Below are 115,343 nucleotides of genomic sequence, written 5' to 3' on the forward strand. Positions count from 1 at the left end.
CTTCTTCATCTGCTTCAACGCCCACTACGAGGACCTGGACTTCACCCTCCCGCCGACGTGGTACGGCAACGAGTGGGTCGGCGAACTGGACACGACGCATCCCGTGGGGGACAGCGAACTGACGGCCTCCGCCGGCGAGTCGGTGTCCGTCGGTGCCCGCTCCGTCCTGGTCCTGCGAAAGACCTCGTGACTCGTATGAGCAACCGCCCGACCCCGCACGCGACGTACCGGCTTCAACTACACGGCGACTTCGGATTCGCCGATGCAGCGGGGATTCTCGACCACCTCGTCGAGTTGGGGATCAGCCACGTCTACCTCTCCCCGATCGGTACGGCGTCGGCCGGGTCTACGCACGGCTACGACTGGTTGCCGCCGCCGGCGGTCTCCGCCGTGCTGGGCGGGATCGACGGGTTGCGCGAACTGCGTTCCGCCGCAGCCCGACGCGGACTGGGTCTGATCATCGACATCGTCCCGAACCACACCGGGGTCGCCGATGCACTCGCCAACCCGTGGTTCGCCGACCTGCTCCGCCACGGCCCGGCATCGGAGTACGCGCACTATTTCGACGCCGACTTCAGCGACGACAACGGTGCCGACGGGAAGCTGGCCCTGCCGATCGTCGCCGCCGATGGGGACCTGAGCCCGCTCGAGATCGACGAGCACGGGAATCTGCGGTACTACGATCACGCGTTCCCGATCGCTCCCGGCACCGCGGGAGACATTCGGCCCGCTCGCTCCGCTCCCGGCGCCGGCGGAACACCGGGTGAGGTCCACTCCCGCCAGCACTATCGGCTCGTGCCGTGGAACAGCGGCCTGATCGGCTACCGGCGGTTCTTCACGGTCAACGAACTCGCCGGTCTGCGCCAGGAGGACCCGGAGGTCTACGACGCGACGCACCAGTGGCTGCGTGAGTTGCTCGACGCCGACCTCATCGACGGTGTGCGCGTGGATCATCCGGACGGTCTGTGGGACCCCCAGGATTATCTGCGCCGATTGCGAGCGGACGTGGGCGACGACCGTCTCCTCTACATCGAGAAGATCCTGGCGCCGGATGAGCCCCTCGAACCGACACTGCCGGTCGAGGGCACCACCGGGTACGACCACATGCGCGTGATCGATGCCGTGTTCGTGGCGCCGGCCGGCGTCGCCCAGCTCACCGAGCTACACGAACGGATCACCGGCGAGAGCGGTGACGCGCGGTGGGTGGAGGCCGCCGAGCACGATCGCAAACTCCGCACCGTGCGGGAGTCGTTCCCGGCGGAGCTCAGACGTCTCGTGCGCGCCGTCACCACGCGCGTCGAGGGATCACCGGCCTCGGATCCGGACGTGATCGCCACCGCCTGCGCCGAACTGATCGCCGCGCTCGGGGTCTACCGGGCGGACTACCCGTCGTTGCGTCCACGTCTACTCGCCGTCGCCACCGGGATCGCCGAGGCGAAACCCGAACTGCGTGCCGCGATCGACCTCATCGTGCGGGAGACGGCGGTGCCCGGCGAGGCGACATCGAGGCTGGCGCAGACCTGCGGAGCGGTGACCGCGAAGAGCGTCGAGGACAGCTTGTTCTACCGGACGGCCCGGCTCGTCTCCGCCCAGGAGGTCGGTGGCGATCCCGCGAATCCCGTCATGTCGCTGGCCGATTTCCACGAGCACAACGCCGAGCGCGCCGCGCGGTGGCCGCTGGCCATGACGGCCACGTCGACGCACGACACCAAACGCGGTGAGGACGTGCGCGCGCGGATCGCGGTGCTCGCCCAGATCCCCGACCGCTGGTCCCAGCTCGTCGAGGAGGTCTGGCGCGAGACCGACGTGCCGGATGACCTGACCGGCTATTTTCTGCTGCAGAACATCGTCGGGGTCTGGCCCACCGAGGACCCGGTCACCGATGAGTTGCGGGGCCGGTTGATCGAGTACGCCCGTAAGGCGACTCGCGAGGCCGGTCTGCGCACCACGTGGACCGAGGTGAACGAGGAGTTCGAGGCCGCGGTCGAGACCTGGATCGGCCAGGTCACCAGCGGGGACGTCGCATCCTCGGTCGCCGAACTCGTCGACCGCATCGGACCGGCGTGGGAGCAGGAAGCGCTGGCGCGCAAGGCGATCGCGATCCTCGGGCCCGGGGTCCCCGACATCTATCAGGGCACCGAGTGGTGGGAGGACTCCCTCGTCGATCCCGACAATCGACGACCGGTCGACTTCGGCCGGTCGACCGAGCACCCGAAGACCCGACTCGTCCAGGCAGCTCTCCGTGCCCGGGCCGCGCATCCCGATGCGTTCGCCGTTGCGGGCACCTATCAGCGACTGACCGCCGACGGGCCCGCCGCCGACCACACCATCGCGTTCGTGCGCGGCACCGGCGACACCCCCTCGGTCGTCGTGGTGACCGCCCGGTTCACCCACAGCCTCGACCACGATGCCGCGGCCGCGACGTCGATCGCCCTGCCCCCGGGGTTCCGGTGGCGCGACGACCGAACAGGGTCGGTGTACGAGGGATCGGTCGACCTCGCCTCGGCCCGTGCCGAACACCCCGTGGCGATACTCGTCCGAACGTGACGCCCACCCACCACTGATAGACGAGCGCGCCCCCGAATCGGTGGCGCGCTCGTCCATTGCCGGTGAGTGTGTCGGCCCGGATCAGCCGCCCGGCGCGGGCTGCGGTGCCGGCGACGGCTGCGGTGCCGGCGACGGCTGGGGTGCCGGCGCACCTGCGGCGCCGGGCAGCGACTGCGACGGATCGATCTGACCGCTGGGGCTCCCCGGCGGACCGTCGACCTCGGACACCAGCCACTTGCCGTCTTCCTTGCTGAGGTCCAAGCGGAAGACCATCAGGCTGGTACCGCCGCTGGGCAACTTGACGCTGCGGCCGGTCACCTCCGCCATCACCACGGTCTTGGCGGTGTCGGCATCGACGGTCTCGACGGCAACCACGCTGATCGTCGAGGACACCTCGATGTTCAGGGACTCCACATTGGCCTCGGTGTCGGCCCGTTCCTGCTCGAGGCGGTTGCGCAACTCCCCCGTCGACAGCGGACCCAGCAGTTCCTTCGAGTTGCCCGCGTTGTCGGCGTTGAGCGTCGTCACGAGCTTCGTGACGAAGTCGGCCGAGGCCGTCTTGGAATCGGCGAACGCGTCGGCCTCCCGCTGGAGGTCGTAGGCGCGCCAGCCGAAGAACGCCACCAGCGCGATGAGGGCAACCGCGACGATGGCGGCGAGAACCTTCTTGATCCCGCCGCCGGTGACCGTGAACGAGATCTCGCGACGATCCGAACCCGCCTTCGATGATGCTGCCGGCGACGGGTCACCCGCGGCACCGGAGGCGTCGGCACCGTCGGTCTCGGACGTGCTCGCCGCCGTGCCGGTTCCGCTCCGTCGAGCCGACTTCCCCCGCGGCGTCGCCGCGGTCCCGGCGTCGTTCGTGTCCTCCGCGCTCGTCGCCCCATCGGTGTGATCGGCTGCGACATCCCCGCTCTCGGGCGACGTGCTGTCGGCCTTCTCGTCCGTCGGATTCACGTCGGTATCAGTACGATCTGGGTCATTCCGGTCAGTCATCTACAGGTCACACAACTTGTCTGTCGTCGTCGAGTGGCCGTCAGTCGTCGAGCGGCCCATCACTTGTCGAGCGGAACGGTACGGGCGTTCGGGTCGTAACCCGGCGGCGGTCCCGCGGTGTCGTCGCCCGGTGGCCGCGGCGCATTGGCCGAGCCACGGATCTGCTGACGCGGATCCTCGGTCACACAGTACAGATTGGTCGGGATGGCCAGCTCGAGGATCTGCGTCGGGCGCCGCGGCGTCACCGGGTAGTTGCAGCTCGGACGGGGGTATACCGACCCGAAGGCCCACCACGCACCGTCGTGGAACATGGTGAGGCTCTTGACACTGGCATCGCGGATCGCGGGGAACAGCGTCGCGAGCGCCGGCGCACGCAACGCACCCTGCTCGGCGATGTCGACGAACTGCTTCGTCACATCGGTGATCGGATCCGTCAACTGGTTGATCGACCCCGCCAGGCTCGTGAACTGCGAGGGACCTCGGTCGAGGAGCTCGCGGAGTTCCTTGTCGGAGGCAGCCGCCGAGTTGACCAGCGAACTCAATCCCGCAACCGTCGTGCCGAGGTCGGGCTGGATCTGTGCCGTGGTCTTGAAGATGGTCCCCGCGTTCTGGATTAACTTGGTGGTCTCCGGCAGCGCGGTGTACAGCTTCGCGAAGATCGTGCCACCGGAATCGAAGATGACGGACAGGTCGTTCGTGCCGTCCTCGTCGTAGAGAGCGATCTTCAGATTGTCCACGGCGGAACGGAGTTTCGCCGGATCGATCTGGTTGATCAGTTCCAGCGAGGACTCGAGCAGTTGCGAGAACGGCACGGTGACCTCGGTCTGGTCGGCCCGGATGACGTCCCCGTCCTCCAGGTAGGGACCGTCGGACGTGTCCGGCTGGAAATCGACGTACTGCTCGCCCGCAGCCGACAGACCCAGTGCCGCAACGGTGGTGTCGCGGTTGATCTTGTACCGGTCCTCGACCGTGACGACGACCTCCACCGAATCCGGTTGCACCCGAACGGTGTCGACGTCGCCGATGCGCGCGCCGCGCAGTGTGACCCCGGACGTCTCCTGCAGACCGCCGGAGATCGGGAACTGGATGGTGAGCTTGTACTTGTCGGCGAACGGCTGCCACCGCAGGATGCCCAGGGCGAGATAGCTGAGTCCGACGACCATGACCAGTACCAGGGCGATGTTGCCCACGAGTACCGAATTCCGGCGTAGGACACCGAATATGCCGCTCATCCGCAACACCCCCTCGTCCCCGTGATCCGCGCCAGCAGACGGGTCAGTGTCTGCTGCAACGCCGCCGAACCCTCGTCCACGTCCTGGATCTCGGGCAGTCTGCTCGCCGAGTCGAAGCCGACACCCGGGCTGAGCCAGTAGACCTTCGATGACACCGCCGCCGCGCTACCCGGTGTGGACTTGACCCACTTCGGCGTGAGCTCGTGCAGGTTGTCGGCCAGTGATCCGAGCGGACCCGCGGCCTGCCGGAGCCCGGCCAGCACCGTCGACAGATGGCCCAGCATCTCGACCAGGTTGTCCTGATCGCTGTCGAGGAAGTCGTTGGTGGCCGCGGTGACCTGCTGGGTCTTGTCCAGGGTGGTCAGGATCGTGGCGATCTGCCCGTTCAGCGACTCGAGCGCCGGACCCAGTTTGTTGATCGACGCCATGATCTGCGCACGCCCGTCGGCGAGCTGACCGCTGAGCACCCGCGTGGCGGCCAGCGACCGATCGACCGCCGCCGAACTCTGGTTCAGCTTCCGGATGCCGGTGGTCAGGCCCCGGATGGCGCCGTTGAGATCCGACGGGTTCGTCGCGACCGCGCTGCTCAGCTCGGTGAGGATGATCGTCAGCGAGTTCAGCGAACCGCTGTCCACGACCCCGCTCATGCTGATCAGCAGATCCTCGACCGTCGCCGCGGCCGACGTCGGACCGGTGAGCGTGTCCCCGTCCACCATCAGACCGTCGCGCGCCTCGATCGGCGGCAGCAGGGCGACGAAGACGTCGCCCAGCGGTGTGGCCTGGCGGAGCTCGGCGCCGGTCCCGACCGGGAGCTTGGTCTTCTTGCTGACCTGCATGGTCACCACGGCGGTGTAGTCCTTGGCGACGAGGTCGGTGACCTGTCCGACATCGGTTCCGTTGAGCTTCACCTTCGCCTGCGCCGGCAGGTTGAGCGCGTTGGCGAAGTTCGCGGTGATCGTGATCGAGTCACCGATGCCGCCGGGTGCGGGCAGCGGGATCTGCTCGACCGTGAGACTCGGGAGGAGTCCGCAACCGGTGAGTCCCATGAGCGCCGCGAGCAGCACCGCCATGACCCCGCCTCGGCGGACCCGGCCGTGGGATCGCGCCGGGCGCCCGGGGCCGTCCGAACGGCTCAGCGAATCCATTGTCGCCGTTCTCATTTCGTCAGCTCCAGCATCGCCGAGTAGATACCGAGGTCGGGACCGAAGTCCTTGAGCTTGCCCGTTCGGCAACCGTCCTTCTGCAGGTTGATCGCCTCACAGAACTCGGCGAGGAGTTCGTTGTCGAGGAGCGTCTTGTCGAGCAGCACCTGCGTGCGCCACGCGCCCTGTTCGGCCGAGATCGAGTTGCTCAGGTTCTGGAAGAGCAGCGGGCCGACGTCGACCGTCTCGACGACCTGCCGCGAGTAGTCCCCGAGATTGGCGGTCAGCGCGGCGAGCCGGTCGAACGACACCGACATGGTGTTGGTGTTGTTCTGCAGGAACACGGTGGTGTTCTGCAGCGTCTGATTCAGGTTGGCCAGGGTGGCGAGCAGACCGGGCGCCTGGTCTCCCAGCAGCTGCGACACCTGGTTGACCGACTCGGAGAACGCCGTCATCTTCGGATAGTTCTGCACCAGGGTGGTGGTCAGACCCTCGATGGTCTCGAGGATGTCGACGAGGGCATCGCTGTTGCCCGCCACCACATCGGACGCCCCGCCGAGTTCGTCGAGCGCCGCGCGGATCTCCTCGCCGTTGCCGGTGGCGATGCCGGAGGTGATGTCGATCATCTCCGCGAGAGGGCCGGGTCCTTCTCCCTCACCCTTGAGGGCCACCACCAGACCGTCGATGGCGTCGAACAGCTCGCCGACCGACACCGGGGCCTTCGTCTCTTTCAGGACCGAGCCGTCCTCGAGCTTCGGTCCGCCGTCGTAGGCGGGCGACAACTCGATATGGCGGGTGGTGACGATCGAAGTGTTGACGATCGCCGCCGTGGCGTCGGCCGGGACGGGGACGTCGCTGTCGATCGTCATGGTCACCTTGACGCGCTCGCCCTGCGGCTCCACCGCGGTGACCTGACCGACCGGCATGCCGAGGACCGCGACGTCGTTGCTGACGTAGAGCCCGGCGACGTTGTCAAAGTAGGCCGTGACCTCGATGGCCTGTCCGAGCGCCGCCTTCCAACTCCCCGGGATCATCGAGCAACCGGAGAGCCCCAGGATGCCGAGCAGCGCGACCCCGACCAGCAGGATCGGGCGGCGGAGTCCATGGGCGTGCATCGTCGTACCTGCCGTCCTGTCCGGGCTCATCGTTTCCGGGCTCAGCATCCGTCCACCACCCGGGCCAGGCACAGCCAGTTGTCGGGGAAGATGCCCCACGGCAGATAGCCGTTCGCGTAGGGCCCGTCGCCGATGACGTTGTTGGTCAGGCGCGCGGTGACCGGGAGGATCTCCAGCAATTTGCGGAGGTTGTTGCGGTTCTTCTCCAGACCCTGGGTGATCGTGTTCAGGTTGGCCATGATGGGCGCGAACTGGTTGGCGTTCTCGCCGGCCACCGCGGTCGCCTGCTCGGTGAGTTCGGCGATGCCGTCGAGCATCCGGGTGACCAGTTCTTCACGCGCAACGATTTTCTGGGTCAGGTCGCGTCCCTGACCCACGATCACGGCGAGCTGGGCCTGATTGTCGTTGACGATGTTGGTGATCGTCTTGGTGTCGGCGATCAATTGGTTGATCTGGTCCTTGCGATTCGTGATGACCTTCGACATCTGGGTGAGCGCCTCGAAGGTCGGCTCGGTGATCGCCGGTACGCCGGCGAGCTGCCGGTTGAGGGTGCGGATGCTCTCGGAGAGCGTCCGGTCGTCGATCCCGGTCAGGATCGGCGCGCCCGCCTCGATGGTGCGCTGGAGATCGTAGGGCACGGCGGTCTTCGCGATGTGCCCGTCGGGTGCATCCTCCGGCGAATCTCCCAGCGACACATCGATGTAGCGCTGACCCAGCAACGTCGACATCTTGATCTCGGCGGAACCGTTGGACGTCACCCGGACGTCGCTGTCGACCTTCATGGTGATGGCGACGTGCTGTCCGGCGAGTTCGGTGTCGGTGACCTCACCGACGTCGATACCGGCGACGCGGACCTTGTCCCCCGGCCGGATACCGCCGGCCTGGGCGAAGTCGCCGGTGAGGGTCTTCTTGCCCAGATGCGCAGTCGCGAGAGCGGTCACGCCGAGCAACAGGGCGACGATGACCACGGCGCCGATCACGCCGAACCACACGCGCCGGTTGTCACGGAAACTCCTGCGGAACCAGCTCATCGGCACACCACCGAGTGATTCGTGCCGCCGATCTTGTTGAAGATCCCGGGCGGTAGCAGGACGTCGCCGATCGCGACGTCGAGATCACATGCATAGATGTTCAAGTAAGCGCCCTCACCGAGCACGAGCGGGAAATGACCGAGGAAGATCGGCGCGTCGACCGCCATCCGATCGAGTTTGGCGCCATTGCTGATCAGGGTGTTGGTCGCGATCCGGCCGTCCGTCGCGGCGTCGGCGAGACTCTGTCGGCTCTCACTCAGCACGTCGGCGAATCCGCTTGCGGTGCGGCCGATGTCGGTCACCGCACTGCCGAACGCCGCGGAGTTCGAGTTGAGGTTTGCGATCAGCGCCGACATCGACTCGATGACGGTGCCCAGCTGACCGCCCTGGCGCGACAGGTCGCGCATGACCGCACTCAGGTTGTTGATGATCGCGCCGAGCACGACGTCCCGGTTGGCCGTGTCCTCCGCGAGGCGGCCGACCTCGGCGACCGTGTAGCTCAAGGACACCGAATTGCCCTGGAACGCCTGGATCAAGCCCTCGGACAGGGCGTTGACCTGTTCCGGGGTGAGGGTCTCGAAGACCGGCTGGAACCCGGCGAGCAATGTGGTGACGTCGAAGGAGTCCTCGGAGGGGAGCTCGAGCGTCGACCCCGGGTCGAGCGGCGTGCTCTCCCGATCCGGGACCAGCGTCAGGTTCAGATATCGCTGCCCGATGAGGTTCTGGTAGCGGATCGCCGCCCGGGTGTTGGTGTACACCTGCTGGTTGTCCTGCACCTCGAAGGTGACCCGGGCGCGGCCGTCGGCGAGTTCGATCCCGTCCACACGACCGACGCGGACTCCGGCCATGCGGACGTCGTCGCCCTCGGCCAGACCCGAGGCGTCACCGAAATAGGTGGTGTAGCTGTTGGTCGTCCCCGGCACCGAGCGCTCCAGCGTCGAGAAGATCACGTAGGTGACCAGCAACGCGGCGATCCCGAAGATGGTGAAACCGATCAGCGGTTTGCGGATCGATTCCGAAGCCGCGCTCATCGTCCTCCTCCTTGGCCGTCGCCACCCCGGCCCGGCTCGGCGGCGTTGCGCACCTCGAGCGTCTGGACCAGGGGGCCCAGCATGATCGTGTCCGCTGCCGACGGGGTACGGCGCAAGACGGTGCCGAGGGTCTTGTTGTCGGCATCGGTGGTGACATTGCCGACCGGCTTGTTCCGGCGCATCCCGTCGGACGGATAGATCGACAGCGGACCCGACATCGTCGGCCCCGTGCCCGTGCCCGGTCCCACGCAGCCGGGGCCGCGCAGTGTGCCGTAGGGGCCGCCGTCGTACACCGGGCAGTTCTGCCGGGTGTAGCGCTGGAAGGCGCCGAAGCTGACACCGATGTTGAGCTGCACGTGACCGTTGGTGCCGGTGAACACCGTCAGCACCCTCGCGGCCAGGTTGTTCAGTGCGATCACGCCCTGCGGCAGCGAGTTCGGCTCGAGGACGAGCGCACCCAGCATGCGGTTCAGATCGGTCACCAGACGCTGACCGCTGTCGCCATTGCGCGCGAACAGCAACTGGGTCTGATCGAGCAGGCCCTGACTCGCCGTCAACACCGCGGTCAGGTCACGCTGCTTCTCCGCGATGGTGATCGCCGGGATCACGCTGCGGCCCAGGGTGTCCAGCAGTTGCGGCGCCGACTGCGACAGTCCGGTGAGCGCGGCATCGAAGTTGTCGAAACCCGGGGGCGCGCCCGGCGGGAACTGGGCGTTGATCGAGTCGAAGTAGTTCTTCAGGACGGGGACGAACGACCCGAACACCGAGCCGCCGCCCTTCAGCGCGTCGGCGATCGTGCCGAGCACCTGCGCCAGTTCCTCCGGCGGCACCGCGTCGAGGATCCGCTTCAGCTCGTTCTGGGCGTCCTGCAGCTTGATCGTCTCGAGCGAGTCGTCGGCCGGGATCACATCGCCGGCGGACAACCGGTCGGCACCCACCTCGGCGGGCTGCACCAGCTCGACCGAGTTGACACCGAACAGATTCGACGGAACCGTACGCGCGGTCACCGAGGCAGGAATGCCTTCCGCCTGGGCGGGCTGGATGTCGATGGCGACGTTCTTGATCAACCGGGACGCGTCGGCCTGTGCGGAGTCCTCGACGCTGATCGACTTGACCGTGCCGACGATCAGCCCGTTGTAGCGGACGTCGGCACCGGTGGACAGCCCGTCGCCGACATCGACGAGGTCGGCGGTCACGGCCACCGTCTTGCTGAACGTGCCCTGATATCGCATGAACAGCAGCACGAAGATCACCAGCAGGACGAGCAGGAAGGCGACTCCGCGCAGCACGTATTGCAGCAGCGAGGGATTGCGCCCGTCGGTCGCGATGTTCACGGTCTCCCCCTCATCCCGAGATCTTGATCCCGGGCGACGTGCCCCAGAACACGAGTGTCATGACCAGGTTCGCGAACACGATGACGATGATCGCGAGTCGGATGGCATGTCCGGCAGCAACTCCCACTCCTTCGGGACCACCTGAGGCGAAGTAGCCGTAATAGCACTGGATGAACGTCGTCAGGAGGACGAAGACGATCACCTTGAAGAACGAGAACAACATGTCCCACGAGACGAGGAACTGGTTGAAGTAGTACAGATACGTGCCCTCACCCTGACCGCTCTGCAGCATGAACATGAACTGGCAGGCGAGGTAGTTGGCGGCCAGCGACACCGAGTAGAGCGGGATGATCGCCAGGACGGCCGCACACATCCGGGTGGTGACGAGATACGGCAGCGGCCGGATCGCGATCGCCTCGAGGGCGTCGATCTCCTCGGCGATGCGCATCGAGCCCAACTGTGCGGTGAACCGGCAACCCGACTGGGCGGTGAACGCGGTCGCGGCGAGCAGCGGTGCGATCTCGCGGGTCGTCGCGAAGGCGGACAGCCCGCCGGTCACCGGGGACATGCCGAGCAGATTGAGGGCGGTGTAGCCCTCGATGCCCACGGTCGCGCCGCCCATGATGCCGAGGATCACCATGACGCCCACCGTGCCGCCACCGACGACGATGGCGCCGTTGCCCCAGGCCACGTCGGCGAGGAGGCGCCACACCTCTTTGCTGTAGTGACGGAACGCCAGTGGCACCGCGGCGATCGAGCGGACCAGGAAGGTGATCAGATGGCCCATCGCGGCGAGCGCATCGCGCGGACCGCGGTACACCGCCTTGGCGGCCTCGAGCGGCCGCAGGGCCGGAGGTACATACCGTGACGCGGTCATCTCACACCACCCTCGACGGGAACAGGATCGCGAACAGCTGCGTGAGGATCACGTTCACCGTGAACAGCAGCAGGACCGAGTTGACGACAGCGGCGTTCACCGAGTTGGCCACACCCGCGGGCCCGCCCTTCGTCGAGAGGCCGCGATCGCAGGCGACGATGGCCACGATCGCGCCGAATATGACGGCTTTGGACAACGCGAACATGAGGTCGGCGGTGGTGGCGAAGGACGCGAAGGTGCCGGTGTAGCTACCCGGTGTGCCGCCCTGGAAGTAGACGTTGAAGACGTAGCCGGTGATGAACCCGACGAAGCAGACGAACCCGCAGAGCAGGAAGCTGACGACCATCGTCGCGAGGAGTCGCGGCGAGATCAGACGCTCGATGGGGTTGACGCCCATGACGCGCATCGCGTCGATCTCGTCGCGGATGGTGCGGGATCCGAGGTCCGCGGCGATCGCCGAGCCGACGGCGCCCGCGAGGAGCAGCGACGTCACCAGCGGTGCACCCTGCCGGATCACACCGAGACCCGTCGCCGCGCCGGAGAACGACGTGGCACCGACCTGACCGGCGATGTTGGACACCTGGATCGACACGATGACGCCGATCGGGATGGCGACCAGGAGGGTCGGGAAAACCGAGGTGCTGGCCATGAAGGCGCACTGACGGATGAACTCCCCGAAGGGGAACCGTCGCTTGAAGAGATCGACGAAGAGGGTCCGGAACACCTCGACGAACATGCCGAGCTGGCGACCGAATGTGTCGAACGAGGCGACGACATGGCCGTCCACCCACGACCGCACCGCCCCCGGCCTCTTGCGACCCACCTCCTCGTCGTCCGAGGTGACTGCGTTAGTGCTCAATCCCTGCCCTTGGGTCTCGGCTTACCCGTTCACCGGCCGTCAGGTCGCGATCGCGCGCGTCGTGGCCGACGCGCGTCCTCGTTTCCGCAGAACCCCTCCGCGTGCCCCCCGTGGGCATGAGCGCCGCGGGTAACATACCCCATTCTCCTCTTCCGAATGTGTCCGGCCTCACACTAGCGCCCGACTGCACCTGTCCGAGGTCCGACATACCTTGCATGATGTGACGAATCCCCCGACCGCTGCCGCTGTTGCCCAGAGCACAATAACTTGGTCGGACGACCAGCGGGAACAAAACCTACCACTTCGTTCCAATGTGGAGCCCTTCCGACCACCGCGATCACTGGGCGAACTCCGGGTCTGGGCACCGAACGCGCAGGTCGTAGAGCTGGTGATCGGGTCGTCCGCGCAGGACCCGGCCGCGGACCGGATCACCATGACGGCAGGCGCGGGCGGGTGGTGGCAGGTGGACACCACACCGGGAACCGAACCCGTCGGAGAACTGCGCTACGGATTCTCGATCGACGGCGGACCGGTGCGTCCTGATCCGCGGGCCGTGCGCCTGCCGGACGGGGTGCACGAACTGTCGGCATTGTTCACCGTCGACGACGCCGGATGGACCGACGCCGACTGGACCGGTCGCGACATCCGGGGAGCGGTGGTCTATGAGCTCCATCTCGGCACCTTCACCCCGGAGGGCACGCTCGACTCCGCCATCGGCCGGCTCGACCATCTCGTCGACCTGGGGGTCGACTTCGTCGAGCTGATGCCGGTCAACGCGTTCAACGGGGTTCACAACTGGGGCTACGACGGCGTCGGCTGGTACGCGGTGCAGGAGACCTACGGCGGACCGGCAGCGCTGGCCCGGTTCGTCGACGCCTGTCACGCCCGGGGACTCGGTGTCGTCCTCGACGTCGTCTACAACCATCTGGGTCCGTCCGGCAACTACCTACCCGACTTCGGGCCCTACCTCTCCGCGGGCGTCACATCCTGGGGATCGTCGGTCAACCTGTCCGATCCGGACTCCGACGAGGTCCGTGCGTTCATCGCCGGTACGGCCCTGCGGTGGTTCACCGAGTTCCATGTCGACGCCCTGCGCCTCGACGCGGTGCACGCGCTGGCCGACCACCGCGCCGTGCACATCCTGGAAGAACTCGCCGCCGCGACCGACGATCTCGCCGTCGAACTCGGACGGCCGCTGTCGCTGATCGCCGAGAGCGACCTCAACGATCCCCGCATGATCTCCCCGCGCAGCGTCAACGGACTCGGACTCGCCGCGCAGTGGGACGACGACATCCACCACGCGATCCACACGCTGGTGTCGGGCGAACGGCAGGGTTACTACCGCGACTTCGGAAGCTACGGCTGCCTGAAGAAGGTTCTCACCGGCGGGTTCTTCCACGACGGCACCTATTCGTCGTTCCGGAAACGCCGTCACGGACGGCCGATCCCGACCGACCGGCTGCCCGCGTCGGCCCTCCTCGCCTATACCTGCAACCACGATCAGATCGGCAATCGGGCGATCGGCGACCGCCCGAGCGCCTACCTCGACGGCGGACAGCTGGCGATCAAGGCGGCGCTGGTCCTGCTGTCTCCGTTCACCCCGATGCTGTTCATGGGTGAGGAGTGGGCGGCCGCGACACCGTTCCAGTTCTTCACCTCCCACCCGGAGCCCGAACTGGGCCGGGCCACCGCGGAGGGGCGCAAATCGGAATTCGCCGAACACGGCTGGGACAGTGACGACGTGCCCGATCCGCAGGACCCGGCGACGTTCGAACGGTCGAAGCTGGACTGGACCGAACTCGACGATCCCGCGCACGCGCGTGTGCTCGACTTCTATCGAACCCTCATCGCCTTGCGGAAAGCCGAAGCCGCGCTGTCCGATCCGGCCTTCTCGTCGGTGTCCGTCGACTTCGACGAGGCGGCCGGATGGTTCGCGATGCATCGCGGTGACTGGTCGGTGGTGTGTGTTCCCGGCGCCGCACCGGTGACCGTCCCGATCTCGCTCGACGTCGAATTGGCCTGGCAGTCACCGAGTTCCGAGGACTCCGGACTCGCTTCACCGGGACACAACGTGATCGTCGGCCGCCGCCGGAACGTCTCATAGCCCGAAGCCGGGTGTACCGCGGCTCCGGGCTATGGAATCGAGGTGCTCAGACGGCGTCGCCGCCGTCGATGCTGCCGAAGTCGCCGACCTCGACGTTGCCCTCGTCGTCGACCGCGGTGTCGAAGGTGCCGTCGCAATCGGTGTCGGCGACCGCGATGTCGGTGTAGCCGTCGGCGTCGGTGTCGGCCTCGATGACGTCGATCTCGCCGTCGGCATTGGTGTCGTAGGCGATCGAGTCGGCCTGGCCGTCGCCGTCGGTGTCGAGGATGGCGTCGGTGGTGCCGTCACCGTCGACGTCGGTGAGTGCGGCGTCGGTGGCTCCGTCGCCATCGGTGTCGATGAGAACGGCGTCGGCGGGGATCTCGGTGCTCATGGGGTTGTCCTTCCAAGTGACGAGGCGCTGTGGTGGTGCAGTGCCTCTGGGCGGTTCATGTACTTGGAGGCGGCACCGGACGCGAATGTTCCCGTGGTCTGGTGAGTCATCCGAATGGTCGACGCCGGAGTTTCGCGGCCCCGATTCTCAGGTCAGGTAGGCGTACGCCGGACTACCCGGCTCGAGCCGCTCGCAGTGGAGTCGGGAGTGGGCCATCCGGTCCATCAGGTCGCCGAGCCCGTCGCGGTGTCCCAGCTCGACGCCGACGAGGGCGGCGCCGGTCTCCCGGTTGTTGCGTTTCACGTACTCGAACAGCGTGATGTCGTCGTCGGGTCCGAGAACCTCGTCGAGGAATCGCCGCAGCGCACCCGGCTCCTGTGGGAAGTCGACCAGGAAATAGTGCTTGAGTCCCCGGTGCACCAGCGAGCGCTCGATGATCTCGCCGTACCGGGACACGTCGTTGTTGCCGCCGGAGACCAGGCACACCACCGTGGAGTCCGCGGGCAGCTGCAGTTTGTCGAGGATCGCGACGGCGAGCGCCCCCGCGGGTTCGGCGATGATGCCCTCGTTCTGGTAGAGCTCGAGCATCGCCGAGCAGATGGCGCCTTCATCGACGTGGGTGATATGCGCAGTTCCCGGCACGGGCGCTTGACGCTCGTCGGGTACCACGCGTGCGGCGGGGGCGTCGGTGATGCTCGCCAGCACCGGGTGATCGGTCACGGTCGCGCCCATCTCCGACAACACCCGGTGCCCGATGGTCCCGATGCGCTTCACCGCTGCCCCGTCGACGAACGGGTCGATCTCGGCGAGGGTCACCGGTCCCCCGTTGACGAGGGCGGCGCTCAGCGACACCGCGCCGGTCGGTTCGACACCGACGATCGTGACGTCCTCGGACAGGCCGCGGAAATAGGTGGCCATCCCGGCCAGGCATCCCCCGCCGCCGACCGGTGCGACCACGACGTCGGGAACACGACCGAGCTGTTCGACGATCTCGTGCGCGATGGTCCCCTGACCGGCCGCGGTCCGCGGGTCGTCGAATGCATGAATCCACGCGGACCCGGTACGCATCACGTCGTCCTGAGCAGCGGCCGCGGCGGCGTCGTAGGTGTCGCCGACGGCCCTGAGCTCGACGAAGTCACCACCGTGCCAACGGATTCGATCTCGTTTCTGCTTGGGCGTGGTGGTCGGGACATAGATGCGTCCGGGCACCTGCATGCTCCGGCATGCGAACGCGACCCCCTGGGCGTGATTGCCGGCGCTGGCCGCGACGACGCCACGCGACAGCTCCTCGGCCGACAGCTGCGCCATCACGTTGTAGGCACCGCGCAGTTTGTAGGAACGGACGGCCTGGAGGTCCTCGCGCTTCAGGAAGATCTCGGCCCCGGTGTCGGCGGACAGCCGCGGGCAGATCTCGAGCGGGGTACGCGCCACCGCGTCGGCGATACGGATCGATGCGGCTTCGATCGCGTCTACCGACAACGCCTGTTGATGGACCGGGACGTGGTGCGTACTCACGACAGCCATGTTCTCACTGTCTGCCGGTGATCCGATGTCGCGGGTTCCGACGCCCGTCCGCGACCGCGTCGTGGGTGGTGGCCTCGCGGCGCCGGATGAATCGCATCGCGGCACATTCGCGCACCCGATGGCGCAACACTGGACGGGTGCGTTTGACAGCGAGCCGGACGGGAATCTTCCCGACAACCGTCTCGCCCAGCCATCGCCGACGGCGACCAGCCTCACCGACCAGGGAGCAGCCATGACAGCTCGTCGAACCTTCCCACCCCGCACCCGACGCCTGTCGCGACTGGCCGCGCTCGGCGCGGCCGCCGCTCTGGCGGTCGGACTCGGAGCCGCCGTGGACCCCGCCCCGGCCGCGGCCGCCCCCGTGTGTGCGGGTGCCGGGCAGCCGGCGCGACTCGTCGGGTCGGTGTCCGGCGCAGCGCTCGAGGGCCTGACCGTCGACGCCGCCGGACGCCTCTACACCACCGACCTGATCACCGGTCGTGTGTATCGCCTCGCCGGACCGGGCGCACCAGCCGTTCCGATCGCACGCGTGCCGGGCGGGAGCGGAGCGGGCGCGCTGGCGTGGACCCCCGGCGGCACCCTGCTGGTCGGATACGGCGCCGACCCGCGTGTCTTCGTGGGCGACGCGCTGCGACACGCATCCATCGCCCGTCTCGACGTCAACACCCGCGCACTGCGGCCCTGGGTGACGGGACTCTCGGCGGCCAACGGGATGGATGTGTCGGCGCGCGGAAATGTGTACGCCACCAACGACTTCGGCAATCTCATCGGTCGGGTGAGCCCCACCGGCGCCGTGCAGGCGGCTTGGGGAGCGCTGCCGAGCGCGAACGGAGCAGTTCTCGGACGCGGCGACGGGTGGCTGTACGTGTCGAGGACCTTCGTGAACCCGGGCGTCAGCCGGATCTCCACCGCGAATCCGCGCGTCGTGCAGAACCTGCTCAACGTGGGTGCGCCGTCGACGCCGGACGGACTGACCCTCGATTCACGAGACCGACCTGTGGTGCCGTTCAACGCGACGGGTGAGATCGTGCGTGTGACGGCGCCCGGAAGCTACTGCGTGCTCGCGACGGGCCTACCGACCTCGAGCGTCGTGTCCTACGGACGAGGCGACCGCGGGTTCTCGGCCGGACGTCTCTTCCGCGCCGGATTCGACGGACGGATCTACGAGATCCCCGGCGGGTTCGATGCCGGCGCGACGGCCGCCGTCCCCGGCAGGTAGCGCTCGCCCCACCACACCGCGAGCAGCGTCAGTCCGCTCGCCCAGGCGGTGACCGCGAGTGAGCCGAGAAGAACGAGGCTGACCAGTGCCACCACGACCGCGGCGGCGACGGCGTGCGCCTTGTGGACCGGCCACTGCGCACCCAGGACATCGACGGTGCGGGGCTGCCGCGATGCCGGACGACCGGGGTCGACGTCGATCAGAGTCGCCATGTCGGATCACTCCCTCACTGGCCGGGTGCGCTGGACGTGACGTCGAGTGTAGCGGAAGGCGAAGGAAAATGTTCGGGTACCCGAATCCTGCGTCACGGCCGGGTGAAGTCGGTCGAGCAGGCGTCCCTCACTTCAGCCGCGTCAGCTCAGACAGCTGGGCCCCAGGAGGGCTTTGAGGTCGCCCATCAGCGCCGAACTCGGGGCCACACGCAACGACTCGGTCAGTTTCAGCTGGGTCTGCCGCTTGTCGCTGACGAGCGTCACGTGCACGTCGGCCATGCCGGGATGCCGGGTCAGCACCTGCTTGAGCGCCGCCACGCGGTCGGGGGTGCAGAGTCGCGCCGACAGTGTCAGGGCCACCGGTTTGGTCGCCCCCGCGGTTTCCAGATCCGGCACCGCGAGATCGTTCGCGCTGATCATCATGCTGTCGTCGCGCAGGTTGACGCGCGCCTTGATCAGGACGATGTTGTCGGCGACGATGTCCATCCCGTACGCGACATAGGCCCGCGGGAAGAAATACACCTCGACTCCACCGACCATGTCCTCGAGGGTCACCGCGGCCCACGGCTCGCCCTTCTTGTTCACCCGCCGGGTCACCGAGGAGATGATGCCGCCGATGGTGATCTGGGCGCCGTCGGCGACGTTGCCCTCGAGGAGCGTCGAGATCGAGGTGTCGGTGTGCGCGGCGATCGCGTGCTCGACGCCGCTGAGCGGATGGCCGGACACGTAGAGCCCCAGCATCTCCCGCTCGATGGCGAGCTTGTGCTTGGTGTCCCATTCCTCTTCGGGCACCTTGACCGCGAACACCTCGGCCATCGAGTCGTCGGCACCGCCGGCGTCGCCGAAGAGGTCGAACTGTCCGATCGCCTCGGCCTTCTTGGTTCCGATGACCGATTCGACGGCCTCCCCGTGTACGAGGAACAGACCCTTGCGCGGGTGTCCGAGTGAGTCGAAGGCGCCGGCCTTGATCAGCGACTCGGTCACCTTCTTGCTGCAGGCGGTGACGTCGATCTTGCCGAGGTAGTCGGAGAAGTTGGTGAATTTCCCCTTCTCCTCGCGCGCCGAGATGATCGAACCGACGACGCCGGAGCCGACGTTGCGGATCGCGGCCAGGCCGAATCGGATGTCCTTGCCGACCGCGGCGAAGTTCCGCTGGGACTCGTTGACATCGGGCGGCAGCACGGTGATCCCGAGCTTGCGACAGTCGGCCAGGTAGATCGCGGCCTTGTCCTTGTCGTCGCCGACCGAGGTCAGGAGGCCGGCCATGTACTCGGCGGGATAGTTCGCCTTGAGGTACGCGGTCCAGAAGGACACCAGCCCGTAGCCGGCGGCGTGCGACTTGTTGAACGCGTAGCCGGCGAACGGCAGGACGGTGTCCCACAGCGCGGTGATCGCGGCCTGGGAGAAACCGTTGTTGCGCATGCCCTCCGCGAAGCCGTCGTAGGCCTCGTCGAGGATCTCCTTCTTCTTCTTGCCCATCGCGCGACGCAGCAGGTCGGCCTGTCCGAGCGAGTACCCGGCGACCTTCTGCGCGATCTGCATGATCTGCTCTTGGTAGACGATGAGGCCGTAGGTCTCCGACAGGATCTCCTTGAGCGGCTCCTCCAGCTCGGGATGGATCGGCCTGATCTCCTGCAGACCGTTCTTGCGCTTGGCGTAGTCGGTGTGGGCGTTCACACCCATCGGCCCGGGACGGTACAGCGCGAGCACGGCGACGATGTCCTCGAACCCGGTGGGCTGCATCATCTTCAGGAGTTCGCGCATGGCGGCGCCGTCGAGCTGGAACACCCCGAGGGTGTCGCCACGGGCGAGCAGTTCGTAGGTCTTCTCGTCTTCGAGCGGCAGCGAGTCGAGGTCGAGATCGATTCCCCGGTTGAGTTTGATGTTCTCCAGGGCGTCACCGATGACGGTGAGGTTGCGCAGACCCAGGAAGTCCATCTTCAGCAGGCCGATCGCCTCACACGACGGGTAGTCCCAGCCGGTGATGATGGCGCCGTCCTGCGCGCGCTTCCACACCGGGATCGCGTCGGTCAGCGGCTCCGAGGACATGATCACCGCACACGCGTGCACACCGGCGTTGCGGATCAGACCCTCCAGTCCGATCGCGGTGTCGTAGATCTTCTTGACGTCCGGATCGGTCTCGATGAGCGTGCGGACCTCGGCGGCCTCGTTGTAGCGCTCGTGTTCGGGGTTGGTGATACCCCAGACCGGGATGTCCTTGGCCATGATCGGCGGCGGCAGCGCCTTGGTGATGCGGTCGGCGATCGCGAATCCCGGCTGACCGAACTGGACGCGCGCCGAATCCTTGATCGCGGCCTTCGTCTTGATGGTGCCGAACGTGATGACCTGGGCCACCTTGTCGCTGCCCCACCGGTCGGTCGCGTACCGCACCATCTCGCCTCGACGACGGTCGTCGAAGTCGATGTCGATGTCGGGCATCGACACCCGCTCGGGGTTGAGGAACCGCTCGAAGAGCAGGCCGTGCGGGATCGGGTCGATGTTCGTGATGCCCAGCGCCCAGGCCACGAGCGAACCGGCCGCCGAGCCACGGCCCGGGCCGACCCGGATGCCGACCTCGAGAGCGTGGCGGATGAGGTCGCCGACGACGAGGAAGTAGGCCGGGAACCCCATCTGGATGATGACGTCGAGTTCGTAGTTGGCGCGCTGCAGGTATTCCTCGGGCACCTCGGTGCCGGCGAAACGGCGCTCCGCGAGTCCCTTCGCGACCTCCTTGCGCAGGAACGTCTGCTGCGTCTCGCCGTCGGGGACCGGGAAGACCGGCATCCGGTCGCGGTGGGTGAAGACCTCTTTGTAGGACTCGACGCGCTCGCCGATCTCCAGGGTGTTGTCACACGCCCCGGGGACGATCGAGTCCCACTGCTCGCGCATCTCGGCCGCGGACTTCAGGTAGTAACCGTCGCCGTCGAACTTGAACCGGGTCGGATCGGAGAGGGTCTTGCCGGTCTGCACGCACAGCAGCGCCTCGTGCGCCGCGGCGTGCTCCTTGGTCACGTAGTGGCAGTCGTTCGTGACGATCGGCTTGATGCCCAGCTTGCGACCGATCTCGAGCAGACCGTCGCGCACACGCCGCTCGATCTCGAGCCCGTGCTCCATGAGTTCGAGGTAGAAGTTGTCCTTGCCGAAGATCTCCTGCCACTTCGCCGCGGCCTCGAGCGCCTCGCGGTCGTGGCCGAGCCGGAGCCGGGTCTGCACCTCACCGGACGGGCATCCCGTCGTCGCGATGATCCCCTCGGCGTGCTCGGCGATCAGGTCCACGTCCATCCGCGACCACTTGCCGAGCTGCCCCTCGATCGACGCGAGGGACGACAGCTTGAACAGGTTGCGCAGCCCGGTCGCGTTCTCGGCGACCATCGTCATATGGGTGTAGGCACCCGAGCCGGAGACGTCGTCGCTCTTCTGATCGCGGGTGCCCCACTGGATTCGTTTGGTGTCGAATCGTGAGCCGGGGGCGATGTAGGCCTCGATGCCGATGATCGGCTTGATGTCGTTCTTGACCGCAGTGTTGTAGAACTCGCTGGCGCCGAACATGTTTCCGTGGTCGGTCATGCCGATCGCGGTCATTCCCAGACGTTTGGCCTCGGCGAACAACGGGGACACCTTCGCCGCACCGTCGAGCATGGAGTACTCGGTGTGGTTGTGCAGGTGTACAAACGAGTCCGTCACGGCGCCTCTTCTGTCGAGATCAGTCGGTAGATGTCGGGTCAGTCGTCAGATGTCGGTTCGGTCGGCGGTCATCGGCACCCGGGAGAGTGCGCCCGAAGGCGGTCGGGCGGGTCCGAGTCCGGGTCCACTCTAGGCGCGTGCACCGACACCGCCGGGCTCCCACTCCGCGTCGTGACGGATGGGACAGCTGTGGTAGCGGAGCCGGTTCGCTCACCGCGCTCACAGGGCCATGAACACGAGGACGATCGCGACCAGCAACACCGCGGCGACGATCGCCAGCACGATGGGCAACCGGTTCGACGACGACGGCGTCGATGAAGTCGGACCCGCCGGCCCGGCCCAGCCCCGGGGACCTTGACCGGGCAGCCCGCCGGGTCCCGCGGCATCCAGGCCGCGCGGCGGGGTGCCGGCCGGTGTCGGGCCGACGCCGCCCAGGCGGCTCCGGTCGGGCCGCAGGTGGTCGTTGCTCTGCCGGAACGGATTCGACGGCGGATGCTGCCACACCGCCGGATCGGCACCGGTCGTCGGCCTCGATCTCGGGCCGCGCCCGGGCACCCGCGAGCCCGGCGCGGGGCCGGAGGGCGGCGTGGCGGCACCCGGTGGGGCGTTCGGCGGACCGCCGCGCGCCGGGGCCGCGCGCTGCGTCGCTTCATGTGCCGGGTCAACGTTCGCCGCGGGACGGCCGGGCCCGGGTCGGCGGGGCTCGGCCGGCCCCGGCCGTGATCGACGTTCCGCGGGTGGTCGGTCGGGGGTCGCGGCGCGACCGGCGGGCGGCGGTGTCGGCCGGTCGGACCGTCCGGGCATGTCCGGCGCGCGCGGACCCGGGACGGCGCCGCCGGCCATCCGACCGGGGAGGCCGCGAACCGTCTCCGCGTCGAGGTCGGCGGCCGACCTCGGCCGCACGTTCCGCAGACCCGTCGCCAGCGCGTCGGCGAACTCCCGGCAGCTGGCGAAGCGCTCGTCCGGGGACTTCGCCATCGCACGCGCGATGACCGCGTCGGCGTCGGGCGAGAGTCCGGGCACGAGCTCGGAAACCCGCGGTACGGGTTCTTTCAGATGTGCTCCGATGACGGCGCCGTTGTCGCGGTCGTCGAAGGGCACGCGCCCGGTGAGCAGGTGGAAAGTGGTGGCCGCCAGCGAATACTGGTCGGTCCGGCCATCGAGTCGACGACCCGTCAGCTGCTCCGGGGACGCGTACGACAGCGTGGCGAGGACCGTGCCGACCGAGGTGAGCGCCTCGGTCTCGTCGGACAGTTTGGCGACCCCGAAGTCGGTCAGCAGGACCCGCTGCTCGTCGAACGACGAATCCTCGTCGACCTCGGCGAGCAGGATGTTGGCGGGTTTCACATCGCGGTGCAGCAGTCCGCGCCGGTTGGCGTGGTCGATCCCCCGCGCCACCTCCGACACGATGTGCACCACGCGACGCGGGGCGAGGCGGCCGCATCCGGCGAGTTCGCGCGCACAGTCGGTTCCCGGGACGTACTGCATGGCGATCCAGAGCAGATCGGCCTCCGCCGACTTGTCCGGCCTCGACGCCACCGGCACACTCGCACGTCCGCGGTTGAACACGGTGACGATGTTCGGGTGGTCGAGCGTGGCCGCGACCTCGGCCTCCCGCAGGAACCGCCGGCGAAAGTTGCTGTCCGTGAGCCCGGCCGAGGCCTTCAGCACCTTCAGGGCGTCGTACCGGGGCAGCTCCGGATGCCGGGCGAGGAAGACCGCACCCATGCCGCCGCTGCCGAGTACCCGTTCGACGCGGTACCCGGCGACGAGGGTTCCCGGCTCGAGCACTCCCCCAATCTAGCGGTGTGTCTTGGAAATAGTCGATCGAACGGCCTGGTCGCGCGTGAGATCAGGTCGCGCGCAAGACCTCGAGCGCGTGCTGCAGGTCCTCGGGGTATGACGAGGTGAACTCCACCTGTCGGCCGTCGGCCGGATGGGCGAACCCGAGCGACCGCGCGTGCAGCCACTGGCGTTCCAGACCCAACTTCTTGGCCAGCACCGGATCGGCGCCGTACGTGGGATCACCGCAGCACGGATGGTGGAGGGCCGAGAAGTGAACCCGGATCTGGTGCGTGCGACCGGTTTCGAGGTGAACGTCCAGCAGCGACGCCGACGCGAACATCTCCAGGGTGTCGTAGTGGGTGACACTCGGTTTGCCGTTCGCGGTCACCGCGAACTTCCAGTCGTTGCCGCGGTGCCGGCCGATCGGCGCGTCGATGGTCCCCGACGGCGGATCGAGGTGCCCCTGGACGAGCGCGTGGTAACCCTTGTGCACGGTCCGCTGTTTGAACGCCCGCTTGAGCAACGTGTACGCCCGTTCGGACACCGCGACCACCATGACCCCCGACGTGCCGACGTCGAGACGGTGGACGATCCCTTGACGTTCGTGCGCTCCCGAGGTCGAGATCCGGAAACCCGCAGCCGCGAGGGCCCCGATGACCGTCGGGCCGCTCCAGCCCAGCGAGGGATGCGCGGCGACACCCACCGGCTTGTCGACGACGACGATGTCGGAGTCGTGGTAGATGACCTCGAGGTCCTCGACCGGGGTCGGCTCGACGCGCAGCGGCTCCTCCGGTTCGGGCAGCGTGACGTGCAGCATCGTGCCCGCGGCGAGTTTGTGCGACTTCCCCACCGCCACGCCGTCGACGACGACGTCGCCCTCCTCGGCCAGAGTGGCGACGACGGTGCGCGACAGCCCGAGCATCCGGGAGACACCGGCATCCACGCGCATCCCGTCGAGGCCGTCGGGCACCGGCAGGAACCGCGATTCACGCATGCGCGCCGCCCTCGGTGCCGGCGGGATCGCGCTGCTCGCGACGGGCCGCCCAGCCCGTGCGGGTGCCGTCGTAGTCGAAACCGAGCGCGGAGAGGACGACCAGGAGGATCGCACCGCACACCACCGCGGAGTCGGCGACGTTGAACACCGGCCACCACCCCACCGACACGAAGTCGACGACATGGCCCTGAAGTGGTTGCGGGGCACGGAAGATGCGGTCCGTCAAGTTGCCGATGGCGCCACCGAGCACAAGGGCCAGACCCGCCACCCACCACCAGGAGCGCAGCCGGCTGCTGTAGCGGATGATCACGAGCACGACCACCAGGGCGATGATCGACAGCACCCAGGTGTATCCGGTGGCCATGGAGAAGGCCGCGCCGCTGTTGCGGACCAGACGCAGCGTGACGAAGTCGCCGATGATCTCCACCGGGCGCATCGGGTCGATCGCGGCGACGGCGATCGACTTCGTCAGCTGGTCGAGTCCCAGGACCACGAGCGCGACGCCGAGCACCACGATCGTCGCCTTCGGCACCCGACGGCCGGGACGTGCGGCGGCGTCGGTGTCGCCGGGTCGCCGGTCGGCCCCGGGTTCGACACGGTCGTGCGGGTCCACGTGCTCTCGATCCGTCAGGGGTTGGTCATCCACAGCATCATTGTCCACGACACGTCGAATACGCTGGCTACCCGTGTCCCCGCATCCCCGTCGCCTCCGGTCCGTCGTCTCGTCCATCGGGGCGGTGACCGCGCTGTCCGTACTGGTCGCGGGATGCGCATCGGGTCCCGACGAGACGCCCGGCGCTCCGGCGGCGAGCACATCGGCGGGCTGCAGCACCGACTCGCCGTCCCGCGCCGCCGGTGCGGCGCCGGTCCCGATCGCACCGGCGACGGTGACGATCGTCGACGCGGGAACCGGGGAGCGCCGCGTGCCGACGACTGCGCCGGACGTCGCCACCGCCCAGTCGGTGACCCTGGTGACGACCTCGGAGGTGGCGTCGCCGGGCACCTCGGACGCCCAGACCGTCGAGATGCCACTGACCGCGCGGTTCGGGTGCGCCGACCCCGCCGACCTCGAACTCGACCTCGGCACGGTCACATCCCCCGACACGACCCTGAACGACGAACTGTCGGCGATGACCGGCGCGAAAGCCGGTCTCACGCTCGGTCCGGGCCTGGCGCCGGTGTCCCTGCGGATCGCGCCGCCGGAGCCGGCCGGCGGCGAGGCGCGACTGGCGGTCGAGCAGGCGCTGGTGTCGGCGTTCAACGCCGCGGTCGTGCTCCCGACCGAACCGATCGCGGTGGGTGCGACGTGGCGGAGCGAGCGGGTGATCGCGGCCGCGGCGACCGTCACCCAGACCATCGAGGCACGGCTCACCGGATGGGACGGCAACCGGCTGACCATCGAGTACACCGCCGACGAGACCCCGGTGAACTCGGTGTTCGCGATCCCCGGCGGCAGTGACAGCCTCACCATCAGCCGCTACAGCTACACCGGTCAGGGCTCGGTGACCGTCGACCTGACCCGCGGGCTGCCCATCGCCGGCGAAGCCACCTATCGGGGCGCTCGCGAGTTGGTCGGTGCGGACCCGAACCGGCCGCTGGTGCAGCGGACCGGACTGTCCGTCACCTGGCGCTGAACGCCGACGGCCCCGGGTCACCGACTTCGGTCGGCGACGCGGGGCCGCGGATCATGCTGTGCGGCGAGTGGTCAGCTCGCAGGAGCGCACATGGCGCTCTCGACCTGGTAGAGGCCGAGGAGGTTGCACACGGTCTCGTTCGAGAGCTTCCAGCGTCCGTCGTCGAAGACGATGGTCGACTCGGCGTTGGTCGGCGGGTTGCCCGCGGTCTCGATCCGGACCTTGACGCGGGCCTTGTTCGGGCCGGCGCTGATCACGGGGTTGACGAGGACCCAGTCGACGTCGGAGTTCTCGGCACGTGCCTTGACCAGCTCGTCGAAGATCGCCGGGTCCTTCTCCGAACCCTCGACCAGTTCGACCTTCTCGGCCCGCGGGATGTCGGGGTCGACGGCCTGATCGACCATCTCGTTGAGCGCGGCGATCGACGGCGGGTTGCTGCCGTCGGTGATCTCGGAGCCGTCGCCGCTCGCGGCTGCGGTGTCGGTGCTGGTGAGCGTCGGTGCGGGCGGCGCGTCTGCGTCGTCACTCCCGCAAGCCGCGACGGTGGTCATCAACGCGGCCGCGATCATGGTCGCGCCCAGGAATTTCCGATACTTCAACGATCTCCCTCACTGTGTTCTCGGGCATGGGGTGCGCCGGCGGGCGCTCTCGTACCGCGATGCCGGACGTGTCTGCCGGGTTCGACCCGACAAGACGTGTCTGCCGGGGTGTACCCCCAGCCGGACGTGTGTGCCGGGTTCCCCCCGGCGACGGCCCACACCACTATGCCAAACGGCGGGCACCAGGGGTCCCCGGCGTCCGGCGACACGCGACGACGATCCGCCCGGCCGGCGGCGCCGAGCAGGCAACGCTTGACGGGCCGACAGGGTTCCGGTGACCCTTGGGCACCATGACAGGCACCCCGCCCGCGGCCACCGGAGTCACCGTGCTGATCAGCACCGGAGGCACGATCGCCGCCCAGACCACCGACGACGGCGCGATCCCGGCGCTCGGCTCGGCCGCTCTCCTCTCCGCCGCCGGGACGATCACCACCGGGACCGGGGACATCGGGACCGGGGACGACGGGACGTCGCGCACTCCGTCGGCGATCCGCACCGTCGACCTCATGTCGGTGGACAGTTCGGCGATTACCGTCGCCGACCAGTTCGCGGTGGTCCGCGCGATCGCCGACGCGCTTGCCGACCCCGCCGTCCGCGGTGTGGTGATCACACACGGAACCGACACGATGGAGGAGACGGCCTACCTCGCCGACCTGTACGCCGCCGACGAGCGGCCGGTCGTGTTCACCGGGGCCATGCTGCCGTCTGATTCTCCTCGCGCCGACGGGCCGTCGAATCTCGCCGCCGCGTTGGCCGCGATCGACGACCCGACCGCTCGTGGTCGAGGAGTCCTCGTGGCCATGGGTGGCCGGCTCCTGCCGGCACGCGGGTTGTTCAAGGTCTCCACCACCGACCCGGCAGCCTTCGACACCGTGCAGGGCACCGGCCGGGCCGACGACCCGCCGGTGCCGAGACGAGTGCTCGCCGGACCGGTACCGGTGGGCCGGCCGGCACGCGTCGACGCCTTCACCCTCTATCCGGGCGTGTCACCGGGACTGATCGCCGCGTCCGTCGCGCAGAATGCCGCCGGCGTGGTCCTCGCGGCCACCGGCTCCGGGAACACCCACCCGGACATCACCGCCGAGGTGGCACTCGCCGTCCAGCGCGGGGTGACCGTCGTCGTCACCAGCCGCGTCCCGTACGGCGAGGTGACCGCGACCTACGGCGGGGGCGGCGGCGCAGTCGATCTGCGGCGGGCCGGGGCGATCGTGTCACCCTGGCTGCGCGCACCGCAGGCGCGCATGGCGCTCATCGCACTGCTGACCTCGGGTCACGATCTCGGATTGATCACCAATTTCTTTGTCGCACAACAGGACTGAGTGCTGACACCGGCACCCGCCGGGTGGCGGTCACGGCCGGTCGATACCGTGCCCGATCGGTCAACCGTCGCCGGGAAGATCCCACTCGAGGCTGTCGAGCGGATCCGCCGGACGGAGGTTCGGATCGTCGACCGGAAACGTGCGCGTGCGCCCCGGCCCGCTCGTGCGGGTCTCGAATCGCACGGTCACGACCCCGTGTCCACTCCCCTGAACCCAGCCGTGCCCGTGGTCGGGGTGGGTCACGTCGGCGCCGGGGCCGAAGCGGCCGACCGGCATCGAACTCCCTCCCGGCGCGAACCGCGGGGGTTCGGGCGCCGAGTCAGCTATCTGGACGATCGGCGCCTCGGCCCCGGCCGGGTCCGGTGACGCCGCCACCTCGGCGCCGCCCCCCGCTGCCGCGCCGCGGCCTGCGGCGGTGTCGTGATGGGTGGTCTCGACATCGGCCGGTCCCTCGCTGCCCAGCTCGTCGAAGAGGGCGTACTGCTGAACCGCGGTCAACCCCGAGAAGCTGACGCCGACAAGGCGAATCGCCCCGATGGAACGCGGATCGAGCGCGAGCCGCTGCGCCGTCCGCTCGAGGTCGTCGAAGTCGGTGGTGGCCGCCGCGGTCGTCGCCGAGCGCGTCAGGATCGACATGTCGGATCTCTTGAGTTTCAGCACGACGGTGCGTGCGCCCCGACCGTCGGCGAGCAGTCGGCGGTGAGCGTCGGCGGCGGCCTTGCGGATGGCGGGACGCAGCGCGTCGAGTTCGACGATGTCCTCGGCGAAGGTCGACTCGGCGCTGATCTGCTTCGAGGAGGCACGTTCGGCGACCGGCCGGTCGTCGATGCCGTGGGCCAGGCGATGCAGCGCGGGACCGACGGTGGCGCCCAGCACGGAGGCCACCTCGACCGGCGACATCGCCGCGAGGTCACCGATGGTCGCGATCCCCAGCCGCGCCAGCCGATCACCGGACACGGGTCCGATGCCCCACAGCTTGCGGACCGGGAGCGAATGCAGGAACTCGAGCTGACCGGACGGCGGGATCACCATCACCCCATCGGGTTTGGCCATCCCCGAGGCGATCTTCGCGAGTTGTTTGCCGCTCCCGAGCCCGACCGACGCGGCGAGTCCGACGTCACTCCGGATCCGGGATCGGAGCTCCTCGGCGAACTCGCGGGCCGCGTCGACGGTCGCCCCCGCGAGTTCTTCCGGCTCACCGAACGCCTCGTCGAACGAGAGCGTCTCGATGACCGGAACAGCCTCGCGCACAATGCCGAAGACACGTTTGCTAACCGTGCTGTACACCGATCCGCGCGGCGGGATGACCACGCCGGTCGGCCCGATGAGCCGACGCGCCTGGTGCATCGGCATCGCCGAGCCGGCACCGAACACGCGCGCCTCGTAGCTGGCGCCGGCGACCACCCCTCGCCCACCGGACCCGCCGACCAGTACCGGGCGGCCGCGCAGCGTCGGGCGGGTGAGCTGTTCGACGGAGGCGAAGAACGCGTCCATGTCGAGGTGCATCACCCAGCGCGGGCTGCGTTCGGACCCCCGCCCCGACACCGCACCGACCGGGCGCGACGGTTCGGGTTCGAGGCGTGACACCTCACCGAGTCTAGTGAGCAGCGGTGACGGCGAAGACGGGGATCAGCCCGGCGTGGGCGGCGAGATCCTCGTCGGACGACGCGAGCTCGAGGCCCGCGGGCAGGAACCGCCCGACCTCCCACCCCCAGCGGCGCAGGTACTCCCGGATGACCGGCGGGCGAAGCGCGGGGTCGATTTCGGTGAGGGTGACGACGGCCCGACGTCGGCCACGGCGGAGTTCCACCGTCCCGGCCACGCGTGCGTTGCGGACCCATTGCGTGTCGCCTCGGACGGCGACCAGGTACTCCGCCCCGTCGAGCCGCAGCACGTTGACCGGAACCCGCTGCGGCATGCCGGTCTTCCGGCCGACGACGGTGAGCGTCTGCGCCCCGGCCAGGTTGACCCCGCGGTCGGCGAGCCAGCGCACCGCGCGGTTGAAGGCGGCGTCGAATCCGCTGGGGGCCTTGTAGTGGGTGGTCGCGGTCATGATCGGCCTTTCGTCGAGGTGGCACTTTCGAGAGCAGTGCTCTCGAAGTTGAGTATGCAGCCACGCCGCCGGGAAATCAAGAGCACCGCTCTCGGTTTGTGGCAGGATCGTCGCCATGGCCACCGGACGAACCCGCGCGGAGAACCGCGCGATGATGACCGACGAGATCCGTCGACTGGGACGCGAACACCTGACCACCTACGGCGCCGCCGGGCTCTCGTTGCGCGCCATCGCGCGCGACTTGGGCGTCGTCTCCTCGGCGGTGTACCGGTACGTCCCGAGCCGTGACGAGTTGCTGACCATGTTGCTGGTGGAGGCCTACACCGATGTCGCGGACGCCGTCGATGCCGCGGCCGATTCCATTGCCACCTCCCGACGGCGCGATCGACTCGCGGCCGCGGCCGGGGCAGCGCGGACCTGGGCTCTCGCCGAGCCATCCCGCTGGGCGCTGATCTACGGAAGCCCGGTGCCCGGCTACTCCGCCCCCGGCGAGCGGACCATCGGGCCCGGCACACGCATTCCCGTGCGGCTCCTCCGCGAGTGCTCGGCCGCCCACGCCGAAGGCCTGCTACGCGCCGACCTCCCCTCTCCCACAACGGATGTCGCCGCGGACATGGACGCGATCCGCGACGAGTTCGACCTCGACACACCCGCCGCGGTCCTGGCCGCGGCCACCACGTTGTGGGCCGTACTCGTCGGCGCGATCAGCCTGGAGACCTTCGGCCAGTACGGGACCGACACCTTCGCGCATCCCGAGCAGCTGTTCCGGCTCCAGATCGAGCAGACACTGTCGGGCCTGTTCGCCTGAGATCGGACAGAGTGCGGTATTCGTACCGGTTTCCGGTACAGGTCCCGCACTCTGCGCGGTGGGTGGATCAGCGGGTGACCGGCCGACGGAGCTCGACCCCGACGAGCTTGTCGGGGTTGCGCATCACGTAGATGTCGACGATCAGGTCGTCGACGACGCGGAGGGTGATCGCGGTCTGCAGCCGGCCGTCGAAGTAGAGGATCATCCCGGGCTGACCGTTGAAGACCACGAACTCGGCGCGGTAGTCCTCGAGCACAGCGCCGATCCGGGCGAACCCCGACAGCACCTGCATCACCGCGGGCGCCCCGCGCATGGGCTGCCGTACCGCGGTGGCCTTGCCGTTGCTGTCCGAGGTCAGCACGACGTCGGGTGTCATGAGGGCGACAAGCGCGTCGGCGTCACCCGACTCGGCCGCGTCGAGGAACGTCTCGACGATGTCCGCGGCGCGGGCGCGGTCCATCGGATCGAACCGGGGGCGGCGACGCTCGACGAACGACCGGCCTCGCTCCGCGAGCATCCCCACCTCGTCGGGCGTCCAGGACAGCATCGTGGCGATCGTGTCGTCGGCGAATCCGAAGACCTCACGCAGGACGTACACCGTCCGTTCAGCGGGCTCGAGTTCCTCCAGAACGAGCAGCATCGCGGTCGACGCGAATTCCGCGAGACCCGCGTCGGCGAGGACGTCGCCGTCGAACCGGATGGGATCGGGCAACCACGGTCCGACGTAGTCCCCGGCAACACGTCGACGCGCAGTGAGCGTCTCGAGCGCGCGCCGGGCGACCTGCGCGATGAGGTGCGCTCGGGCCGACCCGGGGCCGAACGCGTCCACCGGCGCGCTCGCCGGATGATCCCAGAGACAGTGTCGGACAACATGATCGGCGTCCACAGCCGAGCCCAGGATCTCGTAGGCCACCGTGAACAGCAGCGGTTCGAACGCGGCGGATCGCGCCGGGATCGGGTCCACGTCCATGCGGGTCATCGGGGTCTGCCCCCTCGTATATGGTTCGGGCGGCGAACGACGCGCTCGGGTGTGTGCTCACCCTGCGGGGCCGGGTCGCGGCAGTCTCCACACCGTACGTGGCGCAGCACCACCAGGGTGCGACTGTTGCGATCGGTGTCCCAGATCGTCTCGTCCGATCACACCTCCCGCGCGACCGACGACGACACCGCGCGGACACCCGGCCGGGATGTCCGCGCGGTGCCCGGGTCAGCGGATCAGTTCGCCTTCGCCACGTCGGCGGTCACACCATCGCCCAGTTCGATGCTGCCCGCGTCACCGTCGCCGGTCACGTCGAACCGCACCGCGAGCACCTCGCCGGCGATCAGGTCGGCGTGCGTCCTCGCCCAGTCCAGACGTTCGGCCGGTACGACGAGTCGCACCGTGATCCGGTCGGAGACGTCCAGTCCCAGGGTGCGGCGCGCATCCTGCAGCTCGCGAACCCGGTCCTTCGCCCACCCCTCGGCCTCGAGTTCGGGCGTGACCGCCGTGTCGAGGACGACCAGGCCGTTCCCGCCCGGCAGCTCCGCGGTCGAGTCCGGTTCGACGGCCACCAGCCGGCGGGTGAACTCCCCGTCGTGGAGTTCGATGCCGTCGGCGACGACGACCTCGGACCCGTCGGCGCCCTCGCCCGCAGTCCAGTTGCCTGACTTCACCGCCTTGATCGCACGCTGCACGTCCTTGCCCAGGCGGGGTCCGGCGGCACGGGCGTTGACCGCGATCTCGTAACGTCCGTACTCGCTGGCATCGGTCGCCAGAGTCACGTCCTTGACGTTCATCTCGTCCTTGATCAGGTCGACGAACGGCTCGAGCGCGGCCGCGGTCGGCGAGGCCACCGTCAGCCCCGACAGGGGCAGCCGGACCCGCAGCTTGTTGGCCTTGCGGACGCTCGACGCCGTCGAGCACACCGCCTGGACCTGGTCCATCGCCATGACCAGGTCGGCATCGGCCGGCAGCTCATCGCTCGTCGGCCAGTCCGTCAGGTGCACCGAACGCTCCCCGGTGAGACCCCGCCAGATGGCCTCGGTCGCCAGCGGGAGCAGCGGCGAGGCCAGCCGGCAGGCTACCTCGAGCACGGTGTACAGGGTGTCGAAGGCGTCGGTGTCCTCGTCCTGGCCGGCCCAGAAGCGTGCCCGGGAACGACGCACGTACCAGTTGGTGAGCGACTCGACGAACTCACGGAAGGCGTCGCACGCCCCCGCGATGTCGTAGGTGTCGAGCGCCGCGGTCATCGTGTCGCGGGTCGTCGCCAGCTTGGCCAGGATGTAGCGGTCGAGCACGTGCTGCGAGTCGGTCCGCCAGGTCGCCGGGCGCTCGGCGTAGAGCTGCAGGAAGCTGTAGGCGTTCCACAGCGGCAGGAGCGCCTGACGCACCCCTTCCCGGATGCCTCGCTCCGTCACGACGAGGTTGCCGCCGCGCAGGATCGGCGAGGCCATCAGGAACCATCGCATCGCGTCCGATCCGTCGCGATCGAAGACCTCGTTGACGTCGGGGTAGTTGCGCTTGGACTTCGACATCTTCTGGCCGTCGTCGCCCAGCACGATCCCGTGCGCAGCAACGGTTTTGAAGGCCGGCCGGTCGAACAGCGCGGTGGCCAGCACGTGCAGCGTGTAGAACCAGCCACGGGTCTGCCCGTTGTACTCGACGATGAAGTCGCCCGGGTTGTGGGCCGGGGCGTGCGCGGAGTCACCACCGTCGAACCAGTCGCGGTTCTCGAACGGATAGTGCACCTGGGCGAACGGCATCGAACCCGACTCGAACCAGCAGTCGAGGACCTCGGGCACCCGACGCATGGTCGACTTCCCGCTCGGGTCATCGGGATTGGGCCGGGTGAGTTCGTCGATGAACGGCCGGTGCAGGTTGTCCGGACGCACCCCGAAGTCGCGCTCGAGGTCGTCGAGCGAACCGTAGACGTCGACGCGCGGGAACTCCGGGTCGTCGGACACCCAGACCGGCAGGGGCGCACCCCAGTACCGGTTGCGGCTGATGTTCCAATCCCGGGCGCCTTCGAGCCACTTGCCGAACTGTCCGTCCCGGATGTGTTCGGGCACCCACGTGATCTGCTTGTTCAGTTCGACCATGCGGTCGCGGAACTGCGTCACCGCGACGAACCACGACGGCACCGCCATGTAGATCAGTGGCTGGCCCGACCGCCACGAGTGCGGGTAGGAGTGCTCGATGGTCTCATGGCGAAGGATCCGGCCGGATTCCTTCAGGTCCTTGATGATCACCGGGTTGGCATCGAACACCATCAGGCCCTCGTACGGCGGGACATGCGCGGTGAAGCGTCCGCCCGGGTCGAGCGGTTGCACCACCTCGATGCCGTTGGCGGTCGCGAGGTCCATGTCCTCCTCGCCGAAAGCCGGTGCGAGGTGCACGATCCCGGTGCCGCTGTCGGTGGTCACGTAGTCACCCAGCAATACGCGATGGGAGTTCGGATGGCCGGCGAAGAAGTCGAAGGGAGGCGCGTACGACAGGTCCTTCAAATCCGCACCGCGGTGCGTACCGAGCACCTCCGGATCGGCGATCTCCTTGGCGTACGCACCGAGCAGCGCCTCGGCCAGCAGGTATTCCCGGCCGTCGGCGGCCTTCACGTGGACATAGGTGACCTCGGGGTTCACCGCGATCGCGAGGTTGGACGGCAGGGTCCAGGGCGTCGTCGTCCAGATCAGCGCGTTGACTCCGTCGAGCGAGGCCAGCGGACCGTCGGGCACCCGCAGCGGCATCGTGACGGTGACCGCCGGGTCCTGCCGCATCCGATAGGCGTCGTCGAGTTTGGACTCCTGGTTGGACAACGGCGTCTGCTCGTACCAGCTGTACGGCAGCACGCGATAGCCCTGGTAGATGAGCCCCTTGTCGTAGAGCGCCTTGAACGCCCACATCACCGACTCCATGAAGTCGAGATCGAGTGTCTTGTAGTCGTTGTCGAAGTCGACCCAGCGGGCCTGGCGGGTCACGTAGTCACGCCACTCCCCCGTGTACCGCAGCACCGAGTCGCGGCAGTACTCGTTGAACTTCGCCATGCCCATCTTCTCGATCTCCGACTTGTCGGTGATCCCGAGCTGGCGTTCGGCCTCCAGCTCGGCAGGCAGACCGTGTGTGTCCCAGCCGAATCGGCGGTCCACCTTCTTGCCACGCATGGTCTGGTACCGGGGTACCAGATCCTTGACGTAACCGGTCAGCAGGTGACCGTAGTGCGGCAGGCCGTTCGCGAACGGCGGACCGTCGTAGAAGACGAACTCCTCGGCGTCGGCCCGGTTCTCGATCGACGCGGCGAAGGTCGAATCAGTGTCCCAGTACTGCAGGACCCGCTGTTCCACGGATGGGAAGTCGGGGGCGCTGCGCCCGGTGCCCCCGGTCATGTCGACTTTGGGATACACCCGCCCGGACTGAGTGGGGGCGGACTGGGTGGGGTCGGTCGCGTCGCTCACGGCTCGTCTCCTCGTGCCTGGTGATGTCTCATCGGCACGGGGACGCACACCGGAGGTCTGCGCGGTACCACCCCGCTTGCGTCGGAGATCCGACGCCACTCGACGAATCGCGACGGTCGATGACCGTACGATCCTGTGGCTGTAACGGGCCACGCCCGCCCGGTTCTACTGGGAGTCACGCATTCGCACCGTCCACTGGACGCCACACTCGATGACACTGTTCTTCCGGGTGCTCCCCGGTGATGGCCGGATCAACGCGTGAACCAGTGTAGCGACGACCGACCCGGCCGGGCCAATGGGTTCTCGACCGGTGCGCGGCCACCCGGGTGCGCTCAGTCCGGCGGCGGATGCCAGTTCGGATCAAGCGGATCGAAATCCGCACGCCGACGACGCGGCGCGGACTCATCGGGACTTGTTGTCCAGTCGTCCGGGCCGGCGGCGTCGCCGCCCGGCACGTCGTCGGGGGCCCACCCCGAGGACTGCGGGTCGAACGGACGCGGAGCCGGCGGCGGGCCGACCGGAGGCCGTTGGCCCGTCGGAGGCGGGCTGGCTTGCGGAGGACCGAATTGCCCCTGCTGCGGCCGGGCCTGCTGCTGCGTCCACGACTGTTGACCGACACCAGGTTGTCGACTCTGCGGTCCCACGCCGGGCGGTCGGGAACCCGGCGGCGGACCGGGGCGACCACCGGCGACATCGACACCGGTGGGCGGGGCCCCGCGGGGCGGCCCGTCACCACTCGGACTGTCGCCGCCGACCGAACGCAGATAGTCCTCGAGGTTGCCCTCACGACGTTCGGGAGCAGGACGATTCGGCGGGACCGAACCAGCGGGCGCGGCCATTCCGGGGTCGAAGTCCCCGGGCCGATAGCCGGCGGGCTCGGAAACGCCGACACCGGGCGCGTCGACGGCGGAATACCGACGCGTCGGTGCATCGGCGCCACGATCGCCGTCCGAGTCGCGCCCGGTGACAGCGTCGTCGTCTGCGTCGTGCGACGGATCGGTGTCGCGACCGGCGCCCGGGACCATGTCTTCCAGTGACCGGGCCGCTTCACCCTTGCGACCGGCGAACACGTCCACCAGGAGGAAGCCGAGGCCCACCAGACAGACCACGATGCAGGCCACGGCCAGCCACACGGTCCCGGTGATGAGACCGAGGATGAGCAGCACGAACCCCAGAAGGGTCGCGGCCAGCGCCAAGGTCAGCACATCACCAGCCTAGTGCGCACCGATCCGCCCAGGTCAGCTGGGTGAGTAGCTGCTGAATCCACCGTTACCCGGATCGTTCGAGAACGACTGATCGGGTCGGCCGCCCTCGACAGGCGCCGCGCTGCCACGCTGCTGGAGTTCCTCGAGCTGGGATTCGAGGTAGGTCTTGAGACGCGTACGGTATTCACGCTCGAAGGTCTTGAGCTGCTCGATCCGACCTTCCAGCACACCGCGCTGCTGGTTGATCGTGCCCATGATCTCGCTGTGCTTGCGCTCGGCGTCGCTCTGCAGGGCATCGGCACGTTCCTGTGCCTGCCGCAGCTGCGCCTCCGATCGCGTCTGGGCGTCGGCGAGGATCGCCTCCGAGCGCTGCCGGGCATCGGCGAGCATGGCGTCGGACTTGGTCTGCGCCTCGGAGACCAGCGTGTCGGCGCGCGTCTGGGCGTCGGACAGCATCGCGTCGGCGTCGGCGCGGGCGCTGCCCGTGAGCCGGTCGGCGGTGTCCTGGGCGAGCGCGAGAACGCGTGCGGCACGCACGTTGGCGTCGTCGTTGGTCGCCTGCGGTGCCGGCGTCGGCGCCGGGGCGGGCGGCTCGGGTGCCGCGGCGGGCTTGGCGAACATCTGGGTCCGGTCGTCCGCCTGGGCGCCACCACCGGAACGGGCATCGGCGAGCTCGCTCTCGAGCTCCTCGACGCGCTGCTTGAGGTCGGTGTTCTCTTCGATCAGTCGTGCGAGTTCGGCTTCGACGAAGTCGAGGAACTGATCGACCTCGTCCTCGTTGTAACCGCGCTTACCGATGGGCGGTTTGCTGAACGCGACGTTGTGCACATCAGCTGGAGTCAGCCGCATGTCGGTTCCCCTCATGTCTGGTGGTGAACTTGTGTTCAGTTGGCGGGCCGTCCAACCCGGATCGCGCGACGGTGAGTCGTTCGACCGATACAGGTTGTCACTAACTATTCATACCAGTCAAAAATTGTAACTGGCGTCCAATCCTGTCACACGCGAACCGTTGGTCGCATCTCTGCGATGCGCTGTTGAAATGAAACAGTCATCCGAAGATGACTTATAACGGTAGACCATCTGCCTAACGCGGGGTACCCGCCGCCCGATCGGGTGCGCCCGCAGGGGACGGGCCCTTCGTGACGCGCCCTCCGCAAGCTCGGACGCTCCTCAGGGAGCTGGGGGATCAGGGGCGGACGAGGTGTCCGGCGATCGCGAGCGACTCGGCCAGGGCGTCGGCGCGTAGGCCGTTGACGATATTCATGCCGATGATCACGACGAGCATCACGATCATGAGCGACAGGTCGAGCCGGATCGGACCGAGTGGGATCGGGGGGAGAACACGACGCAGCGCCTTGATCGGGGGGTCGGTCACGGTGAAGACCATCTCGATGACGACCACCGCGATCCCGGTTGGACGCCACTCACGCGCGAAGGTCCGGACCAGTTCGACCACCAGCCGGCCCAGGAGGAGCAACCAGAAGATCAGCAGGATGTAGTACAAGACGCTCAACAAAATCGCAGCCACGGGTCAAGAGTGCCTGAACATCTCGGACGACGGCGAACCGAGGTACCCGACGCCGGTCAGGAGTGGTTGTAGAAGCCCGTCTCGGCGATCTTGCGGCGGTCTTCGGGCGACACGTCGACGTCGGCGGGCGACAGCAGGAACACCTTGGTGGCCACCTTGTCGAACGATCCGCGCAGCGCGAACGCAAGCCCCGCGGCGAAGTCGACGAGGCGCTTGGCGTCGTCGTTGCTCATGTCGACGAGGTCCATGATGACCGGGTTGCCGTCGCGGAAACGCTCCCCGATGGTACGGGCCTCGCTGTAGTCCGACGGGCGCAGCGTGGTGATCTTCTGCAGCGGGCTGTCGGCGAAGACGCGCTCGAGTTCGCGGGGGTCGGCACCCATCGACCGCGGCGCGGTGGCGGCGCGCAGGGCCGCACTCGACGAACGCTGCAGCGGTTCGAGGCGGGCGGGTGCCCGCATCGGCCCCTCGCCCACCGCGCGACTGCCGGCGTAGGCGAACTCCGCCGCGTACTCCGGGGCCAGGTCGAAGCCGGTGTCGTAGTGACGGTCGGACAGCTCGTCGCGGTACGCGATCTCGTCGCGGTAGCCGGCGTCCCGGAACGACGGCTCGTATCCGGGATCGTAGGAGGAGTCGCCGTAGTAGTCGTCACGGTAGGCGCGCTCACGAGACCGCTCCCGCAGCGGCGGGGCCGACTCCTCGAGGTAGTCGTCCTCGTACTCGCTGGGCGGCACCATGCCGAAGTAAGCCTTGAACTTCTGCATCGTGGTCATTGACGGCCTCTCTGGTAGTGCGACGCCGGTTGCTGCCGTGCCGGATGGTGCATCTGTGGTCAGTGAGCTAACTGCGCTTCGTGTGTCACTTGGTTCTGGTGTTACCAATGTGATTACTGAGAGATTAGCGGCCGATCGCCCATGATCGCGGTTCCGACACGCACGCATGTCGAGCCCGCGGCGACCGCCTCCTCCATGTCCCCGGACATGCCCGCGGACAGTTCGACGGCGGCGTCGAATCGCCCGCGGAACGCCTCGTGGATGCGTGCGGCCTCGGCCATCCAGTGCCCGGGTTCGCCGTCCAGCGGGGCGATGACCATGAGCCCGCGCAACCGCAGTGAGTCGGCCTCGACGACCCGATCGGCCAGAGCCGGGAGATTGTCTTCGACGACGCCGCCGCGCTGCGGATCGCCGTCGAGGCTGACCTGGAGCAGGATGCCGAGCGGATCGGCGCGCTCCCCCTCGTCGAGTGCCGCAACCGCGGCACGGTCCAGTGCGTCGACGACCTTCGGGCGGTCGACGGAGTGCACCGCGCGCGCCCACCGCGCCACCGACCGGGCCTTCTTGGACTGCACCGAACCGATCATGTCGAAGACGGGGACGTCGCCGGGCTCCGGGGACTCCCAGTCCCCCATCACCTCCGCCACCTTCCGGCCGGCCTCGGGTTCGCGTGACTCGCCGAACGCGCGCTCCCCCAGCTGCAGCAGCCGACGGACGTCATCCGCGGGAAAGAACTTCGTGACCACGAGGAGCTGACAGGAGCCCGCCGGCCGATGGGCGGCCTCGACCGCGGCGTCGAGGCGCCGACGCACCGCGGCCAACCGTTCCCCCAGCTCGGCGGTGCGCGCATCAGATGACCCGGTCATGTCCCCATCCTTCTCGCCACCGGGTCACTCCCCGAGCGGGCGCCGCTCACCGTGTGCATCGCCATCGGGGTCCATCCAGATGACCGAGGCCAGGCGGCCCGTGGGTGCGCCCCGGCGATGACTGAACAGGCTCGGGTCGGCGATGGTGTCCCGCGGGTCGACCGCGACTCCGGCGACGCCGGCCTCGAGCAACTGCCGCCGCAAGCCGGCACGCAGGTCGAGACCGGCCGTGCCCTTCTTGGTACGCACGGCGCTGCCCGGCAGATGTTTCTCTACGTCGGCCTGCATGTCGGCGGGCACCTCGTAGTGGTCTCCGCTCGCGGCAGGACCGAGGAAGGCGCCGATGGACCCGATCCGGGCGCCGAGTTCGACCATTGCGCGCAGGGTGGCGGGCACGATGCCGATCCGGGCGCCGACGCGGCCCGCATGGACCCCCGCGATCACACCGGCGTCGTCGTCGCTGAGGAGCACCGGGACGCAGTCGGCGGACAGCACGGCGAGGGCGAGACCGGGCGTGGTCGTGACCAGCGCGTCGGTGGCGGGCACCGGCTCGTGAACCGGTCCGTCGACCACGGTGACGTTGCGACTGTGGATCTGTTCCATCCAGACCACCGACCCGGCCGCCACCCCGATCTGCTCGGCCAGCCGAATCCTGTTCGCCGCCACGGCTTCCGGATCGTCTCCGACGTGATCACCGAGATTGAACGAATCGTACGGTGACACCGAGACCCCGCCGGCACGGGTGGTGATGACACGACGCACCCGCATGCGCGGGCTCAGCGCTTCATGAACGACGGCACGTCGACATCGTCGTCGTCGAGCCGAACGGTGTTGCGGCGGGGCGGCTCCGGCTCCTGCTCGAACGGATCGCCCGCGCCCTTCGGCATGTCCCCGAAGAGCGGATCGTTCTTCGGCGGCGACGCGACGGCGCCGGCCTGGCCCTGACCGACCGCGGAACGCCCCGCGGCGGCCGGGACGTCGGTCCGCTTCTTGGGTGAGCCACCGTCGAAGCCGGCGGCGATGACCGTGACCCGGACCTCGTCACCGAGGTTGTCGTCGATCACCGTGCCGAAGATGATGTTGGCGTCCTCGTGCGCGGCCTCCTGCACCTGGGTCGCGGCGTTGTGGATCTCGAACAGGCCCAGGTCGCTGCCACCGGCGATCGAGATCAGCACACCGCGGGCGCCTTCCATCGAGGCCTCGAGCAGCGGCGAGTTGATCGCGGACTCGGCGGCCTTGCGCGCACGCTCCTCGCCGCGGGCCGAACCGATGCCCATCAGCGCGCTGCCGGCATCGCTCATGACGCCCTTGACGTCGGCGAAGTCGACATTGATCAGGCCCGGCGTGGTGATGAGGTCGGTGATGCCCTGCACGCCGTTGAGGAGCACCTCGTCGGCACTGCGGAACGCGTCCATCAGGCTGACCTGTGCGTCGCCGAGCTGCAGCAGACGGTCGTTCGGGATCACGATCAGCGTGTCGCAGGACTCGCGCAGAGCGGTGATGCCCGCCTCGGCCTGTCCGCCGCGTCGCTTGCCCTCGAAGGCGAACGGCCGGGTGACAACGCCGACGGTGAGCGCACCGAGCTTCCGCGCGATCGACGCGACCACGGGTGCACCACCCGTTCCGGTCCCGCCGCCCTCGCCCGCGGTCACGAAGACCATGTCGGCGCCCTTGAGCAGTTCCTCGATCTCGTCGCGCGCGTCCTCGGCGGCGCGGCGACCGACCTCGGGATCGGCACCGGCGCCGAGACCCCGTGTCGAGTCGCGCCCGACATCGAGCTTGACGTCGGCGTCGCTCATCAACAACGCCTGGGCGTCGGTGTTGATCGCGATGAACTCGACTCCCTTGAGTCCCTGTTCGATCATGCGGTTGACGGCATTCACGCCGCCACCGCCGATGCCGACGACCTTGATGACGGCCAGGTAGTTGTGCGGTGGCGTCATGCGCTCGCCTTCCTTGTGTGGTCGATCTCGTTGTTCGAGTTCTGGTCTCGATATGTCCTGTGTGAACCGGCCGGTCCACGTCCCGCTCGCGACAAACCCTAAACCTGAACCATAGATTTAGAGTTATGTCAAGTAACTCGTTGTGGTGATGACGCTAGGCATCGCGGGCCCCGGTATCCAGATCCGCGCTCGGCGTGTCGGGAAGTCGTGGCGAAATCCGCCGGAACCCTCAGCCTTTCGCCGCCCCACGGGGGTCGTCCGGTTCCGTCACGCGCGTCCGCGCCACCCCGACCGGAGAATTCGGCGTCGGCCGGATCCGGCGTGCGTCACCGATAGGCCGGGAACTCGGGACTCGACACGTTGTACATCCGCGCCTCGCGGGTGAGCAGGTGCGTCAGTGTGCGGGCCTTCTCGGCGCCGCGGTCGCTGTCCCCCCACACCACGGTGCGCTTCTCCGACAGCGTGAACTCGATGTCGACCGGCGAGGTCGCGGTCACCCGGATGACCTGCCGCGCCAGCGATTCGGGCAAGCCCGCCACCGCCGCGATCGTCTCCCTGGTGGTCGGGTCCGCCGGCCCCGGGTTCGGGGTGTCGAGAACGGGGAGCTTGAGCACCTCGGGCGGGACGCCCTGCGTGCGGTCGTAGTCGAGGAACGCCACCCCGGACTTGTCGAGCACGTGGACGTCGTCGCCGTTGTTCACGATCACGACCGGGACCCGCTCGACGACGGTGATGGTCAGCGACGAGGGGTAACTCCGCTGCACGCGCGCCGATTCGACGGACGGGATGGTGGCGACGCGCTGCGCGACCGCCCGGGTGTCGACCTGCAGCAGCGGGGTGCCCGACGGCACTGCCGCGACCCGCAGGATCTCGTCGGCCGGAATCGACCCGTTGTCGCGGACGTCGGTGCCGCGCACCGACATCAGCGGCGTGAGGTAGGCGATGAGCACCAATCCGACGCCGGCCGCGACCACCATGAGCGTGCCGAGGACCACGCGCGACCGGCGGCGCTGCGGCCAGCGGATCACGACACCCGCCCCGTCCGGCCGTCGGAGTCCGCCGGGCCGTCGGTCGGAGTCGCGCCCGAACCCGTCACGGTGGCGGTGTCGGCGGTCGTCGAGGCCGAGGCCAGGGCGTCGAGGATCTCCGGACCCTGCATGGTGATGTCGCCCGCCCCCAGGGTCAGCACGACATCCCCGGACCGCGCCAGGCGCGCGACCTGCGCGGCCAGCCGCGACAGGTCCGGGGCGAAGGTCCCCGGCACGGTCAGCTTGTCCGAGATCGTGCGACCGCTGACTCCCGGGATCGGGGCCTCACGGGCCCCGTACACATCGGCGACGACGACTGCGTCGGCGAGGTCGAGAGCAGCGGCGAACTCGTCGGCGAACTCGACGGTCCGCGAGTAGAGGTGCGGCTGGAACACCGCGATCACGCGCCCGCGCGAACCGCTCGGCCCGCCGCGCGCGGACACCATGTCCTGCGCCGCCGACAGCACGGCCCGCACCTCGGTCGGATGATGGGCGTAGTCGTCGATGACCTCGACGCCGCCGCGCCGGCCGCGGAACTCGAAGCGGCGGTGGACACCGCCGAACGCGCCGATCCCGGCCACGATGCCGTCGAGCCGCCCGGCCCCGGTCGATGCGTCGGATGTCGCGACGCCGGGCTGCGCACCCACCCGGGCGGCACCGATCACCGCAGCGATCGCGTTGAGCGCCATGTGCTCGCCCGGGAGCGGGAGGACGATCTGTCGATCCTCGACATCCGGGCAGAGCGGGGAGGTGAACCGGACCGTGGCGGCTCCGCCGCCTCCGCGCGGCTGCCAGGACGTCATGGTCGCGACGTTGCGGACGGTCGGCGCCAGCGCGGCGTGGGTCCCCCGTCCATAACCGAGGACCTCCACCCCGCGCGCGGTGAGCGACTCGGCGACGCGGCCGGCCAGGGCGGCCGAGCCCGGGTCGTCGAGGCACACGACGAGCGACCCGCCGCCCGCTATGCGCGCGACGAACCGGTCGAACACCTCGACATATGCCTCGATGGAACCGAAGAAGTCGAGGTGGTCGGCGTCGATGTTGGTGACGACGACGACGTCGGGTGTGTACTCCAGCAGCGAGCCGTCGCTCTCGTCGGCCTCGGCGACGAAGATCGGGTCGCCACCGTGGTGGGCGTTGGTCCCCGACTCGTTCAGCTCGCCGCCGATCGCGAACGACGGGTCGGTCCCGGCATGCTGCAGCGCGACGACCGCCATCGAGGTCGTGGAGGTCTTGCCGTGGGTGCCGGCGATCAGCAGGCTGCGCTGACCCGCCATCAGCTGGGCCAGGACGCGCGGTCGCAGGAGGATCGGGATGCCGCGCGACCGTGCCGCCACGAGTTCGGGATTGGTCTTCGGGATCGCGGCGTGAGTGGTCACCACGACAGACGGGCCACCGGGGATCTGGTCGAGCGCCGACGGATCGTGCCCGACCTGCACCCGGGCGCCGCGGGTCCGCAGTTCGAGGATGCCCCGACTGTTCTTGGCATCCGACCCCGACACCTGTCCCCCGCGGGCCAGCAGGATCCGGGCCAGCCCCGACATCCCGGCGCCGCCGATGCCGACCATGTGGACGCGGCTCAGCTCATCGGGCAGCGACCCCGGAGCCGATGCCGTCTCGTCCCTCTCCGTCGCTTCGCTCACGGCCTCATCGTTCACGGGCCGACCTCCCACCGCGACGACGTCCAGCCCGGAAATCCTGCGCGAGTTCGATGGCGGCGGTGGCCACCGCTGCCGCGGCGTCCCGATGCCCGGTGCCCGCAGCAGCGATCGACATCTCGTGCAGCCGAGTTGTATCCGTCAGCAGCGCAGGCACTTCGCGGGCAACCCAGTCGGCGTCCACCGTCGCATCGTCGACGAGCAGTCCCCCGCCCGCCTCCACGACCGGGAGCGCATTCAGTCGTTGTTCGCCGTTCCCGTGCGGCAGCGGGACATAGATCGCGGGCAACCCGGTCGCCGACACCTCGGCGACGGTCATCGCGCCGGACCGGCACATCACGAGATCCGCGGCGGCGTACGCGAGATCCATCCGTTTGAGATACCCGACGGCGCGGTAGGGCGGCGCGTCGTCGACGACGGCGGGGTCGATCGAGTTCTTGGGACCGTAGGCGTGCAGCACGCCGATGCCGGCCTCACCCAATGTCTTCGCCGCGCCCGACACGGCGTCGTTGAGTCGTTGCGCGCCCTGCGAGCCGCCGAAGACGAGCAGCGTCGGCGCATCGTCGTCGAGTCCGAAGTAGTGGCGCGCCTTCGCCCGCAGGGCGGGCCGGTCCAGTTCGGCGAGGACACCGCGCACCGGGATTCCGACGACCGTCGCATCGAGCCCGGAACCGTCGACCGCCGCCAGAACCCGATCGGCGAACCGGGCACCGACCTTGTTGGCGATGCCGGCCGAGGCATTGGCCTCATGGATGACGATCGGGATCCGATTGCGTCGGCGCAGGTGCATCTGCGCCGCGAGGTACGCCGGCACGGAGACGTAGCCACCGAAACCGATGACCACGTCGGCGTCCACCTCGTCGAGAACCTTGCGGGTAGCGGCCACCGAACCCAGCAGACGGCCGGGGGTGCGCGCCAGGTCGAGGCCGGGTTTGCGCGGCAACGGCACCGGCGGGATCAGCTGCAGGTCGTATCCGCGTTCCGGGACGAGATCGACTTCGAGGCCCCGACTGGTACCCAGCGCCGTGATACGGGCCGTCGGATCGATGCGGCTGACCGCGTCGGCGACGGCGAGGGCGGGTTCGATGTGACCGGCCGTGCCGCCGCCTGCGACGACCACCGACAACGGCCGGCCGTTCGGCCGTCCGGTCGTATCAGCTTGTACCGCACCCGAACTCACCGGCGTCGTCACTCCATTTCAGCTTTCGATCACATTCGCGGGCTCCCGGCCGGGAAATCTCCCGTCGTGGGCCCGCACCTCAGCCGCTCCCACCGCCGGTCACCGACGGCCGGCGCCGCGTACATTCGGCCCGCGCGCTCCGCTCCCGGCGCCGCGTACATACGGCCCGCTCGCTCCGCTCCCGGCGCCGCGTACATACGACCCGCTCCCCCGATACCCGACACCGTAGTCGACGCCGCTCCGCGAAGAAGTCCCCGGCCGGACCCGCCCGCGCGGGACACCCGCCCGGCCGGAGGCCGCCGACCGGGCCCCTCGGGTGTCGCCGGCACCGGATCGCGTCGACGACCGGCCCTGCCGTCGATCGTCCCGCGCGGACTGCGACGGGGCGGCCCGCCGCTGCGACGTCTCGGCGGCCCGCCGCCAGGGCAACGGGAAGCGTCGACGGCCACGTCCGGCATCGGCCGACGGGGCGGGCCCGCTCGGCGGACGGCGACGCGACTGCGGTCCCCGGCCGCCGCGACCGGCACCGGCCGTCGGACGCGGACCGGCCGTGCGACGCTGGTCCAGTCGATCGCGCAGCGACTCCGCCCGTGTCTGCCGGTAGGCCACCGGCGTCGGCAGGCGCAGCCACCGTGCCACGCGGCTCGGCGACCCGCCGGTGAGCGTCGCGACCGCCTCGGGTTCGTGCCTCGCGGCGTTGGCGAGCAGACCGAGCATCGCGAGGACGGTCAGCGTCGACGTGCCACCGGCCGAGATCAGCGGCAGCTGGATTCCGGTCACCGGCAGCAATCCGATGACGTAGCCGATGTTGATGAACGCCTGCGCGGCGATCAGCACCGTGATGGTCGCCGACATCAGGCGCAGGAAGGGATCGGTCGACCGGGATGCGATCCGGAAGCCGATGTAGGCGAGGACGACGAACAGGAACACCACCATGAGCCCGCCGAGGAGCCCGAGCTCCTCGCCGATGATCGCGAAGATGAAGTCGTTGTGCGCGTTCGGAAGATAGTTCCACTTGGCACTCGACTGGCCGAGGCCCACGCCGAAGACCCCGCCGTTCGCGAGCGCGTAGGTCGCCTGGCGCGCCTGATAGCCAGCCCCCTGCGGGTCGTCGACGTTGCCGAGGAAGCTCATCACGCGCTGCGAGCGGTAGCCCTCGGCCAGGGCGAGGATCACGGCGAGCGCGATGCCGGACACTGCGAACGAGACGAAGACCTTGACCGGCAGTCCCGCGAACCACAACAGCGCACCGACGATGATCGCGATGGTGATCGTCGTCGACAGGTTCGGCTCGAGGATGATGAGCAGGCACACGAGCATCGCCACCGGGACGAGCGGGACCAGCAGCTCGCGCAGCGAGGCGTTGTCCCGTCGGCGCGAGGCCAGCAGGTGCGCACCCCAGATACACAACGCGACCTTCACCAGCTCCGACGGCTGCACCGACAAACCGTAGATGACGAACCAGCGGCGTGCGCCCTGACTCAGCGTGCCCACGCCGGGGATGAGGACCAGCGCCAGCAGCACCACCGCGACGAACATCGCGGGAGCGGCGAACCGTCGGAGCAACCGCACCGGGATCCGCAGCATGAAGTAGAAGACCACCAGGCCGAGCAGGGCGAAGATCACCTGCGTGGCGAACAGCCCGTACGCCGATCCCTCTTTGGAATACCCCTCGACCGACGACGCCGAGAGCACCATCACCAGGCCGAATGTGGTGAGCAGGAACGACATCGTGAGAATCAGCTGATACGACGCCAGCGGACGTGCCAACAGGTTGCGGATGGCGTCGAGCACGATCGCCGGGATTGACGCGGCGGTCGCTGCTGCCGCACCCGCGGAGCGGCCCGAGGCGTCGTCCGGTGCCGACCTGCCACCGGTCCCGCGCTTCACGCTCTGCCGTTCGTTTTTCGTGCGCGTCCGGCCACCGGCGTCCCCGCCGGTCTCGACATCAGCGCTCCCGTTGTCGGCAGGGACACCATCGTCTCCCACGCCGTCGAGACCGCTGCGGTCATCGGCATCGTCGACGGGGTCGTTGTCTGCGGCCGGGTTCCGGCTGCTCATCCGACTCAGCGTCCGGTGTCGGGCGAGCCGGCGATCCGACGCGCGGCGGCGGCGAACGCGTCACCGCGCACGCCGTATCCGGCGAACATGTCCAGCGAGGCCGCCGCGGGTGCGAGCAGCACGGCGTCGGGCGCGGACGGGCTCGCCTCCGCGAGCACCCACGCCTCCTCGACGGCCCGGTCCATGACCGCCACCGATGTCGAGGAGCCCGTCCCCGGGAGATCAACTGCTGAGGCTTGGGGACCGGCCTGTCCCGGACGATGCACGTTCACCGTGCCATCGTCCCCTGTGAATACTGTGACTGTTGGGACTTCTGGGGCGTGTCGCGCGATCGCCTCGATCACCAGGTCTCGGTCACGGCCGATCGCGACCACCCCGGCCAGCCGATCGCCCACCGCGGTGAGCATCTCGTCCATCGACGCCCCCTTGAGCAGACCGCCCGCGATCAGCACGACTCGGTCGAAGGCGGCGACCGCCGCCTGGGCTGCGTGGGGGTTGGTGGCCTTGGAGTCGTCGACGAAGTCGATCCCGTTCCGCGAGGCGACGACCTCGCCGCGATGACCGGCCGGCCGGAAGGACGCCAGCCCCGCCCGTATCGCCTCCGGCCCGATGCCGGCCGCGAGCGCGAGAGCCGACGCGGCCAGCGCATCGGCGACACCCGACGGTCCGGCCGGACGCACCTCGTCGGCGTCGTACAACCGGCCCGCGTCGAAGGCGCGGTCGATCAGCACACCGTTCGCGACGCCGAGCTGTCCGGGCTGCGGCTCGCGCAGCGTGAAACCGATGCGGCGGCCCGCGGCGGGCAGGCCGGACGCGACCGGGTCGTCCAGTCCGACGACACTCACCGCACCGCGCAGCGCTCCCGCCTTGGCAAGTGCGTACGCCTCGAACGTCCCATGCCAGTCGAGGTGATCCTCGGCCACGTTCAGCACGACTCCCGCTTGCGGACGGACCGACGGCGCCCAATACAGCTGGAATGACGACAGTTCCGCACACAGCACGTCCACCCTGGGCTCGGCCTGCATCGCGTCGAGCACCGGGAGCCCGATGTTGCCGCAGGCCGCACCCGTGCGGCCCGATGCCTCGACGATCCCGGCGAGCATCGACGTGGTCGTCGTCTTGCCGTTGGTGCCGGTCACGACAAGCCAGGTGCGTGGTTCGCCCAGCAGTCCCGCGACGTCCACGCGCCAGGCCAGTTCGACCTCGCCCCAGACCGGGACGCCGGCGGTGGCCGCGGCCGCCACCAGGTGGTGGGTGGGCGCGAAGCCGGGTGACACGATCACGACCGTGGCCGTCGCCAGTCGCCCGGGACCGGTGAGCAGATCCGCGACGGCGACCGGTTCGACGCCCTGCGACATCAGTTCGGCGACCCCGGCGACCGCCGCGGCCGCGGCGTTCCGGTCGACGGGCGGCGCGTCAGCACCGGCGAACCGGTCGTCGGCGAGCAGGACATTCGCACCGAGCGTCACCAGGAACCGGGTGGCGGACAACCCCGCGGTCCCCGCCCCGCCGACCACCACGGTCCGGCCGGCCAGGGCGCGTGGGTCGGGACCTCCGGGGGTCGGGACCGCCGCCGGGCGATCAGCCATTGGTGGTCAGGAACTCGCCGTAGAACAGCGACAGGCCGAGCGCACAGGCGATGGCGGTGAGCAACCAGAACCTGATGATCACCGTGGTCTCCGCCCAGCCGCCGAGTTCGAAGTGGTGATGGAACGGGGCCATCCGGAACACGCGACGACCGGTGGTCCGGAAGAAGGCGATCTGGATCACGACCGACATGATCTCGGCGACGAAGAGCGCGCCGATGACGACCGCCAGCAGCTCCGTCCGCGTGGTGATCGACAGACCGGCGAGCATGCCGCCGAGGGCGAGCGAGCCGGTGTCGCCCATGAAGATCTTGGCGGGTGCCGCATTCCACCAGAGGAAGCCGAGGCACGCTCCACCGCCGGCCACGGCGATGAGCGCGAGATCGAGGGGGTCACGGACCTGGTAGCAGCCGGTGGGGATCTCGCTCGGCGGTTTCGCGCCGCCCGCACAGGCGTTGACGAACTGGAAGAAGGTGACCAGGACGTAAGAGCCCAGGACCATCGCCATCGAGCCGGCGGCCAGGCCGTCGAGCCCGTCGGTGAAGTTCACCGCGTTCGACCAGGCCGCGACCACCAGCCAGCAGAACACCACGAACACGACCGACCCGAGCGTGATCGCATCGATGTCGCGGACGTAGGACAGGTTCGTGCTCGCCGGCGTGTAGCCGTAGTCGTTGCGGAACTGCAGCACCAGGATGCCGAAGAGGATGGCGGCGATGAACTGCCCGATCGACTTCGCGGTCTTGTTCAGACCGAGATTGCGATGCTTGCGGATCTTGATGATGTCGTCGAGGAACCCGACGACGCCCAACGCGGTCGCCAGCCCCAGGACGAGCAGTCCGGAGGCGGTCGGCCCGTTCCCGGCATCGGTGAAGACCCCGATGAGGTGGGCGCCGAAATAGCCGGCCCAGAGGGCGGCCAGGATCGCGACGCCGCCCATCGACGGGGTCCCGCGCTTGGTCTGGTGGCTCTGCGGGCCCTCGACCCGGATCTCCTGCCCGAAGCCCTGCCGGGAGAACACCTTGATGAGGACCGGCGTCAGCAGGATCGACACCGCGATCGCGATCGCCCCCGCGAGGAGTATCTGTGTCACCGCGTTGCCCCCGCATCCTCTCCGTACGCGACCGGTCTGTTCCCGACCGCGATCTTCCCGAACCTGCCTGACACCCCGCGGCGGAGCGGCATCGTCGGCCCACTCACGCCCGCGCGAGCGCTCACGGTGCCGCCTCGTCGCCGGCCGGGGCGTCGACGACCTGCCATCCGCCCCGCTCGGACCACGCGGTGATCACGGAGTCGAGATCGGCGCCGGCCGCGGCCAGCAGGATGACGTCGCCGGCGGTGGGCTGCCAGTCCGGTTCGGTGTCGGCGAGTCGGGCGGCGGTCTCGACGGACTCGACGATAAGCGCCTCGTCACCCCACGAACCCTCCATGACCGCGCCCTGGTGCAGCGCGTGCACCGATCGTGAATCCCCCACGCAGAGAGTCTTGTCGACGGCCAGCCGGACCGCCAGGCGACCCAGCAGATCATGTTCGACGACGCGCTGGTTCTCGGTCAGGCCGGCCGGCGAGGCCAGCTCGGCGATGACCGCCCAGGTGCGGCCGGCGCCGGCGGACTCGGCGAGGCGCCGGATCAGCCGGCGCGCGTCGTCGACCGACACCGGTGCATCGCCGCGGATGACCGTGACCGCTCCGGTGGTCATCGTTCGCCCTCCGCGACCGCACCCGGAGCGTCGGCGGCGCGGGACTCGAGCGCACGGGCGACGACCTCCCGATCGTCGAACGGATGCTTCACGCCGTCGATCTCCTGTCCTGCCTCGTGTCCCTTGCCGGCGACCAGCACGATGTCGCCGGGCCGTGCCCAGGCGACGGCCGCCTCGATCGCGGCGGCGCGATCGCCGATCTCCCGGATCGGTTCCGCGCCGCGGGGGCGCTCGGTTCCGGGCACGGCCTGTGCACCGGCGAGCACCTCGGCCCGGATCGCACCCGGGTCCTCGGTACGCGGGTTGTCGTCGGTCACGACCACGAGTTCGGCACCGCGCGCGGCCGCTTCCCCCATCAGCGGCCGTTTCCCGGTGTCGCGATCGCCGCCGGCACCGACGACGATGGCCACCCGTCCGGTCGTCTGCCCGCGCAGTGTCGCCAGCACCGCCTCGATAGCGCCCGGCTTGTGCGCGTAGTCGACGAGGGCCAGGAACGGCTGTCCACGATCGATGCGCTGTAGGCGTCCCGGGACGCTCACCGACGCGACCGCCTCGAGTGCGGTGGGCACCGGCACCCCGGCGGCGTGTGCCACGGCGACGGCCAGGAGCCCGTTGGCCACGTTGTACCGGCCGGGCAATGGGATGAGGAGCTCGTGCTCACCTTCCGGCTCGGTGAACGGGGTGCGTGACGAGCCGTCGTCGGCGAGCGACGACTCACCCGCATGCCAGTGGGCCGACGTCGGCCCGGTGGACACCAGGACCGGTTGCAGATGGGCAGCTTCGCCCGGCCGCCGGGCGAGCTCGGCCATTCGCCGACCCCACTCGTCGTCGACGCACACGACCGCCCGGACCGCGTGCGTCGGGGCGGACGGGACGAACAACTGGGCCTTTGCGTCGAAGTAGGCGCGCATCGTGAGGTGGAAGTCGAGGTGGTCCTGCGAGAGGTTGGTGAACGCGCCGATCGCGAAATGCGCACCGTCGACGCGACCGAGCGCCAGCGCATGACTCGACACCTCCATGACGACGATGTCGACGCCGTCCTCGAGCATCGCTGCGAGCAGGGCCTGCAGGGTCGGCGCCTCCGGCGTGGTCAGCGAACTCGGTTGGGCGACGCCGTTCACGCGGGTCTCGACGGTGCCGATGAGCCCTACCGAGTGCCCGGCGGCCAGCAGGGCGGCCTCGACCAGATAGGACGTGGTGGTCTTGCCCGACGTGCCGGTGATGCCGATCAGCTTGAGTCGTTGGGACGGATTGCCGTACACGCGGGCGCTGACATTGCCGAGAACCGTGCGGGGAGCGGGATGGATGAGGACCGCGACGGCCGTCTCCGGCGGCAGGACGCGAGCCAGTTCGGCCCGGCCCGCGGGGTCGGTGAGGATGGCCGTCGCACCGGCCGCCACGGCCTGATCGGCGAACTTCGCGCCGTGCGTGCTGGCCCCGGGCAGTGCTGCGAACAGGTCACCGGGCCGGACGTCCTGCGCCCGCAGGACGACCCCGGTCACCTGGGTCTCGGCGTCGGCGCCGCCGACCAGGTCGAGTCGGGCCCCGGTGGCGGTGGACAACACGGACACCGGTGTCGGCGTGACATGACGCGGACGGATGGGTCCGCCACTCCGGTCGGGTGATGGTCGACGAGACGCCATCGGTGCTCCTCGCCTCCTCGGTTCTTCTCTCGGCGTTTCCCACGGGCGAGCGGACATGCTCGCTCCTCGGGACTGTGCTGGTCGTGCGGGACTGCTCGGTACGGGTGTCGGTGTCAGGACGTCGGACCGGGCTGTGCCGCGAGGTGCGTCGGTGCCTCGTCGGGAGGCGCAGAATCGCACTCACGATACCGACCCGCCCCGACGCCACGGCACACGGTGCGCCCATGGCCGCACCTGTCCGGGTGCCCGGCTGATCGGCGACGGACGCCGCGGGCGCTACCGCGCGGTCAGGGTCAGCCGCGGCGTCGGCGCGGACAGCGGCACCTGGGCGCGCTGGAGCATCCACGACGTGATGGTGGAGAACAGCGGAGCCGCCGACTGACCGCCCGACCCGTCGGAACTGCGCCGTGGGTTGTCGAGCATGATCCCGACGACGTAGCGCGGGTTGTCGGCCGGGGCGATGCCCGCGAACGTGATGTTGTACCGCGAGTTCGAGTAGCACCCACAGGATGGATCGACCTGCTGCGCGGTGCCGGTCTTGCCGCTCACCTGGTAGCCGTCGACGGCCGCCTTGGTCCCGGTGCCCTGTTGCTCGCCGGTCGGGTCGTCCTGCACCACCGACCGGAACATGTCCCGGACGGTGCGAGCGGTGGACTCGCTCACCACTCGGACGGGTTGGGGCCGCGCCCGGTCGTCGGGCGCCGACCCGTCCCGCTGTTCCGACGCCAGGATGCGCGGCGGAATGCGCAAGCCGTCGTTGGCGATCGCCTGATACATCGCGGTCATCTGCAGCAGCGACATCGAAAGGCCCTGTCCGATGGGCAGGTTGGCGAACGAGCCACCGGACCACTGACTCAGGGCGGGAACCTCTCCCGCGCTCTCCGCGGGCAGGCCGACCCCGGTTCGCTGACCGAGACCGAATTTCTTGACCATGTCGGCGAAGCGCTCCTCGCCGATCCGCTGCGCGAGCATCAGGGTGCCGACGTTCGACGACTTACCGAAGATGCCGGTGGTCGTGTACGGCTCGACCCCGTGCTCCCAGGCGTCGCGCACCGTCACCCCTGCCATCCGGATGCTGCCCGGAACACGGTGCACCGTCTCGGGCCGGGTGATGCCGTATTCGACGGCGGCCGCGGCGGCGATGAGCTTGTTGACCGACCCCGGCTCGAACGGCGAGGTGACGGCGGGGTTGCCCAGCTCGGCATCGGGCTGATCGGACAACGGGATGGATGCGTTGAACGTCCCGTCGTTCGCCATCGCCAGCACCTCACCGGTCTTGGCATCGAGCACCACGGCCGACGCGCCCTGCGCACCCGATGCCTGCTTGGCCTTCATGACCTGGCTCTGGACGAACCACTGGATGTCGGAGTCGAGGGTGAGGCGCACCGTCGCCCCGTTGAGAGCCGGGTGCACGTTGCGCATGCTGCCGGGGATGACGGCCCCGTCCGATCCCCGGTCGTAGGTCCGCGAGCCGTCCGTCCCGGACAGGATCGAGTCCAGCGACGCCTCGAGCCCGATGAGTCCATTGCCGTCGTAGTTCACGTCGCCGACCACGTTCGCCGCCAGCGACCCACCCGGGTACAGGCGGATGCTCTGCGGGTCGGCACCGACCTCCGGGAAGTCCTCGGTGATCCGGGACGCGACGTCGGGGCTCACGGACCGCGCGAGGTACACGAAAGTGTCCTCGCCGGTGACCTTCTCGAGGAGATCCTCCTCGCTGATCGAACCACCGAGGGCCACCGACACCCCCTTCGCGATCTCCTCGAGCCTGGTCTCGACGTCGGGAAGCGCGGGGTTCTTGCGGTGCTCTTCCTCGATCGTCTTGCGAACGGCCTTGGGCAGGAACGTCAACGACCGCGCTTCGTCGGTGTAGGCCAGCGGGCGCCCGTTGCGGTCGAGGATCGCACCGCGCTTGGCGGTGAGGACCTGCGTGTACTCGCGCTGCTGTGCGGCCTCGGCAGAGATCGAACTCGCCTGCACCGTGTGGACGACGATCATCTTGACCGCGACGGCGAGAACGACCAGCAGGACAACCACGCCGGCCGCGCGCGCACGGAAGACGAAACCCTGCGGCCCACGGCCGTTCCGCCCGCCGGGCCCCTTCCGATCCGATCCTCCCGACCCCGCTCCGGGTCCACGCCCGGGCCGGCGTCCCGGACGCGACGGGCCGGCGCCGAGCCGCTCGAAGGTCGCACCTGTCATGGTCGTCAATTGTTCACCGCTTCAACGTGGTTACCCCGGATTTGACCCCGGCGGGTTGGAGATGGCGCCGGAGATCCAGCGCACTTCGGAAGCGCGGATCGGGGCGAACTCACGGGGTGGGCACCACATTCGGCGCCGGAGTCGGGGCCGACGGCGCGGCCGGGGGCACGGCACCGGCCCCGGAGGGAGCCGGACTCGCCCCGGACGGGAGCGGATTCGCGCCGGGCGGTGCGGTCTGCGACGGAGACGGTCCGCCGGCCGCCGGGTCGCCGGATGCCGGTTGCGACGATGTGGGTTGCGACGGTGCGGGTTGCGGTGTGGACGTCCCGCCCGCCTCGGGTCCCGCGGAACCCGATCCGCCGCCCAGCCCGATCGAGTCGTCGACCTCGCTCGGGTCGATCGATTCCGCGGGATCCGGTGCGGTATCGGGATTCAGGCTCCCCATCGGACGCCCGGACGCGGGCTCCGGCTTGCCCACCACGCGCGGGCGTCGCGGGTCGTCGACGATCATCCGAGCGGGGTTGTCGGCGGGGATCATGCCGAGACGTGCTGCCTTGTCCGACAATTCAGGCGCCGAGTTGCCCGATTCGTACGTGCGCTTGAGCGCGTCGCGCTGATCGATGAGGGACTGGTTCTGCGTCCGCTCGATTCCCAGCTTGTAGGAATCCTGCGCCGCCTTGGTCGACAACCACAGACTGAGACCGAGTCCGAGGACGAGCAACGCGATCACCGGCACGACAAACGGGGTGTGCTGCAGTCGCTCTCGCAGGGACACCCCGGTCATGGACAGTCTGCCGCCGGTACGACGCGGCGGCGTGGCACGACCCGCCGCGGAGCGTCGGTGTCGACGGTCGAGTGCCCGCTGGGCGGCCCTCGATCGCGTCGCACGTTCGGACTCGATGCGGGTTCGGCGTGACCGTCGCGAATCGCGCTCGTCCCCGGCGGACCGCGACGGGGCCTCGTGCAGGATGGTCATGCTCAGCCCTTCTTCTCGACTCGTTCGATCGCGCGGACACGCACCGGCGCCGAGCGCGGGTTGGCGGCCAGTTCGTTCTCGTCCGGACGTTCGGCGCCCCGTGTGACGAGACGGAACTCCGGTGCCGTGCCGGGCAACTCGACCGGGAGGCCGGGAGGCGAGGTGGACGATGTGCGCGTCGCGAACTCGCGCTTGACGATCCGATCCTCGAGAGACTGGTAACTCATCACGGCGATCCGTCCGTCCACGGCGAGCGCTTCCAGCGCGGCCGGCAGAGCCTCACGCAGGACATCCAATTCGTGGTTGACCTCGATGCGCAGCGCCTGGAACGTCCGCTTCGCCGGGTGCCCGCCGGTCCGCCTGGTGGCGGCCGGGATGGCGTCGTAGAGGAGTTCGACGAGACGCGCGCTGGTCGTGAAGGGCTCCTTTTCCCGCTCCCGCAGGACCGCCGAGGCGATCCGGCCGGCGAAGCGCTCCTCCCCGTAATCGGAGAGCACACGGGCCAATTCGCCGTGCGAGTACGTGTTGAGCACGTCGGCGGCGGTGAGCGGGTCGTCGGCGTTCATGCGCATGTCGAGCGGCGCATCCACCGCATAGGCGAAACCGCGTCCGGCCTGGTCCAGCTGCATCGACGACACCCCGAGATCGAACAGTGCGGCATCGATGACCGACTCCCCCGCTGCGTCCATCACGTCGCGGATCTCGTGAAAGGTGGCCTGGTGCAGCGAGATCCGGTCGGAGTACGACGTCAGGCGCTCGCGGGCGATCTCCAGTGCCGAGGCGTCCCGATCGATGCCGACCACGCGGACGTTCGGGAACGACTCGAGAACCAGTTGACTGTGCCCGCCCGCGCCGAGCGTGGCGTCGAGGAAGACGCGCGGATCGTCGGAATCCAGTGCGGGGGTCAGCAGTTCGACGATGCGCGCACCCATGACGGGGATGTGACCGAACTCGCCGGACCGACGCGGTTCGTCCTCGGCATCGACCATGATGAAGACCCCCCATCGGCATGTATGCGGTATCGGCGGTGGGCGGATGCCTCGGGTCGGCGAGAGCAGGCGGTCGGATGGAGCGGGGTCCCGACCCGATCACGCACCTGGCGTTGGGGAAGTACGCCAGGGTCGCCACCGGGCCGGGGCCTCGTGCCACCCGAAGCCGCTGGGCACCGAACTCGCCCATCGGTTGCTGTCTCTTCGGTCGGTTTCTGGTCGGTTGCTGTCGTTGGTGTTGCTGTCTCGGCGGTGTGGCGGGCCGGTCCTCCGGCTACAGCACCGCGTTCAGCGCGGCGGAGTTGGCGGCCGAGAAGTTCTCCTCGTGCCGCGTCTGGTACTCGTTCCATGCGGCCGAGTCCCAGATCTCGAGGTGATCGAAGCTGCCGAACACCACGCACTCCTTGGACAACCCCGCGTACACGCGATGGTCGCCGGACAGGCTGATCCTGCCCTGACCGTCCGGTCGCTGCTCTTCCGAACCGGCGAAGAACGTCCGCTGGAACGCGCGCAGATCAGGGTCGTTCCGAGACGCCTCGACGATCCGAGCGGCTATCGCGTCGAACTCTTCGGTCCGGTACACGGACAAGCTGTGATCTTGGCCTTTGGTGACCACTACCCCTCCTGCCAGTGCATCGCGGAACTTGGCGGGCAACGTGAGCCGCCCTTTGTCGTCCAATTTGGGCGTGTAGGTACCGACGAATCGCACGGACACGTCGACACCTCCTGCCCACCGGGTTCCGCGTCGTATCTCGCCTCACCCAGTGCTGCCACAGTACCCCACTTTCCACCACTTTCCACCCCCACCGCCCCCGCATTCACCCACTGACAGCAAATTCCCAGTTCAGGGAGCTCAAGTTGACAATGAACGCGCGTGTCCCCGGCGCGTCACGGGCCGAAAGAAGCGCATCAAGCGTGTGACCAGAGACACCGATGAGGTTCGAGAGGCGGGAAATCCAGGCATAGATCCTCTAGTGGGGCAAAGTGGGGCGTCCCGGTGGGGAGAAGTGGGGATCGCCGGTGGGGAGAAGTGGGGATGCCGGCAAAGAAGAGCGAGGACCGTCGACTGGGCGTCCGATCCCGTCGATCGTGCGCCCGAATCCGTCGGCCGTGCGCCCGAACCCGTTCAGCGTGCTCTGGAGAGCGATCGAGGACATGAAAGAGCCGCGTGCCCGAAGGCACGCGGCTCAGTCGTATGCGAAGTTGCGGGAGTCGGTCAGCCGATCGACGAACGCGGAGTCGGGATCAGCGGATCACTCCTGCTCGAACCGGCGATTGAATCGCTCCTCCATGCGCTCCGACAGCTTGCGCTTGGCGCCGGACGACCCCGGTTGCTTCTTGCCGGACCTGGTCGACGACGAGCCCGCCTCGGCGGTGTTGTTGTCTCCCCAGAGAGCGAAGAGGCCGGCCCCGAACATCACCAGGAAGCCCAGGAGGCTCACGATCGGGAATCCGCCGATGTTGATGTTGACGATGAGTCCGCCGACCAGCATCACCAGGCCGACGACGAAGACCGCTGCCGCCTGCAGGCGACGACGACCGCTCGACTTCCCAAGGCGCCGACGCTTGACACTGGACGCAAACTTGGGGTCTTCCGCGTACAGCGCGCTCTCGATCTGTTCGAGCATGCGTTGCTCGTGCTCCGAAAGTGGCACCGACCCTCCTTCTCACTGATCCGTGACGCCGACGAAGGTCACCCGCGACCGGAAAGGCGTCTGCGCCTATATCGTCCCATGATACGAGGTGAAATCGACCGCGACCACCATTACTCGCTGTTGCCGACGACCGGGCGGTGCCAGAAACCGCAAAGTGTGGCCGGATTCACGCCGTCGCGCCGATCTGCGGCGCTTCGGCACCGAGTTTTCCTTGCTCGTAGGCGATGACCATCGTCTCGACCCGACGCAGGAAGTCGAGGACGAGCAGCCGCATGCCGGCGACGCTGTCGGGGTCGATCGTGCGGATGATCCCGGACTCGATCTTCATCCGAACCGGCGACAGCGCGGCGAACCGGGCGGCGATCGGCGCCAGCTCGGGGGCGACCACACCGATGCGGGTCCAGGCGTTCGACGTCCTGCGCCGCACGGTCCCGACCGGTTCGTGCACGGCAAGGGCCGCGCCCGAGGCGCGGAGTGCGACGAGGTACAGCTGGCGGAACCGCTCGACGTCGTCGTCGACGCCGTCGGCATTGTCGAAGAGCACGTGTGCGCGCTCGAGGAGATCGCGCGCTCGACCGACCATCACCGGGTCGACGGGCGCCGCGTGGGTGAGAGCCGTGGCGCTGCGGTGTCTGGCCATGTCGTCCTCCTCGTGCGTATGGGCTGTGTCCGGCGGCAGACGCTTCCCTCGTCCGCCGCCGGACCGTGTCGTCGGATGAACGCGAACAGCTTGCGGAGGCACATTCATCGAACATCCGTTCGACACGTTCAATATAGCTATCCCGGCGTCGGCGTTCAAGACATCTGTGACCCGAAACCCCCGCCGGGGAGTACAACGCCACCACCTGCGGGCCGATTCCTGCCGAGTGTGCATCATCGATAGGACAATTCCCGGAAGTGGCCTGCGACGCGATGCCCCCGGCAGAGGGCGGCCCGCCCCAGCGGCAGCCGACCTCGTCCGCAGGTCGACGACGCAGGACGAACGATGCAGAGAACGGAAATCCGTTGACCATCCGCCTGGTGAGCCTGAGTGGCCAGGACGCCCGGGCCTGGCTCGAGCCGGCCCTGGAGATCTACGTGACCGCGATGAATTATCCGCGCGGTACGGAGATCCATCGGGCCGGGCTCTGGCGCGAACACATCGCGCGGCCCGGATGGCGTGCGGTGGGCGCGGTCGAGACGGTGACCCCATACGAGGCGCGGACCATGCCGGCCGCGCGGCGCCGGGTCGGTCCACCGGTCGGCTTCGGACCCGACGACCTGCTCGTCGGCATCGCCTACGGCTACACCGGCGCGACCGGTCAGTGGTGGAACCAGCAGCTGCGGCTCGGACTCCGCCAGACGGGCCGACCGCCCGAGACGGTCGAGGCGATCGCGCGCGATTACTTCGAGCTCACCGAGCTGCACGTCCACCCGACCGCCCAGGGCCGTGGGATCGGACAGGCGCTCCTCGCCCGGCTGCTGGCCGATCGGCCCGAACGCCATGTGCTGCTGTCGACCCCGGAGATCCCCGCCGAGGACAACCGCGCGTGGTCGTTGTACCGGCGGATGGGTTTCACCGACGTCCTGCGCCACTTCACCTTCACCGGCGATCCGCGTCCGTTCGCGTTCCTCGGCCGTCCGCTCCCCCTGAAACTGCAACCCCCGGCCGCCGCCCGCCGCGCCGGTACCGGGAGCTGACGATGCACGGCACCCGGCGTGACGCCGTCGTCATCGGCGCGGGCCACAACGGCCTGATCGCCGCGGCCTACCTGGCACAGGCCGGACGGGATGTGGAGGTACTCGAGCGGGACGACATCCCCGGCGGCGCGGTCTCCACCGTCGAACGGTTCCCCGGCCATCGGGTCGACCGGGGGTCGTCGTCGCATCTGATGATCCGTCACTCCCCCGTCCTCGACGACCTCGACCTCGCCGCGCACGGCCTGCGCTACGTCGACTGCGATCCGTGGGCGTTCGTCCCGGCCACCGCGACCGCCCCGCCGATCGTCTTCCGCACCGACCTCGACGCGACGTGTGCTTCCATCGAGAACGCCTGCGGTGCAGCCGATGCCGCCGCATATCGACGGTTCGTGGAGACGTGGACGCCGCGGGCGCGGGCGGTCATGGATGCGTTCTACCAACCCGCGACGATGGGGAAGTTCGGCCGGGCCTTCGGCGGGCTCGGCGGCACCGCCGCCACGGCACGCACGGGGTTGTTCGGCCGGCGCGGCGGCCGGGTGCTGAACCTGACCGCCGAGTTGATGGCCTCCGGCGATTCCCTCCTCGACGAGTATTTCGAGTCCGAACAGCTCAAGGCCGGACTCGCGTGGTTCGGCGCCCAGTCCGGACCGCCCATGAGCGCACCGGGCACGGCGCCGATGATCGGATTCGCCGCACTCATGCACCGAATCCCGCCCGGACGCGCGATCGGGGGCAGCGGCGCCCTCACCGAGGCCCTCGTGCACCGAATCCACCAGGACGGCGGCCGTGTCTCCTGCGGCGACCCCGCGGTCTCCGTCGCCCGCTGCGGCGACCACTGGCGGGTGCTCACCGGCACGGGTCAATCCCGTTGTGCCGCAACAGTCATCCACGCCTGCCACGTGCTCACCACGCTCGACCTCCTCGCCGCCGGCGGTTTCGACGCGGGCGTCATCGACCGCTGGCGACGCGCCATCGTCGTGGGCAGCGGGATCGGGATGGCGGTTCGCCTGGGGACGACCGGCCTGCCCGACTACCAGGGGCTGCCCGGCGACCTGCCCGAGCACGGCGTCCATTCGGCTCTCGGACTGCTGGTCACCGACCGCGCCCACCTCACCCGAGCCCATGCCGCGGCGTCGGTGGGCGAGCTCCCGCCGCGCCCGGCTGTGGTCGCGATGAGCTATTCGGCGATCGATCCGACGCTCGCGCCCCCGGGCCGCTCCGTCATCAATCTCTGGGCACAGTGGCATCCGTACCGGCTGGCCGACGGCGACTGGCCGGCCGCGGCGGACCGCGCCGCGAAGGCCGTCGTCGACGAGGTGGACCGCCACGCGCCCGGTTTCGCCGAGTCGGTCGCGCATCGGTACGTCCAGACGCCGCGAGATCTGGCCGATGAGCTGGGCCTGATCGGCGGCAACATCATGCATGTCGAGATGTCCATCGACCAGATGTTCATGTGGCGTCCCACCCCCGACCTCGCCGGACACCGCGTCCCCGGTGCCGACGGCCTGCTCCTCGCCGGAGCGTCGACTCACCCCGGCGGAGGTGTCACCGGCGCGAGCGGTTACATCGCCGCCCACCTGGCGCTGCGACGCGGGCGTCGGGGTCTCGGCCGTCGGCCCTGACACCGCCGACACCCGACGCGGCGCGGTGTGACGGGTGCCCCGCGGTCCGGCCGGGGTCTGGCACGATGAGCACCGTGCGTTCGTCGAATCCCGTACCGGGTGCGCCCGGGTCCCGCCGAGCCCGGCGCCTGTTGCCGTCCGCGGTGGCCGTCGCTCTCGTCGCCCTCTCCCCGCTGATGGCCGGTTGTCTCGAACGGTCGACGACGGTGGGAGATCGCTACTCGGGGAGCGTCGTCGTGGCGACCACCCCGGACAATCCGCGCGGGACACCGCAGTTCGACCTCCCCGAGTCGATGGTGGGGCAGGTCTCGGTGACCGACTACAAACAGGTGCCCGATCGTCCCGAGGCGCCGTCGTCTCCGGGCGCCGGACCCGAGAACACGGCGGATTCCCCCTCCCCCTCCGAGCCCGCCGGAAACGACGAGGCCGGCGCGGACGAGAACCCCGCCGAGGACGATCCCGCCACGCGCGTCGGAACGCGGGCGTCGTTCAGCGATCTCACCGCGGGACAGTTCGCCCAGCTGGGCGACATCGTGGCCGACGCCTACGGCGACACCTCGCTGACGATGGACCTCACCGCCAAGCGCAGCGGGGAGGTGGTGCGGTTCCGCGGCGACGCCGATCTGACCGAGCTGGTCCCGGACCGCGACTACGTGCAGCTGACCGTCACCTTCGGCGGTCCGGTGACCGCGACGAACGGCGAGCAGGTCGGCGAGTCCACCGTGACCTGGACCCCTGCTCCGGGTGAACCGTCGGACTTCAGCGCCGATGCCACCTATCCGGACCCGGCGACCGCCGCGGTCAGCAGTTGGTCGTGGTTCGTCGCGTTGCTGTGCGTCGTGGTCGTCCTGGTGATCGTCCGGATCGCCTACTCCAAGCGGTATCGCGGACCGCGGCCCGGACGTCCGGTCGCGGCGAAGACAAACCCTTCGTCGATCTCGGGTGAAGGACTCGCGGCTGCCGCCGATCCCGTGTCGGGTCCGTCATCGGCATCGCCGCCCGCGGATCGAAAGCCACCCGCGGGCACATGATGCCGCGCCGGACCGGCGTCGACACCGGTCCGGCGGAACAGCTTCGGCCGTTCAGGCCGGGACGTGCAGCGCGGCGTCGACGTCCACGCCGAGTCGGCCCAGGACCTCCGTCGTGGCCTTGGCGAAGTTCAGACTGCAGAAATGCAGGCACGGCGCACCCTCGGCGACGAGTCGCTGTGCCATCTCGGTGGCGAAGTCGATGCCGACGGCACGGACCGACGCGCGGTCCTCCTCGGCGCCGTTGCCCGCCGCTTTGGCGAACCGCTCCTCGACGTCGGGCGGGATCACCGATCCCGACAGCTCGACCATGCGACGGACGGTGGCCAGCGACGTCACCGGCATGATGCCCGGGATGATCGGCTTGAGTCCCTGCTCGGGGTCGGCGGCCGCGACCCGGTCGCGCAGCCGCAAGTAGTGCTCGACGTCGAAGAACATCTGGGTGATGGAGTACTCGGCCCCGGCCCGCAACTTGCTGACGAGTGTGCGGGTGTCGTGTTCGATGTCGGGCGACCGGTGATGCGTCTCCGGGAACGACGCCACCCCCACGTGGAAGTCGCCGAGGGTATCGATGAGCCGGACCAGTTGCTCGGCGTACTCGACGCCGTCGGGATGGGCGACCCACTCGCCGAGCGGATCGCCGGGCGGATCGCCGCGGAGCGCGAGGATGTTGGTGATGCCCTGGTCGGCGTAGGCACCGACGAGCGCGCGCAGTTCCGCGACGCTGTGATTGACGGCGGTCAGGTGGGCCACCGGCAGCAGCGTGGTCTGTGCGGCGAGCTCACCGGTGATGCGCACCGTGCGATCCCGCGTCGAACCGCCGGCACCGTAGGTCATCGAGACGAACGCCGGGGACAACCGCTCGAAGATGCGCACCGCCCGCCACAGCCGGGACTCGGCCTCGGCGTCACGCGGCGGGAAGAACTCGACCGAGAACGGGACCGGGCCGCGGTGCGGAGCGGACAGGCGTTCGACGATCGAGGGTGCGGGAGCGGTTGGGGTCACCCGCACAGTGTACGGAGCAGGTCGCATAGCCTGGCAGGGTGACCTCCACGATCCCCACGCCCAACTCGCTCGATGCGGTTCCGGGCGCCGTCGAGGCCGAATTACGCGCCTTCTTCGACGACGCGGTCCCGGCCGCCGCCGCGATCGCACCGGTGGTCGGTGAGGCGGCCGAACTGATCCGGGAGTTCGTTCTGCGAGGAGGCAAACGCATCCGACCGGTCTTCGCCTTCGCCGGGTGGCGCTGCGGGACGTCGTCGTCGGACCGTGCCGTCGCCGGGGCCGCAGCCGAGGACGACGCCCCCGGCCCGCGGGACGCGCTGCGCGTCTGCGCCGCACTCGAACTCGTGCAGGCCTGCGCCCTGATCCACGACGACATCATCGACCGGTCGGACACCCGGCGCGGGTACCCGACCGTGCACCGGGAGTTCGAGTCACGGCACGCGAGCGCGGAGTGGGCCGGGGACTCCGGCGCCCACGGGGTCGCGGCCGCGATCCTCGCCGGCGACTTCGCGCTCGCCTGGGCGGACGACCTGGTCCACGGTCACCGGCCGGGGGTTTCGACAGGCTCAACCGGCGGGGACCGCTCAACCGGCGGGGACCGCTCAGCCGGCAGGGACCGCTCAACCGGCAGGGACGGCGACCACCCGCTGCCCGCGGAGGTGGGCGCGACGTGGGCGGCGATGCGGACCGAGGTGCTCGGCGGCCAGTTCCTGGACATCGTGAACGAGGCCGGCGGCGACGACTCGACCGAGGCCGCCTACCGGGTGATGGAGTTCAAGACCGCCGCCTACACCGTCGCGCGACCGCTCGAGCTGGGTGCGCGACTCGCCGGTGCGTCCGAGCAGCTGGTGTCGACGCTGCGTGCGATCGGGCACGACCTCGGCATCGCCTTCCAGCTCCGCGACGATCTGCTCGGCGTCTTCGGCGATCCCGAACGCACGGGTAAACCGTCCGGGGACGATCTGGTCTCGGACAAGCACACGGCCCTGCGCGCGATCGCGCTGCAACGCGCCGATGCGGCCGACCCGGCCCTCGGCGCGCGGTTGCGCTCCTACTTCGGCCGCCGGCTCGACAGCGACGAATTGGGTTCCGCGCGAGACCTGTTCGTCGAGCTCGGCGCGGTGGCCGAGGTGGAGAACTCGATCGACGAGCTGTTGGGGTCGGCGTTGACCGCACTCGACGTCGCCGACATCGGCGACGACATCCGTGCCGAGCTGATCGCGGTCGCCCATCGCGTCGCGCACCGTCAGGCGTGAGCACTTCCGTGACAGGTGCCGCCACGGCCGGTCGGGGCGATCTGATCCTCGGCGCGATCGGGTCCGTGCTGGTCTGTCTCGGCAGCTTCGGGGTCGGCGACCCGCCGCGCAACTCCGCTCTTCTCTCCGATCTGGGTCTGAGCTGGATCACGTACGGGCACGGCAAGAACGTCTTCGGGACGCTGTTCTGGCTGGGCGTGTTCCTCATGGTGTTCGGGTGGGTCCGGCTGGGGCGTCGGATCATCTCCTCCACCACCGACACCGCGCCGACGACGCGGACGCTGAGCCGATGGGTGCTCGTGTGGACCGCTCCCCTGCTCGTCGCGGTGCCGGTGTACTCGCGCGACGTCTACGCCTATCTCGCCCAGGGCGCGGTGTTCGGCGCCGGTTTCGACCCGTATGCCGACGGTCCCGCCCACCTGCCCGGTCCGCTCGTCGACAGCATGGCGCAGGTCTGGGCGACCACGACGGCACCGTACGGCCCCTTCTTCATGGGCATGCTGCGCGTCGTCACCGAGATCACCGGCGACCAGGTCGTCCTCGGCGTGCTGGCCATCCGGCTGGTGCTGCTGCCCGGACTCTTCCTGTCCCTGTGGGCGATCCCCCGATTGGCGGAGCGGTTCGGGGCCTCCCCGCAAGCCGGACTCTGGCTGGTGCTGTTCAATCCGCTGGTCCTGATCCATCTCGTGGCGGGACCGCACGTGGAGCTGCTGATGATGGGCGTCCTCGTCACCGGGATCGTCCTGGTGGTCGACGGCCGGCACGTGGTGGGCGCAGCCGTCCTGGCGCTCGCGGTGTCGATCAAGATCACCGCCGGCATCGCACTGCCGTTCGTCCTGTGGATCTGGTTGTCGCACATCCGTTCCCGGCGACCGGTGACCGTCCGCGACGTGGTGACGGTGTTCGCATCCATCGTCGGGATCGCGGTCGCGGTGTTCGGCCTGTGGACCCTGGTGATCGGCTTGGGACTCGGCTGGCTCACCGGCCTGGGGTGGGCCGACGTCATCATCAACTGGTTCACCATTCCCACCCTCGCCGCCCATGTCGTGACCCTCGTCGCGGCGCCGTTCGTCGCCCTCAATCTGCAACCGGTGCTGGAGGTCACGCGGGCAATCGGTTCGGTGGTCCTCGCGGTCACGCTGGTCGCGCTCTGGTGGCGCCACCGCCACGACGTGCGGGACGCGGTCGCCGGGATGGCGTGGGCGATGCTGGCTGTACTCCTGCTCGAGCCGTCGACGCTGCCCTGGTACTACACGTGGGTGCTGGTGATCGCGGTGGCCTTCGACCTGCCGATGTGGGTGCGGGCCACGGTCGTCGGTGCCTCGACGTTCCTGCTGATCGTGTTCCAGCCCGACGATGCGATCGTCTTCTACAAACCTGTCGAGGTGACGCTGGCGGCCGCACTGGCCGGCGTCGCGGCCTGGTCGCTGACCCGTCGGGACCCGTTGCGGCTGGGCCGGTTCGGGAGGTGGGCGTGGGGCGCGACCCCGGCCGGCGAGAGCGCTCTTGCGTCGGATGTTGTTGCGGAGACCGGCATCGAGGAGTCGGAGCGCGCCGATGCCGAGCCCCGGGAATCCGGACCCCGGGGGTTCGGGGACGGGGCGTCGCTCAGAAAGCCTGGGCCTGCGCCCGGCGGATGACCTCGCGGGCCAGATCCGTGTGCAGCGCTGCCGCCGGGTGGAGTCCGAGATCTTCCTGCTCGGTGAACAGCCACTCCATCACCTCGTCGCGGGTGTAACCGCCGTCGATCAGGACCGCCACGAGCCCGTAGAAGTGTTTCGCGACGCCGCCCTCGTCCACGAAGAGCGCCGGAATCGCCGGGTATCCGTTGTGGGAGACCGCGAGCAGGTGATGGTCACGGATGAGTGTCCGCACCCGGTTGGTCGACACCCCGAGGCGGTCGGCGACATCGTCGATCGACAGGAACTCGGTGTCGGAAGGCAGAGTGTCAGGCGACAACGGTAGGGAACCCACGTCGAAAGGGTAGCCGGTAGTCGGGAGCGGGAGAAACCGTCGGGTCGCGACGACATGACGAACGAGACCCGCGAACGCCCCGGCGGCGACACCCTCGGTCGGCATCGTGCCGATGCTCTCGACCGGCCCGGGCTGCAGGTAGATTCGGCAGCGTGAACTCCCCCGTCGACACGATGCTCGGGACCGTCCTCGAGGACCGGTACCGGATCGACGCGCCCATCGCGCGAGGCGGCATGTCGGCGGTCTACCTCGCCGTCGACCTGCGGCTGGGACGCGACGTGGCGGTGAAGGTGATGGACTCCCGGTACTCGGGAGACCCACAGTTCTTGCGCCGCTTCGAGTTCGAGGCACGCGCGGTCGCCGGCCTCAAACATCCCGGGCTCGTCTCGGTGTACGACCAGGGCATCGACGACGGCATCGCGTTCCTGGTGATGGAACTGGTCGACGGGGGCAGCCTGCGCGAACTGTTGCGCGAGCGCGGCCCGATGCCACCCCATGCCGTCGTCGCGGTGGCCGCGCCGGTACTCGGCGGGCTCGGCACCGCACATGCCGCGGGTCTGGTGCACCGGGACGTGAAACCCGAGAACGTGCTCATCTCCGACGAGGGCGAGGTGAAGGTCGCGGACTTCGGACTGGTGCGAGCCGTGGCCGAGGCCGGGGTGACCTCGGCCAGCGTGATCCTCGGGACCGCTGCCTACCTCTCCCCCGAACAGGTCGAGTCCACCCACGCCGACGCTCGCAGCGATGTCTACTCCATGGGTGTGATGATGTTCGAACTCCTCACGGGCAGAACACCTTTCTCGGGCGACTCACCCCTGGCCCTCGCCTACCAGCGACTCAGCTTCGACGTGCCGGCGCCGGGCGACGTGATCCCGGGGGTGCCGGAGGAGTTCGACGAGATCGTGCTGCGCGCGACCGAACGCGACCCCGCCGATCGATATGCCGACGGCTTCGACATGCAACGGGCCCTGCTCGCCGTCGCCGACGAACTCGACCTCCCGCCGTTCACGGTGCCCGCGCCGCGCCGGTCGGCCGAGCGTCAGACGGTGTCGCGCTACCGGGGCCCCGATCCCGGCGGCCATGGCACCCGGGTCCAGTCGGTGCCCGGCCCGGCGCGGCCTGCGGACACAGCCACACCCGTGGAGCGACCTGCGGCCGAGCGCGACGACGTCGGCTCCGCGCCGCGTCCGGTGACCCGTCGTACCTCACGGCCGATGGCCGTCGAGCCCGAACTCATCGGCGGCAGCCGGCTCGGCGCGCTGGTCTGGATAGTCGTCGTGCTGGTGCTGGTCGGCGGCCTCGGCGCCCTCGGTTTCTGGGTCGGCAGCACGTTCCTGGCGATCGGCTGATGCCCTGCTCCCTCAGCCGCGCAGCATCTCCGCGACGAGGAACGCCAGCTCGAGCGACTGCTGCGTGTTCAACCGCGGATCGCAGGCGGTCTCGTAGCGTCCCCCGAGGTCGAGATCCGAGATCTCCTGTGCGCCACCGAGACATTCGGTGACGTCCTCGCCGGTCAACTCGACGTGCACACCACCGGGATGGCTGCCCAACGCGCGATGCACCTCGAAGAACCCCTGCACCTCGTCGACGATGCGGTCGAAGTGCCGGGTCTTGAAGCCGGTCGACGCCTCATGGGTGTTGCCGTGCATCGGATCGCACTGCCAGATGACCTTGTGGCCGGTCGCCTCGACGGCGCCGACGATGGCCGGCAGCACGTCGCGGACCTTGCCGTTGCCCATCCGCGCGACGAGCGTGAGTCGCCCGGGCACGTTGTGCGGATCGAGACGCTCGACGTATTCGACGGCCTGCTCGGGCGTCGTCGTGGGCCCGATCTTGACGCCGATCGGATTGCTGATGAGCTCCGCGAACGCGATGTGGGCGCCGTCGAGCTGGCGGGTCCTCTCCCCGATCCACAGGAAGTGGGCGGAGAGGTCGTAGAGGACCTTGCCGGCACCCTCGGGGTCGTCGGCCAGCCGCAGCATGGCGCGTTCGTAGTCGAGGACGAGCGCTTCGTGCGAGGCGAAGATGGAGGCGGAGTTCAGATTCGAATCGGTGACGCCGCAGGCGTCCATGAACCGCAGGCCGCGATCGATCTCGGACGCCAGGGCCTCGTAGCGTGCGCCGGCCGGTGACGTGCGCACGAACTCGCGGTTCCAGTCGTGCACCCGGCTCAGATCCGCCTCGGCCTGGGTGAGGGCGCGGACCAGGTTCATCGCGGCCGCGGCATTCGCGTAGGCGCGCACCAGCCGGGACGGGTCGTGTGCCCGCACCGCCGCGTCGGCCACGAATCCGTTGACCATGTCGCCGCGGTAGGAGGGCAGCCCCAGGGCGTCGGTGTCGGATGATCGCGGCTTGGCGTACTGGCCTGCGATCCGGGCGACCTTGACCACCGGCATGCTGGCGCCGTAGGTGAGCACGACCGCCATCTGCAACAACGTGCGGATATTGCCCTTGATGTGCGGTTCGGTGTTGTCGGCGAACGTCTCCGCACAGTCACCGCCCTGCAGGAGGAATGCACGCCCCTCGGCGACGTCGGCCAGCTGCGCGGCGAGCGTCTGGACCTCGGCGGGCATACAGATCGGCGGGACCGACTCGAGGACGGTCCGCATCTTGCGCGCCTCGTCCGCCGGCCAGCTCGGCTGCTGTACCGCCGGGCGGCTGATCGCGTCGTCGAAACGCGTCTGGAGATCCCCCGGAAGCGGCGGGAGCTCGGGAAGGTCGTCGATCGGAACGTCTACGGTCCAGTTCACCACCCGTCCAGGGTAGAGGAGACGTGGGGAGTGGATTCGTCCGCGGGTCAGACGCGGGCCTTCTCGATCGCCTCCCACCGGCGCAGGTTGTGCCGGGCGTCGCTCAACGCGTCGTGAGCGTCCGACGGCGTGGGCGGCAGCGCCGGTCGGCCCGCGGCCTCCCAGTGCTGCCGCAGCTCACGGGTGAACCGCGGGATCTCACGCGGCAGCGCGGTCATGGGACCCCACAACTGGCACAGCACGACATGGTCGTAAGCGCCCACCCAGGCCCACAGCTCGATGTCGGAGCCGTCGGCGGTGAGGAACTCGAGGAGATCTTCCCGGATGCGTCGCCGGTCCCGCCACGCGGACGACGACGGCGAGGGCAGTTTCGGCAGCACGTTGGCCCGCACCCAGTCCCCCGCCCGGCCGGGGTCGAAATCGGTCGACACCGCATAGAACTCGCGGCCGTCCTCACCGACGACCCCGATCGAGACCAGCTCGATGGTGGTGCCGTCCTCGATGAACTCCGAGTCGTAGAAGAAACGCATGGGTCAAGTATTCACACACCCTCGTGCCGACCCGCTCACCGCGCACCGTTTCGCCATACCGCCCTCCGGCTGTCTACCCTGGTATTTCGTGCGCTCCAGGTCCGTGCTGGCGACCGCTCTCCTGGCGGCGTCGATCATCGCGCGGCTCGTCTGGGACACGCTGACCGTGAACGGCAGGAACTTCGTGGACCTGCACGTTTACCGCGACGGTTCGGCGGGTCTCGCCGACGGGTCGCTCTATCTCTTCACCTACGCCGGTGAGACCGACTTCGCCCTGCCCTTCACGTATCCGCCGTTCGCGGCCGTCGTGTTGTACCCGTTGTCGCTCGTGCCATGGGACCTGGTGGCCATCGGCTGGCAGCTCGCGACGTTCGGAGCCCTGTACACCTGCGTCGTCCTCGCCTTACGCCTGTGCGGGTCGACGACCGACGTCTACGCCGTGGCCGCACTCTGGACCGCCCCCGCGATCTGGTGCGAACCGGTCCGGGTCACGCTGGACTACGGCCAGATCAACGTCTTCCTGATGCTGGGCACCCTGCTGGCGGTCACCTGGGCGCGCAGCGACCGCGGGGTGCTCGCCGGCGGCGCACTCATCGGTCTGATGGCCGGGGTCAAGCTCACCCCGGCGATCTCCGGGCTCTGGTATCTCGCCGCCCGCAAACCCCTGGGCGCCCTGGCCGCCGCGGTCGCCTTCGTCTTCACCGTCCTCGGTTGCCTGCTGCTCTTCCCCGACGTCACCCGCACCTACTACGGGACCCTGCTCGGCGACGCCGAGCGCATCGGTCCCGTCGAGGCGGTGATCAATCAGAGCCTGCGTGGCACCCTGTCCCGCTTCGTGGGCTTCGACGTGGGGTCGGGCTGGATCTGGATGGTCGGCGTCCTGGTCGCGGTCGTGGTGGCGGTGTTCGCCGGCCGTGCGGTATCCGACGCGCTCGGAATCCTGCTGGTGGTCCAGCTCTTCGGACTCCTGGTGTCGCCGATCTCGTGGGTGCATCACTGGGTGTGGATCATCCCGCTGGGAATCTGGCTCGTGCACGGCACCGGTTCGCGGCGCCGGGGCGCGCGGGCGGTCCTCGCGATGTGGATCGTGGTCGCGGGGCTCGGGATTCCGTGGTTGCTCCGGGTCACGATCGAGTACGGTCCCCATCCCCCGGCGGCACTCGAGGCGGTTTTCGGGGCCGCGTGGCCGGCGGCCACCTTCGTCACCTTCGCCTGGATGATCGCGACGCGCGCCGCGCGCGACGAACCCCGCGACACCCGACCGCGCGACGTCGTCGCCGCGGCGATCGTCGCCGACGGCCGCGTGCTGCTGGCGCAGCGGTCCCGTCCGGCCGAACTCGCCGGTCTGTGGGAACTGCCCGGCGGTCGTGTCGAGTCGGGGGAAGCCCATGCGGCGGCGCTGGTTCGGGAGATCCGCGAGGAGCTCGGAGCCGAGGTCGAAGCCGGCGAGGGCGTCGGCTCCCCGGTCGCGCTGCCCGGTGGCCTGACCCTGCACGCCTACGCGGCGCGGTTGCGCTCGGGGACTCCGACCGCGCTCGAGCACCTCGACGTGCGCTGGTTCTCCGCCGACGAGCTTCGACACCTCGACGCCGCCGAGATCGTCCCGGCAGATCGCGACTGGATTCCGGAGCTGTGCGCCGTCCTGGACGGCACCCGGGTCGGCGACGCCGGCTGATCAGGCGGCGTCGGCCGCCGGGGGCTCGACCGGCGGGGCCTGGTTCTTCAGGCTCGCGGCGTAGACGTCGACGTACTGCTGACCCGAGAGCTGCATCAGCTCGTACATGATCTCGTCGGTGACTGCGCGTTCGATGTAGCGGTTGCCCTCCATGCCCTCGTAGCGCGAGAAGTCCAAGGGCTTGCCGATGCGCACCGACACCCGAGTGGGTCGCGGCAGGATACTGCCCGGCGGGTTGAACTTGTGGGTGTCGATCATCGCGACGGGGATCACCGGCACCCCGGTGTCCATGGCCAGCCGGGCGAGACCGGTCTTTCCCTTGTAGAGGCGTCCGTCGGGCGATCGGGTGCCCTCGGGGTACATCCCCATCAGCTTCCCCTTGTCGAGCTGGCGGCGTGCCGCGGTGAGCGCACCCTCGGCGGCCTCGGCCCCGGACCGATCGATGGGGATCTGACCGACCGCGGTGAAGAACCAGCGCTGGAAGCCACCCTTGAGCCCCGTACCGGTGAAGTACTCGCTCTTGGCGAGGAAGTAGATGCGGCGATCCACCATCAGCGGCAGGAAGAAGCTGTCCATCACCGCGAGGTGATTGCTCGCCAGGATCGCCGGGCCGTCGGTCGGGATGTTCTCGTGTCCTTCGATCGTCGGCCGGCCGAGGACCCGCAGGATCGGACCGAGAAAGATGTATTTGAACGCCCAGTACCACATGAGAATCTCCTCGCCGCGCACACCGACCCGATGACCACCGCCGGACAACCGCGCCGCGGAGACCGCGGAACCGAGGAGTGTCCCGACGCCAAGACCTTACCCGCGTCGCACTCTACCGTCCGGCCGGGACCGCTCGGGGTCTCGCCGGGAGCACTCAGAGCCCGGAGACCGGCCGTGTCTCGGGGTGCGGGTCGGCCAGAGGGCGTGCGGCCGTCCGGATCGCCTGTCGCGCAACCTCGGCCGCGCCCACGACGCCGGCGGTCTCGCCGAGCTGGGTACCGCGGATACGCGCGAGCTGACGGTGTCCGGCACCGGTGACCTGGCGGGCGTAGTGCTCCCGGGCCTCGTCGAGGAACAGCCCCGACGCCGCGCCGACGCCGCCGGCCAGGACGATGAGGTCGGGGTCGAAGATGTCGGCGATCATCGCGAGCCCCTGGCCGAGCGACGTCGCGAACCGCGCGAACGCGGCCAGCGCGACGGCGTCCCCGTCGGCGGCCGCGCGGGCGACCCGACGGCCGGTCAGCGACCCGGGGTCCGCAGCGACATCGGCGGCGAGTTGGCTGCGCCCCCAGTCGCCGTCGGCGAGCAACTCGACCACGGTGTCCACGAGTGCTGTGCCGCTGCAGTACCGCTCCCAGCAGCCGCGTTTGCCACAGGCACAGGCGCGCCCGTCGGGGACGATCGTCAGATGTCCGAGTTCCGGTGCGACGCCGTAACTTCCGCGATAGATCTCCCCGTCGATCACGAACCCGGCGCCGATCCCGGTCCCGATCGCGAGGACGACGGTGTTGTGTCCACGGGCCGCCGCGCCGAACCGCCATTCGGCCACCGCGGCGGCGTTGGCGTCGTGTTCGGCGAAGACCGGGATCCCGACGCGGCGGGTCATCTCCTCGGCGACCGGCGCCTCGCGCCAGGGCAGATGCGGCGCGAACCGGACGATGCTGCGGTCGGTGGTCAGGAAGCCGGCGATCGCGAGCCCGACGGCCTTCGCGTCCCAGCGCGAGGTCAGTTCGCCGACCAACCGGTCCAGGCAGTGCTCGAGCGCGGCCGCGGTCGGCGGGGTCTGCGCGCGGAGGGTGTCGAGCATCGTCCCCCGGTCGTCGACCACCGAGGCGCGCACGCTGGTGCCGCCGATGTCGATGCCGATCGTCAGGTCGCCCATCAGTTCTCCTGCCCGGGGCCGGGTTCGGGGGGCGGCGTGGCCCGCCGTGAGGCATCACCGCGTCGCGGTGTGCCGGCCTCGCGCCCGGCGGCCGGTCCGTTGAATCGCACCGCGATCGGTTCGTACTGGCGTGGTGACGCCGATGAGGTCGGCGACGAACGCAGCGCCTCGGCGATGGCCTCGAGTACGGCGATGACCGCGGCGATCAGCCGGGCGACCAGATCGCCGATCTCGGCGAGCAACGAGGTGATCTCCCCCGACGCCCCGGAGAGCGCATGTCCGAGCGGACCACCGTCGGCGAAAGCGGCGAAACCGGGGCGCGTCCCCGTTGCATTCGCACCACCGGCGGTGGCCGACTGCGGAGCCGGCGCGAAGAGCGCGGCCAGGTGGTCGATCTGGGCGGCCAGTCCGAGCAGCAGGTCGCGCACCGGATCGGCGGGTCCGTCGCGACGCCCGTCCGCGGACCCGTCACCGGCCTGCCGGAACGTCTCGTCGTCCGTGCCCATCGCCAACTCTCCCCTTCTCCCGGCCCCGCGCGAACACCCACCCGCGTGTCTGTCGTCGGGGTCATCGGCACCGTACCCTGCCGTCTCGAACAGTGCGGTCTGGCGAACGTACCCCGCCCGGGCGGGATCATTCCACCATCGCCGTCCCACCTGGCCGTCGGGAACTGCGCGGCGCCGACGTAGCGGGCCGAGGAACCGGTTCAGTTCTGCGGCCGGGGCCACACCGCCGGATCGGGGACGAAGCCGATGCCCAGGGTCGTGCCGTCCCAGTCGGCGTCGACGACCGTGCAGCGCCGTAGCACCGACGGCAGCCGCACCGGATGGCGGAATCCCGCGATCGTCACCAGGAGGTCGTCTCCGCTGCGCCCGAGCGCCAGCGAATCCGGTTCCGGTAGGCGCTGCGGCCACGACAACCGGTACACCGGACCGGCCGGCTTGCCGCTCACGCGCCCCTGGCCCGCCTCGACCTCGGCCGCGGCCGAACCCCGGGGGACGCCGTGCGGTGCCGGCAACGAGACCGAGAGCTTGCGGAGCCGCGCCATGCGATCGATCGCACCGGGCGATTTCTCGACCACCTCGACGACGACGGAACGCGAACCGTCGGAACCGGCGAGTTCGGCCCGCACCATGTCCGCGACCTCGGCCGCCGGTTCGGCGCCGACGCCCGCGTTGACCTGGACCGAGGCCAGCGGCAGGCCCATGAGGTCGGCGGCGGCGAGATGGTGGCCGGTGAGTCGTCGGCTCCGGTCGTCGGCGGCGAGAACGAGGTGCACCGCCACCGCATGCGGATCGGCGAACAGTTCGGCGATGTCGAGGCAGTCCCGGTCGATGGCGTCGACCGCGGCCGTCAGTTGCGCGACCATCGGACGCTCGGAGGCCATCGCGAGGCGTCGGTGACGCGGCCAGAACCGGTTGAGGGCCTGGCTGAGAACTGCTCCGCCACGGAGGAACTGGAGTGGGTCACCACATCCGGAACAGTCGACGACGATCCGCTGCCACCGGCCGCTGATCGCCTCGTCCCGGATACGGCGCAGGAGCAGGAAGTCGTCGATCCCGGGCAACGAGGTGAGCTCGGCGGCGTCGATCCCGGCCAGGGTGCCGACGCCGGGCAGGGCCGTCTTGCTGCGGCTCACGGTGTGCTCGAGCACCTCGACGAACGCCGACCATGTGCGTTCGGTGAGGTCCAGTCGGTCCAGGGTCAACAGGTGCAGGTATTTGGACACCGCGACGGGCTCGCCGGGCCGGCGGTACACCCGTGCCCAGTCGGGAACCGGCGACCAGCGGTCGACGGTGATGAGGAGCGTGTCGGATTCGGCTGCCGACAGGCCCGACCGGGGCACGGCCCGGGCCGCCCGGGAGGTGCCGGGACGCTGGGTCGCGCCGGCGGCCGCGACCGCGGAGACACCGGAACCCCCCGGCCCGAGCACGATGTGGATGGGTGTGAGATCGATCAGCCTTCGACCCTCTTCTTGAGGTCGTTCAGCGCGGCATCGGTGATCGCCTTCTCGGCTCGCCGCTTCAGCTGGCCGATCATGGGCACCTGCAGGTCGACCATGAGTTCGTAGGTCACCTTCGTCGATCCCGGGACCTGTTGGGTCAGCACGTATCGTCCGCGCTGATCCTTCTGCAGATCGCTCGACACCAGGCGCCACGACACCGCGGGGGCGTTCCGATCCCATTCGTAGGCAAGCACATACGTGTCCTGGAGGACACCGGCGTCGAGCACGAACCTGACCTCGAGGGCGCGGCCGGCTTCATCCGTGCGCAGCACCTCGACCTCGCGGGCGGCGGTCACCCACTCCGGGTAGTGCTCGAAGTCGGCGATGACGGCGAGGATGGCGTCGGCGTCGGCGCCGATGACGATGTCGCGTTCGGTGTGGTCGGCCATCACCGCATCCCGGCCGACTCGAGACCGGCGGCGGGACCACCGACGACGCGGCCCTTCTCCAGCAGTCGTTTGACCTCGAAGGAGACTTCTTTGCCCGTCACGCGGCGCAGCTTGTTCTGCTCGGCCAGCACGTCGGCGCGGGCGCGGGGATCGTCGGGCAGCGGACCGGCGGGTTCGGCGTGGAGGAAGTAGTGGAGCACGAAGCCGTCGAGGACCGCCTCGTTCCAGATCTCCATCGTCCCCGACACCGGACCCGCGACCTGCCAGCGCACGCCCTGCTCGCCCCGGTCCTCGGTGACCGCCAAACGCAGGTCCGGCCACCACCGGCGCCAGTTGGCGGGGTCGCCGATCACGGCGGTCGCCGACGGCGGCGCCGCGGCGACGAAGACCTCGTCGGCCACCTGGATGCTCGTCACGCCCACTAGCTTCACATACTCGTGTCGGCGCAGGGTAGTGCACCCGAAACCGACGTCGCGATGAGTCCGATTCCGTGTCGGGGATACGATTCGGTGACTGATGTCTACTGGAGGGTAACCACGATGGGCGAGTACAGCGTGCCCGCGAAGTTCTCGATCGGCGACGACGAGAACTGCACGAACATCATCTTCGGCCTGGCGCAGCGGTCACCGCAGCACATCGTGTTCCGCCACAAGCAGGGCGACCGGTGGGAGCCGGTCACCGCCGCCGAGGCCGCCTCCCGCATCTCCGCCATCGCCAAGGGCCTGATCGCCTCCGGCGTCAACCCCGGGGACCGGGTTGCGCTGCTGTCGCGCACCCGCCTCGAGTGGAATCTCTTCGACTTCGCGATCTGGTCCGCGGGCGCGATCACCGTGCCCATCTACGATTCGTCCTCCGCCGGCCAGATCGAATGGATCATGCAGGATTCCGGTGCGGTCGCGATCGTCCTGGAGGACGACGGACATCGCGCCGAGTTCGAGTCCATCGACTCCCTGACCACGCCGGTGACCGTCTTCCAGATCGACCGCACCGACGGGCCGGGTGCCGTCGGCGAGCTCGTCGCCGCCGGTGCCGACGTCCACGACGACGAGGTCGCGGCCCGCCGGGCCACCGTCAAGGCCGCCGACCCGGCGACGCTGATCTACACCTCGGGGACCACCGGCCGCCCCAAGGGCTGCGAACTCACCCACGCCAACATGCTGTCGGAGGTGCGGGCGGTCCTCGCCGGCGACCTCCTCGATCAGGTCATCGCCCGCGACGAGAAGCGTCTGCTGATGTTCCTGCCCCTCGCCCACGTCCTCGCGCGCGCCATCACTCTCGTCGCGATCGAGGCCGGCGCCGAAGTCGGGCACACCAGCGACATCCCGAACCTCGTCGACGAATTCGCCGTCTTCAAACCGTCGCTCATCCTGTCCGTGCCGCGCGTGTTCGAGAAGGTCTACAACACCGCCCGCCAGAAGGCCCACGACGGCGGCAAGGGCAAGATCTTCGACGCCGCGTCCGAGACCGCGATCGCGTACTCGAAGGCGAAGGAGAAGGGGCAGGTCGGTCTCGCGCTGAAGGTCAAGCACGGCGTCTTCGACGCGCTCGTCTACAAGAAGCTCCGGGCCGCCCTCGGCGGCGAGTGCCAGATGGCGATCTCCGGCGGCGCGCCGCTCGGCGCCCGGCTGGGCCATTTCTTCTCCGGCGTCGGCGTGCCGGTGTACGAGGGTTACGGCCTCACCGAGACCACGGCCGCGTTCAGCGTGAACACGCCGTCGGCGTCGAAGATCGGCAGTGTCGGAAAACCGTTGTCGGGCAATGCCGTTCGGATCGGTGACGATGGTGAGGTGCTGTTGCGCGGCGGGGTCGTCTTCACCGAGTACTGGCAGAACCCCGAGGCGACCGCATCCGCGGTCGTCGACGGCTGGTTCCATACCGGCGACCTCGGCACCGTCGACGCCGACGGCTTCATCACCATCACCGGCCGCAAGAAGGAACTGATCGTGACCGCGGGCGGCAAGAACGTCTCCCCCGCCGGACTCGAGGACGTCATCCGCGCCAACGCCCTGATCTCGCAGGCCACCGTCGTCGGTGACGCGAAACCGTTTGTGGCCGCCCTGATCACGATCGATCCGGAGGCGTTTCCGGCGTGGAAGGAGCGCACCGGCAAGCCGGCAATGGCGACGGTCGCGGACCTCGCCGACGACGCCGACCTGCGCGCCGAGGTCCAGTCGGCTGTCGACCTCGCCAACAAGACGGTGTCACATTCAGAGGCCATCAAGAAGTTCCGCATCCTGCCGACCGACTTCACGGAGGAGACCGGCGAGATGACGCCGACCCTCAAGGTCAAGCGCAACGTCGTCGTGGAGAAGTTCGCCGGCGACATCGAGGCGATCTACCAGCGGTGAGCTCCCCGCCGGCGCCGGTTGATCCTCAGAGCAACTGGCGCAGGCGGGCCGCCATCTGGCTCCACTGCCAGTTCTCGACGACGTAACGCCGTCCGGCCCGGCCCATCTCGGCCGCGGCCGCGCGATCACCGAGGATCGCCAGGATCGCCAGGGCGACCGCGTCGACATCGGTGCCGTCGACGGCCGTGCCGGTGACCCCTTCCTCGATGGTCTCCGGCGCCCCACCGGACAACCCGGCGACCACGGGCACGCCCGACGCCGATGCCTCCAGGTAGACGATCCCCAGGCCTTCGACGTCCAGCCCGCGTCCCCTCGTCCGGGACGGCATCGCGAAGACGTCCGCGATGTTGTGGTACGCCGCGAGGTCGTCGGCGGGCACCGAGCCGGTGAAGATCACATGGTCGGCCACGCCCGTGTCGGCCGCGAGGTCGCGCAGGGTCTTCCCGTAGGGACCACCGCCCACGATGACCAGCGTCGCGTCGGGGATGGTGCGTCGGATCAGCGGCAGGGCGCGGATCAACACATCCTGGCCCTTACGGGGCACCAGCCGCGACAGGCAGAGGATCGTCGGACGCTCCCCGAGGTCGAGATGTTCGCGAAACCGCTGTCGCAGCACCGAATCCGGGGCGAACCGCTCGGTGTCGACGCCGGGGGGCAGGTGTTCCAGGGCCGCGCGGGCGCCGAAGGCCGACGCGAACCGGCCGCGGGTGTATCGGCTGACGAAGGTGATCACATCGGTGTGGCGGCCGATGTGCCCGAGCACCTGCCGCGCGCCCGGCAGCATCGACCACCCGACCTCGTGACCGTGCGTGCTGGCGATGATCCGCTGGGCGCCCGCGCGACGCATCGCCGGCGCCAGCACGGCCAGCGGTGCGGCCGCGCCGAACCACACCGTCGAGATCTGTTCGCGGCGCACGATCTCCGCGGCACGCCGCGCCACGAACGGGGTGGGGAGCATGAGCGTCGTCGGGTGCCGGTACACCCGATACGGGGCGGCCGCGTCGAACTTCTCGTGCGAGTCACCACGCCAGCGCGGCGCGTAGACGACCACGTCCTCCGGCGGCAGCAGGTCCACCAGATTCTGCAGGTAGGACTGGATCCCGCCCGGACGGGGCGGAAAGTCGTTGGTGAGCAACAACGTTCGAGACATCAACGGGCCTGCACTTCGAGCCACCGCTGCCACCCCGCGACCAGTTCGGCACGCGTCAGCCCGACACTCGAGGCGATCGCCGTGTCCTGCGCCGCGGGCAGGGCCGACGCCGCGACCCCCATGTACATCTTCTTCAGCCGCGCCTCGTCGAATCGATCGGCGACGTAGGCGGCCAGCGACCACGCACTCTGATAAGCCACCTGTGAAGTCTGACCGTCCATCGCGAAGTCGGTGTCGGCGGGTGGCCCGGTCGGAACTCGACCGGCACGCACGGACGCGATCAGGTCGGGTGCGGCATCCGCGATCCTCGTATAAGTCCCGTTGCGCCCGACGAATTCGGCCACGCCCTCGGTGATCCAGAGCGGCGCGTCGAGCGCGGTGTGAACGCGGGCCGCGACATGGGTCAACTCGTGCCGGAGAACCACCGCGAGCGTCGGTGCGGCGAGTTCCCGGGCCGCCGGGGTCAGGATGATGCGCTGTCCGGTCGCGGTGCGCTGGACCAGGTCGAGGCTGCTGAACACGGTCGCGGCCGCCGCGGTCCCGGTCGCCGCTCGGCCCTCGGGTACGAGTGCGGCGAACTCGTCGTCGGTCGCCGTGGCGACCACGACGGCGCGGCGATCCCAATCGTCGCCCCAGAAGTCACTGACGGCATCCACCGCCCCGGGCAGCTCCCGCTGCAGCGTCGCCACCGTCGAAGACGTTCGGGGATACGAGGCGACCACCGACGTGCCGCCTGCGGTGGCGGTGTCGGCCACCTGGAGTCCGGGCAGCTCCCACATCTGAGTGGGTGCGGATTCTCCTCCCAGGGCCGTGGCGTCTCCGACGAGGCGCCAGGCCTCGCCGTAGCGGGCGACCACGAACTGGGTGCCGACGACCACCTCGGCCTCGTCGACTCCCGGGACCCCCTCGCCGCCGAGCGCATAGCGCAACTCCACCGGAGCGACCCACGAGTCCGAACTCCCCGCGGCATCGAGGAGCTCCTGCAACTCACCGGGTACGAGCACCTCCGCCTCTTCGGTGGGCGCAAGCTGATAACCGAACCGTGCGAACCGCAGGGTGCCGCTGCGACCGTTCCGCGGCGTGAACCGGCTGGGCGCGAAACCCGCGGCGGCCGTGACGAATCTGTCCTTGAACGCCGGGGTGGCAGCGGTGTCGACGAGGGTGCCGATCGCCCGCACATCCCCGGAACGCACCGCTTCGGTGAGCGCGTCGAGCAACCGCGTCACGCCCGCCGCTCGATCACGCTCGTAGACGTTGACCGCGGTGCTCGACGACACGGGCGCGGCGGACGAACCGGGCCCGCCGGGCACATCGACCGTGCCGCACGCGGTGGCGACTGCGAAAACCAGAACGACCACGGCCGAGACGGGGCCGGCGCGCCCGCGCGGTGAGGTCACCGGTGGAACTAGAACCGGCGGGCAGAGTTGTACGGTCCGGCCTCGTCGAGCGGCTCGACCTTGACCGGCACACCGAAGGTCGAGGCGTGGATGACATAGCCGTCACCGACGTACATACCGACGTGATGGGCATCGGGATAGTAGATGACCAGGTCACCGGGCTTGAGGTCATTCTTCTCGACCGGCTGACCGCCGGCCATCTGCGCCTGACTCGATCGCGGGATGGTCTTGCCGGCCTGCCGGAACGCCCACACCATGAGTCCCGAGCAGTCGAACGAATTCGGTCCGGTGGCGCCCCACACATAGGGGTCGCCGATCCGGGTGAGCGCGGCGTGAGTGGCGATCAGTCCGGCGGCGGTGCCCTTGGGCACCAGTCGCGGATCGAAGTCGAAGGTCGGACCGCGCAGAGCCGCCAACTGCTTGCCGGTCATCGACTTGTAGATCGACCGGATCTGGATCGCCTGGAGCTGCAGGTCGGCTTGCTTCGTCTGGAGGTCACCACGGACCCGTTCGGCGCGGGAGACCGCCTCGGAGGCGGCCACCGCCGTGCGCTCGGCATCCTTCTTCGCGATGGCGGTCCTGGCCCGCACCTTCTTGATCGCGGTCAGGTCCACCGACGCCTGACGCGAGATCATGTCGAGACCCGACATCTGGTCCAGGAGCGCCTGCGGGGAGTCGCTGACCATCACGGCGTACAGCCCGCTGACCCGCGCGCCCTGATAGCTGGCGCGGACGATCGCGTCGACTCGGTTCTGGTGCACGGCGAGCTGGGCGCGGCTGGTGTCCAGCGTCTGCTGCGCCTCGGCCGCGGCTTTCTTGGCCGCCGCCACGATGCCGCGCTGCTTGTCGTACTCGATCTTGGCGTTGTGCATCGCCTCGGTGGTCTTCTCCGCGTCGATGCCCAGTTGCTTGTAGCGGTCGAGCAGTTGATCGGCCGAGCGCGCGGGCACCGCACGGGCGTCCCCGACCCCGCCGGCGACGGTCGGTGCCAGCACGGCGAACGCCGACAGGACACAGAGCGCCACCATCAGCGGACCCGAACGCATCCTCGGTCGCGTCGCGCGACCACGCCCCTCCCCGATCAGCACGGTCTACTCACTCCCTCGTGTGTGCTCGTCGATCCCTGAGCATCCCGGGCCCCTGCACCCGTACCCCGCGTCCCGTCGACCACCCTAGGCGGCCGACCGGCCCCCGGGACTGGTTCGGGCGGATCGCAATCCACGCGATCCGCCCGTCCAGAGACCTTCGTGCTCAGTCTGTTCGTGTTCAGTTGTCGTCAGTACCGACGGATGCCCGTCAGGGTCCACTCCTTGACGGCGTCGCGCTTGACCGGCGTGCCGTAGTTGGACGAGTGGACGAACTGACCGTTGCCGACGTAGATGCCGGCGTGGCCGCCACCGTTGAAGATCATGACGTCGCCGGGCTTGGCCTCGGAGTACGACACCGCGCGTCCGCCGCCGAGCTGGCCGTAGCTGTCGCGCGGGATGTTCTTGCCGGCCTGCTTGTAGGACCAGTAGACGAGGCCCGAGCAGTCGAATGCGTTGGGGCCGGCGGAGCCGTAGGAGTACGGCGCACCGATCTTGCTCTCGGCGGCCTTTACCGCCTTCTGACCGGCGGTCAGCTGCGGCTGGCCCAGGGGCGCGCCGCCACCCTGCGGGCGGAACTGCTGCGGGATCTGCTCCGGCGCGATACCCGGCACGGTGAACTGCCCCAGGTTGGGGATCTCGACCGTGGCGGCGGGCGACTTCTTCACCGGCGTGGCCTCAGGCGCGGGCTTGGCCTCCGGGGCCTTCGCGCCGGGCAGGGCCGGGATCTCGAAAGTGCCCAGCGGGGTGTGGACCGGGGCGGCGAGAGCAGGGCCGGCGGCTGCGGCGAGCGAACCGAGTGTGATCGATCCAGCGATCACCGCCTTCTTGGCGACCGTGCTGCCACGATTGGGCTGTTCCAAACGATGTTTGGCCACGAAGCGAGTTCTCCTTCAGATCTTCCTCTACCGCCGACCGAGTTAGCTGTCGGGTTCGGGCCGGAAGAGTGGCCCTACACGTTTTCGCGCATGAGGTATCCACTGGACACTCATGCATGGCAACGCGATTCACCCCGATTCGGATCGGTTTCGACCGAGTCGCATCAGTGGTGATGCGCTCCGACGAGCCCGTCCGAAGGTTGTGGTTCCCCGGTTCGCCCGCGAGGGCGATTGAGCGGTGACTACTGCGGACCACTTCTGTTGAAGCGGGACGCTCCGCAAAGGTCTCAGAAAGGTTACGAAATCGGATGCGCTCTGTCCACCAAGCGACAGACAGCCAAACCTCGGCCGCTTCTCAGCCTGCCCTGAGGACGGTCACAGAAGCGCGTCGATCCGGCGCCTGAACTGCGGTTTTGGCTGATCTTGCAGATCGTGCAGCGCCGCTGGTCACCATTGCAGCAGCCTGCAGAACGTCGATGGCGAGGTCCAGTTCGGCATCCGCGTCCGAGGTGGCCGCCGTTACCGAAACTCCACCTTCGTGCGGCATATCGTCCCAGCTCGGGCCACCAAACAGCACTGTCATCATGCACCCGTCGCAAGCGACGGGACGAGCCGGGCAGCGCGCACAATCGACGTACATAATGTGATCTCCATCTCATTTGGCGAGGGTGGGCCGCGTCGGCCCCGTTACGGGTCGTTGTGACCGTGAGAAGACCGCATTTCTCACGTCCAGGTGGAGACTAGGGGCGCCCACCGACAAGTCCGTCGAACAGCGATCGACACAGCAGTCACACGGGTCACACGACACGATGTCGGAGCGTCGCGGTCGCGATGTCGGTGGATCGAACTAGTGTTCGCCGGGTGACGCAGACCAGCGTGGACGGCTCGCCCGCGGGGCAGCTCACCTTCGCCGACCTGGAGGCCGCCGACCAGGGGGCCACGGGTGAGACGTCGAACGAGTTCAGCGACCGGTCGCTCTTCGAGACGACCCTCGTCGTCGTCGACCTCGAGACCACCGGGTCCGACCCGGTCCGCGACCGGATCACCGAGATCGGCGCGGTCAAGATCCGCGGCGGCGAGGTGGTCGGCGAGTTCGCCACGCTGGTCGACCCCGGCCGGCCGATCCCCCCGCAGATCGTGACCCTCACCGGCATCACCACCGCGATGCTGACCGACGCCCCCCGGATCGAGTCGGTGCTGCCGTCGTTCTTCGAGTTCGCCCGCGGCTCGATCCTGGTGGCCCACAACGCTCGTTTCGACATGGGTTTCCTTCGGCAGAACGCGATCCGGCTCCACCTGCCGTGGACGTTCAGCCTCAGCCTGTGCACGGTGACCATGGCCCGGCGCATCCTCAGCCGTGACGAGGCGCCGACGGTCAAGCTCAGCGCGCTCGCCGACCTGTTCGACGTCTCCGTGCGGCCCACCCACCGGGCGCTCGACGATGCGCGCGCCACGGTGGAGGTCTTCCACCGGCTCCTCGAGCGCGTCGGCAATCAGGGCATCGCGACCGTCGGCGACCTGACGTCGTATCTCCCGAAGACCAACCCGCGCCTGCGCGCCAAACGCGCACTCGCCGACCATGTCCCGGCCCGGCCCGGGGTGTACCTGTTCCGCGGCCCGTCGAACGAGGTCCTCTACGTGGGCACCGCGGTGGACCTCCGCCGCCGGGTCCGGTCGTACTTCAGTGGCAACGACCCGCGCCGCCGCATCGCGGAGATGGTGCTCCTCGCCCAGCGGGTCGACGTCGTGGAGTGTTCCCACGCCCTGGAGGCCGCCGTCCGCGAACTCCGGCTCCTCGGCGCGCACGCACCGGCGTACAACCGACGATCGACCCAGCCGCACAAGGGTTGGTGGGTGACCCTGACCGAGGAACGCTTCCCCCGGCTCAAGGTCAGCCGAACACCCACCGACGAGTCGATCGGCCCGGTGGGCAACCGCAACAACGCGGCGACCGTCGCCGACGTGATCTCGGCGGCCGCCGGTCTGCGCACGTGCACGACACGGCTCGGCGCGACGGGCTACCACTGGTGTCCCGAGGCCGATGGGAGGCGGCGGCCGGGGTCCTGCCGGGCGGCCACGGCGCAGCCGCAGACGGTGCCGGACTACTCTCCCCGGGTCACCGCGGCCCGCCGGCTCATGCGGGGTGAGGCCGACGAACTCCTCGACGGCCTCACCGCGCGTCTCGCCGACCTCGCCAAGGCGCACATGTTCGAGACCGCGGCGCGGCATCGGGACCGTCTCGCGCTCACGATCGACGCCCTCGCCCGCTGCCAGCGACTGGCCGCGCTGTGCGCGATCGCCGAGATCGTGGTCGCCCGGCCCGACGGTGAACGCGGCTGGCAGTTCGCGGTCATCCGGTACGGACGGCTCGCCGCCGCCGGGCGCGCTCGACGCGGAGTCTCGCCCATGCCCGTCGTCGACGCGCTCGTCGCGGCCGCGGAGACCGTGTTACCGGGCCCCGGTCCGCTGCGGGGCGCGCCGGCCGAGGAGGTCGGCCTCGTGTACCGCTGGATGACCGAACCGGGCGCGCGCATCGTGTCGACGAGTGAGCCGGTCGCCCTGCCCGCCGGCTCCGCCGAACGCCGGCTCGGCTGGTCGCAGTCGGCGCACGACGCACGTGCGGCCAGACCCGTCGCCGACTCTCGCACACGGCAGGCGAGCTGAGGGCCACGCACCACTAGGCTGGCGACATGATCACCGCCATCGTGCTCATCCAGGCCGACATCCACCGGATCCCGGAGACCGCCCAGGCCGTCGCCGACATCCCCGGGGTCGAAGAGGTGTACTCCTGTGCGGGCGACGTCGATCTGATCGCGAAGATCCGGGTCCGTGACCACGAACAGATCGCGACGGTCGTCACCGGCCAGATCAACCGGCTACCCGGGGTTCTCAAGAGCGCGACACACATCGCGTTCCGCAGCTACTCCAGCTCCGACGTCGAGGGCGGTTTCTCCATCGGCGAGAACTGACCCGCCGAACACTGAGCCCCACAAGGATTTCGGGGCAGCGTGACCGTCAGGCGGGCGCGGCGAGCCGGCCGCTGAGCTCGGCCCACCGCTGCAGCAGGTCGGCGGCGGCACCGTTGTCGATCGCATCGGCCGCCCGCTCCTTCGCGGCGCCGAGGGCATCGGTCAGTTCCGCCGAGCTCATCGGGGCCTCCTGCTCGAACGCGACGATGGCGCCGGCCGAGTTCAGCAGCACCGCGTCCCGGACCGGGCCCGTGGTCCCGGCCAGCAACTCGCGGGCGATCGCGGCGTTGACCGTCGCGTCTCCCCCCTGCAGGGCGGAGAGTTCCACGCGCGCGATCCCCAGATCCGTCGGGTCGACGGTGAGTTCGTTCACCTGCCCGGCGACAACCTGCCACACCGTCGACGTGGTGGTGGTCGTCAGTTCGTCGAGACCGTCGTCGCCGCGGACCACCAGCGCGGAGCCGCCGCGCTCGGCGAAGGCCCGCGCCAGAACCGGCGCGAGGTCCGCGAAGGCGCAGCCGATCAGCCCCCGGCTGGGTGTCGCCGGATTGGTCAGCGGCCCCAGCACGTTGAAGACCGTCGGGATGCCGATCTCCTTGCGCGGCGGACCGGTGAAGCGGAACGCCGGATGGAACACCGGCGCGAAGCAGAAGCCGATCCCGAGTTCTGCCACGCACTGCGCGACCGCGGCGGCGTCGAGGGAGATGTCGACGCCGAGCGCTTCCAGCACATCGGCACCGCCGCTCTTCGACGACGCCGCACGGTTGCCGTGCTTGACCACCGCGACGCCCGACGCGGCGATGACGATCGACGTCATAGTGGAGATGTTCACCGTGTGCGATCGGTCGCCGCCGGTCCCCACGACGTCGACGGCCGGGCGAGTGACGTCCACGAGCGTCGCGTGGTCGAGCATCGCGCGCGACAACCCGAGGAGCTCGGCCGGTGCGGCACCCTTCATCTTCACGCCGACACCGAACGCGGCGATCTGGGCTCCGGTCGCACTGTCGGTCATGATCTCGTTCATCGCCCACGCCGCCTCGTCGGCGCTGAGGTCGAGGCGATCGATGATCTTGCCGAGGATCTGCGGCCAGCTGAAGTCAGATTGTGCGGTGCTCACGGGGAGTCAGCATATTCGTGTTCAGAGCGGCGGACGCTGGAGGACGGCCCACTCGCGTGCGAATCCGCCGTGCCGCGAACCGAGGCTCGCCATCCGGGACCGTTCCTGCGACAGATGCATCGCGTCGAGCATCTGGACCCGCGCCAGGACCAGGACCACGAGCCGGTCGTCGCGTGGCGCCGGCCTCGGCCCCCAGCGTTCGTCGTCGACGGACTCGTAGCCGTCGAGCGCCGCCACCGCGGCCGCATCGGCCCGCCGGGCGGGGGGCACCTCGACGACGTGCCGGAGAATCACCTCGTCCGCGGCTCGCCACGACGACGCGTCGAGCGCCACCGAACTCGCGATGGCGTCGTCGTCGGACCGCGCCACCACCTGCACCTGCTCGTGCAGCGTCAGCGGGCCGACGCCGGCACGCGGGCGCAGCCGTGAGCGGAGCCGCGCCAGGCGACCCTGCTCGACGACTCGGCCGTTGAGATCACGGGGGCCGGGCGGCGCCGAACTGGACATGAACACACGGTAGCGAGCCGGGCGTCCGCCACGCCCTTCCCGGACACGCCGAGGATCACCCGATTCGCGCCCGGACCTGCGACGAGAGAAATAGTCGGAGGCAATTTCCGACCCGGGTGGCCACGGCTTACTACGAACCGTCATACTTCACTTGTGACAAGCGCTGTAGGTACCTCAGGAACAGCCATCACCTCGCGCGTGCACTCGCTGAACCGGCCCAACATGGTCAGCGTCGGCACGATCGTGTGGCTGTCCAGTGAGCTCATGTTCTTCGCTGGCCTCTTCGCGATGTATTTCGTCGCCCGTGCCAACTCCGCGGTCGGCTGGCCGCCGCCACCGACCGAGCTGAATCTCGCCCTCGCCATCCCGGTGACGACGATTCTCATCCTGTCGTCGGTGACGTGCCAGATGGGTGTCTTCGCCGCTGAGCGCGGTGACGTCTTCGGCCTCCGCCGCTGGTACGTCATCACCCTCATCATGGGAACGATCTTCGTGATCGGGCAGGCGTACGAGTACACCGTGCTGGTCGGCCACGGCACGACCCTCGCGTCGGATGCGTACGGCTCGGTCTTCTACATGACGACCGGGTTCCACGGCCTCCACGTGATCGGCGGTCTGATCGCGTTCGTGTATCTGCTCATCCGGACCAAGCTGTCGAAGTTCACGCCGGCGCAGGCAACCGCGGCCATCGTCGTCTCCTACTACTGGCATTTCGTCGACATCGTGTGGATCGGGCTGTTCGTCACGATCTACTTCATCCGATGACGCCGGCCCGCTCCAGCACGACCGAGCGCAGCTCGATCTAACAACAGTCCGTCCCGCTTAGTAGAGAGTCACAGATGAGTTCATCTCCACCGCGTCCGTCGGATAGCGGCACCGAGGTCGGACCCGATGCCTCGGCCCGACGCTCCTCTGCACGCGACGCCGGCCGCCGCGCCAAAGCACGACGCAAGCTCCGTCGGCGCGCAGGCGGCACCATCGTGCTGCTGGCCGGCCTCGTCATGGCGGGTGTGCTCGCCTCGGTGTTGACCCCCGAGCCGCAGGTCGCGGTCGCCGACGAGAGCAACGCCGCGATGATCGACGACGGTCGCAAGCTCTACGAGACCTCGTGCATCACCTGCCATGGCGCGAACCTCCAGGGCGTGCCCGAGCGCGGTCCCGCACTTCTCGGCGTCGGCGACGCCGCCGTGTACTTCCAGGTGTCGACCGGACGTATGCCGGCAGCGCGTGGTGAGGCGCAGGCCCAGCGCAAGCCGGCCAAGTTCACCACCGAGCAGATCGACCAGCTCGGCGCCTACATCCAGGCCGAGGGTGGCGGGCCGCAGGCGCCGCGCAATGCCGACGGCACCGTCGCGCAGGAGTCGCTGCGCGGCGACAGCATCGGACGCGGCAGTGAGCTGTTCCGATTGAACTGCGCTTCCTGCCACAACTTCACCGGCCGTGGTGGCGCACTGTCGTCGGGCAAGTTCGCGCCGAACCTCGACGGGGTCAACGAGGCGCAGATCTACACCGCGATGCTGACCGGTCCGCAGAACATGCCCAAGTTCTCGAATCGTCAGCTCGATCCGGAAGAGAAGCGGGACGTGATCGCCTACGTCAAGTACGTGAGTGAGGCAAAGCCCAGCGGCGGACTCGGAATCGGCGGTTTCGGCCCGGTCAGTGAAGGCATGGTCATGTGGTTCGTCGGCGTCATCGCCATCGTCGCCGGCGCCATGTGGATGGGATCTCGAGCATGAGCGCGAACGACAAAGACGTCCCGTCGCGGGACGAACTCGAACAGATGAGCACCGATGAGCTCGTCAAACTCGGTACCAATCTCGACGGCGTCGAGATCATCCACCGGTCCGAGCGTTACACGGTGCCGGGCACCAAGGTCGAGAAGCGGGCCGAGCGCCAGGTGGCCATCTGGTTCACCGTGGCCGGCGTGTCCGCCCTCGCGTGCCTCGGCATCTTCCTGTTCAACCATTGGGAATTCGCCCTCCCGGACGATCCGAACTACTGGTGGTACACGTTCAACACGCCGCTCCTCGGCGTGACGTTCGGCCTGTCGGTGTTCGCCATCGGCGTCGCGCTGATCCTCATCACCAAGAAGTTCATCCCGGCCGAGATCTCGGTTCAGGATCGTCACGACGGTGGATCGACCGAGGTCGACAAGAAGACGATCGTCGGTCTGCTCCAGGACACCGGCGCCACGTCCACCCTGGGTCGTCGCAAGATGATCATCGGCTCCGCCGGTTTCGGTCTCGGCGCCTTCGCGGTCACCGGACTCGTCGCCTTCCTCGGTGGCTTCATCAAGAACCCGTGGGCCGAGGGCCCCGACTCGCCGCTGTGGCATTCGGGATGGTCGCCGATCTACAACCCGCCGGAAGCGCCCAACGAGACCATCTACCTGCGGCGTGACACCGGCAACCCGTTCCAGGTCGCCCTGGTCCGGCCGGAAGATCTCGACGCCGGCGGTATGGAAACCGTGTTCCCGTGGCGTCGTTCGGACGGGTTCGGCGAGTCCGAGCACTCCCGCCATCTGCTGGAGGAGGGCCTGCACCAGGTCCGCAACCCCGTCATGCTCATCCGTCTGCGTCCCGAGGATGCGGCCCGTGCGGTCAAGCGCAAGGGTCAGGAGAGCTTCAACTACGGTGACTACTTCGCCTACACCAAGGTCTGCAGCCACCTCGGCTGCCCCGCCTCGCTCTACGAGCAGCGGAGCAACCGCATCCTGTGTCCCTGCCATCAGTCGCAGTTCGATGCGCTCGAGTACGCCAAGCCCATCTTCGGACCGGCCGCACGTGCGCTGGCACAGCTGCCGATCACGGTGAACAACGAGGGCTACCTCGTTGCCGCAGGCGACTTCATCGAGCCCGTCGGTCCGGCATTCTGGGAGCGTAAGTCATGAGCATCGCCGAACGCCTCGGCACTCAAGCCGAAGAAGTGGACTCGCGGTATCACCTCGCCGCGGGCATGCGTCGCCAGATCAACAAGGTCTTCCCCACCCACTGGTCCTTCATGCTGGGTGAGATCGCGCTGTACAGCTTCATCATCCTGCTGGTGTCAGGCGTCTACCTGTCGCTGTTCTTCGATCCGTCGATGACGCGCGTGGTGTACGACGGCGCCTACCAGCCGCTGAACGGCGTGATGATGACCAAGGCGTACGAGACGACGCTGAACATCTCGTTCGAGGTGCGCGGCGGTCTCTTCGTCCGTCAGATCCACCACTGGGCGGCTCTGCTGTTCGCCGCGTCGATCATCATCCACATGATGCGCATCTTCTTCACCGGTGCGTTCCGACGTCCGCGTGAGGCCAACTGGATCATCGGTTGTCTCCTGCTGATCCTGGCGATGTTCGAGGGCTTCTTCGGTTACTCGCTCCCCGACGACCTCCTGTCGGGCACCGGCGTCCGCGCCGCCATGAGTGGCATCGTCCTCGGTATCCCGGTCGTCGGCACCTGGATCCACTGGGCACTGTTCGGCGGCGACTTCCCCGGCGTCATCATCATCCCGCGCCTCTACGTGCTGCACATCCTGCTCTTCCCGGGCATCATCCTGGCTCTGATCGGCGCACACCTCGCGCTGGTCTGGTACCAGAAGCACACGCAGTTCCCCGGCCCCGGCCGCACCGAGAAGAACGTCGTCGGCGTCCGCATCATGCCGGTCTTCGCTGCCAAGGCCGGCGCGATGTTCGCCTTCGTCACCGGCGTGCTGGCGATCATGTCGGGCGTCTTCCAGATCAACCCGGTCTGGAACATCGGTCCGTACAACCCGGCACAGGTGTCGGCCGGATCTCAGCCTGACATCTACATGATGTGGACCGACGGTCTGATACGTCTGTTCCCCGCGTGGGAGCTCTACCTGGGCAACTACACGGTGCCGATGTCGAACTGGGTCGTGCTGATCATGACCATCATCTTCGGCCTGATGTTCGCCTACCCGTGGATCGAGAAGAAGCTCACCGGCGACGATGCGCACCACAACCTGCTGCAGCGTCCCCGCGACACCCCGGTGCGGACGGCGATCGGCTCCATGGCGGTCTCGTTCTACATCCTGCTGACGATCGCATGTATGAACGACATCATCGCGTTCAAGTTCCACATCTCGCTGAACGCGACCACGTGGATCGGGCGTATCGGTCTGATCGTCCTGCCGCCGCTGGTCTACTTCATCGCCTACCGCTGGGCGCTCTCGTTGCAGCGCAGTGACCGCGAGGTACTGGCACACGGCATCGAGACCGGCATCATCAAGCGGCTGCCGCAGGGTGAGTACATCGAGATCCACCAGCCGCTCGGCCCGGTCGACAGCCATGGTCACCCGATCCCGCTCCCCTACGAGGGTGCGGCACTGCCCAAGCGGATGAACAAGCTCGGCTCCGCCGGTGCCCCGGGTACGGGTTCGATCCTCACGGCGGATCCGCCGGAGGAGCAGCTGCGCAACGTCGAACTCGAGCACGAGATCGAGGCCGGCGAGCGGAAGGCCCTCCGCGAGCTGCAGGCCAAGGGCGGCAACCCCTTCGGCGAGTAGTCACACGAGGTCGCACGACCCACCGCGGGCCGTCGAGCACCATCTGGTGCGCGACGGCCCGCGGTTCGTTGTGCGCAGTGGCTCACGTCGCCGACCGACACCACTCCCCTCCCCCGGGGTGGCTGCCGGCGCGGGTCCGATGTGGCACGGTGTACCCCATGCGCCGGTCACCTCCCCGAAGTTCCGGTCTGTCCCAGATCACCCGCGGGATGGGCACTCTCGATGCCGAGATCTACGATTCGATCGCCCGGTCCCCGAGCCCGCTCCTCGACGTGACGATGCCGATACTCACCCGGGCCGCCGACCATTCGAAGCTGTGGATGGCGATCGCTGCCGGGCTCGCCGTGTCCGGCCGTCCCTCGCTGCAGCGCGGTGCCGCACGCGGACTGGTCTCGCTCGCCGTGACGAGTCTGGTCACCAACCAGGGGGCGAAGCGGATCCGCAACCGCTCGCGGCCCTCCCACGGACTGATCCCGTTGTCCCGGCGGGGTCGTCGACGCCCGACCTCCAACTCGCTGCCGTCCGGACACTCCGCCAGTGCTGCCGCCTTCGCGGTCGGTGTGGCCGTCGAGAATCCGCCCGCGGGTCTGTTGTTGTCGGCACTGGCCGGGCTCGTCGGGCTGTCCCGGGTGGCGACCGGGGCACACTACCCCGGCGACGTGGTCGCGGGGCTAGGCATCGGCGCCGTCATCGCCACGATCGGTGCCCGTGTCGTGCCGCCCATCACCGAACCGTCGCTGTCCCTGGCCGCCCCGTCCGTCGTCGACGTGGGACCCAACCCCGACGGGACCGGGCTGGTCGTCGTCGTGAACCCGGGCTCCGCGGACGGACGGGGTCGCCGCGTGGTGGATGCGATCCGCACCGGGCTGCCGGCCGCCGAGATCATCGAGCTCGACGACACCGACGACATGGCAACCGTTTTCGCCGACGTGGCGGCCCGCGCGGAGATCCTGGGGGTGGCCGGCGGCGACGGCACCGTGGCATGTGCCGCCGCTCCTGCGCTCGCCGCCGACATCCCCGTCGCGGTCTTCCCGGCCGGCACGTTCAACCACTTCGCGCGCGACATCGGTTGCGGCACGGTGGACACCACGATCGACGCGATCCGTTCGGGTTCGGCGTCCCGTGTCGACGCGATGTGGCTCAACGACTCCCGCCTGATCCTCAACACCGCGAGCATCGGCGCGCACCCCGACTTCGTCCGGGTCCGCCGGCGCCTTCAGCGGCGCATCAGCCGGCCGCTCGCGACCGCCGCGGCCGTTCTCCACGTCCTCCGCAAAGATCCGCACGTCCGAATCGAGGTGGAGGGCCGTGTACTCGATGCGTCGCTGTTCCTCGTCGGCAACTCGATCTACCAGCCCACCGGGTTCCTACCGTCGCGACGCGTCCGGCTCGACGACGGCCTTCTCGACGTACGGATCCTCGAGACGAGCCATCGCTGGGCGACCCTGCGGCTCCTGGGTTCACTGGCGCTCGGTCGTCTCGAACGCTCCCACCTGTACCACGAGATGCAGGTCCCCGAGTTCCGCTTCACCGCGGTCGACGGCCCCGTCGCGGTGTCACACGACGGCGAGGTCGAGGAGTCGTTCTCGCAGGCCGACTTCCGCGTGGACTACCGCGTCCTGAAGGTCTTCCGGCCGGTCGGCCGGGAGCGTCCCTGACCGCTCACCGAGGGTTCCTCGGCGAAGACACGAAAGCGCCCCACCGAATCTCGGTGGGGCGCTTTCGTGGTGCGTGACGCCTGGCGGCGTTCAGTGCCTGCGCTCAGTGCTTCTCGGGACCGACGTGGTACTCGAAGACCAGGCCCGCAGCGGTGCCCATGATGACCACGGCCGCGAAGATCGCCAGCCAGAAGTTACCGGTGGCGAAGCCGACCGCGAAGGTCGAGGCGCCGAGCGCGATCAGGATGGGCCACCAGGAGTGCGGGCTGAAGAAGCCCAGCTCGCCGGCGCCGTCCTCGACCTCGGCGTCTTCGTAGTCCTCGGGGCGGATCTCGACGCGTCGGGCGACGAACCGGAAGAACGTGCCCGCGATGAGCGTCAGGCCGGCCGCGAAGAACAGGCCGACGACGCCGACCCACTCGATGCCCTTGCTGGTGAACGCGGTGAAGAGGGTGTATGCGACGCCCGTCAGAAAGAAGAAGGCGGTCAGCATCTCGAAGAGGCGTGCCTCGATCTTCATCGTCAGCTCACTTCCTTGGTGCAGTTGGCGAGGGTCGGGTTGTCGGGATCACCGGTGGCACCGACGGAGCCGTCGGTCGCGCGGCGGGTGTCGAACGGCACCGTGGTCACCGCTTCGGGTGCCTGGCAGATCGACGCGAGCGCTTCCGCATTGGTGGCGCTGGGGTTCGCCTCGCGGAACCGGATGTAGCTGTCGAAGTCCTCCGGCGAGACGGCGCGGACCTCGAAGTTCATCATCGAGTGGTACGTACCGCACATCTCGGCACAGCGGCCGACGAAGGCGCCGGTCCGGTCGATCGACTTGATCTGGAAGATCGGGTCGGTCGCGTTCTGCTCGGGGAACGGGAAGACGTCGCGCTTGTAGAGGAATTCCGGCACCCAGAACGAGTGGATGACGTCGGCCGAGGCGATGTTGAACTCGATGCGCTTGCCGGTCGGCAGCACCAGGACCGGGATCTCCGACGACGAGCCGACCGTCTCGATGCGGTCGAACTTCAGGTAGTCGCGGACGTCGTCGTCACGGCCACCGGCCGGACCGGGGAGCTCACCGTGCTCGCCGCCCTCGTCGCTGCCGGCGTGCTCGGTCTCGGCGCCGCTACCGGTCTGCGCTTGGATCTCGAACGGGTTGCCGTTCTGCTCGAAGCCGTTGTAGGTGGTGCCGTCGGAGAACTCGACCTGGTTGTAGCCGAACTTCCAGTTCCACTGGAACGCGGTGACGTCGACGACGACCTTGGAGTCGTTGTTCTTGCCCTCGACGTTGTTCTGCACGATGACCGTGAAGTAGAAGAGCACGGCGATGATGACGAACGGGATCGCCGTGTAGGTGAGCTCCAGCGGCACGTTGTATGCCGTCTGGCGCGGGAACACGCCCTTCTTGGCGTCGTTCGCGCGGTGGAACGTGATCGTCCAGAAGATCAGCGCCCAGACCAGGACACCCATGACCAGCGCCGCGATGACCGACCAGGTCCACAGATCGACCATCTCTTTGCCGTCGGGCGTGACGCCCTCGGGCCAACCGAAACGCATCGCCTCACTGGCGCTGCAACCCGACATCAGCAGTGCGCCGAGGCCGAGAGCGGCGACGAATCCGAGTCGCTTCATCGTCCGCGACGCTGATGAGACACGCCTCGCTCGGGGCCGTCCACCGTGTGCCAATTTCACGCCTTCCTGCTCGCTCACCGGCGCCCTCGCGCCGAGGTGAGTGCATGCCACATGACCTGCACGGGGCAAGGTCTTGCCGTGGACACACAGCAATTCTTGCACCTAGTACTACGCAGCGTAGACCAACCCGCGGAAGCTGTCGGAATCGGGGCGCGATCGGCGTCGTGTCCCCCTCCCTCGGTCCCGCACCGGCGCCCACGGGTCGCGCGCGACAGTCGCGTTCGCTCGCACGGCCCACCGCGCCACATAGAAACTCCGCCCGCCGCTTCAGGCATACTCGGACGCGATCCGGCCCGGCGTCGGAATCGTGCGTGGACTGGCAACTGAACGGAGAGAACGAGACGTGTGTGGTCTGCTCGGCCTGCTGACATCCGACGGAACGGCCGCCGATGTCGTCGAACCGGTGGCGGTGGCCTCGCACTGCATGCGGCATCGCGGACCCGACGAGCCCGGTACATGGCACGACGACGACATCGTGTTCGGGTTCAATCGCCTCTCGATCATCGACATCGAGCATTCGCATCAGCCGCTGCGCTGGGGCCCGCCCGAGAATCCCGACCGTTACGCGCTGGTGTTCAACGGCGAGATCTACAACTACCTCGAGATCCGCGCCGAGCTGGCGAAGGACGAGGGGGTGCTGTTCCGGACCGAGGGTGACAGCGAAGCGATCGTCGCAGCGTTCCACCACTGGGGCCCCGACGCGGTCAAACGGCTTCGCGGCATGTTCGCCTTCGCGATCTGGGACACCGAGAACCGCTCGCTCTTCCTCGCCCGCGACCCGTTCGGCATCAAGCCGCTGTTCGTGGCGTCGGGCCCGGGCGGGCTGATCTTCGGCAGCGAGAAGAAGAGCCTGCTCGAGCTGATCGAACGCGTCGGGCTGTCGACCGAGCTCGATCCCCGCGCGATCGAGCACTACACCGTGCTGCAGTACGTCCCGGAGCCCGAGACGATCCACGCGTCGATCCGGCGGCTCGAGTCGGGCTGCCACGCGACCGCCACGCCGGGCAGTCCCCTGTCGATCCGGCGATACTTCACCCCGCAGTTCGGTGTTCGCCCGGTCACCGAGGCCACCCGGCAGAAGCGCTACGACGAGATCGCCGACGTCCTCGCCGATTCGGTCGCCAAGCACATGCGCGCCGACGTCACGGTCGGGTCGTTCCTGTCCGGCGGCATCGACTCGACGGCCATCGCGGCGCTCGCGATCCGGCACAACCCCGACCTCATCACCTTCACCACCGGCTTCGAGCGCGAGGGCTACTCGGAGGTCGACGTCGCCGCCGAGTCCGCGGAGGCGATCGGCGCTCGGCATGTCGTGAAGGTCGTCGGGCCGTCGGAGTTCATCGAGTCGATCCCGTCGATCGTCTGGTACCTCGACGATCCGGTCGCCGACCCGGCACTCGTCCCGCTGTACTTCGTGGCCGCCGAGGCGCGCAAGCACGTCAAGGTGGTCCTGTCCGGCGAGGGCGCCGACGAGTTGTTCGGCGGCTACACGATCTACAAGGAACCGCTGTCCCTCGCCGCGTTCGACCGGCTGCCCCGTGCGCTGCGTCGTGCGGCGGGCAAGGTGTCCGAGCGGATTCCGGAGGGGACCCGCGGCAAGAGCCTGCTGCACCGCGGGTCGCTCACGCTCGAGGAGCGCTATTACGGCAACGCCCGCAGCTTCGACGACGCGCGGCTCCGCGCGGTGCTGCGCGACTACCGTCCCGAATGGACCCACACCGACGTCACCGCACCGATCTACGCGATGAGCCAGGGCTGGGACCCGGTGGCCCGCATGCAACATCTGGACCTCTTCACCTGGCTGCGCGGGGACATCCTGGTCAAGGCCGACAAGATCACCATGGCCAACTCCCTCGAGCTGCGGGTGCCGTTCCTCGACCCGGAGGTCTTCGCGATCGCCGAAGGTCTCCCCCATGACGAGAAGATCGCGCACGGCACAACGAAATACGCGTTGCGCAAGGCGCTGGAGCAGATCGTCCCGGCGCACGTCCTGCATCGCAAGAAGCTCGGCTTCCCGGTCCCCATCCGCCACTGGCTGGCCGGCACCGAGATGTACGACTGGGCGCACGAGACCATCACGCACTCCCAGACCGATCACATCTTCGCCAAGGACGCGGTCGTCACGATGCTCAACGAGCACCGAGAAGGCTTGGTGGACAACAGCCGTCGACTCTGGACGGTCCTGATGTTCATGGTCTGGCACGGCATCTTCGTCGAGGGCACGATCGTTCCGGAGATCATCGACCACACCTATCCCGTGCGGGTCTGATTGCCCGACAACCGAAGCCGCCCACGAATCCGGGGCGGCTTCGGTGGCGACGGGATCAGTGCGCGAGCTTGAGACCGATGACCCCGCCGACGATCATCACCAGGAACAGCGCCTTGAGCAGCGAAACCGGTTCCTCACCGGTCGCCATCGCATAGACGACGGTCAGCACCGCGCCGATACCGACCCACACCGCATAGGCGGTCCCGACCGGCAGATCGCGCATCGCATACGCCAGTCCGACCATGCTGGCGACCAGCGCGACCCCGAACACGGCCGTCGGACCCAGCTTGCTGAAACCCTCCGACTTGCCCAGCGCGGTTGCCCACACGGCTTCCAGGACACCGGACACGATCAGAACGATCCACGACATGACGCTCCCTCCGGGCCGTCTTGTCGCGCACCGGGTACAGCACCCCTCGTCCGGGAGTCCTCGATCGGGACTCCGTTCCAACGTGTCACGCCGGGGCGGGGGTGGCAACGTCAGACGCGTCACCACCCCGGAGAACCGGACTCAGCCTGCGAACGCCGCCTTGATCTCCGCGGCGGCCTCGGCGCCGTAGGCGCCTTCGATCCGAGCCAGGGCCGAGTCCGGGTCCCAGGCCCAGTCCTGTGTCGAGACGGTCTCCAGCACCAGCACCGCGACCATCGAGCCGACCTGCGCGGCCCGCTCGAAGTCGAGTCCGCGCGCCAGCGCGGACAGGAACCCGGCGCGGAACCCGTCGCCGACACCGGTGGGGTCGACCTTCTCCGTCTCCGGCACGACGGGGACGTGGATGCGCGTGCCGTCGCGGTCGACGATCTCGACGCCGTCCTTGCCGAGCGTCGTGACGCGCACGCCGACCATCTCCGCGACCTGCGCCTCGGACAATCCGGCCTTCTGACGCAGGAGCCCCCACTCGTACTCGTTGGTGAACAGGTAGGCGGCGCCGTCGATGAGCGTGCGGGTCTGCTCCCCGTCGAGGCGGGCCAGCTGCTGCGACGGGTCCGCCGCGAACGGGATACCGGCGGCCCGGCACTCTTCGGTGTGGCGGATCATCCCGGCCGGATCGTCGGCCCCGATGAGGACGAGGTCGGGCGCCCCGACCTCCGCGATGACCTCGGACAGCACGATCTCGCGGCTCTCGCTCATCGCGCCGGCGTAGAACGTGGCGAGCTGGGCCATCGTCTCATCGGTGGTGCACATGAACCGAGCGGTGTGGTGGGTCTCCGAGACCCGCACGCCGCGGCAGTCGACCCCGTTGGCTTCGAGCCACTTGCGGTAGTCGTGGAAGTCGGACCCGACCGCGCCGACCAGAACGGGCGCACCGCCGAGCTGACCCATCGCGTAGCAGATGTTGCCGCCGACACCGCCGCGCCGAACGACGAGATCCTCCACGAGGAAGCTGAGGGAGATGTGTTCGAGGTGGTCTCCGAGCAGCTGCTCGGAGAACTTGCCCGGGAACTTCATCAGATGGTCGGTTGCGATGGACCCACACACAACGATTGCCACTGGAGATCTCGACCCTTCGATTGGTTGCCCGACGGATGTACCCAGCAGGTGGTCACCTCACCCGGACAGGTGATGACGCAGACAGGTGTCCACGCTACTCACTCATCGGGATACGACACCGGCCGCACCCCAAGTGGGATGCGGCCGGTACCGGAAGTTCGCTGACGTGTACGGCGTCAGTTGAACGAATCGCCGCAGGCGCAACTGCCGGTGGCATTCGGGTTGTCGATGGTGAAGCCCTGCTTCTCGATGGTGTCGACGAAGTCGATGGTGGCACCCTGCACGTAGGGGGCGCTCATGCGGTCGACGGCGAGGGTGACGCCACCGAAATCGGTGGTGATGTCGCCGTCGAGAGTGCGGTCGTCGAAGAAGAGCTGGTATCGCAGGCCCGCGCAACCACCCGGCTGTACGGCGATACGCAGCGCGAGATCGTCGCGGCCCTCCTGGTCGAGCAGCGCCTTGGCCTTCGACGCGGCTGCGTCGCTGAGGATGACGCCGGTGCTCGTGGCTGTGCCCGTTTCGTTCTGCACGGTCATGGATGCTCCTGTAAGTGGTGTGGTCCCGGTGCATCGTGGCCCGATGCCGTGGTTGGGGTGTGCCCTCACGGTCGTTCGGGATTCACCCGCTCGCCGGGAGGTCGACCGGTGTGCCCGTGCGTACAACCGTACTCCTCCCCGTGGTATTCCCGTCCAGTCGGACGGGCGTTTCCGGGAGGTCGGCACCCGATTCGGCGGCACGGCGAGACGTCGAGGTCAGCCCGGACCGTCCGCCGCCCGGAAGTCGGATGCGACCGATGTCGCGAGCACGACGAGCTGGTTCTCCGCATCGTTCATCGCGACCTCGACCGAGCCGGCGATGTCGACGATCGCGTACGCGGCCGCGACACCGGCCGCTCGGATCTCGTCGGGGCCCAAGGCGACCTGACCCGCGAGGACGATCGTCGGCGCACCCGCGCCCCGGGCGCCGATCGTCGAGGCCGCGTCGTGCAGTGCGGCGACCACCTTGCCCCGGAGCGTCTGGGCGTCGAACTTCCCCTCTCCGGTGACCACGAGATCGGCCGCGGCCACCTCGGCCGCCAGCCCGGTCGCCTCCGCGACGACGGTGGCACCGGACACCCGGGTACCGCCGAGCGCGAGCAGCGCCGCACCCAGCCCGCCCGCGGCGCCGGCGCCGGGCTCATCGGCGACATCCCGGTCGGCGAGCGCACTCAACACCTGTGCCCAGTGGGCGAGGCGCGTCTCGAGCAGTTCGACCGTCTCCGGGTCGGCGCCCTTCTGCGGACCGAAGACGGCGGCGGCTCCCGACGGCCCGAGCAGCGGGTTCTCCACATCGGACGCCACCACCAGATCCACACCCCGGAGTCGCTCCCGGGCGCGGTCGCCGCCGCCGAGGGCTTCCACGAGGCCGGCGCCGCCATCGGTCGTCGCACTGCCGCCGAGCCCGATCACGATCCGCTCGGCCCCGCGTGCCAGCGCCGCCGCGACCAGCTCGCCGACTCCGCGGGTATCGGCTGCCGTCGCCGTCCGCGGCGTCGGCGTCCCGCCCAGCTGGTGCAGACCGCACGCCTGGGCGCACTCGATGTATGCGGTCGACGCGTCGTCGAGAAGCCATCGCGCGATGACCCCCGCCCCGAGCGGACCGGACACCGGTTCGGCGATCACGGTCCCGAACCGCGAGGCGAGCACGTCGACGAAGCCGGGTCCGCCATCCGACTGCGCAGCCACGACGAGCTCGTCCCCATGCCGTGCCGCACGCCACCCCCGGGCGATCGCCCGAGCCGCGACCACTGCGGACATGGTGTCACCGAACGAATCCGGCGCGATCAGGATCCGCACCGGGATCCCGCCGTCGGCCCCGTGGGTGCTCCACCGCGCTGCGCGCCGTTCCCGGTCATGAGCACGGAGTGTAAGTGGCCGAACCCGACCCGGCAGCGCGACATCGACGCAGGGCGGATCGGCGAGCCAGCGCGCGACGCCGCGGATGCCGAGTACGCCGGGTGACCACTCGAAAGCGACGACCACGCGTTTGTCTCGCAACATCGATCACCTAGGCTCTACAGCGTGAAGCTGCCATGGAAGAAGGACGACACCCAGGCGGATTCCGGCGACAGCTCGGTCTCCACCTACACCGCCGACGACGAGTCCGGCACCGACGTCGCGCCCTCCACCAAGGGCAGCAAGTACACCCCGGGCAAGGGTCGTCCGACGCCGTCTCGCCGACAGGCCGAGAACAAGCGACGCGGTCCCGTCGCACCGCCCCCGACGAACCGCGCCGAGGCGCGCGCCCGCAAGAAGGAACTGAAGTCCACGCTCTCCAAAGAGGAGAAGCGCGCACTCTCCGCCGAGCGCCGCGAGAAGCGGCTCCAGCAGCGCGAACGGATGATGGCCGGCGACGAGGCCTACCTGATGCCGCGCGACAAGGGCGCCTCGCGGCGCTACACCCGCGACATCGTCGACGCCCGACGCAACTTCGCCGGGCTGTTCATGCCGTTCGCGATCCTGCTGATCGTGCTGATGTTCCTGGTCCCGCAGGCGGCGGCGCTGACCAACCTGATCCTGGTCGCCTTCGTCGTGCTGATGGCGGCCGACGGTGTGATCCTGGGCCGCATGGTCAACCGGCGGGTCGCCGAACGTTTTCCCGAGTCCAGCGACGGCGGTTTCAAGCTGGGCTGGTACGCGTTCACGCGCGCGATGCAGCTGCGCAAGATGCGCGCCCCCAAGCCGATGGTCTCGCCGGGCGACGAAGTCTGATCGATGACCGATCGCGCAGTGCGCACCCTCGTCCTCGGCGGCGTGCGCTCGGGTAAGTCCGCGCACGGAGAGTCGTTGCTCGACGGCCACCGTCAGATCCGCTACCTGGCCACGGGCCCGCTGACGTCCTCCGACGGGGAGTGGATGGACCGGGTCCGGCGCCATCGCGAACGCCGCGACGACCGGTACACGACGATCGAGACGACCGATCTCGGCCAGGCCCTGCGCACCGCGCCCGACATCCCGGCCCTTGTCGACGACCTGGGCAACTGGCTCACCGCGCAGATCGACGCCGTCCACGGATGGACCTCGGGTTCGGAGATCGACCTGGACGGCCGGATCGACGACCTCTGCGATGCCCTGCGCGCGATGTCGGCCGACGTGGTGATCATCAGCCCGGAAGCCGGCCTCTCGCTCGTACCGCCCACCCCCGCCGGCCGGGTGTTCCAGGACCTGCTCGGGACTCTCAACGTCCGGGTCGCCGAGGTGTGCGAGCGCGTCGATCTCGTCGTCGCGGGCCGGGTCCTGCACCTCCCCGCCGGAGCACCCGCCGACGAGTCCGTGGACCGGCACGTAACCGACGCGGACCCGACCGGGAACGCGGGCCCGGCATCGGACACCCCGACGACGACTCCGCCCGCCTCCGACGACCCCACTCCGACACCGCCGAGCACAGCGGCGGCCGCGGTGGCAACCACTTTCGGCTCAGCACCCGAACCTGTTGCGGGCGTGGGTGTCTCGGAACGGCCCCGGCCCGACCCCGCGGATGCCGAGGTGTTCGCACCGATCGCGCCGCCGGACGAGGCGGTCGCGCAGGACGCGCGGAAACGGCAGGCGGTACTCACCAAGCCGCCGGGGTCGCTGGGCCGCGTCGAGGAGATCGGCGTCTGGATCGCCGCATGCCAGGGGCAGTGTCCGCCCGCGCCACTCACCTCCCCCACCGTCGTCGTCTTCGCCGGCGATCACGGAGTCGCGCGCGGCGGGGTGTCGGCGTTCCCACCCGAGGTGACCGCGCAGATGGTCGCCAACATCGCCGCTGGGGGTGCCGCGGTGAACGTGATGGCGGGCCGTGTCGGTGCCGCGGTGAAGGTCGTCGACATGTCCGTCGACGCCGACACTTCGCCGGAACTGTCGCGGTACAAGGTCCGTCGCAGCAGCGAAGACCTCCGCACCACCGACACCATCAGCCTCGCCGAGGCACGCGCGGCGCTGGCCGCCGGCCGTGCCATCGCCGACGACCTCGTCGACTCGGGCACCGACCTCCTCATCGCCGGCGAGATGGGCATCGGCAACACCACCCCGGCGACCGTCCTCATCGGCGCGCTGACCCGGCGCGAGCCGGTCGAGATCGTCGGCCGCGGCACCGGCGTCGACGACGCCGGATGGATGCGGAAGACGGCCGCGATCCGAGACGGAATGCGTCGCGCGCGCAAGGTCATCCACGACCCCCTCGCGCTGCTCGCCGCCGTCGGCGGCGCCGATCTCGCCGCCACCGTCGGCTTCCTCGCCCAAGCGGCGCTGCGTCGGACGCCGGTCATTCTCGACGGCGTGGTGATCACCGCCGCGGCGATGGTCGCCAACGAACTCGCACCGGGCGCGATGCGCTGGTGGATCGCCGGACACCGATCGGTCGAACCCGCCCATCAGATCGCGCTCGACCACCTCGATCTCGTTCCGGTGCTGGACCTCTCGATGCGCCTGGGCGAAGGCAGCGGTGCCGTCCTGGCACTGCCGATCGTGCAATCCGCCGCCGACCTGCTCGGCTCGATGGCCACCTTCGACGAGGCGGGGGTGTCTGACCGGGAGGCCGAGCACGCCACCGTCGAGACGACCTGACGCCGAACCGATTCGAGATGATCTCGCCGATCCGGGCGCTGCGAACCGCGTTCAGCTGGCTCACGGTGGTACCCGTCGGTGGTCACGCAGGCGCTTCCGCACCCAACCGGGAGCTGGGAGCGGCGGTCATGGCGTCGGTCCCGGCGATCGGCGCCGCCCTGGGCGCGGCGTCGGCCGGACTGGCTTTCGGGCTCGCGCAGACCGACCTCCCGGCGCTCACGGCGGGCGTGCTGATCGTCGTGCTGCTCGCCGCCGCCACCCGTGGCATGCACCTCGACGGGCTCGCCGACACCGCGGACGGACTCGGGTGCTACGGGCCGCCCGATCGTGTCACCGAGATCATGCGCAGCGGCACCGTCGGACCGTTCGGCGTCGCGACGCTGGTCCTCACGCTGGCCGTGCAGTCGACCGGGTTCGCCGCGCTCGCGAACGGGTCTCGTTGGTACGACCTCGCTTTCGCGATCGCCCTCGGGCGGTTCGGCGCAGTCGTCGGCACCCGGCGGTCCCTGGAACCGGCCCACCACAACGGTTTCGGCGCCCTGGTCGCGGGGACCCAGCGCACCTCGGTCGCCGCGTGGTTCGTGGTGGCCCTGCTCGCAACCGTGCCGCTCGGACTGTCCGCCAACGGAATCGACGGCGGCCACGTCGAGGTGGCCGCCGTCGTCCAGGGGTGTGCGATCGTGCTGGCCGTGACCGCCTTCGCGTGGTGGTTCACGAGGCACTGCGCTCGCCGGATGGGTGGGATGACCGGCGACGTGCTGGGCGCGACCATCGAACTCGGGGTCGCGATCGGCGTCGTCGGTCTCCTGCTCTGAGGCGTCGTGGCGCCGCTCAGCGGCGGTAGAGCTCCGTCATCCACCCGTGGGTGTCGGCGAACGTCCCGCGCTGGATGCCGGTCAGGGTGTCGCGCAACGCCTGCGTCACCTCACCGGTCTCACCGTTGTTGATGGTGTAGTCCTCGCCCTCACCCTTGACCCGACCGACCGGGGTGATGACCGCGGCGGTGCCACAGGCGAACACCTCGGTGATGTCGCCCGACGCCACGCCCTTGCGAAGCTCTTCGGTGGTGATCTTGCGTTCCTCGACCTCGAAGCCGGCATCGGTGGCCAGCGTCAGCAGCGACGAACGGGTGATGCCGGGCAGCAGTGAGCCCGACAACTCGGGGGTCACCAGCCGGGCGTCGGCGCCTGAGCCGAACACGAAAAACAGATTCATGCCGCCCATCTCCTCGATGAAGCGGCGTTCGATCGCGTCGAGCCACACGACCTGGTCGCACCCCTGCTCGGTGGCCTGCCGCTGGGCGAGGAACGCGGCGGCATAGTTGCCACCGCACTTGGCGAATCCGGTGCCGCCCGGTGCCGCGCGCACATACTCGGTGGACAGCCAGACACTCACCGGCTTGATCCCACCGGCGAAGTAGGCACCCGCCGGCGAGGCGATGACCGAGTAGATGTAGCTGGAGGACGGGGCGTTGACGCCGAGGCTGGCCTGCGACGCGAACATGAACGGACGGAGGTAGAGCGCCTCTTCGCCGCCGGCGGCGGGCACCCACTCGTTGTCGGCCTCGAGCAGGGCCTTGAGCGAGGCGATGAAATCCTCGACCGGCAGCGCGGGCATCGCGAGCCGCTCCGCGCTGCGCTGGAGACGCGCGGCGTTCGCCTCGGGGCGGAACGCGGCGATCGAACCGTCCGGCTGCCGATAGGCCTTGAGCCCCTCGAACACCTCTTGGCCGTAGTGCAGAACCGTGGCCGCGGGGTCGAGGGCGATCGGACCGTACGGCTTCACCGTGGCGTTGTGCCAACCCACCCCTGCGTCGTAATCGATCATCACCATGTTGTCGGTGAAGTGGCGCCCGAATCCGGGGGCGGACAGGATCTCCGCGCGCCGGCCCTCAGACACCGGGTGCGGATGCTCGGTACGGTTGAACTCCAAGGTCATCACGCCATCGTACCGCCGGGCACAAAAGCATTTCCCCGCCCGGTCGGCTGCCCCCGGGGCTGCGTGGGACGTCGCGCGAGGGCCCGCAGGTCACACGTGCGACGGCACGAACGGCGGGATCACGACCTCGCACGCCAGGTCCCGCCCGCGGACGTCGACTACGACCTCGTCGCCTTTGCGCACCCCGGACGCCGTATCGAGCAGGGCCAGTGCGATGCCCTGTTTGAGGGTGGGCGAGAACGTCCCCGACGTACAGGTGCCGATCTGCTGGTCCGTCCCCGCCAGGCGGACCACGCACCCCGCACGCGGTACTCCGCGGCCGGTCGCCCGCAACCCGTACAGACGACGCGTCGGTCCGGCCTCCTTCTCGGCGAGTAGGGCGTCGCGTCCGAAGAACGACGGCTTGTCCCAGCCGACCGCCCAACTCGACCGCGCCTGCACCGGCGAGATGTCGGGCCCCAGCTCGTGGCCGTGCAGGGCGTACCCCATCTCGGTACGCAGGGTGTCTCGTGCGCCCAGGCCGGCGGGCAACCCGCCGGCTGCCGTGATCGCCTCCAGCAGGACGTCGAACACGGCGCCCGCATCGTCCCACCGCGGCACGATCTCGTACCCGCGTTCACCGGTGTATCCGGTGCGGCACACGCGGACCGCTGCCACACCACTGGCGGTCGTCAGGTCGGCGTCGGCGAACGCCATGTACTCCATGTCGGCGGGCAGTCCGAGCCCGGCCAGGATCTCGGGCGACTTCGGCCCCTGCACCGCCAGGACGGCGAGGTCGCGGTGCTGGTCGGTGATCGAGATCCCCTCTGGCGCAACCGCTTGCAGCTGGGCGACCACGGACGCGGTGTTCGCCGCGTTGGGCACCAGGAACACCTCGTGCTCGCCGACGAGGTAGGCGATCAGGTCGTCGACGACGCCGCCGGAGTCGTTGCAGCACAACGTGTATTGGGCTTTGCCGGGGACGATCTTGCCGAGGTCGTTGGTGAGCGTCGAGTTGACGAAGGCCGCCGCACCCGCGCCGGACACCAGTGCCTTGCCGAGGTGGCTGACGTCGAAGATGCCCACGCTCTCCCGCACCGCGGCGTGCTCGGCGACCGTGCCGGAGTAGGACACCGGCATGTTCCAGCCGCCGAACTCGGCGAAGGTGGCCCCCAGTGCGGCATGACGGTCGGCGATCGGCCCGGCGAGGAGTTCACTCATGCCGTCCACGCTATCGGGCGACCCCGCCCGCCGGGCACGGACGCGGCGTTCGTCTGCACGTCCTCCCGCTGGGACTCGGCGCCGCCGGAGCTGTGGCAGAGTTGACCGGGTGAGCAAGAACGACACCGTCGACCGCACGCGCGGCCCCGAACTCGAACTGTCCACCTCGATCGGCAAGGACGACTCCGCCCTGGTCATCGGCCTGATCAGCGCCTCGTCCCCCGACGACGCCGAGAAGGCCGACCCCACAGCCGAACCGACCCTTGCCATCGGCGACGGCATCCTCGACGACGCCCAGGCCGCCGCCATCACCGCCGCTCTCACCGCCCTCGGCGCGACCGGGTCCCACGGCGAGGTCACCCGGACCGCGGCCCCGGAGTCGCTGCCCGTCGACATCGTCGTCGCCGTCGGCCTGGGCGATGCCGACAACCTCGACGACGCCGACCAGGTCCGGCAGGCCGCCGGCGTCGTCGCCCGTGAACTCGACGGTCACGAGTCGGTCGCCACCACGCTCTCGGCCGTCGACCTGGCTGCCGCCGCCGAGGGACTGTTCCTCGGCGCCTACCGGTTCGACGAGTTCCGTTCGGACAAGTCGAAGCCCAAGAAGACTCCGCCGCAACGCATCACGCTGCTGGTCGAATCGAAGTCCAAGGAGGCCAAGGCCGCTGTGGAGCGCGCGGTCGCAGTGGCCGACTCGGTGGCGATCGCCCGCGACTTCGTCAACACCCCGCCGAGCCACCTGTATCCCGAGGAGTTCGCCGCCCGCGCCCGCACCCTCGGCAGCAAGGCCGGGCTCAAGGTCGAGATCCTCGACGACAAGCAGCTGGAGGCGCAGGGTTACGGCGGGATCATCGGCGTCGGCAAGGGCTCGTCCCGGCTGCCGCGCCTCGTCCGGCTGACCCACACCGCGAAGAAGTCGCCGAAGAAGGTCGCGCTCGTCGGCAAGGGCATCACCTTCGACACCGGCGGTATCTCGATCAAACCCGCCGCCAACATGGACGCGATGACCTCGGACATGGGCGGCGCGGCCGCGGTCATCGCGGCGACGATCCTGGCCGCCCGGCTCGATGTCGACGTGACGGTGATCGCCACCGTCCCCATGGCCGAGAACATGCCGTCGTCGACTGCGCAGCGCCCCGGCGACGTGCTCACCCAGTACGGCGGTCGCACGGTCGAGGTCCTCAACACCGATGCCGAGGGACGGCTGATCCTCGCCGATGCCATCGTGCGGGCCTGCGAGGACGATCCCGACTATCTCATCGACACCGCGACCCTGACCGGCGCCCAGATGGTGGCACTCGGCACCCGGACACCGGGCGTCATGGGCACCGACGGGTTCCGCGACCGGGTCGCGGCCCGGTCGGCCGATGTGGGTGAGAACGCCTGGGCGATGCCGCTCCCCGCCGAGCTGCGCGCAGACCTGAAGTCCCGCGTCGCGGACCTGGCGAACGTGACCCCCCACCGCTGGGGCGGGATGCTCGCCGCGGGCATCTTCCTGAAGGAGTTCGTGCCCGAGGACGTGCAGTGGGCCCACATCGACATCGCCGGGCCCGCCTTCAACACCGGCGGCCCGTGGGGTTACACGACGAAGGGCGGTACGGGCGTCCCCGTCCGGACCATCGCGGCCGTACTCGAGGACATCGCCGCGAACGGCTGAGAACACCTCCGGCGAGCCGCGGCCGAGACCGGTGCCGCGGCCGCCGGAGAATCGTTACCGACGAGTACGAGCCGAACCGAGTCGGCGGCTCACCGTACGGGTAGGGTTGGCCGCGGGGATGAGCGGCTGATCCGCCACTCATCTGCGCGGTCTTCAACCGCCTCCCGACCCCCGTGCCCACGGCGCACACACCACTGGGCATCACCTACAGACCACCACGTCGAGTTCAGGAGTTCACAACGATGGCCTTCTCCGTCCAGATGCCCGCCCTTGGTGAAAGTGTCACCGAGGGGACAGTCACCCGGTGGCTGAAGGAGGAGGGCGACACAGTCGAGGCCGACGAGCCGTTGCTCGAGGTGTCGACCGACAAGGTGGACACCGAGATCCCCGCCCCCACTTCGGGTGTGCTGACCAAGATCATCGCGCAGGAGGACGACGTCGTCGAGGTCGGCGGCGATCTCGCCCTGATCGGTGACGCCGACGAGGCCGGTTCCGACGACTCCGGTTCGGCCGATTCCGATTCCGACGCCGCCGGCGGCGACGAGCCGACCGAGGCCGCGCCCGAACCCGAGCCCGAGCAGGCCGCCGAGGAGCCCTCCGTCGACGAGGACGCGCCCGCCGAGAAGCCCACCGCCGACACCGGCTCGGGCTCGGCCGAGGGCACCGACGTGCTCATGCCCGAACTCGGCGAGTCGGTCACCGAGGGGACGGTCACCAACTGGCTGAAGGCCGTCGGCGACGAGGTCGCCGCCGACGAACCCCTGCTCGAGGTCTCCACCGACAAGGTCGACACCGAGATCCCCTCGCCGGTCGCCGGCACCCTGCTCGAGATCCTCGCGCAGGAGGACGACGTGATCGAGGTCGGCGGCAAGCTCGCCGTCATCGGTGATGCCTCGGCGGCTCCGTCGAAGAAGAAGCCCGAGCCGGAACCCGAGCCCGAACCGGAACCCGAGCCCGAGCAGGAGTCCGCGCCGGAGCCGGAGCCCGAGCAGGCGCCGGCCCCCGAGGAAGAGCAGAAGCCGCAGCCGAAGGCCCAGGAGTCCAAGGCCCCCGAGCCCAAGGCACAGGCCGCGGAGAAGTCCGACCCGCCGACCGTCGAGTCGACCCCGTACGTGACGCCGCTGGTGCGCAAGCTCGCCGCGGAGAACAACATCGACCTGAACGCCATCAAGGGCACCGGTGTCGGTGGCCGCATCCGCAAGCAGGACGTGCTCGCCGCGGCCGAGGAGGCCAAGGCCCCGGCGCAGGAGTCCGCCCCGGCCGCCAAGCCCGCGCCATCGTCGGCGCCGGCCGCGTCGTCGGGCTCGCCGGAGATCCGGCCCGAGCTCGCCGAGCTGCGCGGGACGACGCAGAAGATCAACCGCATCCGTCAGATCACCGCGAAGAAGACCCGCGAGTCGCTGCAGCAGAGCGCACAGCTCACCCAGGTCTTCGAGGTCGACATGACCCGCATCGCCGGGCTCCGCAAGGCGGCGAAGGAGAGCTTCAAGGCGTCCGAGGGCGTCAACCTGACGTACCTGCCGTTCATCGCGAAGGCCGTCGTGGAGGCGCTGAAGGCGCATCCCAACGTCAACGCGTCGATCGACGAGGACAAGAAGGAGATCACCTACTACGACAAGGTGCATCTCGGCATCGCCGTCGACACCCCGCAGGGGCTGCTGTCGCCGGTCATCCACAACGCCGACGACCTGTCGATCGCCGGTCTGGCCCGCGCCATCGCCGACATCGCGTCCCGGGCGCGCTCCAACGGCCTCAAGCCCGACGAGCTCGCCGGCGGCACGTTCACCATCACCAACATCGGAAGTCAGGGCGCGCTGTTCGACACCCCGATCCTGGTGCCGCCGCAGGCGGCGATGCTGGGCACCGGCGCGATCGTCAAGCGCCCGGTCGTCATCACCGGTGAGGACGGTTCGGAGTCGATCGCGGTGCGGTCGATGTCCTACCTGCCGCTGACCTACGATCACCGTCTGATCGACGGCGCCGACGCGGGCCGCTTCCTCACCACGGTGAAGAAGCGTCTCGAAGAGGCCGCCTTCGCCGCGGACCTGGGCCTCTAGCCCAGATCTCCTTCAGACGGCACACCGAGGACACAGAATGCGCATCGCCGTCGCCGGATCATCGGGACTCATCGGCAACGCCCTGGTCAACTCGCTGCGCGCGGCGGGCCACACGGTCACACGTCTGGTCCGCCGCGAGGCACGCGCCGATGACGAGTTCAGCTGGGATCCCGAGACGATCGGCGTCCCGCCGGAGAGTCTCGACGGCGTCGAGGCGGTGGTCTCGCTGGGCGGTGTGGGAGTCGGCAACGGTCGGTGGACCGGCCGATTCAAACAGGAGCTCCGGGACTCGCGGATCACCCCCACCGAACTGCTCGCCGAGGCCGTCCGCGATCTCGGCATCCCGACGTTCGTGAGTGCCAGCGCCACGGGCTACTACGGGAACACCGGTGGCCACGCCGCGGTCGAGACCGACGGCCCCGGCGAGGGGTTCCTCGCCGACCTGGTCGTCGACTGGGAGCGCGCCGCCACCGCCGGCGTCGGCGCGGACACGCGTCTGGTCCTGCTCCGCACGGCGCCGGTCCTCAGCACGCACGGCGGCCTGCTGGGCAAACTCCGGCCGTTGTTCAAGCTCGGGCTCGGCGGACCGATAGGTGACGGCAAGCAGTACTTCTCGTGGATCAGCCTCATCGACGAGATCCGCGCCATCGAGTTCCTCCTCGACTCCGACGTGTCCGGGCCGGTGAACCTGAGTTCGCCGGGCGCCGTCCCGTTCGGTGAGTTCACCTCGGCTCTGGGCCGGGCCGTGCACCGCCCGACGATCCTGCAGGTACCCGCCTTCGCGGCGCGTCGGGTCGGCGGCGAGATGGCCGAGGAAATGATTCTGTTCAGTCAGCGCGTTACACCCCAGGTGCTGACCGATCACGGATTCACCTTCACCCATCCCGGTGTCGACGAGGCCCTGGCCTACGCCACCGGTTCCACCAGTCATGACTGAGCGTCCGATCCGCGGGAGTGCGGAACCGGTCGAGGTCCGCCATCTCGGCGTCGTCGACTACCAGACGGCCTATGACCTGCAGCACGGGCTGGCGACCGACCGCGCCGACGGCGTCCTGGACCACGACGTGCTGCTCCTGCTGGAGCATCCGTCCACCTACACCGCGGGCAAGCGCACGGAGGACGCCGACCGGCCCACCAACGGGGCGCCGGTCATCGACGTCGACCGCGGCGGCCGGATCACCTGGCACGGACCGGGACAACTCGTCGGCTATCCGATCGTGAAGCTCGCCGAGCCGCTCGACGTCGTCGAGTACGTCCGTCGCCTCGAGGCGGCCCTCATCTCGGTCTGCGCCCGTCTCGGCGTGACCACCGGCCGCGTCGAAGGACGTTCGGGCGTGTGGATCACCGACGACGCCGGTGAACGCAAACTCGGACAGATCGGTATCCGCGTGGCACGCGGGGTGGCCCTGCACGGATTCGCACTCAACATCGACCCCGACATGTCGGCGTTCGAGGCGATCGTCCCCTGCGGGATCGCCGACGCCGGGGTCACGTCCCTGGCGCGCGAACTCGGCCGGCCGTTGTCGGTGGCCTCTCTGCTCGACGTCACCGCCGATGCCGTACTCGCCGCCCTCGACGCCACCGCGAACCCGGTCGCGTCGGCACAGTCCTCTCCATCCTCTACTGCGAGCGTAGGATCGATCCAGTGACCGCGTCCCCCATCACCCCCGGACCCGGTGCCCCCGAAGCCACACCCTCGGCCTCGGCATCCGCACCACAGACCCCGACCCCGGCCCCCGAGGGCCGCAAGCTGCTCCGCCTCGAGGTGCGCAACGCGCAGACCCCCATCGAGCGCAAGCCGGAGTGGATCCGCACCCGCGCGACGATGGGCCCGGAGTTCACCGAACTCAAGGGCCTGGTCAAGCGCGAGGGTCTGCACACCGTCTGCGAAGAGGCCGGCTGTCCCAACATCTACGAATGCTGGGAAGACCGCGAGGCGACCTTCCTCATCGGCGGCGAGCAGTGCACCCGACGCTGCGACTTCTGCCAGATCGACACCGGCAAGCCCGCCGAACTCGACCGCGACGAACCCCGCCGCGTCGCCGAGAGCGTCCAGGCGATGGGCCTGCGCTACTCGACCATCACCGGCGTCGCCCGCGACGACCTGCCCGACGAGGGTGCCTGGCTCTACGCCGAGACCGTCCGCGCGATCCACCGCCTCAACCCCGGTACCGGTGTAGAAAACCTCATCCCCGACTTCCACGCCAAGCCCGACCTGCTGGCCGAGGTCTTCGACGCCCGGCCCGAGGTACTGGCGCACAACCTCGAGACCGTGCCGCGCATCTTCAAGCGCATCCGCCCGGCCTTCCGCTACGAGCGGTCTCTCGAAGTCCTCACCGCCGCACGTGATTTCGGATTGGTGACGAAGTCGAACCTGATCCTCGGGATGGGCGAGACCCCGCAGGAGGTGCAGTCGGCGATCGTGGATCTGCATGAGGCGGGCTGCGACATCCTGACCATCACGCAGTACCTGCGTCCCTCGCCGCGGCATCATCCGGTCGAGCGGTGGGTCAAGCCCGAGGAGTTCGTCGATCACTCCGAGTTCGCCGAGGAAGTCGGATTCGCCGGCGTCATGGCGGGTCCGCTCGTGCGGTCGTCGTACCGGGCGGGCCGCCTGTACGCGCAGGCGATGGCCCATCACGGCCGCGAGATCTCACCGGCTCTCGCGCACCTGGCGGCCGAGGGATCGGCCAGCCAGGAGGCCTCCAGCCTGATGGCACGCCTCGCCCGCTGACGCCCCGCGCGTCCGGTGATCATCGGACGGTCACCCGATGCCCCGATCGCTCGATCCACGGACGTAAACTGGCCTCATGGCAAAGGCGCAGGTGAGCAAAGAGGTCAAGGCCGAGAAGAAGAAGGCCCGTAAGGCCGCATCGAAGGAACGGCGCCAGCAGCTCTGGCAGGCCTTCCAGATGCAGCGCAAGGAAGACAAACGACTCATCCCCTACATGGTGGGTGTCATCGTCCTGTCGATCGCGGTCTTCACCGCTCTCGGATTCGTCCTCGGTTCGCCGTGGCTGCTGATCCCGCTCGGCGTGGTGCTGGGCATCCTCGGCGCCTTCATCCTCTTCGGCCGCCGCGTCCAGAAGAACGTGTACACCAAGGCCGAGGGACAGCCCGGCGCCGCCGGATGGGCACTGGGCAACATGCGCGGGCAATGGCGGGTCAAGCAGGCCGTGGCCGGCACCTCCCAGCTCGACGCCGTGCACCGTGTCATCGGCAAGCCGGGCATCATCCTGGTCGCCGAGGGCTCCCCGACCCGCATCAAGTCGCTGCTCGGCCAGGAGAAGAAGAAGGTCGCGCGGGTCGTCGGCGACACCCCGATCTACGAGATCATGGTCGGCAACGACGACGGCCAGGTCCCGCTGTCGAAGCTCGAGCGGCACCTCAACAAGCTGCCCAGCAACATCGACCGTAAGCGGATGGAGACCCTGGAGGGCCGGCTGTCCGCCCTCGGCAGCAAGGCCCCCGGCCCCGGCATGCCGAAGGGTCCCCTGCCCGCGAACGCCAAGATGCGCAGCATGCAGCGCACGGCGCGCCGCCGCGGCTGACGCTTCCGCCCACTCCGTCGACGGAGCGCCCGATCCCGTTGACTGTGCATCGATTTACGTCGACTGTGCACCGGGTTCGACGAGCGACGACCTACGACGAAACCCACCACCGATGGACTGGTCCCCGGAAGTTGGACTGGTAATTCGGTGGTGGGTTTCGTCGATGAGTGGCTTGTGCGCCGGATCGGGTGCTGCTCAGCGGGTCCGGACGAGCGCGGTGCCGGTTGCGCGGTCGTGCAGAGCGCGTCCGTTGTAGTCGTTGATCAGGGCCGGGACGAGGAAGATCATCAGCAGCTGGCGGAAGAAGGCCCGGACGATCCCGACCGCCGCCGGGCTCTGCTCGCCGGTCGCTTCGGCGGTGTTGCGCTCGACGCCGTAATCCACTCGCGCCACGCGCATCCCGATGACGAGCTGGCCCGGGGTGAACCCGAACAGCGTCACCGCGAAGATGCCCATGACGAACCACACGCCCATCTGCGCGGTGCCCAGATGCGGCGAGTTGAAGCCACCGAAGAACGCCATCGCGAGCCCGCCGGCGATCAGCCAGTCGACGAGCAGGCCGGCCACCCGCGGCCAGCCGGCGGCCAGCGACCCGGGACCGCTCTGCGGTAGGCCGAGATCCTGTCCCAGGTACTCGTTGTCCACGCCGTTCTCGGGACCGATCTGCGGTCCCGACAGCCAGGAACCCGTGACTCGTCCCATCGGTGATGACTCCTCTCACGCGACCGCGCAACCCCCTCGGTCCGCGTCGTCGCCGCACTGGAAACCATCGTAGTCGCTGGTTGTCGTGACCCGTCCCGCCCGTTGGCCCCTGCCGCTAGGGTTGGGATGCGCCGAGTGCGACGGCCCCCGATCACGCTGTGTAGCCAACACCACTGCGCGTGTAACACGGGGGAAACACGGACTTGACGCATGGGCAACTTCGCCTCCATACGGTTGCCGCTGAGATCCGCTGCTGTTTCTCAGTGGCGGATGTGGCGTGTCCCCATACACGGACCACCGATCACGAAGGAGTCACCGCACGGTGTACAGCAGTAAAGAAGAACTACTCGAGGGCATCAAGAAGGAAGGTGTCGAGTACGTCGACATCCGTTTCTGCGACCTGCCCGGTGTCATGCAGCACTTCTCGATCCCCGCGTCGGCCTTCGACGAGGACGTCTTCGAGGACGGGCTGGCGTTCGACGGATCGTCGGTGCGTGGCTTCCAGTCGATCAACGAGTCGGACATGATGCTGCTGCCCGACCCGGCCACCGCGCGGATCGATCCGTTCCGCAAGGCCAAGACGATGAACCTCAGCTTCTTCGTCCACGACCCGTTCACCCGCGAGGCCTACAGCCGCGACCCGCGCAACGTCGCCCGCAAGGCCGAGGACTACCTCGCCTCCACCGGCGTCGCCGACACCTGCTTCTTCGGTGCCGAGGCCGAGTTCTACATCTTCGACTCGGTGTCCTTCGGTTCCGAGATGAACGGCACCTTCTACGAGGTCGAGTCCGAGTCCGGCTGGTGGAACACCGCGTCGCCGACCGATCCCGACGGCAGCCCGAACCTCGGCTACAAGGTCCGCCCGAAGGGTGGGTACTTCCCCGTCGCACCGTACGACCACTACGTCGACCTGCGTGAC

The 115,343-nt window shown here is 69.1% G+C and carries 101 protein-coding genes and 2 riboswitches (2 of these 103 only partly in view); of the genes, 33 read left to right on the plus strand and 68 right to left on the minus strand.

The features are described 5' to 3' along the window. Nucleotides 1–190: the 3' end of a glycogen debranching protein GlgX gene (glgX, locus tag GR168_RS14300; protein ID WP_238995095.1), read on the plus strand. The gene continues 2,207 nt to the left of window position 1, outside the view; 190 of the gene's 2,397 nt are visible here — the last part of the coding sequence; its start codon lies off the left edge, out of view; its stop codon occupies nt 188–190. A 5-nt stretch (nt 191–195) separates the two neighbouring features. Further along, nucleotides 196–2,547 carry a malto-oligosyltrehalose synthase gene (treY, locus tag GR168_RS14305; RefSeq protein WP_159371023.1) on the plus strand — a complete coding sequence of 784 codons (2,352 nt, stop codon included), beginning with the start codon at nt 196–198 and terminating at the stop codon, nt 2,545–2,547. 81 nt (nt 2,548–2,628) lie between these two features. Here the strand turns inward: treY and GR168_RS14310 are convergent, their stop codons facing one another. Genes GR168_RS14310 through GR168_RS14350 form a run of 9 tightly spaced genes read right to left on the minus strand, consistent with a single transcriptional unit; the run spans nt 2,629 to nt 12,164 of the window. Then, nucleotides 2,629–3,543, minus strand: coding sequence for a hypothetical protein (locus GR168_RS14310; protein WP_159371024.1), 915 nt, complete (start codon nt 3,541–3,543; stop codon nt 2,629–2,631). A gap of 59 nt (nt 3,544–3,602) precedes the next feature. After that, a complete protein-coding gene (locus GR168_RS14315; protein ID WP_159371025.1) occupies nt 3,603–4,775 on the minus strand; it encodes an MlaD family protein in 1,173 nt (390 codons plus the stop codon). Next, the gene (locus GR168_RS14320; protein WP_159371026.1) at nt 4,772–5,920 is read right to left on the minus strand and encodes an MlaD family protein; all 1,149 of its coding nucleotides are present in this window, start codon (nt 5,918–5,920) and stop codon (nt 4,772–4,774) included. The genes GR168_RS14315 and GR168_RS14320 overlap by 4 nt, the downstream gene beginning before the upstream one ends. A gap of 11 nt (nt 5,921–5,931) precedes the next feature. After that, nucleotides 5,932–7,032, minus strand: a complete 1,101-nt coding sequence (locus GR168_RS14325) for an MCE family protein (protein ID WP_159371027.1) — start codon at nt 7,030–7,032, stop codon at nt 5,932–5,934. 41 nt (nt 7,033–7,073) lie between these two features. Then, nucleotides 7,074–8,063 (minus strand): MCE family protein, encoded by a 990-nt coding sequence (locus tag GR168_RS14330; RefSeq protein WP_055476590.1) that lies wholly within the window; start codon nt 8,061–8,063, stop codon nt 7,074–7,076. Continuing rightward, nucleotides 8,060–9,094 (minus strand): MCE family protein, encoded by a 1,035-nt coding sequence (locus tag GR168_RS14335; RefSeq protein ID WP_159371028.1) that lies wholly within the window; start codon nt 9,092–9,094, stop codon nt 8,060–8,062. The genes GR168_RS14330 and GR168_RS14335 overlap by 4 nt, the downstream gene beginning before the upstream one ends. Next, entirely contained in the window at nt 9,091–10,428 is a 1,338-nt protein-coding gene (locus GR168_RS14340) for an MCE family protein (RefSeq protein ID WP_159371029.1), read from the minus strand. The genes GR168_RS14335 and GR168_RS14340 overlap by 4 nt, the downstream gene beginning before the upstream one ends. Nucleotides 10,429–10,438: 10 nt before the next feature. After that, a complete protein-coding gene (locus tag GR168_RS14345; protein WP_055476553.1) occupies nt 10,439–11,305 on the minus strand; it encodes an ABC transporter permease in 867 nt (288 codons plus the stop codon). A gap of 1 nt (nt 11,306) precedes the next feature. After that, the gene (locus GR168_RS14350; protein WP_159371030.1) at nt 11,307–12,164 is read right to left on the minus strand and encodes an ABC transporter permease; all 858 of its coding nucleotides are present in this window, start codon (nt 12,162–12,164) and stop codon (nt 11,307–11,309) included. A 313-nt stretch (nt 12,165–12,477) separates the two neighbouring features. On the opposite strand from GR168_RS14350, the gene treZ reads away from it, so the two are divergent. Then, entirely contained in the window at nt 12,478–14,268 is a 1,791-nt protein-coding gene (gene treZ / locus GR168_RS14355; RefSeq protein WP_159371031.1) for a malto-oligosyltrehalose trehalohydrolase, read from the plus strand. A 46-nt stretch (nt 14,269–14,314) separates the two neighbouring features. Here the strand turns inward: treZ and GR168_RS14360 are convergent, their stop codons facing one another. Further along, nucleotides 14,315–14,641: a hypothetical protein gene (locus tag GR168_RS14360; protein WP_159371032.1), complete on the minus strand. Its 327-nt coding sequence runs from the start codon at nt 14,639–14,641 to the stop codon at nt 14,315–14,317. A 147-nt stretch (nt 14,642–14,788) separates the two neighbouring features. Beyond that, nucleotides 14,789–16,165 carry a threonine ammonia-lyase IlvA gene (ilvA, locus tag GR168_RS14365; protein ID WP_159371033.1) on the minus strand — a complete coding sequence of 459 codons (1,377 nt, stop codon included), beginning with the start codon at nt 16,163–16,165 and terminating at the stop codon, nt 14,789–14,791. A 232-nt stretch (nt 16,166–16,397) separates the two neighbouring features. Between ilvA and GR168_RS14370 the strand changes: the two genes are divergently transcribed. Continuing rightward, nucleotides 16,398–17,384 carry a hypothetical protein gene (locus tag GR168_RS14370; RefSeq protein WP_159371034.1) on the plus strand — a complete coding sequence of 329 codons (987 nt, stop codon included), beginning with the start codon at nt 16,398–16,400 and terminating at the stop codon, nt 17,382–17,384. Here the strand turns inward: GR168_RS14370 and GR168_RS14375 are convergent. From GR168_RS14375 to lspA, 5 genes are all read right to left on the minus strand, one after another. After that, nucleotides 17,327–17,596: a hypothetical protein gene (locus tag GR168_RS14375; protein ID WP_055476140.1), complete on the minus strand. Its 270-nt coding sequence runs from the start codon at nt 17,594–17,596 to the stop codon at nt 17,327–17,329. The two genes, GR168_RS14370 and GR168_RS14375, sit on opposite strands and share 58 nt — an antisense overlap. A gap of 141 nt (nt 17,597–17,737) precedes the next feature. Then, the gene (gene dnaE, locus GR168_RS14380) at nt 17,738–21,280 is read right to left on the minus strand and encodes a DNA polymerase III subunit alpha (protein WP_055476139.1); all 3,543 of its coding nucleotides are present in this window, start codon (nt 21,278–21,280) and stop codon (nt 17,738–17,740) included. A gap of 219 nt (nt 21,281–21,499) precedes the next feature. Beyond that, the gene (locus GR168_RS14385; RefSeq protein WP_159371035.1) at nt 21,500–23,071 is read right to left on the minus strand and encodes a serine/threonine-protein kinase; all 1,572 of its coding nucleotides are present in this window, start codon (nt 23,069–23,071) and stop codon (nt 21,500–21,502) included. A gap of 61 nt (nt 23,072–23,132) precedes the next feature. Further along, nucleotides 23,133–24,059, minus strand: coding sequence for an RluA family pseudouridine synthase (locus tag GR168_RS14390; protein WP_055476137.1), 927 nt, complete (start codon nt 24,057–24,059; stop codon nt 23,133–23,135). Further along, nucleotides 24,052–24,705 (minus strand): signal peptidase II, encoded by a 654-nt coding sequence (lspA, locus tag GR168_RS14395; RefSeq protein ID WP_065632315.1) that lies wholly within the window; start codon nt 24,703–24,705, stop codon nt 24,052–24,054. The genes GR168_RS14390 and lspA overlap by 8 nt, the downstream gene beginning before the upstream one ends. Nucleotides 24,706–24,745: 40 nt before the next feature. Here lspA and GR168_RS14400 point away from each other — a divergent pair, with 40 nt between their 5' ends. Then, nucleotides 24,746–25,693 (plus strand): hypothetical protein, encoded by a 948-nt coding sequence (locus tag GR168_RS14400; RefSeq protein ID WP_058251730.1) that lies wholly within the window; start codon nt 24,746–24,748, stop codon nt 25,691–25,693. A gap of 71 nt (nt 25,694–25,764) precedes the next feature. On the opposite strand, the gene GR168_RS14405 is transcribed toward GR168_RS14400, so the two are convergent. After that, nucleotides 25,765–26,244 carry a hypothetical protein gene (locus GR168_RS14405; RefSeq protein WP_175401191.1) on the minus strand — a complete coding sequence of 160 codons (480 nt, stop codon included), beginning with the start codon at nt 26,242–26,244 and terminating at the stop codon, nt 25,765–25,767. Nucleotides 26,245–26,582: 338 nt separating this feature from the next. Between GR168_RS14405 and GR168_RS14410 the strand changes: the two genes are divergently transcribed. Beyond that, nucleotides 26,583–27,611, plus strand: a complete 1,029-nt coding sequence (locus GR168_RS14410) for an asparaginase (RefSeq protein ID WP_159371036.1) — start codon at nt 26,583–26,585, stop codon at nt 27,609–27,611. Nucleotides 27,612–27,671: 60 nt separating this feature from the next. Here the strand turns inward: GR168_RS14410 and GR168_RS14415 are convergent, their stop codons facing one another. Together GR168_RS14415 and GR168_RS14420 are read right to left on the minus strand one after the other, a co-directional pair. Further along, the gene (locus GR168_RS14415; RefSeq protein WP_275406225.1) at nt 27,672–29,156 is read right to left on the minus strand and encodes a DNA polymerase IV; all 1,485 of its coding nucleotides are present in this window, start codon (nt 29,154–29,156) and stop codon (nt 27,672–27,674) included. Between the two features lie 52 nt (nt 29,157–29,208). Then, on the minus strand, nt 29,209–29,664 hold the full coding sequence (locus GR168_RS14420; RefSeq protein ID WP_159371037.1) for a nitroreductase/quinone reductase family protein: 456 nt from the start codon (nt 29,662–29,664) through the stop codon (nt 29,209–29,211). A 115-nt stretch (nt 29,665–29,779) separates the two neighbouring features. Here GR168_RS14420 and GR168_RS14425 point away from each other — a divergent pair, with 115 nt between their 5' ends. Continuing rightward, complete coding sequence (locus GR168_RS14425) at nt 29,780–30,472, plus strand: TetR/AcrR family transcriptional regulator (RefSeq protein WP_065632310.1); 693 nt, start codon at nt 29,780–29,782, stop codon at nt 30,470–30,472. 67 nt (nt 30,473–30,539) lie between these two features. On the opposite strand, the gene GR168_RS14430 is transcribed toward GR168_RS14425, so the two are convergent. From GR168_RS14430 to GR168_RS14540, 23 genes are all read right to left on the minus strand, one after another. Continuing rightward, on the minus strand, nt 30,540–31,451 hold the full coding sequence (locus tag GR168_RS14430) for a nuclear transport factor 2 family protein (protein ID WP_159371038.1): 912 nt from the start codon (nt 31,449–31,451) through the stop codon (nt 30,540–30,542). 236 nt (nt 31,452–31,687) lie between these two features. Next, nucleotides 31,688–34,831 carry an isoleucine--tRNA ligase gene (ileS, locus tag GR168_RS14435; RefSeq protein WP_275406226.1) on the minus strand — a complete coding sequence of 1,048 codons (3,144 nt, stop codon included), beginning with the start codon at nt 34,829–34,831 and terminating at the stop codon, nt 31,688–31,690. 401 nt (nt 34,832–35,232) lie between these two features. Then, entirely contained in the window at nt 35,233–36,105 is an 873-nt protein-coding gene (locus GR168_RS14440; protein WP_159371040.1) for a hypothetical protein, read from the minus strand. Nucleotides 36,106–36,138: 33 nt separating this feature from the next. Further along, a complete protein-coding gene (locus tag GR168_RS14445; RefSeq protein ID WP_058251721.1) occupies nt 36,139–36,954 on the minus strand; it encodes a DivIVA domain-containing protein in 816 nt (271 codons plus the stop codon). Nucleotides 36,955–37,291: 337 nt separating this feature from the next. After that, the gene (locus tag GR168_RS14450) at nt 37,292–37,633 is read right to left on the minus strand and encodes a YggT family protein (RefSeq protein WP_065632304.1); all 342 of its coding nucleotides are present in this window, start codon (nt 37,631–37,633) and stop codon (nt 37,292–37,294) included. Between the two features lie 56 nt (nt 37,634–37,689). Beyond that, a complete protein-coding gene (gene sepF / locus GR168_RS14455) occupies nt 37,690–38,406 on the minus strand; it encodes a cell division protein SepF (RefSeq protein WP_159371041.1) in 717 nt (238 codons plus the stop codon). 113 nt (nt 38,407–38,519) lie between these two features. Beyond that, on the minus strand, nt 38,520–39,272 hold the full coding sequence (locus GR168_RS14460; protein WP_159371042.1) for a YggS family pyridoxal phosphate-dependent enzyme: 753 nt from the start codon (nt 39,270–39,272) through the stop codon (nt 38,520–38,522). Between the two features lie 24 nt (nt 39,273–39,296). Beyond that, on the minus strand, nt 39,297–40,040 hold the full coding sequence (pgeF, locus tag GR168_RS14465) for a peptidoglycan editing factor PgeF (protein WP_159371043.1): 744 nt from the start codon (nt 40,038–40,040) through the stop codon (nt 39,297–39,299). Nucleotides 40,041–40,048: 8 nt separating this feature from the next. Beyond that, entirely contained in the window at nt 40,049–41,215 is a 1,167-nt protein-coding gene (gene ftsZ, locus GR168_RS14470; RefSeq protein ID WP_058251716.1) for a cell division protein FtsZ, read from the minus strand. 326 nt (nt 41,216–41,541) lie between these two features. Further along, nucleotides 41,542–42,243, minus strand: a complete 702-nt coding sequence (locus tag GR168_RS14475; RefSeq protein WP_065632300.1) for an FtsQ-type POTRA domain-containing protein — start codon at nt 42,241–42,243, stop codon at nt 41,542–41,544. Then, nucleotides 42,240–43,811: a UDP-N-acetylmuramate--L-alanine ligase gene (murC, locus tag GR168_RS14480; RefSeq protein WP_238995096.1), complete on the minus strand. Its 1,572-nt coding sequence runs from the start codon at nt 43,809–43,811 to the stop codon at nt 42,240–42,242. The genes GR168_RS14475 and murC overlap by 4 nt, the downstream gene beginning before the upstream one ends. Nucleotides 43,812–43,890: 79 nt before the next feature. Then, the gene (gene murG / locus GR168_RS14485; RefSeq protein ID WP_068970586.1) at nt 43,891–45,021 is read right to left on the minus strand and encodes an undecaprenyldiphospho-muramoylpentapeptide beta-N-acetylglucosaminyltransferase; all 1,131 of its coding nucleotides are present in this window, start codon (nt 45,019–45,021) and stop codon (nt 43,891–43,893) included. Between the two features lie 159 nt (nt 45,022–45,180). Beyond that, nucleotides 45,181–47,142, minus strand: coding sequence for a putative lipid II flippase FtsW (ftsW, locus tag GR168_RS14490; RefSeq protein ID WP_159371045.1), 1,962 nt, complete (start codon nt 47,140–47,142; stop codon nt 45,181–45,183). A gap of 5 nt (nt 47,143–47,147) precedes the next feature. Beyond that, complete coding sequence (gene murD / locus GR168_RS14495; protein WP_159371046.1) at nt 47,148–48,731, minus strand: UDP-N-acetylmuramoyl-L-alanine--D-glutamate ligase; 1,584 nt, start codon at nt 48,729–48,731, stop codon at nt 47,148–47,150. After that, on the minus strand, nt 48,724–49,821 hold the full coding sequence (gene mraY, locus GR168_RS14500) for a phospho-N-acetylmuramoyl-pentapeptide-transferase (RefSeq protein ID WP_159371047.1): 1,098 nt from the start codon (nt 49,819–49,821) through the stop codon (nt 48,724–48,726). The genes murD and mraY overlap by 8 nt, the downstream gene beginning before the upstream one ends. Before the next feature lie 121 nt (nt 49,822–49,942). Continuing rightward, entirely contained in the window at nt 49,943–50,428 is a 486-nt protein-coding gene (locus GR168_RS14505) for a UDP-N-acetylmuramoyl-tripeptide--D-alanyl-D-alanine ligase (RefSeq protein WP_159371048.1), read from the minus strand. After that, nucleotides 50,425–52,071, minus strand: coding sequence for a UDP-N-acetylmuramoyl-L-alanyl-D-glutamate--2,6-diaminopimelate ligase (locus tag GR168_RS14510; protein ID WP_159371049.1), 1,647 nt, complete (start codon nt 52,069–52,071; stop codon nt 50,425–50,427). Before GR168_RS14510 ends, GR168_RS14505 begins: the two co-directional genes overlap by 4 nt. Nucleotides 52,072–52,347: 276 nt before the next feature. Beyond that, nucleotides 52,348–54,273 carry a penicillin-binding protein 2 gene (locus tag GR168_RS14515; protein WP_159371050.1) on the minus strand — a complete coding sequence of 642 codons (1,926 nt, stop codon included), beginning with the start codon at nt 54,271–54,273 and terminating at the stop codon, nt 52,348–52,350. Between the two features lie 109 nt (nt 54,274–54,382). After that, nucleotides 54,383–55,249 (minus strand): hypothetical protein, encoded by an 867-nt coding sequence (locus GR168_RS14520; RefSeq protein WP_159371051.1) that lies wholly within the window; start codon nt 55,247–55,249, stop codon nt 54,383–54,385. 2 nt (nt 55,250–55,251) lie between these two features. Beyond that, entirely contained in the window at nt 55,252–56,238 is a 987-nt protein-coding gene (gene rsmH, locus GR168_RS14525) for a 16S rRNA (cytosine(1402)-N(4))-methyltransferase RsmH (RefSeq protein WP_159371052.1), read from the minus strand. A 274-nt stretch (nt 56,239–56,512) separates the two neighbouring features. Further along, the gene (gene mraZ / locus GR168_RS14530) at nt 56,513–56,953 is read right to left on the minus strand and encodes a division/cell wall cluster transcriptional repressor MraZ (RefSeq protein ID WP_058251706.1); all 441 of its coding nucleotides are present in this window, start codon (nt 56,951–56,953) and stop codon (nt 56,513–56,515) included. A gap of 538 nt (nt 56,954–57,491) precedes the next feature. After that, on the minus strand, nt 57,492–57,893 hold the full coding sequence (locus tag GR168_RS14535) for a DUF3040 domain-containing protein (protein WP_159371053.1): 402 nt from the start codon (nt 57,891–57,893) through the stop codon (nt 57,492–57,494). A gap of 166 nt (nt 57,894–58,059) precedes the next feature. After that, entirely contained in the window at nt 58,060–58,533 is a 474-nt protein-coding gene (locus GR168_RS14540; RefSeq protein ID WP_058251704.1) for an SAV_6107 family HEPN domain-containing protein, read from the minus strand. 365 nt (nt 58,534–58,898) lie between these two features. On the opposite strand from GR168_RS14540, the gene GR168_RS14545 reads away from it, so the two are divergent. The 3 genes from GR168_RS14545 (at nt 58,899) to GR168_RS14555 (ending at nt 62,226) form a co-directional block, all read left to right on the plus strand. Then, nucleotides 58,899–59,573: an N-acetyltransferase gene (locus tag GR168_RS14545; protein ID WP_078112824.1), complete on the plus strand. Its 675-nt coding sequence runs from the start codon at nt 58,899–58,901 to the stop codon at nt 59,571–59,573. Between the two features lie 2 nt (nt 59,574–59,575). Continuing rightward, a complete protein-coding gene (locus GR168_RS14550; protein ID WP_159371054.1) occupies nt 59,576–61,195 on the plus strand; it encodes an NAD(P)/FAD-dependent oxidoreductase in 1,620 nt (539 codons plus the stop codon). A 65-nt stretch (nt 61,196–61,260) separates the two neighbouring features. Beyond that, nucleotides 61,261–62,226, plus strand: a complete 966-nt coding sequence (locus tag GR168_RS14555) for a DUF3153 domain-containing protein (RefSeq protein ID WP_159371055.1) — start codon at nt 61,261–61,263, stop codon at nt 62,224–62,226. Nucleotides 62,227–62,277: 51 nt separating this feature from the next. Here the strand turns inward: GR168_RS14555 and GR168_RS14560 are convergent, their stop codons facing one another. Further along, nucleotides 62,278–63,255, minus strand: coding sequence for a methylenetetrahydrofolate reductase (locus GR168_RS14560; RefSeq protein WP_058251700.1), 978 nt, complete (start codon nt 63,253–63,255; stop codon nt 62,278–62,280). Between the two features lie 11 nt (nt 63,256–63,266). Here GR168_RS14560 and GR168_RS14565 point away from each other — a divergent pair, with 11 nt between their 5' ends. Together GR168_RS14565 and GR168_RS14570 are read left to right on the plus strand one after the other, a co-directional pair. After that, a complete protein-coding gene (locus GR168_RS14565) occupies nt 63,267–64,484 on the plus strand; it encodes a polyprenyl synthetase family protein (protein ID WP_159371056.1) in 1,218 nt (405 codons plus the stop codon). An 8-nt stretch (nt 64,485–64,492) separates the two neighbouring features. After that, the gene (locus GR168_RS14570; protein WP_159371939.1) at nt 64,493–66,124 is read left to right on the plus strand and encodes an alpha-(1->6)-mannopyranosyltransferase A; all 1,632 of its coding nucleotides are present in this window, start codon (nt 64,493–64,495) and stop codon (nt 66,122–66,124) included. Here GR168_RS14570 and GR168_RS14575 read toward each other — a convergent pair. After that, entirely contained in the window at nt 66,093–66,458 is a 366-nt protein-coding gene (locus GR168_RS14575; protein ID WP_058251861.1) for an Rv2175c family DNA-binding protein, read from the minus strand. The genes GR168_RS14570 and GR168_RS14575 overlap by 32 nt on opposite strands. 152 nt (nt 66,459–66,610) lie before the next feature. Between GR168_RS14575 and GR168_RS14580 the strand changes: the two genes are divergently transcribed. Beyond that, nucleotides 66,611–67,807, plus strand: coding sequence for a protein kinase (locus GR168_RS14580; protein ID WP_159371057.1), 1,197 nt, complete (start codon nt 66,611–66,613; stop codon nt 67,805–67,807). A gap of 12 nt (nt 67,808–67,819) precedes the next feature. Here GR168_RS14580 and GR168_RS14585 read toward each other — a convergent pair whose 3' ends face one another. Both GR168_RS14585 and GR168_RS14590 read right to left on the minus strand, forming a co-directional pair. Further along, nucleotides 67,820–69,211: a 3-deoxy-7-phosphoheptulonate synthase class II gene (locus GR168_RS14585; RefSeq protein WP_068970557.1), complete on the minus strand. Its 1,392-nt coding sequence runs from the start codon at nt 69,209–69,211 to the stop codon at nt 67,820–67,822. Nucleotides 69,212–69,255: 44 nt separating this feature from the next. Then, entirely contained in the window at nt 69,256–69,738 is a 483-nt protein-coding gene (locus tag GR168_RS14590; RefSeq protein WP_058251695.1) for a polyadenylate-specific 3'-exoribonuclease AS, read from the minus strand. A 103-nt stretch (nt 69,739–69,841) separates the two neighbouring features. On the opposite strand from GR168_RS14590, the gene GR168_RS14595 reads away from it, so the two are divergent. Further along, nucleotides 69,842–71,413, plus strand: coding sequence for a mannosyltransferase (locus tag GR168_RS14595; protein WP_159371940.1), 1,572 nt, complete (start codon nt 69,842–69,844; stop codon nt 71,411–71,413). On the opposite strand, the gene GR168_RS14600 is transcribed toward GR168_RS14595, so the two are convergent. The 6 genes from GR168_RS14600 to GR168_RS14625 all read right to left on the minus strand — a co-directional run bounded on the left by GR168_RS14600 (nt 71,414) and on the right by GR168_RS14625 (nt 76,108). Further along, entirely contained in the window at nt 71,414–72,121 is a 708-nt protein-coding gene (locus GR168_RS14600; protein WP_159371058.1) for a lysophospholipid acyltransferase family protein, read from the minus strand. It abuts the gene before it with no gap. Between the two features lie 154 nt (nt 72,122–72,275). Next, nucleotides 72,276–73,283, minus strand: coding sequence for an ROK family protein (locus GR168_RS14605; protein ID WP_058253064.1), 1,008 nt, complete (start codon nt 73,281–73,283; stop codon nt 72,276–72,278). Next, nucleotides 73,283–73,789, minus strand: a complete 507-nt coding sequence (locus tag GR168_RS14610) for a hypothetical protein (protein ID WP_159371059.1) — start codon at nt 73,787–73,789, stop codon at nt 73,283–73,285. The genes GR168_RS14605 and GR168_RS14610 overlap by 1 nt, the downstream gene beginning before the upstream one ends. 200 nt (nt 73,790–73,989) lie before the next feature. Next, the gene (locus tag GR168_RS14615; RefSeq protein ID WP_137808543.1) at nt 73,990–75,219 is read right to left on the minus strand and encodes an ArsA-related P-loop ATPase; all 1,230 of its coding nucleotides are present in this window, start codon (nt 75,217–75,219) and stop codon (nt 73,990–73,992) included. 20 nt (nt 75,220–75,239) lie between these two features. Further along, nucleotides 75,240–75,677, minus strand: a complete 438-nt coding sequence (locus GR168_RS14620) for an SRPBCC family protein (RefSeq protein ID WP_058253066.1) — start codon at nt 75,675–75,677, stop codon at nt 75,240–75,242. Beyond that, nucleotides 75,677–76,108 (minus strand): hypothetical protein, encoded by a 432-nt coding sequence (locus GR168_RS14625; protein WP_137808477.1) that lies wholly within the window; start codon nt 76,106–76,108, stop codon nt 75,677–75,679. Before GR168_RS14625 ends, GR168_RS14620 begins: the two co-directional genes overlap by 1 nt. A 108-nt stretch (nt 76,109–76,216) precedes the next feature. Here GR168_RS14625 and GR168_RS14630 point away from each other — a divergent pair, with 108 nt between their 5' ends. Further along, nucleotides 76,217–78,025, plus strand: a complete 1,809-nt coding sequence (locus GR168_RS14630) for a long-chain fatty acid--CoA ligase (protein ID WP_159371060.1) — start codon at nt 76,217–76,219, stop codon at nt 78,023–78,025. A 25-nt stretch (nt 78,026–78,050) separates the two neighbouring features. Here GR168_RS14630 and GR168_RS14635 read toward each other — a convergent pair whose 3' ends face one another. The 5 genes from GR168_RS14635 to GR168_RS14655 all read right to left on the minus strand — a co-directional run bounded on the left by GR168_RS14635 (nt 78,051) and on the right by GR168_RS14655 (nt 83,121). Then, the gene (locus tag GR168_RS14635; protein ID WP_065630042.1) at nt 78,051–79,175 is read right to left on the minus strand and encodes a glycosyltransferase family 4 protein; all 1,125 of its coding nucleotides are present in this window, start codon (nt 79,173–79,175) and stop codon (nt 78,051–78,053) included. Further along, nucleotides 79,175–80,572 carry a hypothetical protein gene (locus tag GR168_RS14640; RefSeq protein WP_159371061.1) on the minus strand — a complete coding sequence of 466 codons (1,398 nt, stop codon included), beginning with the start codon at nt 80,570–80,572 and terminating at the stop codon, nt 79,175–79,177. Before GR168_RS14640 ends, GR168_RS14635 begins: the two co-directional genes overlap by 1 nt. Before the next feature lie 8 nt (nt 80,573–80,580). Next, nucleotides 80,581–81,618 carry an NlpC/P60 family protein gene (locus GR168_RS14645; RefSeq protein WP_068972099.1) on the minus strand — a complete coding sequence of 346 codons (1,038 nt, stop codon included), beginning with the start codon at nt 81,616–81,618 and terminating at the stop codon, nt 80,581–80,583. Between the two features lie 230 nt (nt 81,619–81,848). Continuing rightward, entirely contained in the window at nt 81,849–82,535 is a 687-nt protein-coding gene (locus GR168_RS14650; protein WP_068972088.1) for a C40 family peptidase, read from the minus strand. A 16-nt stretch (nt 82,536–82,551) separates the two neighbouring features. Beyond that, a riboswitch (cyclic di-AMP (ydaO/yuaA leader) is annotated at nt 82,552–82,783 on the minus strand. Between the two features lie 107 nt (nt 82,784–82,890). Continuing rightward, nucleotides 82,891–83,121, minus strand: a complete 231-nt coding sequence (locus tag GR168_RS14655; RefSeq protein ID WP_231742564.1) for a hypothetical protein — start codon at nt 83,119–83,121, stop codon at nt 82,891–82,893. Between the two features lie 275 nt (nt 83,122–83,396). Between GR168_RS14655 and GR168_RS14660 the strand changes: the two genes are divergently transcribed. Continuing rightward, entirely contained in the window at nt 83,397–85,199 is a 1,803-nt protein-coding gene (locus tag GR168_RS14660; protein ID WP_068972089.1) for a DEDD exonuclease domain-containing protein, read from the plus strand. A gap of 26 nt (nt 85,200–85,225) precedes the next feature. Continuing rightward, entirely contained in the window at nt 85,226–85,504 is a 279-nt protein-coding gene (locus tag GR168_RS14665; RefSeq protein WP_058253073.1) for an Lrp/AsnC ligand binding domain-containing protein, read from the plus strand. Between the two features lie 46 nt (nt 85,505–85,550). Here GR168_RS14665 and trpD read toward each other — a convergent pair whose 3' ends face one another. Beyond that, nucleotides 85,551–86,621 carry an anthranilate phosphoribosyltransferase gene (gene trpD / locus GR168_RS14670; RefSeq protein WP_058253074.1) on the minus strand — a complete coding sequence of 357 codons (1,071 nt, stop codon included), beginning with the start codon at nt 86,619–86,621 and terminating at the stop codon, nt 85,551–85,553. A 21-nt stretch (nt 86,622–86,642) separates the two neighbouring features. Continuing rightward, nucleotides 86,643–87,128, minus strand: a complete 486-nt coding sequence (locus GR168_RS14675) for a hypothetical protein (protein WP_137808473.1) — start codon at nt 87,126–87,128, stop codon at nt 86,643–86,645. A gap of 153 nt (nt 87,129–87,281) precedes the next feature. On the opposite strand from GR168_RS14675, the gene GR168_RS14680 reads away from it, so the two are divergent. From GR168_RS14680 to GR168_RS14700, 5 genes are all read left to right on the plus strand, one after another. Continuing rightward, complete coding sequence (locus tag GR168_RS14680; RefSeq protein ID WP_065630046.1) at nt 87,282–87,893, plus strand: heme-copper oxidase subunit III; 612 nt, start codon at nt 87,282–87,284, stop codon at nt 87,891–87,893. A 74-nt stretch (nt 87,894–87,967) separates the two neighbouring features. Then, entirely contained in the window at nt 87,968–88,864 is an 897-nt protein-coding gene (locus GR168_RS14685; protein ID WP_065630047.1) for a cytochrome c, read from the plus strand. Next, entirely contained in the window at nt 88,861–90,018 is a 1,158-nt protein-coding gene (locus GR168_RS14690) for a ubiquinol-cytochrome c reductase iron-sulfur subunit (protein ID WP_065630048.1), read from the plus strand. The genes GR168_RS14685 and GR168_RS14690 overlap by 4 nt, the downstream gene beginning before the upstream one ends. After that, on the plus strand, nt 90,015–91,637 hold the full coding sequence (locus GR168_RS14695) for a cytochrome bc complex cytochrome b subunit (protein WP_065630049.1): 1,623 nt from the start codon (nt 90,015–90,017) through the stop codon (nt 91,635–91,637). The genes GR168_RS14690 and GR168_RS14695 overlap by 4 nt, the downstream gene beginning before the upstream one ends. A gap of 209 nt (nt 91,638–91,846) precedes the next feature. Then, on the plus strand, nt 91,847–93,295 hold the full coding sequence (locus GR168_RS14700) for a bifunctional phosphatase PAP2/diacylglycerol kinase family protein (RefSeq protein WP_065630050.1): 1,449 nt from the start codon (nt 91,847–91,849) through the stop codon (nt 93,293–93,295). Nucleotides 93,296–93,398: 103 nt separating this feature from the next. Here GR168_RS14700 and GR168_RS14705 read toward each other — a convergent pair whose 3' ends face one another. Both GR168_RS14705 and GR168_RS14710 read right to left on the minus strand, forming a co-directional pair. Next, entirely contained in the window at nt 93,399–93,815 is a 417-nt protein-coding gene (locus tag GR168_RS14705; RefSeq protein WP_058253080.1) for a cytochrome c oxidase subunit 4, read from the minus strand. 2 nt (nt 93,816–93,817) lie between these two features. Continuing rightward, nucleotides 93,818–94,915, minus strand: a complete 1,098-nt coding sequence (locus GR168_RS14710) for a cytochrome c oxidase subunit II (protein WP_058253081.1) — start codon at nt 94,913–94,915, stop codon at nt 93,818–93,820. 403 nt (nt 94,916–95,318) lie between these two features. On the opposite strand from GR168_RS14710, the gene asnB reads away from it, so the two are divergent. Beyond that, on the plus strand, nt 95,319–97,244 hold the full coding sequence (gene asnB / locus GR168_RS14715) for an asparagine synthase (glutamine-hydrolyzing) (RefSeq protein WP_159371062.1): 1,926 nt from the start codon (nt 95,319–95,321) through the stop codon (nt 97,242–97,244). A 55-nt stretch (nt 97,245–97,299) separates the two neighbouring features. Here the strand turns inward: asnB and GR168_RS14720 are convergent, their stop codons facing one another. The 4 genes from GR168_RS14720 to GR168_RS14735 form a co-directional block, all read right to left on the minus strand. Next, a complete protein-coding gene (locus tag GR168_RS14720; RefSeq protein ID WP_068972093.1) occupies nt 97,300–97,614 on the minus strand; it encodes a multidrug efflux SMR transporter in 315 nt (104 codons plus the stop codon). A 9-nt stretch (nt 97,615–97,623) separates the two neighbouring features. After that, a riboswitch (guanidine-III (ykkC-III) riboswitch) is annotated at nt 97,624–97,690 on the minus strand. 65 nt (nt 97,691–97,755) lie between these two features. Further along, nucleotides 97,756–98,733, minus strand: a complete 978-nt coding sequence (locus GR168_RS14725; RefSeq protein WP_203235859.1) for a carbohydrate kinase family protein — start codon at nt 98,731–98,733, stop codon at nt 97,756–97,758. Nucleotides 98,734–98,909: 176 nt separating this feature from the next. Further along, nucleotides 98,910–99,269 carry an iron-sulfur cluster assembly accessory protein gene (locus tag GR168_RS14730; RefSeq protein ID WP_058253100.1) on the minus strand — a complete coding sequence of 120 codons (360 nt, stop codon included), beginning with the start codon at nt 99,267–99,269 and terminating at the stop codon, nt 98,910–98,912. A 216-nt stretch (nt 99,270–99,485) separates the two neighbouring features. Beyond that, a complete protein-coding gene (locus tag GR168_RS14735; RefSeq protein ID WP_159371941.1) occupies nt 99,486–100,568 on the minus strand; it encodes a glycerate kinase in 1,083 nt (360 codons plus the stop codon). 225 nt (nt 100,569–100,793) lie between these two features. Here GR168_RS14735 and GR168_RS14740 point away from each other — a divergent pair, with 225 nt between their 5' ends. The 3 genes from GR168_RS14740 to GR168_RS14750 are packed head-to-tail and all read left to right on the plus strand — an operon-like array spanning nt 100,794 to nt 104,134. Then, complete coding sequence (locus tag GR168_RS14740; protein WP_058253102.1) at nt 100,794–101,483, plus strand: DUF3043 domain-containing protein; 690 nt, start codon at nt 100,794–100,796, stop codon at nt 101,481–101,483. A gap of 3 nt (nt 101,484–101,486) precedes the next feature. Continuing rightward, nucleotides 101,487–103,319 carry a nicotinate-nucleotide--dimethylbenzimidazole phosphoribosyltransferase gene (gene cobT / locus GR168_RS14745; RefSeq protein WP_159371064.1) on the plus strand — a complete coding sequence of 611 codons (1,833 nt, stop codon included), beginning with the start codon at nt 101,487–101,489 and terminating at the stop codon, nt 103,317–103,319. A gap of 17 nt (nt 103,320–103,336) precedes the next feature. Beyond that, nucleotides 103,337–104,134 carry an adenosylcobinamide-GDP ribazoletransferase gene (locus GR168_RS14750; RefSeq protein WP_078112799.1) on the plus strand — a complete coding sequence of 266 codons (798 nt, stop codon included), beginning with the start codon at nt 103,337–103,339 and terminating at the stop codon, nt 104,132–104,134. Between the two features lie 16 nt (nt 104,135–104,150). Here the strand turns inward: GR168_RS14750 and GR168_RS14755 are convergent, their stop codons facing one another. Continuing rightward, a complete protein-coding gene (locus GR168_RS14755; protein ID WP_058253105.1) occupies nt 104,151–105,257 on the minus strand; it encodes a branched-chain amino acid aminotransferase in 1,107 nt (368 codons plus the stop codon). Nucleotides 105,258–105,347: 90 nt separating this feature from the next. After that, nucleotides 105,348–106,457, minus strand: a complete 1,110-nt coding sequence (gcvT, locus tag GR168_RS14760; RefSeq protein WP_159371065.1) for a glycine cleavage system aminomethyltransferase GcvT — start codon at nt 106,455–106,457, stop codon at nt 105,348–105,350. A gap of 109 nt (nt 106,458–106,566) precedes the next feature. On the opposite strand from gcvT, the gene GR168_RS14765 reads away from it, so the two are divergent. From GR168_RS14765 to GR168_RS14790, 6 genes are all read left to right on the plus strand, one after another. Beyond that, entirely contained in the window at nt 106,567–108,114 is a 1,548-nt protein-coding gene (locus tag GR168_RS14765) for a leucyl aminopeptidase (RefSeq protein WP_078112798.1), read from the plus strand. A 242-nt stretch (nt 108,115–108,356) separates the two neighbouring features. Continuing rightward, a complete protein-coding gene (gene sucB / locus GR168_RS14770; RefSeq protein WP_078112797.1) occupies nt 108,357–110,171 on the plus strand; it encodes a 2-oxoglutarate dehydrogenase, E2 component, dihydrolipoamide succinyltransferase in 1,815 nt (604 codons plus the stop codon). 37 nt (nt 110,172–110,208) lie between these two features. Beyond that, entirely contained in the window at nt 110,209–111,108 is a 900-nt protein-coding gene (locus GR168_RS14775; protein WP_159371066.1) for a TIGR01777 family oxidoreductase, read from the plus strand. Beyond that, nucleotides 111,101–111,820: a lipoyl(octanoyl) transferase LipB gene (gene lipB, locus GR168_RS14780; RefSeq protein WP_159371067.1), complete on the plus strand. Its 720-nt coding sequence runs from the start codon at nt 111,101–111,103 to the stop codon at nt 111,818–111,820. Before GR168_RS14775 ends, lipB begins: the two co-directional genes overlap by 8 nt. Next, entirely contained in the window at nt 111,817–112,905 is a 1,089-nt protein-coding gene (gene lipA / locus GR168_RS14785) for a lipoyl synthase (protein WP_068971687.1), read from the plus strand. Before lipB ends, lipA begins: the two co-directional genes overlap by 4 nt. Before the next feature lie 76 nt (nt 112,906–112,981). Next, nucleotides 112,982–113,722, plus strand: a complete 741-nt coding sequence (locus tag GR168_RS14790) for a DUF4191 domain-containing protein (RefSeq protein ID WP_058253111.1) — start codon at nt 112,982–112,984, stop codon at nt 113,720–113,722. Between the two features lie 195 nt (nt 113,723–113,917). On the opposite strand, the gene GR168_RS14795 is transcribed toward GR168_RS14790, so the two are convergent. Continuing rightward, nucleotides 113,918–114,424, minus strand: coding sequence for an RDD family protein (locus GR168_RS14795; protein ID WP_159371068.1), 507 nt, complete (start codon nt 114,422–114,424; stop codon nt 113,918–113,920). Between the two features lie 322 nt (nt 114,425–114,746). On the opposite strand from GR168_RS14795, the gene glnA reads away from it, so the two are divergent. After that, nucleotides 114,747–115,343, plus strand: partial view of a type I glutamate--ammonia ligase gene (glnA, locus tag GR168_RS14800; RefSeq protein ID WP_010841141.1) — the 5' portion only. The gene runs 837 nt beyond the window's last position; 597 of the gene's 1,434 nt are visible here — the first part of the coding sequence; it begins with the start codon at nt 114,747–114,749; the stop codon falls past the right edge of the window.

The sequence above is a fragment of the Gordonia sp. JH63 genome (genome assembly GCF_009856645.1).
Lineage (GTDB): Bacteria > Actinomycetota > Actinomycetes > Mycobacteriales > Mycobacteriaceae > Gordonia > Gordonia hongkongensis.

Bases quoted from the DNA above. Each gene is read 5' to 3' on its own strand.
- treY (WP_159371023.1), top strand. From the start codon at position 196: ATGAGCAACCGCCCGACCCCGCACGCGACGTACCGGCTTCAACTACAC.
- GR168_RS14310 (WP_159371024.1), bottom strand. From the start codon at position 3,543: ATGACTGACCGGAATGACCCAGATCGTACTGATACCGACGTGAATCCG.
- GR168_RS14315 (WP_159371025.1), bottom strand. From the start codon at position 4,775: ATGAGCGGCATATTCGGTGTCCTACGCCGGAATTCGGTACTCGTGGGC.
- GR168_RS14320 (WP_159371026.1), bottom strand. From the start codon at position 5,920: ATGGATTCGCTGAGCCGTTCGGACGGCCCCGGGCGCCCGGCGCGATCC.
- GR168_RS14325 (WP_159371027.1), bottom strand. From the start codon at position 7,032: ATGCACGCCCATGGACTCCGCCGCCCGATCCTGCTGGTCGGGGTCGCG.
- GR168_RS14330 (WP_055476590.1), bottom strand. From the start codon at position 8,063: ATGAGCTGGTTCCGCAGGAGTTTCCGTGACAACCGGCGCGTGTGGTTC.
- GR168_RS14335 (WP_159371028.1), bottom strand. From the start codon at position 9,094: ATGAGCGCGGCTTCGGAATCGATCCGCAAACCGCTGATCGGTTTCACC.
- GR168_RS14345 (WP_055476553.1), bottom strand. From the start codon at position 11,305: ATGACCGCGTCACGGTATGTACCTCCGGCCCTGCGGCCGCTCGAGGCC.
- GR168_RS14360 (WP_159371032.1), bottom strand. From the start codon at position 14,641: ATGAGCACCGAGATCCCCGCCGACGCCGTTCTCATCGACACCGATGGC.
- ilvA (WP_159371033.1), bottom strand. From the start codon at position 16,165: ATGGCTGTCGTGAGTACGCACCACGTCCCGGTCCATCAACAGGCGTTG.
- GR168_RS14370 (WP_159371034.1), top strand. From the start codon at position 16,398: ATGACAGCTCGTCGAACCTTCCCACCCCGCACCCGACGCCTGTCGCGA.
- GR168_RS14375 (WP_055476140.1), bottom strand. From the start codon at position 17,596: ATGGCGACTCTGATCGACGTCGACCCCGGTCGTCCGGCATCGCGGCAG.
- GR168_RS14390 (WP_055476137.1), bottom strand. From the start codon at position 24,059: ATGCGTGAATCGCGGTTCCTGCCGGTGCCCGACGGCCTCGACGGGATG.
- GR168_RS14405 (WP_175401191.1), bottom strand. From the start codon at position 26,244: ATGACCACCGTCGCGGCTTGCGGGAGTGACGACGCAGACGCGCCGCCC.
- GR168_RS14410 (WP_159371036.1), top strand. From the start codon at position 26,583: ATGACAGGCACCCCGCCCGCGGCCACCGGAGTCACCGTGCTGATCAGC.
- GR168_RS14420 (WP_159371037.1), bottom strand. From the start codon at position 29,664: ATGACCGCGACCACCCACTACAAGGCCCCCAGCGGATTCGACGCCGCC.
- GR168_RS14425 (WP_065632310.1), top strand. From the start codon at position 29,780: ATGGCCACCGGACGAACCCGCGCGGAGAACCGCGCGATGATGACCGAC.
- GR168_RS14430 (WP_159371038.1), bottom strand. From the start codon at position 31,451: ATGACCCGCATGGACGTGGACCCGATCCCGGCGCGATCCGCCGCGTTC.
- ileS (WP_275406226.1), bottom strand. From the start codon at position 34,831: ATGACCGGGGGCACCGGGCGCAGCGCCCCCGACTTCCCATCCGTGGAA.
- GR168_RS14445 (WP_058251721.1), bottom strand. From the start codon at position 36,954: ATGCGGCTGACTCCAGCTGATGTGCACAACGTCGCGTTCAGCAAACCG.
- sepF (WP_159371041.1), bottom strand. From the start codon at position 38,406: ATGACCACGATGCAGAAGTTCAAGGCTTACTTCGGCATGGTGCCGCCC.
- GR168_RS14460 (WP_159371042.1), bottom strand. From the start codon at position 39,272: ATGACCGGGTCATCTGATGCGCGCACCGCCGAGCTGGGGGAACGGTTG.
- pgeF (WP_159371043.1), bottom strand. From the start codon at position 40,040: ATGCGGGTGCGTCGTGTCATCACCACCCGTGCCGGCGGGGTCTCGGTG.
- ftsZ (WP_058251716.1), bottom strand. From the start codon at position 41,215: ATGACGCCACCGCACAACTACCTGGCCGTCATCAAGGTCGTCGGCATC.
- murC (WP_238995096.1), bottom strand. From the start codon at position 43,811: ATGGTCGGCATCGGCGGCGCCGGGATGTCGGGGCTGGCCCGGATCCTG.
- ftsW (WP_159371045.1), bottom strand. From the start codon at position 47,142: ATGAGCAGCCGGAACCCGGCCGCAGACAACGACCCCGTCGACGATGCC.
- murD (WP_159371046.1), bottom strand. From the start codon at position 48,731: ATGGCTGATCGCCCGGCGGCGGTCCCGACCCCCGGAGGTCCCGACCCA.
- GR168_RS14505 (WP_159371048.1), bottom strand. From the start codon at position 50,428: ATGACCACCGGAGCGGTCACGGTCATCCGCGGCGATGCACCGGTGTCG.
- GR168_RS14510 (WP_159371049.1), bottom strand. From the start codon at position 52,071: ATGGCGTCTCGTCGACCATCACCCGACCGGAGTGGCGGACCCATCCGT.
- GR168_RS14515 (WP_159371050.1), bottom strand. From the start codon at position 54,273: ATGACAGGTGCGACCTTCGAGCGGCTCGGCGCCGGCCCGTCGCGTCCG.
- GR168_RS14520 (WP_159371051.1), bottom strand. From the start codon at position 55,249: ATGACCATCCTGCACGAGGCCCCGTCGCGGTCCGCCGGGGACGAGCGC.
- rsmH (WP_159371052.1), bottom strand. From the start codon at position 56,238: ATGGTCGATGCCGAGGACGAACCGCGTCGGTCCGGCGAGTTCGGTCAC.
- GR168_RS14540 (WP_058251704.1), bottom strand. From the start codon at position 58,533: ATGGCCAGACACCGCAGCGCCACGGCTCTCACCCACGCGGCGCCCGTC.
- GR168_RS14550 (WP_159371054.1), top strand. From the start codon at position 59,576: ATGCACGGCACCCGGCGTGACGCCGTCGTCATCGGCGCGGGCCACAAC.
- GR168_RS14555 (WP_159371055.1), top strand. From the start codon at position 61,261: ATGAGCACCGTGCGTTCGTCGAATCCCGTACCGGGTGCGCCCGGGTCC.
- GR168_RS14560 (WP_058251700.1), bottom strand. From the start codon at position 63,255: ATGCGACCTGCTCCGTACACTGTGCGGGTGACCCCAACCGCTCCCGCA.
- GR168_RS14590 (WP_058251695.1), bottom strand. From the start codon at position 69,738: ATGCGTTTCTTCTACGACTCGGAGTTCATCGAGGACGGCACCACCATC.
- GR168_RS14600 (WP_159371058.1), bottom strand. From the start codon at position 72,121: ATGTGGTACTGGGCGTTCAAATACATCTTTCTCGGTCCGATCCTGCGG.
- GR168_RS14605 (WP_058253064.1), bottom strand. From the start codon at position 73,283: ATGGGCGACCTGACGATCGGCATCGACATCGGCGGCACCAGCGTGCGC.
- GR168_RS14610 (WP_159371059.1), bottom strand. From the start codon at position 73,789: ATGGGCACGGACGACGAGACGTTCCGGCAGGCCGGTGACGGGTCCGCG.
- GR168_RS14620 (WP_058253066.1), bottom strand. From the start codon at position 75,677: ATGGCCGACCACACCGAACGCGACATCGTCATCGGCGCCGACGCCGAC.
- GR168_RS14630 (WP_159371060.1), top strand. From the start codon at position 76,217: ATGGGCGAGTACAGCGTGCCCGCGAAGTTCTCGATCGGCGACGACGAG.
- GR168_RS14635 (WP_065630042.1), bottom strand. From the start codon at position 79,175: ATGTCTCGAACGTTGTTGCTCACCAACGACTTTCCGCCCCGTCCGGGC.
- GR168_RS14645 (WP_068972099.1), bottom strand. From the start codon at position 81,618: ATGCGTTCGGGTCCGCTGATGGTGGCGCTCTGTGTCCTGTCGGCGTTC.
- GR168_RS14655 (WP_231742564.1), bottom strand. From the start codon at position 83,121: ATGATGACAGTGCTGTTTGGTGGCCCGAGCTGGGACGATATGCCGCAC.
- GR168_RS14665 (WP_058253073.1), top strand. From the start codon at position 85,226: ATGATCACCGCCATCGTGCTCATCCAGGCCGACATCCACCGGATCCCG.
- GR168_RS14675 (WP_137808473.1), bottom strand. From the start codon at position 87,128: ATGTCCAGTTCGGCGCCGCCCGGCCCCCGTGATCTCAACGGCCGAGTC.
- GR168_RS14685 (WP_065630047.1), top strand. From the start codon at position 87,968: ATGAGTTCATCTCCACCGCGTCCGTCGGATAGCGGCACCGAGGTCGGA.
- GR168_RS14690 (WP_065630048.1), top strand. From the start codon at position 88,861: ATGAGCGCGAACGACAAAGACGTCCCGTCGCGGGACGAACTCGAACAG.
- GR168_RS14695 (WP_065630049.1), top strand. From the start codon at position 90,015: ATGAGCATCGCCGAACGCCTCGGCACTCAAGCCGAAGAAGTGGACTCG.
- GR168_RS14700 (WP_065630050.1), top strand. From the start codon at position 91,847: ATGGGCACTCTCGATGCCGAGATCTACGATTCGATCGCCCGGTCCCCG.
- GR168_RS14705 (WP_058253080.1), bottom strand. From the start codon at position 93,815: ATGAAGATCGAGGCACGCCTCTTCGAGATGCTGACCGCCTTCTTCTTT.
- GR168_RS14710 (WP_058253081.1), bottom strand. From the start codon at position 94,915: ATGAAGCGACTCGGATTCGTCGCCGCTCTCGGCCTCGGCGCACTGCTG.
- GR168_RS14720 (WP_068972093.1), bottom strand. From the start codon at position 97,614: ATGTCGTGGATCGTTCTGATCGTGTCCGGTGTCCTGGAAGCCGTGTGG.
- GR168_RS14730 (WP_058253100.1), bottom strand. From the start codon at position 99,269: ATGACCGTGCAGAACGAAACGGGCACAGCCACGAGCACCGGCGTCATC.
- cobT (WP_159371064.1), top strand. From the start codon at position 101,487: ATGACCGATCGCGCAGTGCGCACCCTCGTCCTCGGCGGCGTGCGCTCG.
- GR168_RS14750 (WP_078112799.1), top strand. From the start codon at position 103,337: ATGATCTCGCCGATCCGGGCGCTGCGAACCGCGTTCAGCTGGCTCACG.
- GR168_RS14755 (WP_058253105.1), bottom strand. From the start codon at position 105,257: ATGACCTTGGAGTTCAACCGTACCGAGCATCCGCACCCGGTGTCTGAG.
- gcvT (WP_159371065.1), bottom strand. From the start codon at position 106,457: ATGAGTGAACTCCTCGCCGGGCCGATCGCCGACCGTCATGCCGCACTG.
- sucB (WP_078112797.1), top strand. From the start codon at position 108,357: ATGGCCTTCTCCGTCCAGATGCCCGCCCTTGGTGAAAGTGTCACCGAG.
- GR168_RS14775 (WP_159371066.1), top strand. From the start codon at position 110,209: ATGCGCATCGCCGTCGCCGGATCATCGGGACTCATCGGCAACGCCCTG.
- lipB (WP_159371067.1), top strand. From the start codon at position 111,101: ATGACTGAGCGTCCGATCCGCGGGAGTGCGGAACCGGTCGAGGTCCGC.
- GR168_RS14790 (WP_058253111.1), top strand. From the start codon at position 112,982: ATGGCAAAGGCGCAGGTGAGCAAAGAGGTCAAGGCCGAGAAGAAGAAG.
- GR168_RS14795 (WP_159371068.1), bottom strand. From the start codon at position 114,424: ATGGGACGAGTCACGGGTTCCTGGCTGTCGGGACCGCAGATCGGTCCC.